At 40.5% G+C, this 106,779-nt stretch carries 73 protein-coding genes and 1 other RNA gene (1 of these 74 cut by a window edge); 62 read left to right on the plus strand and 12 right to left on the minus strand.

Annotation, left to right across the window (positions count from 1 at the left end):
• From BLO53_RS06855 to abc-f, 4 genes are all read left to right on the plus strand, one after another.
• Positions 1-1,906 carry the 3' portion of an EAL domain-containing protein gene (locus BLO53_RS06855; protein WP_092059956.1) on the plus strand. It extends 77 nt beyond the left edge of the window, so only the last 1,906 of its 1,983 coding nucleotides appear in the window; the start codon falls outside the window, past its left edge; the stop codon is at positions 1,904-1,906.
• Positions 1,893-2,561, plus strand: a complete 669-nt coding sequence (locus BLO53_RS06860) for a 4'-phosphopantetheinyl transferase family protein (protein WP_092059958.1) — start codon at positions 1,893-1,895, stop codon at positions 2,559-2,561. Before BLO53_RS06855 ends, BLO53_RS06860 begins: the two co-directional genes overlap by 14 nt.
• Positions 2,562-2,565: 4 nt before the next feature.
• Entirely contained in the window at positions 2,566-4,242 is a 1,677-nt protein-coding gene (locus tag BLO53_RS06865; RefSeq protein ID WP_092059960.1) for a PrsW family intramembrane metalloprotease, read from the plus strand.
• Between the two features lie 755 nt (positions 4,243-4,997).
• On the plus strand, positions 4,998-6,578 hold the full coding sequence (gene abc-f / locus BLO53_RS06870) for a ribosomal protection-like ABC-F family protein (protein WP_092059962.1): 1,581 nt from the start codon (positions 4,998-5,000) through the stop codon (positions 6,576-6,578).
• A gap of 234 nt (positions 6,579-6,812) precedes the next feature.
• Here the strand turns inward: abc-f and BLO53_RS06875 are convergent, their stop codons facing one another.
• Positions 6,813-8,180, minus strand: a complete 1,368-nt coding sequence (locus BLO53_RS06875) for an MATE family efflux transporter (protein WP_092059964.1) — start codon at positions 8,178-8,180, stop codon at positions 6,813-6,815.
• 137 nt (positions 8,181-8,317) lie between these two features.
• On the opposite strand from BLO53_RS06875, the gene BLO53_RS06880 reads away from it, so the two are divergent.
• Positions 8,318-9,046 (plus strand): DUF3592 domain-containing protein, encoded by a 729-nt coding sequence (locus tag BLO53_RS06880; RefSeq protein WP_176757197.1) that lies wholly within the window; start codon positions 8,318-8,320, stop codon positions 9,044-9,046.
• Here BLO53_RS06880 and BLO53_RS06885 read toward each other — a convergent pair.
• Positions 9,037-9,843: a hypothetical protein gene (locus BLO53_RS06885; RefSeq protein WP_242875327.1), complete on the minus strand. Its 807-nt coding sequence runs from the start codon at positions 9,841-9,843 to the stop codon at positions 9,037-9,039. The two genes, BLO53_RS06880 and BLO53_RS06885, sit on opposite strands and share 10 nt — an antisense overlap.
• 271 nt (positions 9,844-10,114) lie before the next feature.
• On the opposite strand from BLO53_RS06885, the gene thrC reads away from it, so the two are divergent.
• Together thrC and BLO53_RS06895 are read left to right on the plus strand one after the other, a co-directional pair.
• Complete coding sequence (thrC, locus tag BLO53_RS06890; RefSeq protein WP_092059970.1) at positions 10,115-11,608, plus strand: threonine synthase; 1,494 nt, start codon at positions 10,115-10,117, stop codon at positions 11,606-11,608.
• Between the two features lie 53 nt (positions 11,609-11,661).
• Complete coding sequence (locus BLO53_RS06895; RefSeq protein WP_092059972.1) at positions 11,662-13,035, plus strand: citrate/2-methylcitrate synthase; 1,374 nt, start codon at positions 11,662-11,664, stop codon at positions 13,033-13,035.
• Between the two features lie 67 nt (positions 13,036-13,102).
• Here the strand turns inward: BLO53_RS06895 and deoC are convergent, their stop codons facing one another.
• Positions 13,103-13,762 (minus strand): deoxyribose-phosphate aldolase, encoded by a 660-nt coding sequence (gene deoC, locus BLO53_RS06900; RefSeq protein WP_092059974.1) that lies wholly within the window; start codon positions 13,760-13,762, stop codon positions 13,103-13,105.
• Positions 13,763-13,937: 175 nt separating this feature from the next.
• On the opposite strand from deoC, the gene BLO53_RS06905 reads away from it, so the two are divergent.
• From BLO53_RS06905 to BLO53_RS06955, 11 genes are all read left to right on the plus strand, one after another.
• Positions 13,938-15,101: a hypothetical protein gene (locus BLO53_RS06905; RefSeq protein ID WP_092059976.1), complete on the plus strand. Its 1,164-nt coding sequence runs from the start codon at positions 13,938-13,940 to the stop codon at positions 15,099-15,101.
• 142 nt (positions 15,102-15,243) lie between these two features.
• Positions 15,244-17,067 carry an aminopeptidase P family protein gene (locus BLO53_RS06910; RefSeq protein ID WP_092059978.1) on the plus strand — a complete coding sequence of 608 codons (1,824 nt, stop codon included), beginning with the start codon at positions 15,244-15,246 and terminating at the stop codon, positions 17,065-17,067.
• A 123-nt stretch (positions 17,068-17,190) separates the two neighbouring features.
• Positions 17,191-17,398, plus strand: a non-coding RNA gene (ssrS, locus tag BLO53_RS06915) — 6S RNA.
• A 71-nt stretch (positions 17,399-17,469) separates the two neighbouring features.
• A complete protein-coding gene (locus BLO53_RS06920; RefSeq protein ID WP_092059980.1) occupies positions 17,470-18,390 on the plus strand; it encodes a YihY/virulence factor BrkB family protein in 921 nt (306 codons plus the stop codon).
• Positions 18,391-18,439: 49 nt separating this feature from the next.
• Positions 18,440-19,615 (plus strand): AI-2E family transporter, encoded by a 1,176-nt coding sequence (locus tag BLO53_RS06925; protein ID WP_092059982.1) that lies wholly within the window; start codon positions 18,440-18,442, stop codon positions 19,613-19,615.
• Positions 19,616-19,629: 14 nt separating this feature from the next.
• Positions 19,630-19,845: a hypothetical protein gene (locus tag BLO53_RS06930; protein WP_092059984.1), complete on the plus strand. Its 216-nt coding sequence runs from the start codon at positions 19,630-19,632 to the stop codon at positions 19,843-19,845.
• Positions 19,846-19,926: 81 nt separating this feature from the next.
• On the plus strand, positions 19,927-21,012 hold the full coding sequence (locus BLO53_RS06935; protein ID WP_092059986.1) for an endonuclease/exonuclease/phosphatase family protein: 1,086 nt from the start codon (positions 19,927-19,929) through the stop codon (positions 21,010-21,012).
• A gap of 88 nt (positions 21,013-21,100) precedes the next feature.
• Positions 21,101-22,360 (plus strand): 6-phosphofructokinase, encoded by a 1,260-nt coding sequence (locus BLO53_RS06940; RefSeq protein WP_092059988.1) that lies wholly within the window; start codon positions 21,101-21,103, stop codon positions 22,358-22,360.
• Between the two features lie 193 nt (positions 22,361-22,553).
• Entirely contained in the window at positions 22,554-22,832 is a 279-nt protein-coding gene (locus tag BLO53_RS06945) for an HU family DNA-binding protein (protein WP_013280467.1), read from the plus strand.
• Between the two features lie 163 nt (positions 22,833-22,995).
• Complete coding sequence (locus tag BLO53_RS06950) at positions 22,996-24,657, plus strand: GGDEF domain-containing phosphodiesterase (RefSeq protein ID WP_092059990.1); 1,662 nt, start codon at positions 22,996-22,998, stop codon at positions 24,655-24,657.
• Positions 24,658-24,821: 164 nt separating this feature from the next.
• Positions 24,822-25,067 carry an HPr family phosphocarrier protein gene (locus BLO53_RS06955; protein ID WP_051196825.1) on the plus strand — a complete coding sequence of 82 codons (246 nt, stop codon included), beginning with the start codon at positions 24,822-24,824 and terminating at the stop codon, positions 25,065-25,067.
• A gap of 78 nt (positions 25,068-25,145) precedes the next feature.
• Here BLO53_RS06955 and BLO53_RS06960 read toward each other — a convergent pair whose 3' ends face one another.
• Entirely contained in the window at positions 25,146-26,033 is an 888-nt protein-coding gene (locus tag BLO53_RS06960; protein ID WP_092059993.1) for a DegV family protein, read from the minus strand.
• Between the two features lie 551 nt (positions 26,034-26,584).
• Here BLO53_RS06960 and BLO53_RS06965 point away from each other — a divergent pair.
• The 3 genes from BLO53_RS06965 to BLO53_RS06975 all read left to right on the plus strand — a co-directional run bounded on the left by BLO53_RS06965 (position 26,585) and on the right by BLO53_RS06975 (position 31,184).
• Positions 26,585-27,220, plus strand: a complete 636-nt coding sequence (locus tag BLO53_RS06965; RefSeq protein WP_242875328.1) for a manganese efflux pump MntP — start codon at positions 26,585-26,587, stop codon at positions 27,218-27,220.
• Between the two features lie 60 nt (positions 27,221-27,280).
• The gene (locus BLO53_RS06970) at positions 27,281-30,163 is read left to right on the plus strand and encodes a glycoside hydrolase family 2 TIM barrel-domain containing protein (protein ID WP_092059997.1); all 2,883 of its coding nucleotides are present in this window, start codon (positions 27,281-27,283) and stop codon (positions 30,161-30,163) included.
• 124 nt (positions 30,164-30,287) lie between these two features.
• Positions 30,288-31,184, plus strand: a complete 897-nt coding sequence (locus tag BLO53_RS06975) for a LysR family transcriptional regulator (protein ID WP_092059999.1) — start codon at positions 30,288-30,290, stop codon at positions 31,182-31,184.
• Positions 31,185-31,211: 27 nt separating this feature from the next.
• Here BLO53_RS06975 and BLO53_RS06980 read toward each other — a convergent pair whose 3' ends face one another.
• On the minus strand, positions 31,212-32,048 hold the full coding sequence (locus BLO53_RS06980) for an AraC family transcriptional regulator (protein WP_092060001.1): 837 nt from the start codon (positions 32,046-32,048) through the stop codon (positions 31,212-31,214).
• A gap of 185 nt (positions 32,049-32,233) precedes the next feature.
• Between BLO53_RS06980 and BLO53_RS06985 the strand changes: the two genes are divergently transcribed.
• From BLO53_RS06985 to BLO53_RS07005, 5 genes are all read left to right on the plus strand, one after another.
• Positions 32,234-35,506 carry a DUF5107 domain-containing protein gene (locus BLO53_RS06985; protein WP_092060003.1) on the plus strand — a complete coding sequence of 1,091 codons (3,273 nt, stop codon included), beginning with the start codon at positions 32,234-32,236 and terminating at the stop codon, positions 35,504-35,506.
• A gap of 390 nt (positions 35,507-35,896) precedes the next feature.
• Positions 35,897-36,943, plus strand: coding sequence for a phenylalanine--tRNA ligase subunit alpha (pheS, locus tag BLO53_RS06990; RefSeq protein ID WP_176757198.1), 1,047 nt, complete (start codon positions 35,897-35,899; stop codon positions 36,941-36,943).
• Positions 36,944-36,960: 17 nt separating this feature from the next.
• Complete coding sequence (pheT, locus tag BLO53_RS06995; protein ID WP_092060005.1) at positions 36,961-39,381, plus strand: phenylalanine--tRNA ligase subunit beta; 2,421 nt, start codon at positions 36,961-36,963, stop codon at positions 39,379-39,381.
• Between the two features lie 112 nt (positions 39,382-39,493).
• Complete coding sequence (locus BLO53_RS07000; RefSeq protein ID WP_092060007.1) at positions 39,494-40,993, plus strand: aminopeptidase; 1,500 nt, start codon at positions 39,494-39,496, stop codon at positions 40,991-40,993.
• Between the two features lie 590 nt (positions 40,994-41,583).
• Positions 41,584-42,582 carry an alpha/beta hydrolase gene (locus BLO53_RS07005; protein WP_176757199.1) on the plus strand — a complete coding sequence of 333 codons (999 nt, stop codon included), beginning with the start codon at positions 41,584-41,586 and terminating at the stop codon, positions 42,580-42,582.
• A 542-nt stretch (positions 42,583-43,124) separates the two neighbouring features.
• On the opposite strand, the gene BLO53_RS07015 is transcribed toward BLO53_RS07005, so the two are convergent.
• Positions 43,125-43,475 (minus strand): DUF6054 family protein, encoded by a 351-nt coding sequence (locus BLO53_RS07015; RefSeq protein ID WP_092060013.1) that lies wholly within the window; start codon positions 43,473-43,475, stop codon positions 43,125-43,127.
• Positions 43,476-43,688: 213 nt separating this feature from the next.
• On the opposite strand from BLO53_RS07015, the gene BLO53_RS07020 reads away from it, so the two are divergent.
• The 6 genes from BLO53_RS07020 to BLO53_RS07045 all read left to right on the plus strand — a co-directional run bounded on the left by BLO53_RS07020 (position 43,689) and on the right by BLO53_RS07045 (position 53,474).
• Entirely contained in the window at positions 43,689-46,694 is a 3,006-nt protein-coding gene (locus tag BLO53_RS07020; RefSeq protein ID WP_176757200.1) for a glycosyl hydrolase 115 family protein, read from the plus strand.
• Positions 46,695-46,838: 144 nt separating this feature from the next.
• Positions 46,839-47,030, plus strand: coding sequence for a hypothetical protein (locus BLO53_RS07025; protein WP_092060017.1), 192 nt, complete (start codon positions 46,839-46,841; stop codon positions 47,028-47,030).
• Between the two features lie 103 nt (positions 47,031-47,133).
• Entirely contained in the window at positions 47,134-48,183 is a 1,050-nt protein-coding gene (gene queA, locus BLO53_RS07030; protein ID WP_092060019.1) for a tRNA preQ1(34) S-adenosylmethionine ribosyltransferase-isomerase QueA, read from the plus strand.
• A gap of 153 nt (positions 48,184-48,336) precedes the next feature.
• Positions 48,337-51,933, plus strand: coding sequence for a starch-binding protein (locus BLO53_RS07035; RefSeq protein WP_092060021.1), 3,597 nt, complete (start codon positions 48,337-48,339; stop codon positions 51,931-51,933).
• Positions 51,934-52,062: 129 nt separating this feature from the next.
• Positions 52,063-52,998, plus strand: a complete 936-nt coding sequence (gene cysK, locus BLO53_RS07040) for a cysteine synthase A (RefSeq protein ID WP_092060023.1) — start codon at positions 52,063-52,065, stop codon at positions 52,996-52,998.
• A 125-nt stretch (positions 52,999-53,123) separates the two neighbouring features.
• Entirely contained in the window at positions 53,124-53,474 is a 351-nt protein-coding gene (locus BLO53_RS07045) for a PilZ domain-containing protein (RefSeq protein ID WP_092060025.1), read from the plus strand.
• A gap of 100 nt (positions 53,475-53,574) precedes the next feature.
• Here BLO53_RS07045 and BLO53_RS07050 read toward each other — a convergent pair whose 3' ends face one another.
• Positions 53,575-54,633 carry a LacI family DNA-binding transcriptional regulator gene (locus BLO53_RS07050; RefSeq protein WP_092060027.1) on the minus strand — a complete coding sequence of 353 codons (1,059 nt, stop codon included), beginning with the start codon at positions 54,631-54,633 and terminating at the stop codon, positions 53,575-53,577.
• Between the two features lie 245 nt (positions 54,634-54,878).
• Between BLO53_RS07050 and BLO53_RS07055 the strand changes: the two genes are divergently transcribed.
• The 7 genes from BLO53_RS07055 to BLO53_RS07085 all read left to right on the plus strand — a co-directional run bounded on the left by BLO53_RS07055 (position 54,879) and on the right by BLO53_RS07085 (position 64,601).
• Positions 54,879-55,799 (plus strand): ABC transporter permease, encoded by a 921-nt coding sequence (locus BLO53_RS07055; protein WP_092060030.1) that lies wholly within the window; start codon positions 54,879-54,881, stop codon positions 55,797-55,799.
• 13 nt (positions 55,800-55,812) lie between these two features.
• A complete protein-coding gene (locus tag BLO53_RS07060; RefSeq protein WP_092060106.1) occupies positions 55,813-56,727 on the plus strand; it encodes a carbohydrate ABC transporter permease in 915 nt (304 codons plus the stop codon).
• Positions 56,728-56,792: 65 nt separating this feature from the next.
• Positions 56,793-58,445 carry an ABC transporter substrate-binding protein gene (locus BLO53_RS07065; protein WP_092060032.1) on the plus strand — a complete coding sequence of 551 codons (1,653 nt, stop codon included), beginning with the start codon at positions 56,793-56,795 and terminating at the stop codon, positions 58,443-58,445.
• 52 nt (positions 58,446-58,497) lie between these two features.
• Positions 58,498-59,868 (plus strand): glycoside hydrolase family 32 protein, encoded by a 1,371-nt coding sequence (locus tag BLO53_RS07070; RefSeq protein ID WP_176757201.1) that lies wholly within the window; start codon positions 58,498-58,500, stop codon positions 59,866-59,868.
• Between the two features lie 8 nt (positions 59,869-59,876).
• Positions 59,877-61,358, plus strand: a complete 1,482-nt coding sequence (locus BLO53_RS07075) for a glycoside hydrolase family 32 protein (protein WP_092060036.1) — start codon at positions 59,877-59,879, stop codon at positions 61,356-61,358.
• A gap of 3 nt (positions 61,359-61,361) precedes the next feature.
• Positions 61,362-62,333, plus strand: coding sequence for a carbohydrate kinase family protein (locus BLO53_RS07080; RefSeq protein WP_092060038.1), 972 nt, complete (start codon positions 61,362-61,364; stop codon positions 62,331-62,333).
• A gap of 219 nt (positions 62,334-62,552) precedes the next feature.
• Positions 62,553-64,601, plus strand: coding sequence for a methyl-accepting chemotaxis protein (locus tag BLO53_RS07085; RefSeq protein WP_092060040.1), 2,049 nt, complete (start codon positions 62,553-62,555; stop codon positions 64,599-64,601).
• 83 nt (positions 64,602-64,684) lie between these two features.
• On the opposite strand, the gene aroA is transcribed toward BLO53_RS07085, so the two are convergent.
• Together aroA and BLO53_RS07095 are read right to left on the minus strand one after the other, a co-directional pair.
• Complete coding sequence (aroA, locus tag BLO53_RS07090) at positions 64,685-66,013, minus strand: 3-phosphoshikimate 1-carboxyvinyltransferase (RefSeq protein WP_092060042.1); 1,329 nt, start codon at positions 66,011-66,013, stop codon at positions 64,685-64,687.
• A gap of 23 nt (positions 66,014-66,036) precedes the next feature.
• Positions 66,037-67,140, minus strand: a complete 1,104-nt coding sequence (locus BLO53_RS07095; RefSeq protein WP_092060044.1) for a prephenate dehydrogenase — start codon at positions 67,138-67,140, stop codon at positions 66,037-66,039.
• A gap of 192 nt (positions 67,141-67,332) precedes the next feature.
• On the opposite strand from BLO53_RS07095, the gene BLO53_RS07100 reads away from it, so the two are divergent.
• The 16 genes from BLO53_RS07100 (at position 67,333) to BLO53_RS07175 (ending at position 93,737) form a co-directional block, all read left to right on the plus strand.
• A complete protein-coding gene (locus tag BLO53_RS07100) occupies positions 67,333-69,480 on the plus strand; it encodes a GGDEF domain-containing protein (protein WP_092060046.1) in 2,148 nt (715 codons plus the stop codon).
• Between the two features lie 2 nt (positions 69,481-69,482).
• Positions 69,483-71,549 (plus strand): hybrid sensor histidine kinase/response regulator, encoded by a 2,067-nt coding sequence (locus BLO53_RS07105; protein ID WP_176757202.1) that lies wholly within the window; start codon positions 69,483-69,485, stop codon positions 71,547-71,549.
• The gene (locus BLO53_RS07110) at positions 71,546-74,944 is read left to right on the plus strand and encodes a DegV family protein (protein ID WP_092060050.1); all 3,399 of its coding nucleotides are present in this window, start codon (positions 71,546-71,548) and stop codon (positions 74,942-74,944) included. The genes BLO53_RS07105 and BLO53_RS07110 overlap by 4 nt, the downstream gene beginning before the upstream one ends.
• 208 nt (positions 74,945-75,152) lie before the next feature.
• Positions 75,153-77,243: an elongation factor G gene (gene fusA / locus BLO53_RS07115; RefSeq protein WP_092060052.1), complete on the plus strand. Its 2,091-nt coding sequence runs from the start codon at positions 75,153-75,155 to the stop codon at positions 77,241-77,243.
• Positions 77,244-77,372: 129 nt separating this feature from the next.
• A complete protein-coding gene (locus BLO53_RS07120) occupies positions 77,373-79,319 on the plus strand; it encodes an EAL domain-containing protein (RefSeq protein WP_092060055.1) in 1,947 nt (648 codons plus the stop codon).
• A gap of 147 nt (positions 79,320-79,466) precedes the next feature.
• Complete coding sequence (locus BLO53_RS07125) at positions 79,467-80,897, plus strand: 2-isopropylmalate synthase (RefSeq protein ID WP_092060057.1); 1,431 nt, start codon at positions 79,467-79,469, stop codon at positions 80,895-80,897.
• A gap of 14 nt (positions 80,898-80,911) precedes the next feature.
• Complete coding sequence (locus tag BLO53_RS07130) at positions 80,912-81,616, plus strand: GntR family transcriptional regulator (RefSeq protein WP_051196835.1); 705 nt, start codon at positions 80,912-80,914, stop codon at positions 81,614-81,616.
• A gap of 23 nt (positions 81,617-81,639) precedes the next feature.
• A complete protein-coding gene (locus tag BLO53_RS07135; protein WP_092060059.1) occupies positions 81,640-82,845 on the plus strand; it encodes an NADP-dependent isocitrate dehydrogenase in 1,206 nt (401 codons plus the stop codon).
• A 101-nt stretch (positions 82,846-82,946) separates the two neighbouring features.
• Positions 82,947-84,947, plus strand: coding sequence for an ABC-F family ATP-binding cassette domain-containing protein (locus BLO53_RS07140; protein WP_092060061.1), 2,001 nt, complete (start codon positions 82,947-82,949; stop codon positions 84,945-84,947).
• Positions 84,948-85,031: 84 nt separating this feature from the next.
• The gene (locus BLO53_RS07145) at positions 85,032-85,664 is read left to right on the plus strand and encodes a CPBP family intramembrane glutamic endopeptidase (RefSeq protein ID WP_092060063.1); all 633 of its coding nucleotides are present in this window, start codon (positions 85,032-85,034) and stop codon (positions 85,662-85,664) included.
• Between the two features lie 42 nt (positions 85,665-85,706).
• Complete coding sequence (gene hflK, locus BLO53_RS07150; RefSeq protein ID WP_092060065.1) at positions 85,707-86,666, plus strand: FtsH protease activity modulator HflK; 960 nt, start codon at positions 85,707-85,709, stop codon at positions 86,664-86,666.
• Positions 86,667-86,678: 12 nt separating this feature from the next.
• Entirely contained in the window at positions 86,679-87,566 is an 888-nt protein-coding gene (hflC, locus tag BLO53_RS07155; RefSeq protein ID WP_026488454.1) for a protease modulator HflC, read from the plus strand.
• Positions 87,567-87,696: 130 nt separating this feature from the next.
• Positions 87,697-89,076 (plus strand): TrpB-like pyridoxal phosphate-dependent enzyme, encoded by a 1,380-nt coding sequence (locus tag BLO53_RS07160; RefSeq protein WP_092060067.1) that lies wholly within the window; start codon positions 87,697-87,699, stop codon positions 89,074-89,076.
• A 16-nt stretch (positions 89,077-89,092) separates the two neighbouring features.
• Positions 89,093-89,692: a bifunctional phosphoserine phosphatase/homoserine phosphotransferase ThrH gene (gene thrH / locus BLO53_RS07165; RefSeq protein ID WP_092060069.1), complete on the plus strand. Its 600-nt coding sequence runs from the start codon at positions 89,093-89,095 to the stop codon at positions 89,690-89,692.
• 125 nt (positions 89,693-89,817) lie between these two features.
• The gene (locus BLO53_RS07170) at positions 89,818-91,458 is read left to right on the plus strand and encodes an Mbeg1-like protein (protein WP_092060071.1); all 1,641 of its coding nucleotides are present in this window, start codon (positions 89,818-89,820) and stop codon (positions 91,456-91,458) included.
• Positions 91,459-91,706: 248 nt separating this feature from the next.
• Positions 91,707-93,737, plus strand: a complete 2,031-nt coding sequence (locus tag BLO53_RS07175) for a methyl-accepting chemotaxis protein (protein ID WP_092060072.1) — start codon at positions 91,707-91,709, stop codon at positions 93,735-93,737.
• A 104-nt stretch (positions 93,738-93,841) separates the two neighbouring features.
• On the opposite strand, the gene BLO53_RS07180 is transcribed toward BLO53_RS07175, so the two are convergent.
• Complete coding sequence (locus BLO53_RS07180; RefSeq protein ID WP_092060073.1) at positions 93,842-94,717, minus strand: phosphoribosylaminoimidazolesuccinocarboxamide synthase; 876 nt, start codon at positions 94,715-94,717, stop codon at positions 93,842-93,844.
• Between the two features lie 58 nt (positions 94,718-94,775).
• Complete coding sequence (locus BLO53_RS07185; protein ID WP_026488460.1) at positions 94,776-96,416, minus strand: ABC-F family ATP-binding cassette domain-containing protein; 1,641 nt, start codon at positions 96,414-96,416, stop codon at positions 94,776-94,778.
• Positions 96,417-96,627: 211 nt separating this feature from the next.
• Between BLO53_RS07185 and BLO53_RS07190 the strand changes: the two genes are divergently transcribed.
• The 3 genes from BLO53_RS07190 (at position 96,628) to BLO53_RS07200 (ending at position 99,956) form a co-directional block, all read left to right on the plus strand.
• A complete protein-coding gene (locus BLO53_RS07190) occupies positions 96,628-98,400 on the plus strand; it encodes a GDSL-type esterase/lipase family protein (RefSeq protein ID WP_176757203.1) in 1,773 nt (590 codons plus the stop codon).
• Between the two features lie 124 nt (positions 98,401-98,524).
• The gene (locus tag BLO53_RS07195) at positions 98,525-99,289 is read left to right on the plus strand and encodes a response regulator (protein WP_176757204.1); all 765 of its coding nucleotides are present in this window, start codon (positions 98,525-98,527) and stop codon (positions 99,287-99,289) included.
• Positions 99,290-99,311: 22 nt separating this feature from the next.
• Entirely contained in the window at positions 99,312-99,956 is a 645-nt protein-coding gene (locus BLO53_RS07200; protein ID WP_092060079.1) for an Hpt domain-containing protein, read from the plus strand.
• Positions 99,957-99,988: 32 nt separating this feature from the next.
• On the opposite strand, the gene BLO53_RS07205 is transcribed toward BLO53_RS07200, so the two are convergent.
• Positions 99,989-100,852, minus strand: coding sequence for a DegV family protein (locus BLO53_RS07205; protein WP_092060081.1), 864 nt, complete (start codon positions 100,850-100,852; stop codon positions 99,989-99,991).
• Positions 100,853-100,959: 107 nt separating this feature from the next.
• Between BLO53_RS07205 and BLO53_RS07210 the strand changes: the two genes are divergently transcribed.
• The 4 genes from BLO53_RS07210 (at position 100,960) to BLO53_RS07225 (ending at position 106,713) form a co-directional block, all read left to right on the plus strand.
• Positions 100,960-102,300 carry an MFS transporter gene (locus tag BLO53_RS07210; protein ID WP_092060083.1) on the plus strand — a complete coding sequence of 447 codons (1,341 nt, stop codon included), beginning with the start codon at positions 100,960-100,962 and terminating at the stop codon, positions 102,298-102,300.
• A gap of 136 nt (positions 102,301-102,436) precedes the next feature.
• Positions 102,437-103,336, plus strand: coding sequence for a glycerophosphodiester phosphodiesterase family protein (locus BLO53_RS07215; RefSeq protein ID WP_092060085.1), 900 nt, complete (start codon positions 102,437-102,439; stop codon positions 103,334-103,336).
• 96 nt (positions 103,337-103,432) lie between these two features.
• The gene (ppdK, locus tag BLO53_RS07220; protein WP_092060087.1) at positions 103,433-106,072 is read left to right on the plus strand and encodes a pyruvate, phosphate dikinase; all 2,640 of its coding nucleotides are present in this window, start codon (positions 103,433-103,435) and stop codon (positions 106,070-106,072) included.
• Between the two features lie 359 nt (positions 106,073-106,431).
• Positions 106,432-106,713 carry a hypothetical protein gene (locus BLO53_RS07225; protein WP_092060089.1) on the plus strand — a complete coding sequence of 94 codons (282 nt, stop codon included), beginning with the start codon at positions 106,432-106,434 and terminating at the stop codon, positions 106,711-106,713.
• Positions 106,714-106,779 lie beyond the last annotated feature (66 nt).

Genomic DNA, 106,779 nt, shown 5'->3' on the forward strand with positions numbered 1-106,779 from the left:
CTATTCGGCAATGATGCGCAAAAGAAATGCCATAAGGAGCAGGCTTTTTATGATGCTTCTTGTCTTTACACTGATAGACTGCTTTACAGAGCCTATTTCATATTTGTTTATTTATGGGCCTTTTACCGATACAGTTAAGTGGATTGTCAGTTATATCTGCCAGATGGTCTATTATTTGACGCATTTTGGCATCATCCCAATTTATGTTTTTTATATTATAGTTACTTGTGGCATTGAGTTTAAATTTACTGCTTTCAAAAGAAATATCATAAAGTTTCCTTTTTATATCCTTGAAGTTATGCTTTTGCTCAATCCATTTACAGAATTTGTTTTTAAGATCATAGGCAAATTTCAATATGGTAGATCCTATGGTATTTACTTAGCTTACACGCTTGCAGCGGCTTACTTTTTGTTCGGAGTATTTCTTTTTATCAAAAACTGGTATGCCATAAGCAAAATAAAAAGAGTTGCCATGATTTATTTTATGGCGCTTGCATTTATAGGCACTGCTGTTCAAATGCTGATACCGTCAGTTAAATGCGAGCTTTTATGCGAAGCGATAGGCCTTAGCGGCATTATGATCATGATAGAAAAGGACGATGACAAAATAGATGTTTCAACCGGAACTTACAATAGAAATGCCTTTGTACAGGATGTTACAGCGTATTTTAAACTGAAAAGGGAGTTTAGGGCCATATGTATCAGGATAGAGAATCTTGGAATATATAGGAAATTGTACGGCTATGAGAGTATTGGAAATCTCACCAGGCAGATAGCTACTCATCTTTTGGAATATGGCAGGGAAAATAATGTATATCATACCAGAAATGATGTCTTTTACATGCTGGTAACGGAGGCTATGGCAGGAGAGATTGCTTCAGTCACAGAGAATATAGCAAAAAGGTTTGAGCAGACCTGGGATAACGGCTCTGACAGCATAAAACTTGACGCTATTGTGCTTGTGGCAGATTGTCCTCAGCAGCTTAGTAATATAAATGATATTTTCCTCATGGATTCGACTTCTTTGAAAGGTAATGAAAAGAAGCTGCTATGCGGCGAGGATCTGAATTTCCTATTAAGGAGGATAGAAGTAGAAAAGGCAATAGGCAGAGGAATAAGTGAAAAGACTTTTAAGCTTATGTTTTATCCCGTATATAGGGGGCGGGACTGGCGCATTAAGCTGTCCCATGTGACACTTAATCTTAATGACTCTGAGCTTGGAGAAATACCTCCTTCAGAATTTATGGAGGTTGCAGAGGGATCTGGCTTTATAGAGGAGATTCAGTACAGAACTTTGGAATCGGTATGCAGGTTTTTATCCAACGGTGTTGATAAATCGGACATGCAAATGGATTTTGTTCTGGTGCCTATAATGTCTGCAACTATCCTTAGAAGTGAGTTTGTTAAGAAGGTAAAAGAGATAGTTGATCACTTTGGCGTCGACCCTTCACTTATAGCATTTGTAATGAAGGAATCCTATGCATTTTATGCAAAAGAGACTCTTTTGGAACTAATGAATGGGCTTGTTGAATATGGTATCAGGATGTATATAAGTGATTACGAAGCTGGATTTCTTGGTTTTAATACCATAGCCAGCTATGATCTTGAGGGAGTGATCGTTGAAATCAGAAGTCTGTTTGAAGCGGACAATGAAGAAAATGCCAAGATTGTTTTCTCCAACAGGATCAACATGATAAAGCAGCTTGGAAAGGTCTGCATCATAACCGGAATAGACACCAGGGAATATTATGATAAAATAAGTGAAGTTCCTATTGACTTTGCTGAAGGTGATTACTTGTCCCCTGCAATTACCAAAAATGAACTTCAGAACAAGTTCTGGCATGGAGAACACCTTTTATTTACAAAAGATGGAGTTGAGCGACTAGAGGAAGATGAAAATATTTAATGAAGTTCTTTTGATTAATACCTTGTTTTTACAGGATACATCTTCTTTTGATTTCTGGTACCAGCAAATGCCGCAGTATCGGAAGGACAAGATAGACAAGATAAAGCCTGTGGCCAGCAAGAGACAATCTCTTGGTGCCGGAATTCTTATAAAACAAGGGCTTGATGAATATGGGGTAGACGGGGAACATATTCTGACTGGTTCTAACGAAAAACCATATATTGAAAGCGCACATGGCCTGGAGTTTAATGTGTCCCATTCAGGGGATATGGCCGTATGCGCTTTTTCTGATAAATGCGTAGGAATAGACCTTGAACAGACCAAAGTTTTTAATAGAAATTTAATAAATTTTGTTTACAAGCCGGAGGAGATAAAGTATATTAAATATCGTTCGAAGAATCAGAACGATGAGAATTGCCAGTATACTAAATTGTGGACTATCAAGGAGAGCATAATGAAGTATTATGGCAAGGGCTTATCTATGGATCCACGTAAGATTTTTGTTGATCTTGAGAATGGCTACAGAGTTTTTTATGACGGTGAAATTCTTGAGGACATTTTCTTCACTCAATATGAATATATGGGGTATCACATTGCGGTCTGCTCGGAGTATGAGAGGTTTTCGGATGAAATAAGAATTGTTAAGGGAGAATGAGGAAATGTCAATTTTTATGTTTTTTATGGCCGTATTACCGGCTGCCCTGCTAATGTACTTTGTGTACAAGGCAGACAAGATTGAAAAAGAACCAGCTGGACTTCTTGTTAAGCTCTTCCTTTTTGGTCTTCTTTCAACACTGAGCGCCTTAGTGCTTGAGATTCTTGGTGAACTCATCTTGCGCTTAATCTTCCCATATGGAGGACTGGCATATACAGCACTTATGATGTTCTGCGTAGTTGCCCTCTCTGAGGAAGCAGGTAAGTACTTTGTTGTCAAGAAAGTTGCCTGGAAGGATCCAGCTTTTAACTATACATTTGATGCAGTAGTTTATGCAGTATTTTCTTCACTTGGATTTGCTGCTTTAGAGAACGTTATGTACCTTACTGATGCACCTATCATCACAGCTATCATGCGTGGTATTCTTGCAGTTCCAGGTCACGCTATTGATGCGGTCTTTATGGGTAGCTATTTTGGCGCAGCCAAGAGATGTGAAGCTATTGGAGATGAGAAGGGCAAAAAGGCTAACCTTATCAAGGCCCTTGTAGTTCCTGTAATAATCCATGGATTCTACGACTTCTGCTTGTCATGTGATATTCCATATGCAATAGTAATATTCTTTATATTTGAGATATTTATCACTATTTACGCTATCATGAAGGTTAAGAAGCTTTCATCTTCTGACTCAGCTATATTCCCTATGGGATATTATCCTGGAGCACAGGTTGCTTATCAGATGTATAATCAGGGAGCACTTAGATTTGATCCAATGACAGGTCAGCCTATATACGTTGCACAGCCACAGCCTATGGTGCAGCCTATGGGCTTTGATCCAATGACAGGTCAGCCGATCATGCAGCAGGCCCAGCCACAGTTCCAGGCTCAGCCTATGGGCTTTGATCCAATGACAGGCCAGCCAATTATGCAGCAGGCACAGCCACAGTTCCAGGCGCAGCCACAGATGCAGGCACCAGTACAGCAGGCTCAGCCTATGGGCTTTGACCCAATGACAGGCCAGCCAATTATGCAGCAGGCGCAGCCACAGTTCCAGGCACAGCCACAGATGCAGGCACCAGTACAGCAGAGCCAGCCTATGGGCTTTGACCCAATGACAGGCCAGCCAATCATGCAGCAGGCACAGCCACAGTCAGGAATGCACTTTGATCCAATGACAGGTCAGCCAATCATGCAGCAGGCGCAGCCACAGTTCCAGGCTCAGGCACAGCCACAGTTCCAGCAGGCAGTAGCGCAGGAAACATCAGCGCAGCAGCCAGAGAAACAGGCAGTAGCGCAGGAAACATCAGTGCAGCAGGCACCAGTGCAGGAAGCACCAGTACAGCAGGCAGAGAAACAGGCACCAGCGCAGGAAACAGCTGTAGCACAGTCACAGCCAGTGATGCACTTTGATCCAATGACAGGTCAGCCAATCATGCAGCAGACCCAGGCGCAGTCACAGGCTCCAGTACAGGAAACAGTGCAGCAGGCACCAGTGCAGGAAGCACCAGTACAGCAGGTAGAAATACAGGCTCAGACCGTATTAAAAGATTCAGTGCCAGTTCAGGATCAGGTTTTTGAATCAGAGAATCCTACACAGGAGCTTGCACCTAACGTTGTATCATCAGCTAATTATGATCCTATGACCGGAAGACCAATCGAGCCATCATTTGCACCAGAAGCTTGATTTATGTGGGCTTAAGATATATTGAAATAATCAAGATATGTCGATGAAGAATTAGAAACAATAAGAATTTAGTAATAAGAGGCGTCCTCAATGCAAAAAGGGGATTCCTCTTTATTTTTATGATATAGGAAATTTCTCCGAAATTCCTATATCATAAAAAAGCGCTCCGCTTGAGCAGAGCACTTGCTGAGGTATTATCGAAGCTAGTGCGAGCCACACAGAGTAATGGATGCGCACTCGCGCGATAGGAATATGTTGCCTTCAGCAACCGCGCTCGGCGCAAGAATGTCGCAAGCGACATTCTTTCCTGTATGTGGACATTATTAAGCGATGCATTTGATGCTAAAAAACCAATAAAGCTTGTTTTGCATGATAAAGGCGAAGGCAAGTGATGCAAGAAATCGAAAAAACTAAATTTTGCATGATAAAGGCGAAGGCAAGTGATGCAAGAAATCGAAAAAACTAAATTATGCATGACAAGGTCGAAGGCAAGTGATGCATAAAAGCATAGAAAACGCAGAAAGCCATAAACTAAATCATTACGCTCATCAAAGATGCAAAGATATATAACATATATGACGCATACCCTAATAATTTCATTATAATAGATCTGCCATGCTACAAAGCTCGCCAATTTTTTCATTGATTTATCGTTAAGCAGACTATATTATGTTGTAGGTGTCAAAAGCATCTTTTGAGAACAAATAGTAAGAAATCCAGCATTAATCATTAGGATTATTCTATGAAGGAGTTTTATGAGTATTTTAAATGTAGAGCACTTAACACATGGCTTTGGTGACAGAGCAATTTTTGATGACGTTTCTTTCAGACTTCTGAAGGGCGAACATATTGGACTTGTAGGAGCAAATGGAGAGGGTAAATCTACCTTCATGAATATAATAATTGGAAAGCTCATGCCAGATGCAGGCAAGATAGAATGGGCCAAGAATGTGAAGGTTGGCTATCTTGATCAGCATGCTGTGTTAAAAGAGGGCATGACAATAAGAGATGTACTGGCATCTGCCTATGAGCCTTTGTATGCTATGGAGAGCAGAATGAACGAAATCTGCGATGCTATGGGAGAGGCTAATGAAAAAGAACTAGAAGAGTATATGGAAGAACTGGGTACGATTCAGGATCTTCTGACAAATAGAGATTTTTATCTAATAGATTCCAAGATAGAAGAAGTATCAAGAGCTTTGGGATTTTTGGACCTGGGGCTCGACAGAGATGTTACTGAGCTTTCTGGTGGGCAGAGAACCAAGATTCTTTTGGCTAAGCTCCTTTTGGAAAAGCCAGATATTTTGCTGCTTGATGAGCCTACTAACTATCTTGATGCAGAGCATATTGTATGGCTTACAAGATATCTTCAGGATTATGAGAATGCCTTTATATTGATATCTCATGATATTCCTTTCCTTAATAGCGTGGTCAATATCATTTATCACATGGATGGACAGACTCACAGCCTTGATCGCTATGTGGGTGACTATGATAAATTCCAGGAAGTTTATGAGATGAAGAAGGCCCAGAGAGAAGCGGCTTACAACAGACAGCAGCAGGAAATAGCTGACCTCAAGGACTTTGTTGCCAGAAATAAGGCAAGAGTTGCTACAAGAAACATGGCTATGGCCCGTCAGAAAAAGCTTGATAGCATGGATATTATTGAGAAAATCCAGGAAAAGCCTAAGCCAGAGTTTAACTTTAAGACTGCCCGCACTCCTGGTAAGGTCCTATTTGAGACCAAGGATCTTGTTATAGGATATGATGATCCTTTATCATCACCTCTTAATATTTCGATGGAGAGAGGATCCAAGATAGTTCTTACAGGTGCAAACGGAATAGGTAAGACAACTCTTTTAAAGAGTATTCTTGGCCTTATTCCAGCTCTTAGTGGAAGCGTGGAGCTTGGAGAAAACGTAGAAATAGGCTATTTTGAGCAGGAGATGTCACCAGATATTGAGACAACCTGTATGCAGGAAATATGGAATGAGTTCCCGGGCTTTTCACAGTATGAGGTACGTTCAGCCCTGGCAAAATGCGGTCTTACAACCAAGCACATTGAGAGTAAGTGCAAGGTACTTTCAGGTGGTGAGCAGGCCAAAGTGCGCCTGTGCAAGCTTATAAACAGGGAGTCAAATCTTCTTGTTCTGGATGAGCCTACTAACCACCTTGATGTAGATGCCAAGGAGGAACTCCTTCGCGCCCTCAAGGAATACAAAGGCAGTATTCTCATGGTCTGCCACGAGCCTGACTTCTATCAGTCTTTGGCAACACAGGTCATGGACTGCACCAAGTGGACCACAAGAATCTGTTTCAAACTATTATTGGAATAGATGCCAGAAAGGTATTACGCAATCTTGGAGAAGTAATATCTTTCTGGCATATTTTGTTAGTAAAGGTATTATGTAGCGCCAACCATGTAATACCAAAGACAAGAAAAATTGCTTGTATGTATTACGCAGAGGAGGAAGAGTAATACTTATTTAGTCGTATCATGCAAGAAAGGTATTACCCGGCGCCAGTTAGGAAATAGGCTATGGTAATACCTTTCACATACACATCAGAAATCAGAAATCCAGTCCCTTACGCCAGTCCTTCATGTTGAAGCGAACAAAGGCTGTGAGGCCGACGATTGTCCAGGTAATGCCGGTTGAGATCCAAAGTCCCCAGGCTCCGATAAAAGGTAGGGAGCACAAGAGAGTTGGGAATACAATTCTTCCGATCATCTCTGAAGCTCCTGAAATAGCGGGGAATTTGGCATCGCCTGCACCATTTAAGATACCTCTGCATACGTAGATCATTCCAAGTGGAAGATAGAAGTAGGAGAGGATACGCATTGCACTAGAGCCGTAGTATATGATCTGAGCTTCTTCAGACTTGATGAAGATCTTTACAAAGACATCCCCAAATAATCCCATCAGAACAATCATGACAACTGCATATATCACCATCATAGTCATGCCAAGCTTAAAGCCTTTTTTGACACGGGAACCCTTACCAGCGCCCATGTTCTGGCCTGTAAAGGTTGAAAGAGAATCCTGAAGGGCCTTAAACTGCATATTTACGAGATTCTCTACCTTGCTGGTAGCGGTAAATGCAGCAACTATTGTTGAATCAAAGGAATTGATCACTCTTTGAAGGATAACAAAGGAAAGTGCTACAAGGCCGCTCTGGAGTGCCATTGAGCCGCCAATAGTGTAACACTTTGTGATGATTTCCATATCCATCTGCCAATCTGTTTTGCTTAATTTAAACATGGGATTTCTGAAAAAGGCATAGGTGATAGAACCTATGGCAGAAAGAGCCTGAGCAGTTACTGTAGCAATGGCAAGACCTGCAACTCCAAGATCAAAAGCAATTACAAATAAAAGATCCATGGCTACATTTAAAAAGCTTGAAACTATCAGAAAGTACAAAGGGGTCTGCGAGTCCCCAATACCTCTCATGATATAGGAAATTGTGTTATAAAGAGCTGTGCCTATGAAACCTACGCAAATTATGGACATGTAGGCAATGGCATTTTCAAGAATATCCGCTGGTGTATTCATAACCTTTGTAAGGATAAGTCTTGAAAAAGAAAAACCAAGAAGCCCCACAAAGATAGAAGTTGCGCTGACAATGACAAGGGCGTTTGTTATTACTTTTTTAACTCCCTTCATGTCCCCTGCACCAAAAAACTGGGATATTATTATTCCGATACCGGTTGCAAGGCCATTTCCAAGGGCAAAGAAAAGGTTTGTCACATGTCCTGTTGAGCCAACTGCTGCAAGAGCCTTGGCATCTATAAATCTTCCAGCGATAATTGTGTCTACTATATTGTAGAACTGCTGGAAAATATTTCCCATCATCATTGGAAGCATGAAAGACAGAATAAGAGCCTTTGGATCTCCTACAGTCATATCTTTTGCATATTTCTTGGATAGAACGTTAGCCATTTTTATACTCCGGTTAATTTAGATTGCTTACAATTTGCATGGATTTTATCGTAACTCAACAGTGCTCTTTTCGCAACAATAATTGAAGATTAATTGTTATAGATATATAATAGCAAAGGTTTCAGGGAGGTATGAAAATGGTCAAAAAAAGAAAAAAGACAGTAGACATTGTTTATCTTATTTTAGCGTTGGTGTTTTGCTTCTTGGGATTAAATTTTATGATCATAGGCGCTACTGTGTTTGGGACTATGCATGGCAAGATGAAAGATGCGATTGAAATTGAGGCTACCATAACAGATATAAGTTACATGGGGGGAGGCGCAAACAATTCTCATAACGTATATGTATCCTATGAGTTTGAAGGTCAGCAGTATGACTATGTGCGTCTGAATACATATACAAGCAGCATGCATGAAGGAGACACTATCACCGTTTACATTGATGATAACAACCCAGGTGAAGTGATTGGTACAGGATGGTCAGAGTTTATTTTCCTTGGAATTTTTGGCGGAACTGGACTCGTCTTTTTTGCTATAGGACTCATCTTTGTTGCCCTTATAGTAAAAAAGAATAGAAAGATAAAATGGCTTCTGGAAAACGGACAAGTCATCCATGGAACAGTTACAGAAATTGATTTTAACCCTTGCGTGCATGTTAATGGCAGACATCCTCGCGTCGTATACTGCTCATATCAGGATCCGGGCACAGGTATGATCTACCAGTTTAAGAGCAGAAACATATACGATTCCATAACTAATTGCATCGCTATAGGAGATAGCATAGATATATATGTTGATCCTGCCAATTATGCCAGTAACTATGTTGATGTAGATAAGCCTATGGAGAGGATTGTAAGCTACGCGTGATCTGCTCTGACACGAAATAGTTTTGGAGAAACCTTTAATTTCATATAAATGTCTGCATATTGGGATGGAGAAAGATCTTCCACGTAGTTCATTTGGAAGTTTTTCTTTATCCCATTTTTAATTAATATATCTGCAGCTTTGTTATAGGCTATAGCCGCTTCAGCTTCGGAGTTATATTTCCCAACAACATAGTTACTGCGCACATGGATAACAGTCTTATATTTTATAAAACCTTTTTCTGCGAACTGCCTAACTCCATGATATCTGTTTAGTATCACTATATTTTCGTATCTGAAATCTGTGGGATCATCATTTACAAAATGATAGTCCCTGCCTTCAACAGCGTAGCTTTTTATGCCATATCTCTGCAAAATTGAGAGCTGGCTTCCGTAGTCTGCAACAAAAAGGTGAGAACCTCTTTTCATTATCTTGTGGGAAGAATAGTAGAAAAGATCTTCAATATCAAATTTCAGGAAAAGGCCAGGCTCTAAGTGATAGGTGAAGTATTTTTTTTCAAGATAAATTGGATTGGATATATACATTCCTTTGTCCCTGAAGTTTATTAGACAGACAAACTTTTCATAAGGAATATGCATATTCTCTTTGTAAGATGATAAAGAAAAAGAGTTAGAGTGTAGGATCTTATAGGCCTCTTTATATACAAAAGCAGCTTCTTTTTCCTCACTAAAAGAACCAAGAGAGATGTGCTTGCCCTCAAAGGTTATGGAAGCCCTGTAAGATGGTGTACCATCTTTTAGCACTGTATGATATACCCCGACAGATTTTTTTCTTTTCAATATCATCCCTCCATAGAAAACACAAAGATAAAGGAAACGGATTGATTTTACATATTGTACAACTTTAATAGTTCAAAGTGCTAAAATATTGTGTAGATATATTGACCTATCTTATGGTATACTGAGTATTCAAAGAGGTAATCTATACTCTTTTTTGTTCTTAAATATATTCACAGATATGATATACGAATTGCTCCATAATTAACATCATTTTCGCAATCCTATATCATAGTTATATTTTTATTTTACCAACAAAAGAGGAGTGAAAGCAATGGCAAAGGAAGTTTTGTACAGTAGCACCAGAGGGGCTTTGGGCCAGATAAAGGCATCTGAAGCTATTTTAAGGGGACTTGCTCCAGACGGAGGTCTTTACGTTCCTGATCATATTCCACATTTGGAAAAAGAGCTTAGGGAGATCGCGCAGCTTGATTATAAAGAGACTGCCTATGAAGTAATGAAGCTTCTTTTGACTGATTATACAGAGGAAGAGCTTAGATACTGCATAACAAATGCTTATGATTCCAAATTTGACACAGAGGAGATTGCTCCTATTTCAGAGGCTGATGGAGCTTTTTACCTTGAGCTTTATCACGGGGCTACAATTGCCTTCAAGGATATGGCTCTTTCAATCCTACCATACCTTATGACAACAGCAGCCAAAAAGAACAATGTTAAAAATGAGATCGTTATTCTTACTGCTACAAGTGGTGATACTGGAAAGGCTGCACTTGCAGGTTTTGCAGATGTTCCTGGAACAAGGATCATTGTCTTTTATCCTAAACACGGAGTAAGCCCTATACAGGAGCAGCAGATGGTTACTCAGAAGGGCGATAACACCTGCGTTATTGGTATAGAGGGTAACTTTGATGATGCTCAGACAGGGGTCAAGAAGATCTTTACAGATAAAGAGCTGGCAGCTGAACTTGATGCCAAGGGATTCCAGTTTTCTTCTGCTAATTCCATCAATATTGGACGACTTGTTCCTCAGATTGTTTATTATGTTTACTCTTATGCAAAGCTTCTTAAAGAGGGCAGGATTGCAGATGGCGATGCTATAAATGTAGTAGTTCCTACAGGTAACTTTGGTAATATTCTGGCTGCTTATTATGCCAAGAATATGGGTGTGCCAATTGCCAAGCTTATCTGTGCATCCAACTCCAACAAGGTCTTATTTGACTTCTTTAAGACTGGTGAGTACGACAGAAACAGAGAGTTTGTTTTAACAGCTTCTCCATCTATGGATATTCTCATTTCATCTAATCTTGAGAGACTTATTTACCACATCGCTGGAGATAATGCCCAGAAGGATGCAGAGTTTATGGCACAGCTGGCGTCTAATGGTAAGTATGAGATCACTGATGATATGAGAGAAAAGCTCACAGACTTCTATGGCGGCTTTGCTACAGAGGAAGAGACATTTAATACTATCAGGAATGTTTTTGATAAGACAGGATACCTTATGGACACACATACTGCTGTAGCAAGTTCAGTTTACAGTAAGTATGTAGCTGAGACAGGAGATAAGACAGTTTCTGTAATTGCTTCTACAGCAAGTCCATTTAAGTTTACAAGAAGCGTTATGACGGCCCTTGGAAAGGCAGATGATTCCAAGGACGATTTTGCTCTTGCTGACGAGCTTTCAAGAGTTTCAGGTGTCGAGATACCTGATGCTGTGACATCTATCAGAACTGCTGAGATCAGACACAAGACAGTAGTAGATAAGGACAAGATGCAGAGCGCTGTTCTTGATTTTCTTTCAAAGTGATAATCTTTTTAACACTGATACAAATAAAATAAACGTTTATATAGGAGGTGCGTATGGATTTAGGCAAGGGCTATTACTCACAGAACACACCGGAAATTGTTGAACTTTCCAAGCTTTCTCAGGAAGCTGATCTTATTGAAAACGATCTTTTTTATAAATACGATGTAAAGAGGGGACTTCGTGACCTTAATGGTAAGGGTGTCTTAACCGGCCTTACCAGGATTTCCGAGATAATCGCCAAAAAGGAAGTCGACGGAAAAGAAATCCCTGCAGATGGCGAGATATATTTTAGAGGCTATGACGTTCACAAACTTATAGATGCCGCTGTCAAAGAGAACAGGTTTGCCTTTGAAGAGTGTGCTTATTTGCTTCTTTTTGATAAGCTGCCTACGGGAAAAGAACTATTTGAGTTTGAAAAGCTTCTTGGAATCTATAAAAGTCTTCCGCCCAGCTTTGTAAGGGACGTTATCATGAAGTCCCCTAGCAGGGATATGATGAATACTCTTGCGAGAAGCGTTTTGACTCTATATTCCTATGATGATCATGCAGATGATGTGTCACTTCCTAATGTCTTGAGGCAGTCTCTGCAGTTGATCAGTATGTTTCCGCTTTTGGCTATTTATGGGTATCATGCCTATAACCATTACCATGAGGGTAATTCCCTTATCATTCATCCGCCAAAAGAGGAATTGTCAACGGCAGAGATGATCTTGTATCTTCTAAGGCCAGATAGTCAGTATACAGAGCTTGAGGCAAAACTTCTTGATATCTGTCTTGTGCTACATATGGAGCATGGTGGTGGTAACAACTCGTCTTTTACAACTCATGTGGTCAGTTCCAGCATGACAGATACCTACTCTGTAATAGCAGCGGCAATAGGTTCTTTGAAGGGCCCAAGACATGGAGGCGCAAATATTAAGGTTGTGCACATGTTTGATGATATTGAGGCCAATGTAAAGAATTGGAAGGATGAGGAAGAAGTTAGAGCTTACCTGGATAAGATCCTCAACAAAGAAGCCTTTGATGGGGCAGGACTTATCTACGGAATAGGACATGCTATTTATTCCAAGTCTGATCCTCGTGCAGTTATTTTAAAGAGCTTTGTAGAAAAGCTTGCAGCAGAAAAGGACAAAGAGGATGAACTTGCTCTATATGAGCTTGTTGAGAAGCTTGCTCCTGAGCTTATTGCAGGTGAGAGGACTATGTACAAGGGTGTAAGTGCCAATGTGGACTTTTATTCTGGGTTTGTATACAGAATGCTAGAGCTTCCTGAAGAGCTTTACCCTACTATTTTTGCAATAGCAAGAATTGTGGGCTGGAGTGCACACAGAATGGAAGAACTCGTCAATAATGGTAAGATCATTCGCCCTGCCTATATGGCTATTGAGCCCCGTAAGGAATATGTAGACATGGCAGACCGCACATAAAAAACAAAAGATAAATACTTAGAACATAGAAAAGCCGCCCAAGTGGGCGGCTCTTTGTTTATGAAAATCAAAGATTATATTTAGCTGCGATAAGTGGAGCTACCTTAGAGGAACCGATACGGCTGCATCCAGCCTCTGCATATGCAAGAGCATCTTCGATAGTACGGATTCCACCAGCTGCCTTGATCTTAACATTAGGACCGATGTGCTTTTTGAAAAGCTCGATGTCAGCAAGAGTAGCACCAGCTGTTCCAAATCCTGTAGAAGTCTTGATGTATTCTGCACCAGACTCTGTTACGATCTCGCAGAGCTTGATCTTCTCATCTTCTGTAAGATAGCAAGTCTCAATGATAACCTTAAGAAGTTTGTCTCCACATGCCTCACGGATCATCTTGAGCTCTTTTAATACTTCATCATATCTGTGGTTCTTGACATCACTTATATTAACTACTGTATCAATCTCAGAAGCGCCATCAGCGATAGAATCCTTGGCTTCTACAACCTTGGATGATGCACTGTTGTAACCAAGAGGGAAACCTATAACTGTGCAGAGCTTGAGGTTGTCGCCGTATTTATCATGTACTCTCTTAAGATATGTCTGTGGGATGCAGACTGTTGCTGTGCCATACTTAACAGCCTCGTCGCAAAGTGATACGATGTCCTCCCATGTAGCATTAGCCTGAAGCTGAGTGTGATCAATAAGTTTAAGTATTTCTTTTTCTTCCATTTGTGAATCTCCCTTAAAAAGTGTGATCAAAATTTTTTGATACCTTAACTATTATACAGTCTGAAAATAGGCTGCGCAAATATTTATGTTTTTTTAATAATTGAGGTACAAAAAATGGTTTAACATTAGAAGTGAATTTCGAATTTGAAAAAAGGAATATGTGAGGAGGAGTATTATGAAGAGCAGATATGTGGCTTGTCTTGTTGCTGGAGTTATGACTGTTTCAGTATTAAATGTTGCATGTGGTGCGGACACTGGCTCTGATCTTGTAACTGAGGAGAGCAGTGTTTCTGCGGAAGAGAGTACTTCTACTATAGCAGCTACTGCTGAGGAAGTTGGACTTGCTAATCCTTGGAGAGATATAACTGAAGAAGAGGCACACGGAGTTGTTGCAAAGCTTTTTAAGGCGCCTGAGGGAGCAACAAATGTTCAGTGGAGTATTTTGGATTCAGTTGCTGATCCGTCTGGCTTTCCAGGACCTTTGGTTCAGCTTACTTTCACTCTTGATGAAGTCGCATTTACTGCAAGAGAGCAGGCAACAGGTGACTCTGAGGCGGATTTATCAGGACTATATTATGAGTGGACTGCTACAGATGAAGTTGTACTTGCTAACTGGGCAGGAGGAGAGATGCCTGCTAAGTTCTACAGATATATAGGCGAAAACGAATATATAGATCTTTGTACCTTTTATGATGTTGAATATGGTGCAGCTTACAGCATAAGCGCTGATGCCAATGATCTTGACGGCTTTGACCTTCAGGCAGTGGTTGAACAGATGTATGATCCTGCAACTAACAGCATTGGAGATGAAGAAGTAGAGGAAAATGCTCATGTTCCTATGGATATCACGGGCTGCGATACCTTTACCAATATAGTAGATAAGCTAAATAAAGACCAGGGCTATGCCAATGTTACAATTGGAGATGTGGATGTTCTTTTGGTCACAGAATATACCTTTGAGGATACTGAAGCCGGTAAGAGCGAGGCTATTGACGCTGACGTCTATTACTACACCAAGGATGGAAAGCTTGAATATGCCGGATATGTTACTTCTGGCGGGACAGCATATCCTTTATCTGTTAAAGATGGCAAGCTTTACGTAGGCGGCAATCACTTTTTCAAGAAATATTCTTTTGTAGGCGAGAGCATTTTTGTAATCGATGAAGAAGCCTGGGTAGAATACGATGAAGACGGAAATGGTACTTATTTTGCTCATTCAGATATTGCAAGTATTGATGGCGCTGATGAAAATGGCCAGGTTGCAGATGACAGCATCATGAACGAGATTTACGACGAGATGACTAAGGGCGAGGTAGTTGACTTTCAGGTAGTGAAGTGATAATTTGCCAAGTAAGCATATGATAACAACAAATAAGGGCTCTGCGCAAAGGTTGCGACAGGGTCCTTCTTTTTTTACTTGCAAGTTAGAACTACTGTGTTAAAATTTCTTATGATCGTATTGATAAAAAAGGAGTTATGAGATGGCTATCGAAAATACAGTAATAAAGGAGAGACTTGCTGCTCTTCGTGCCAAAATGGCAGAAAATGGTATCGATTATTATATGATGCCGACTTCAGATTTCCACAACTCTGAGTACTCAGCTGACTTTTTTAAGGTAAGAGAGTATTTCTGTGGATTTGATGGTTCAAACGGAACACTTGTTGTATCTGCAGATCACGCTGGAATGTGGACAGACGGAAGATACTTCATTCAGGCTGAGAACCAGATGAAGGGTACTTCTGTAGAATTATTTAAAATGGGAAATCCCGGGGTTCCAACTATTGAGGAATATCTTTCTCAGAATATGAAGGAAGGACAGGTTCTTGGCTTCGATGGAAGAGTTGTATCTACAAGCATCGGAGAGAAGCTTGAGAAGAAGCTTTCTGAGAAAAAGGTATCTCTTAAGATTGACAAGGATCTTGCACAGGAAGTATGGACAGACAGACCGGCACTTCCATGCCACGATATGTATGTGCTTTCTGATGAACTCTGCGGAAGATCATTCGCCCAGAAGCTTGCAGATGTCAGAGAGAAGATGAAAAAGGCCGGGGTATCATCACATCTTTTATCTAAGCTTGATGATATCATGTGGCTTACAAATCTTCGTGGTAACGATGTTGAATGTAATCCTGTAGCTCTTTCTTATGCTTATATCACTCTTGAGAGATTTGTATTATTTGTTCAGCCAGACGAGGTAACAGAAGAAGTTAAGGCTTACTGCGACAGAGTAGGTATTGAACTTAAGGATTATGCTGAGGTTATGAGCTTTGTTTCAGAAGCAGCTTTTGATGGCAATATTCTCTATGATAAGAGAAATACTAACTTCCTTACATACAAGACTCTTTCTAAAAAGGCTGAGGATGCAGGTGTTTCTTTGAAAAATGAGAAGGATCCTACTGAGCTTATGAAGGCTGTCAAGAACGAGACAGAGCTTAAGAATATCAGAGAGGTATACCTCAGAGATAGTGCGGCTCTTACAGAGTTCATCTATTGGGTCAAGAAGAATGTCGGCAAGATTGAAATGACTGAGTATTCAGCTGCTATGAAGCTTGATAGTATGAGAGCACAGCTCCCTGGTTTTATTGAGCTTTCTTTCCCTACTATCAGCGCATACAATGCCAACGCAGCAATGGCTCATTATGAGGCTACCAAAGATAATTGCGCTGAGGTCAAGGCACAGGGAATGCTCCTTGTAGATTCAGGCGGAACATACATGGGCGGTACAACTGATGTTACCAGAACTATCGTAGTTGGTGAGATTTCAGACGAAATCAAGAAGCACTATACTGCAACAGTAGCAGGTATGCTCCAGATGGCAGATGCTCTTTTCCTTGAAGGCTGCACTGGAAGAAACCTCGATGTATATGCAAGAAGACCATTATGGGATATCGGAATTGACTATAACCATGGCACAGGCCACGGTATAGGATATATGCTTAATGTTCATGAGGGACCTCATAGTCTTAGATGGAGATATGTAGAAGGTGCAAGTGAAGCTGTTCTTGAGCCTGGCATGATCGTATCTGATGAGCCTGGTGTTTACATTGAGGGCAGCCACGGTATCCGTATAGAGAATATTGTTGAGGTTGTCAAGAGATCAGAGAATGAGTATGGCAAGTTCTATGGTTTTGACCACCTTACCTATGCACCTATCGACCTTGAAGCTATTGATACTCGCTATATGAAACCTGAGCATGTGGAACTCCTTAACAAGTACCACAAGGCAGTGTATGAGAAGGTTAGCCCTTATATCAAGGATGAAGAGATCAAGAACTGGCTCAAAGAGGCTACAAGAGCAATCTGATCCTGAGCGCTATATTTAGAGATACTTTATAATGGTTAAAATAGTGTGAAATCGGCCAAAACCCCTTGAAAAATGGGAGGCTATGGATATAATAAAGGTATAAGGAACTACCTAGTATTAGTAGTTCTCCTGGAATGTCCGACAACTCCTGTGTAATTTGAACCTACATTTCTTTAAACGGGATTCTTAGATCATCATATTTGATGTCACGCCTTCGGCCCTGCGCATGCGCAGACCAGCTACGGGAGAGGAAGGCAGAGATTATGGTTGCGGAAACCCACCTGGCGTTAGCTAGGAGTCAAATAACAGGAACCGGCATTTTGGGATTTTCTTAGAAAATAAAGCAGTCATTTACATGGCTGCTTTTTCATTTCGTATTATTTTATTTTTGAGGAACGATGTATGAATATTAAGGCGGCGCTGATTGCACTTGCCAAGGATTTTGCAAACAGAATGCAAAAAAAGAATATGGCGGCTTACGCAGGTAGCACGGCCTTTTTCTTCATACTTTCTTTTATCCCTCTGTTGATTCTTTTATCTTCTGCAATCCCTTATACTTCCCTTACTCAGGAAGATCTTATCAGAGTTATGGTAGAGGTTACGCCCGATTTTGCTGATAGTGTGATGATAAGGCTGATTAGCGAGGCGTATCAGTCCTCTGTTGCTGTTTTTTCTATATCGGCTCTTGTAACTATCTGGTCGGGGGCTTTGGGAATGCTGGCGCTTATCAGAGGGCTTAATATTATCTATGATGTTGATGAGAGACGTAACTATTTTTACCTGAGATTTATAGCAGCCCTTTATACCATTGCTATGATAATCATACTTCTTATTATGCTGATGATAATGGTATTTGGCGATTTTGTTAAGCACTTTATCATGAGCGCATATCCACATATCTGGAGGGCAGTTTCCTTTTTGGTAAATTTTAAATTTGTCGTGGTCATTGGAATAGCTGTATTGGCCTTCGCACTTATCTATACCTTTGTGCCAAGTGCCAGGATGAAATTCATATATCAGCTTCCGGGAGCTATTTTATCAGCAGTTGTATGGTATGTTTTTTCATGGATATTTTCACTTTACGTGGAAAACACAGGGGCCTACACTTCGATTTATGGAAGCCTTGCAACTCCTGTTATTATGATGTTCTGGCTATATTTTTGTATATACATTTTTCTTTTTGGAGCGTTCATAAATCGGTTTTTTCATCCGGCAGTAAGAGTTTTGTACGATGATCATCATAGGAAAACGGTCAGGAAAAACGTCAAGAAAAAGAGCAGAAAGGTACTTAGAAAGTCTAGAAAAAGAAACGATTTTGTATAAATATAAAAACGAGATATAATAAGTATAGAGTTTGCTTTGGAGGTGAATAATGAAACTAGGAGGAAAATGGACTAAGAAAAGATGGGTTTCATATACTATTGCAACCTGTTCTGCGGTAGTTTTATATATGATACTGTCCCATATAGGAGGCTTATTTTCAGGAATAGGCTCACTTTATGCCTTTATAAAGCCTGTTGTAAGTGGAATAATAGTTGCCTATATTTTTAATCCGCTTGCCAATGTTTTTAATGATAAAGTATTTAGAAAAATGAAAAAAGAAAAGGCAAAATGGGGATTATCTGTGGCATGTGCTCTGATAGTTATAATTCTGGCTATAGTTCTTTTATTCGTTGCTCTTATACCGCAGCTGATAGACAGTGTGACGACATTTACCGATAACGTAGATGGCTATGTGGCTACGCTTCAGGGAGTACTGAGAGAAGTTGAGAAGGAAGATCCATCAGGACTTCTTGGCGTGGAGATTACCCAGATTGCAAGCTTTGGAGATAATATTCTGGATAAAATAGGTGACTATTTTGAAAACAATATGGCTAACGTAACGTCTACTATTGGAAGCTTGGCAACTACAACAGCCAATATAGGTAAGGGCGTCTTTGATGCAGTCATTGCCTTTATTCTTGCTATATATCTTTTGTTGGATAAGAACAGACTTATAAATGGCATTTCAAGATTTACCGGACTTATCATGAAGCCTGAAAATCACAAAAATACAGGCATATTTGTAAAAAGATGCAATGATATCATTATCAGATATATAAGCTTTGATATTGTAGATGGCATTATTGTAGGAGTTGTGAATTTGATATTCATGCTGGCTGCAGGAATACCTTATTCAGTCCTTATTTCAGTTATTGTAGGTATCACCAATCTGGCGCCCACATTTGGACCAATCGTAGGCTGCCTCATAGGGGCATTTATACTGGTGCTGGTAAATCCATGGTTTGCTCTTACATTTATTATTTTCACAATAATACTTCAAACTGTAGATGGATATATTTTAAAACCAAGACTGTTTGGAGAGAGCCTTGGGGTATCGCCTCTTATGATCCTTATATCAATTGTTCTTGGAGGAAGACTATTTGGAGTAGCGGGAATCCTTCTTGCAATTCCGTTTGCAGCTATAATTGATTTTATCTGGAGAGATTACATTCTTAAAAGACTTGAGGAAAGACAATTAAAGCGGTATCATGATACTAACGAGTAAGGGGGTATAGGGTTATGGATTTTGTTAAGGTAGTAGATACAGCTATCGACTTTTGCAAGGACAAGATTAACAAGGCTATGGATATCTGGGATAGCTTTGATGAAGATCAGAAGAGGCTCTACATTGGGTGCGCAGCGGTTGTATGCGTGGTTATTGTTGTGGCAGCTGTTGCCTATGGACTTGGCAGTGCTCACGGCAAGAGAGTGGCTCTTGAGGAAGAAGATTTCTGATACTGGTATATGGTAACTAAAGGCATTCCACTTTTTTAGTGGGTGCCTTTTGACGTTTTTTGGGAAAGATTGAGGAAATTCATGAAAAAAATACTTAAGATTTTAGGTGCGATTCTTTTAATTGTAGTATTGGTGGTTGTGGCGCTTGTTGGCTATCTGACTATTGATGAATACAAGCCTGAAGCCACAGAGAAAAAGCCTATTTCGGGCCAATGCGACGCATCGATCCAGATTGACACTGAATATACCTTTATGACCTGGAATGTGGGCTATGGAGCACTTGGAGACAATGCTGACTTTTTCATGGATGGCGGGAAAATGGTATATTCTGCAGACAAGGAAAGAGTAAAGACAAACCTTAGCGATATTTCCAAGATTGTAAATTCTGCCAATCCTGATTTTATCCTTTTTCAGGAGCTTGACAGAAACTCTTCCAGATCTTATTACACAGATGAGCTTGAAACTATTTTAGGTAACCTTAATGGAGATAGCTTAAACAGACAAAGTACTTTTGCATCTAACTTTAATGTGGCATTTGTTCCTCTTCCTGTGCCTCCAATTGGAAGGGTGTATGCAGGCCTTGCTACTGTTTCAGGATATGAGATTTCTGATGCTGAAAGAGTTGCGCTCCCATGTCCTTTTTCATGGCCTCTTAGAACCTTTAACTTAAAGAGATGTCTTCTTGTTACCAGACATCCTGTAGAAGGCTCTGATAAAGAGCTTGTTCTTATAAACCTTCATTTGGAAGCCTACGATTCCGGAGAAGGCAAGATTGCCCAGACCAATATGTTAAAAGATATCATGAACAGCGAAGCTGATAAGGGCAATTACGTCATAGTTGCCGGAGACTTTAATCAGACTTTTTCCAACATCGATATTTCAAAGTATCCTGTCCTTGAGGGGAGATGGGAGGCAGGAACTATTAATGTAGAAGATTTCGGGGATCGCTTTACCTTCTGCTATGATGACACTAATCCTACCTGCAGATCTTTGGACAAGGCTTATGTGGACGCAGATAAAGATCCTAAGAATTTCCAGTACTATATGCTTGATGGCTACATAGTTTCTAATAATGTGTCTGTAAATGAGGTGCAGACAGTTGATACAGGATTCAAGTGTTCAGATCATAATCCTGTAACGATGAAATTTGTACTAAAAAGTGAATGAAAACGTTTAAGTTTCGATTGAGCTTGAATGTTTTTTCGCCTATAATGTTTGTTATAGGTATTTACTACTTGAAAGGGGACAGGAGTTAATGGTACAGAAAAAGAAACGTAATGTAATTGTTGGGCAATCGGGAGGCCCTACAGCAGCAATCAACTCTTCTCTTGCCGGGGTTTACAGAACTGCTATCGATCGTGGATACCAGAAGGTATATGGCATGATCCATGGAGTTCAGGGCCTTATGGAAGGCAGATATGTGGATCTTGCAGACCACATCCAGAGCGGACTTGATATCGAGCTTCTTAAGAGAACACCATCTGCATATTTGGGGTCATGCAGATACAAGCTTCCTGAGATTTTTGAGAGCAAAGAAATCTACGAGAAGATCTTTGAGATTCTCGTTAAACTCGAGATTGACTGCTTTATCTACATTGGTGGCAACGATTCAATGGACACCATCAAGAAACTTTCAGACTACGCTATAATAACCGGCTCTGACATAAGATTTGTCGGATGCCCCAAGACTATTGATAATGATCTTGCGCTTACTGACCATACTCCAGGCTATGGCTCAGCAGCCAAGTACATTGGAACCTCTGTAAAAGAGATAATCAGAGACAGCTGGTCACTTGAGACCAGTCATGGACAGGTTATCATCGTAGAGGTAATGGGAAGAAATGCCGGATGGCTTACAGGCGCTACAGCACTTGCCAAGGGCGAGGATTGTGACGGTCCTGATGCAATCTATCTTCCAGAGCTTCCATTTGATATGGATTCATTTATCAAGAAGATCAAAGGCCTTCTTAAGAACAAGGCATCAATCGTCGTTGCAGTTTCTGAGGGTATCAGGACTAAGGATGGCAAGTATGTCAGCGAACTTGGCAACAATATTGACTATGTAGATGCATTTGGACACAAGCAGCTTACAGGTACAGCAAGATATCTCTGCGATGTGGTTTCCAAAGAGTGCGGATGCAAGACACGTGCCATCGAGCTTTCAACTCTTCAGAGAGCTGCAAGCCACTGTGCAAGCCGTGTAGATATTCTTGAAGCATATGAGGTTGGTGGTGCTGCAATGAAGGCAGCTGACGAAGGCGATAGCGGCAAGATGGTTGTTATCGAGAGATTGTCAGATGATCCTTATCAGGCAGGAACAGAGGTTAAGGACGTTCACAAGATTGCAAACGATGAGCGTACAGTACCTAGAGAGTGGATTACCAAGGACGGAACATATGTAACAAACGAATTTATTACTTATGTAAGACCTCTGATCCAGGGCGATGTAGGACCTATCATGGTTGATGGTATTCCAAGGCACCTTTACAGACCGGGATTCCAGGATATTCTGTGATCAGATTAATGTTTTGCCTTGAGTTACCTGCACAAATTGGCAATAAAACTGCTCAAATCCAGTAAAAAAGCGAAAAAAGTGAATAAAATCTTTAATTTTTGCGCATTTTTCGGCATTTATGGCTTGTTTGCAGTACAAAATAGTGGTAAAATGGGCAATGTAGTAAAATATTTCTTTTTGGAGGGAAAATTAAATGAACAAGACAGAACTTATTGATGCAATCGCAAAGGAAGCAGGACTTTCAAAGAAGGACGCTGCTGCAGCACTCAATGCTTTCACAGACACAGTAACAAAGGAGCTTAAGAAGAAGGGTAAGGTTCAGCTTGTTGGCTTCGGTACATTCGAGACAACAAAGAGAGCTGCTAGAACAGGTAAGAATCCTCAGACTGGCGCTGCTATCAAGATTCCTGCATCTGTAGCACCTAAGTTCAAGGCTGGTAAGGCTCTTAAGGATCTTGTAAACAAGAAATAATTTTCACGAATACAAAAGGCTACATCCTACGGGATGTAGCTTTTTTCGTATGTAAAAAAGAAAATAGATTGCGGTTATTTAGGTTGTAAAAAACTTCGATTTTTCGTACAATAGTGGTATGTAGGCGAAACTAGCAACTTCTTTTTTAGAGAGGGAAGTCAATATGACATTTGAAAGAAGCTTTATGAACTTTGTTCAGATTTTATCTGAAGAAGAGACCACTCCGGAAATATCCCCAAGTGCACTTGCAGATGTAGGCAAGGAGTATGCTCTCAGATCTATAGTTTGTATAGTTTCAAGTCTCAAGGAGTCCGACTCTTCAAGTGAGCCAGATGTTATTATTCCCTTGTTTGGACCGGTCCCTGAGAATGAACCGCCTGCATATCTTTTCAAGAATACTTTAAATGGCAGGAAGACTGTGACTTTCCATGTGTATCTTCGTGACAATAAGACCTGGAACGAAGAAGAATATCAGTCCTTTGCCATAGTGATAGACATTCTAATGATCCATACTGAGAGATTTCTTTTGGGCAAGGTTGTAAAAGACAGCGCTCTTACTCAGTATCTGACGGGACTTCCTAATTCTGGCGGCTTTATTGCTTATGCAACAAGGCTCTGCGAGAGTGGGGAGATCATGAATTATGATTCCTTTTTCTTTAATTTAAAAAGTTATGGCCTGATCAGCAGAAGATATGGTCTAAGTGAAGGCGATGAGATAATGAAGCGCTATGCTAAAAAGCTTCGTGAGTTCTGTCAGCAGGATGAGATTGTTGCTCATTTCGGCGGAGATAATTACACTGCCCTCATAAAAAAGGAAAGGACCAAGGCCTTTCTTAAGTACATTTCAGCAGTTCCTGTATATGGAATAAAAAATGATAAAAAAGAGGATTTAAAGGTTGCTGCAGTAACTGGTGTTTATGCGGTTGATGAGTCTTTAAAAGAGCCAGGACAGCTTATATCAAGGGCTGCCATGGCACTTAGCTATGCTAAAAATGTGGCTAATAAGCCTTATGTATTTGTCAATAAGGCCATGAGCACTAGAATATACAGGCAAAAGCAGATAGAAGACAGGTATGAAGAGGCTCTTTCAAGTGATGAGTTTAGAATATATCTGCAGCCCAAGGTGGATATTTTTACAGGAGAGATAGTAGGCGCAGAATCACTGACCAGGTGGTTTTGTAATGGCGTAGTCCTGTATCCGACCGAGTTTGTTCCTATCCTGGAGCAGGAGGGGATGGTAGCATCCCTTGATCTTTATGTTCTGCGCAAAACCTGCGAGTTCATAAAGAACTGGGAAAACAAGGGACTTGAGCCAGTTCAGGTGTCAGTCAATTTCTCCAGGAGGGATTTAAACTACAAGAATCTTGCCAAGGAAATTGTGACTATCATAGATGAGAGCGGAGTAGACAGATCTCTTTTACAGATTGAGGTTACAGAAACGGCAAGTGAGGACGAGCGCCTTCTGATGACAAGCTTTTTGAAGGCTCTTAAGGATAAAGGTATTGATACTGCCATAGACGACTTTGGAACTGGCTATTCATCATTATCAAACTTAAGAGATTTCCCTGTGACCATGATAAAGATAGACAGATCATTTATCAGTAATGAGTCTATTGAGAACAGCAATAATGATGAGATTGTCCTCAGGAATATAATTAATCTTGCAAAAGAGCTTAATATAAAGGTTCTGACTGAGGGAGTTGAGAGAGTAGAACAAGTAGAACTTTTGAAAAAAGTTGATTGTCATTTTGTGCAGGGATTCCTCTATGACAACCCTATGCCAGAGCAGGAATTTCAGAAACGATTAATTGAGAAAAAAGCCTGAAAAGTAGATAGATTAAATGTTTTCGGGAAACTAAACCGCAAAAATCCTTCTCCATATTTTATACTTTTTTAATATTTTATGTGTTCACATATTGTTCACATGGTGTTAAACTAAATTCTAGTCGCGGTATAGACCTGCGGTTTTTATGAGAGAGGGAATTGAATATGAAAAAAGAAGTGAAGGTTTCATTGGGATGTAAGTCCCAGATCATCCAGTTCATCAACATGAACTCTAAGTCTTCATGTGAGATCGATGTTCAGGATGGTCACAGCTACATCGATGGTAAGTCCATTGTTGGGCTTCTGTCGCTTAATTTATTTAAACCACTTGATGTGACAGTTATTGGGGATGACAAGAAGATCACAGATCTGATCCAAAACTATGGAACGCATCAATTGCTTATAGGCTGATATGGTGAGTTTATATGCGTAATAAAAAGAGTTTTGCTCGATGAGCAAAACTCTTTTTCAATAATAATATTTATTATATTAGTCAATTCTCTGTTTGCCCCAGAAGAAGAGCGCTACAGTGCCTGGGCCTGTGTGACTTCCAATGGTTGTACCAATACTAAAGATCTTGACCTTTCCCTTCATATTAGGGAATTTCTTCTCAATAAGATCAACTACTGCCTGAGCGTCATCTAGACAATCAGAATTGGATATGAAGCAGTCACCGTTATAGTCTGTGCCGTTTGCTGCAAGCTCTGCCATCTTTTCAACAATTGCCTTGATGACACCATTCTTGCCGCGGACCTTGCTGCGGACAACAAGCTTACCCTGGTAATCTACGTTCATTAGTGGGCAGATATTAAGAGCATTTCCGATAGCTCCGGAAACCTTTGAAATACGACCTCCTCTTACAAAATATTTAAGAGTAGTTGAGAAAAACCAGTGCTGGCACTCAAGTCTATGGTCAATTGTCCATTGATACAGATCATCAATGCTCATTCCGCCGTCGCGAAGATCTGCGAGTTTGTACATCAAAAGTCCGTATCCAGAAGAAGCGGCAAGAGAGTCTATAACATAAAGCTTTCTCTCTGGATATTTCTCTTTGAGCTGATCTCTTGCTATAGTAGCGGAATTAAGAGTACCTGACAGGCCAGAGCTTAAAGTTACATGGAAAACATCCTTACCCTCTTTTAGAAAGCCTTCAAAGTATTCAAGATATTCACCTATAGTTACCTGAGATGTCTGTGTCATGAGACCTTCAGACATTTTGTTATAGAAATCCTTAAATGGAATAGACTTTCCAAGGTCATCAGGATAATCCTTGCCATCTAGCTGAAAATGAAAACAGATAAAATTTATGTCGCGACTTTTAAATACTTCCTGATCAAGATCAGCAGTCGAGCAGCAACTAAGAATGAAATTACTCATTTTTTTCCTCTTTTCTTAAAAAAAATCATCAATTAAATAATACAATAATCTAACTTATGTATCAAATATAAAAATCCATTAAATTGATTACCGATAAATACTGGAATTGTTTGAATTGTCTGAAAATAGCATCATATTCTTTAAAATGGTTGACAAAAGTATTTGCAGATGCTATATTATATATACAATCACATTGTAGATAAAACCTAAGCAGTCCAAGTGGCATAAGCTTCACGGAAGACGAGCATTGGTTTTCGGAGCGGCTGACATTTACAGCGAGGGTGGCGATGCTTCATCGGAGCCAGGGAATGTCAAGGAGTCGCTAAGGGATGTGATTTATATAAATTAAGGGTAGCTTACAAAGTTACAGAAAGACGAGGAATAGTCCCTTGGAAAACAATTTATAAAGACGGGTGTTCATTGATTCAATGGATGCCCGTTTTTATTGTTCTTTTTACAAAAACATAACTTGCCTAATGCGGTTTGTATAGTTAAAATGATACATAGGCTTTTAGCCTATCTGTTTCAGATCATGGATGGAGATTTTGACTATGTTTTTACTTGTTTTTAATAGTGTCATGTTAGGCGTAGGGCTTGCTATGGATGCTTTTTCTGTATCCCTTGCAAATGGTTTTGCTGACCATAAGATGAGCCGCGCACGTAGAGTGCAGATAGCTTTTTGTTACGCTGCCTTTCAGTTTATGATGCCGGTAATTGGATGGTTTTTAGTTCACAATGCGGCAACTTTTTTTAAGGGCTTTCAGGCCTTTATTCCCTGGATTGCACTTATTCTTTTAGCTTTTATAGGCGGTAAGATGCTCATAGAAGGCATTCTTGACAGAAGAGCTGAGAAGAACTGCCCAAATGAACGTAACTGCAGCAAGTGTACTATAGAAAAGTGCAGGAAATATGGTATTGATCCAGAGGCTGGCAGTATTTCCAACAGGCTGCTTTTTATGCAGGGCATAGCAACATCTATAGATGCCTTATCTGTTGGATTTACTATTTCTGGATACAACAGTCTTCAGACGCTACTTAGTTCTTTTATAATTGGGGCTGTAACCTATGTAATCTGTTACATAGGTCTTAAACTTGGGATAGTTTTTGGAACCAAATTAGCCAGTGGAGCCAAGATAATTGGTGGTCTTATTCTGATAGGAATTGGCCTTGAGATATTTTTTAGTTAAAATGCAGGAGATCAGATCATATCTGGTCTCTTTTTAAAAATATTGGGGGAATGGATTTGTATGAAAATAGATTTGAGCGGGGCTTGGAGAATTGAACTTTCTGATGGAATGATCAAAGAGGACGGTTTTCTTCCCGGGACTTTAGATGAGAATAGGATGGGGAACCCTGACAAGATAGCAGGAGCCTGGCATCCTGACATGGAGAACAGGGAAACTGAAATTGATAAGCTTCTTTCTGCTGATTCCAGAATTGCCACAAGACTTACAAGAAATTATACCTATGAAGGGGCAGCAAAGTTTACACGCGTCTTCCATGGAGAGATAAAAAAGAATAAGAGATATTTTCTTTTTGCTGAGAGGGCAAGGACCATGTCTCTTAAAATAGATGGGAAAAGTGCCCCAGTAGTTGAGTCCTGGGAGGGAGGCCATTCTTATTATGAGGGCCTTTCAACTCCATGCATATTTGAGATTACGGGTCTTATCAGGGACGGAAGTCTCATAGAAATAACAACAGATAATACATATCCGGGACTTCCTTATAAAGATATTACCTGTTCCTCTGCGGCAACAGACGAGACCCAGACCAATTGGAATGGAGTTGTAGGACAGCTCTATATAGAGGAAAAGAGTGAAGCTTTCATAGAAGATTTTCGTGTTTATCCGGATTTGCAGGATTTTGACAGTGTTTTTGGAGAGGTTGCTTTGTCCTACAAGAGTCTTTATAAGGGGCAAAGCCGCAAAACACCTGGAAACCAGGCTGATAAAATGGTAAGGCTTGTTATTTCTGGAGAGTGCCTTGAAGGTTCAGGCGCAGAGCTTTTTTCGCGTGAAGTGACAATATATGCAGATGCAAACAACTCCTTCCATTTTAGCAAAGTGGCGATTAAAAAAGAGTTCAGTCAAAAAAAATGGGATGAGGGAGAGGGAAATCTTTTATATGCTACTGCAAGGCTATATGATGGTGATGACCTTTTAGATGAGAAAAAGGTATCCTTTGGCATAAGGGAATTTACCTATGATGGTAGTGGAAGACTCACACTAAACGGCAGAAGGATATTTTTACGAAGCGAAGCAAACTGCGGATTATTTCCTGAGACGGGACATCCTCCAATGGACAGGGATAGCTGGCTTGATATCATGAAGACTTATGCATCTTACGGTGTAAATTGTGTTCGTTTCCATTCCTGGTGCCCTCCGGAAGCGGCATTTAGCGCTGCAGATGAGCTTGGAATGTTGGTTCAGCCAGAACTTCCAAACTGGAATCCTAGAGATGCCTTTTCTACAAAAGAGAGTAGAGATTTTTATGAAAATGAGCTGAGACAGATAATAAAGACCTATGCAAATCACCCTTCTTTTGTGATGCTGACACTTGGAAATGAACTTCACACTGATGATGACGGCATTTCTGAGATGCACAGACTCATAGAGATTGCCAAAGAAATGGACAGTACAAGGCTCTTTGCCTGGGGCTCCAATAATTTTTATGGAGAAAAAGGAACTGACAAAGAGAGCGATTTTTATACTTCATCCAATGTTGGAGCTTCCGTTTTAAGACTTGCTGTTTCCGGCAATGAAGGCCGCATAAATACTGAGGTTCCAAATTCTACGAGAAACTTTGATGATAGCATGGAAGTCATTAGAAAGAACTTCAAAAAGCCAGTGTTTAGCTTTGAAGTAGGCCAGTATGAGGTCCTTCCTGATATGCATGAGCTGGATGAGTTTAAGGGGGTAACAAGACCTGATAACTTCTATATAGTCAGGGATAGAATAGAAAAGTCAGGCATGGAGTATGAAGAGTACGAAAAGAGAGTAGAGGCAACGGGAGAACTGGCTCTTTTAGCATATAGGGAAGAAGTTGAGGCGGTGCTTAGAACCAGGGAAATGTCTGGAATATCGCTTTTGGGGCTTCAGGATTTTACCGGGCAGGGAACAGCTCTTATTGGTATGATGAACTCCCATTTAAAGCCCAAATCCTGTAGCTTTGCAAGTCCTGAAAGATTTAATGAATTCTTTGCTCCCCAGGTAGTTTTGGTGCTTCTTGATAAGTATGTTTACAAGGTTGGAGAAACAATAAGAGCTGAAGTCAGGGTGGCTAATTTTGGAAAAGAGCCTCTTCCCGGGGGCTTTAGTTATGAACTTTGCGTCAATGAAAACTCAAATCATGGAACCAGTCTTGATGGTGGCCTTTATACCCTTGGCAGCAAGAAAGGGGTTAGCGAATGCCCTGTAGGAGAAGTGACAAGCCTTGGAAATGTAGAAATACCGCTGGACAACATAGAAGATCCAACTAGATTTGACCTTATTATCAGGCTTGCCAGATTTAGTGAGAGGCTAGGAGTATGCGCTAAAACGGATATTAAGGCAACTTATCCTATCTGGGTTTATCCAGACTTTGTACCTGAATGTCCTACAGGCGTCTATGAGACAAGAGTTTTAGATAAAAAGGCGATAGATGTTCTTAAAAATGGTGGCAAGGTGTTTTTGGACCCGCATTCCACCAAAGAGGCAATTCCCAATAGCGTAAAGGCCCAGTTTAGTACGGACTTTTGGTCTGTTGGAACCTTCCCGAACCAGGAAGGGGCTATGGGACAGTTTATAGACAAGGAACATCCCATTTTTGACAACTTCCCAACGGAGGAACACAGTAACTTCCAGTGGTTTAGGATGGCTTCTCAGAGAGCCTTCATCCTTCCAAGGTATATGAAGAGTATTGTGGCTGAAATGGACTGCTACGTTCGACTACGCCCTATGGCTCAGCTAATGGAAGTAAAGGCCTATAATGGTAAAATGATCATGTCCTCAATGGGGCTTCATGATCTCTTGGAACATCCGGAGGCAAGAGCTCTTTTGTCATCAATTTACAGATATATGGATAGTGACGTCTTTGAACCAGAGGAAGTCATATCTGAAGAGGAACTCAGAAAAATTATTGCCATGAAATAATTGCCATTCGTATAAAGTTGTAGGCAGTGCTGACATTATATAAAATTTAATATTATGCTATGAATTTCTAGCTGTAGTATGTTATCATGATTTTTGAATTTAACCCTTTAGTGAGGTGAAGAATATGACAATACTACAGCTAAAATACATTATAGCTATTGATGAAGAATGCTCCATGAGAAAGGCAGCTGACAGGCTCTATGTTTCACAGCCAGGCCTTTCTAGTGCGGTTAGAGACCTTGAGAATGAACTTGGGATACAGATTTTTGAAAGAGTTCATAACGGTGTCGTGACAACTGCTGCTGGAGCATCTTTTATTGCATATGCAAGAAGTGCGGTAGAGCAGTTTGAAAAGGTGGAAGACAAATACCTTAATTCCAAGAATGATAAGCCAACCTTCTCAGTTTCTATGCAACATTATACTATAGCAGTAAATGCTTTTATTGATACGATAAAAGAGATAGAGCATCCGGAATATCAGTTTTCCATCAGGGAAACTCAGACAAGCGAAGTAATCGAGGATGTTAAAACCTTAAAGAGTGAAGTTGGAGTTATTGCCCTTTCTGACTTTAACAAGAACACCTTCAAGAAAATCTTTGCTGATGCTTCTCTTGAATTTACAGAGCTCTTCACCAGAAATACCTATCTGTACCTCAGTAAGCATCATCCTCTAGCTGACAGAGAGACTATTTCGTTAAAAGAGCTTGAGGACTACCCTTGCATGGTGTTTGATCAGGGAGACAACACCTCTTTTTACTACAGAGAAGAGGCTCTTGCCACCTACGATTACAAGAAGGTTATAAGTACCAACGAAAGAGCTACATCAATTGAACTTATGCTGGGACTAAACGGCTATGCTGTTGGTGCAGCTATGTTGGGGGACAGCCTTAATACTTCTGAGATTAAGGCTATAAAGCTTGAAGAGGAAGAAAATCTTACCTTCGGATATATCACAAGAAAGGGTGCGGAGCTAAGCGAGATGGCTCAGGCCTTTGTGGAGAAGCTTAAGGTACATTCATAAAAAGTATTTGCAAAAAGACCTTCTTCGCTACTTACTTTTGAATTTGCCGGGAGCGCAGCCTACTCTTTTTCTAAAGCAGTAGCAGAAGGCGCTTTCATCTTCAAAACCGCAGGAATTTGCTATTTCCTTTATTGTCATATTTGTATTAGATAGATTATATTTTGCAGCGTCAATACGCGTTGACAAGAGAAACTGGTGTGGAGTAAGACCGGTTTCTCTTTTAAATTTCCGGGAAAAATAGTAAGGTGAAAAGCCTGCAATACTGGCTAGTTCGCTTAAAGATATTTCTCTGTCGAAATTCTCCTGTATATAAGTTGTAGCCTTTTTAATAGCGTCCTTGGAGGAGGGCTCTGGATTTGGATCTGAAAGGCACAGCTCAAGGAGGAGATTATTGATCAAAATGCTGGTAGAAGCCTCCTTTTTTCCAAGGGAGGGATTATCAAAGGATGCAAGGATCTTATTTAGGTTTGAGGGAAAAGAACTGCCTTCTCCCATAGCTATGATATGCCCTTTTTCTTTTACTACCACCTTGTAGTAGTTTCTGGCCATCTTCCCGTCAAAGTGTATCCAAAGGGCAGTGCAGCCCTCTAGAGTTCTGTAGGCATGAGGCTTGTAGCAGTTTATCAGAACTACAGAGCCTTCCCCTGCTACTTTGTATTTTCCATCGAGCAATATTTCCATAGTTCCACTTTCGATAAAAATAATCAGGAAACTATCATAGCGGTTTCTTTTAAGAGAGTATCCAGGCAGATATTTAAAACGGCCAATTGCAGTTGGATAAAGAAATAGATCTCTTGCAGTCCTTGTTGGAGTGTTTAGATGATAGATGGATTTTTTGCCTACTAATTCTTCTTTTGAGTACATAGAAATCTCCCTAAATAATAGAGCAATTTTTTTATATTATAGAGCAATATTCTTTATTGTGGTACGGATTTTTTAGGATTATGCTCAGAACATAGAGCATTTTTTGAATACTCATAAGCTATTAGTGTATTCGGAGCACATAGATATATAATGAGTCATTTTTACATATAAGGGAGAGTATAGCGATGGATCAAGTACAAATCTGGGAAGAAGAGGTAAGCATTCCTACATATGAAGTTGGAGAACCGGATGTTAATCCCATGTTTCTTGAAAAGAGAGTTTATCAGGGCAGCAGCGGCAAGATATATCCATACCCTGCAACCAGCACCATCAGCAGGGAAAAGAAGGATAAAAAGTGGAACTGCGTATTTCTTGAGAACAGATATATCAAAGTCATGGTAATGCCTGAACTTGGAGGCAGGATCCAAAGAGCTTATGACAAGACTAATGGTTATGACTTTGTATATTATAACCGCGTGATAAAACCAGCCCTTGTAGGACTTACAGGCCCATGGATTTCCGGAGGAATCGAATTTAACTGGCCTCAGCACCACAGACCAACAACCTACATGAAGGTTGAATATCAGCTCAGGGAAAATGAAGATGGCTCTAAGTCACTTCTTTTGGGAGACGTTGACAGAATGTACGGAACAAGGGTTATTACTGCAATAACTCTTTATCCTGACAAGGCATATATTGAGATTGAGGGCCAGCTCTATAACAGAACTCCGCTGCCACAGACCTTCCTCTGGTGGGCAAACCCTGCGGTTTCTGTAAATGACAACACCCAGTCAGTATTTCCCCCTGACGTTCACAGCGTCTATGATCATGGTAAGAGAGCTGTATCAAGATTCCCAATTGCAACTGGAGAGTATTACAAGCATGACTACAGCGCAGGTGTAGATATTTCTAGGTATAAGAATATCCCTGTGCCAACATCCTACATGGCTGAGAAGTCTGATTTTGACTTCGTTGGAGGTTATGACTATGGCAAGGAGGCGGGACTCCTTCATGTGGCTGATCATCACATATCACCTGGCAAGAAGCAGTGGACCTGGGGATGCGGAGACTTTGGAAAAGCCTGGGATAGAAATCTTACTGACGAAGATGGCCCGTACATTGAGCTAATGACAGGCGTTTACTGCGACAATCAGCCTGATTTTACCTGGCTTTATCCTTATGAGGAAAAGAAATTCAAGCAGTACTTTATGCCCTATAAAAAGGCAGGATACATTAGAAATGCAAGCCTGGAAGCAATGGTGAATCTTGAAGTAGATGAAAAGGATGTAAAGGTCTATGTTTATGCCACAGAGAGGTTTGAAGATGCTGATATTAAGGTGACTTATGATGGACAGGAAATCCTTAGCGAAAAGGCCATCATTTCTCCAGAGGACGTATTTGAAAAAGAAATCCCTATTGAGGGGCTCGACAGATATAAGGTAAAAGTTTCTGTCTGCCATGAGGGAAAAGAGCTTGTTTCATATCAGGAAAAGGACTATGGAATCCCAAAGCTTGCTGAGCCCGCAAGGGCAGCTAAGGCGCCAAAAGATATCCAGACTAATGAGGAACTTTTTTTGACAGGGCAGCATATTGAGCAGTACAGGCATGCAACTTACCTTCCTGATGGTTATTACCTTGAGGGACTTAAAAGAGATGAAGGAGATATCCGCATCAATAACGCATATGGACTTTTGCTTCTTAGAAGAGGACAATTTGAAGCTTCTGAGAAATACTTTAAAAAGGCCATAGAGAGGATGACAAGGCTTAATCCAAATCCCTATGACAGCGAGGCTTACTATAACCTTGGACTTTCACTTTTTTATCAGGAAAGACTTGATGAGGCCTATGATGCTTTTTATAAGGCAACCTGGACAAATGCTCAGCAGGAGATGTCTTTTTATTATCTTGCTGTGATTGCCTTTAGAAAGAGGCAGCTGCAGGATGCTCTTGACCTTGTTGAGAGGGGCCTTATAAAGAATGCTCATAACATAAAGGCAAGGGGCCTTAAGGCAGCTCTTTTGGTGAGCCTTGGTCAAAGAGATGCGGCTATTGAGTATCTTAAGGAAAATCTGAAGGTGGATGTTTTTGACTTTGTAAGCAGATTCCTTTTGTCAGAGCTTGATGAAGACTATAGTGGCGAGGCTGTAACGGGGGATATTGAGAATTTCCTTCAGACTGCAAGAGACTTTGCTGAATTTGGACTTTATGACAAGGCAATTTGCGCCCTTGATAAGTGCAGCCAGGAGAGCCCGCTTAAATACTATTATAAGGCATATTATTATGATAAACAGGGGGATGGTAAGGCAGCACGGAAATCTCTTTTGGAGGCTGAAAAAGCATCCTTTAAGTACTGTTTTCCAAATAAGCTTGAAGACATAAAGGTTCTGGAGAGGTGTATTTTACTTAATCCAGATGGCGCCAAGGCCTACTACTATCTTGGATGCCTTTACTATGATAAGCTTGGCTATGACAAGGCAATTGAGCTTTGGGAGAAGTCAAGAGAGATTGATGACTCTTTTGCAACACTCACAAGAAACCTTTCTATTGCTTACTACAATAAGCGCGGTGACAAGGACAGGGCAAAAGAGTGCATCGAAAAAGCCTTTGAACTTGACAAGAGCGATGCGAGAGTATTTTTGGAGCTTGACCAGCTCTATCAAAAGCTTGGAATTTGCGCAGAGGAGCGTCTTGCAAATTTTGACAGAAATATTGGACTGATAGAAAAAAGAGATGATCTTTACACAGAATATGTTACACTACTAAACCTTTTGGGCCAGTATAGTGCTGCCAATGAAAAGATATGTTCCCATTCCTTCCAGACCTGGGAGGGAGCAGAGGGTAAGATAACTACCCAGTTTAAGCTATCTCTTTTTATGATGGCTACAAAGAAGCTTAGTGATGGTAAGGCTAAAGAGGCCATAGAGCTGATAAATAAGGCCCTTTCATATCCTGAAAATCTTGGGGAGGGAAGACTTGAGGGAACCAAGGACAATAACCTCTATTATCTGATGGGGCTATGTTATCAGAAGCTTGGAGATGACAAGAAGGCAAGAGAGAACTTTGAACGTGCGACTCTTGGAGCCTCTGAGCCAGCAGGTGTCATGTACTACTATGATCAGCCTGCAGATATGATCCTGTTCCAGGGGCTTGCCTTTAAGGCTCTAGGCGATACTAGCAGCGCCAATACAAGGTTCTATAAGCTTCTTGATTATGGTGAGCATCATATAAATGATAAATTTGTCATGGACTATTTTGCTGTTTCAATGCCTGATATGTCTGTATTTGATGCTGATATGGATATGAGAAACAGGGTCCACTGCTATTATCTTATGGGCCTTGGTAATATGGGACTTGGAAGGACTAAAGAGGCAAAAATATGGTTTGAAAAAGTTCTTTTACTTGATAAGAATCATCAGCTTGCAAATATATATGACAAATTAGTTGTTGACTTTTTTTAATATGACAAATAGAATTATTTAGTAAATATAGAAAATGCATTGAAGGCGTGGGGCTTGTCCCCGAGATGATAGGAAGATGCTGCTGAGAGAAATGGAGTCACTGGCTGAGAGCTCCATGAGTAATCCCTTATCGGAAATTTCGCGCTGGAGCAGTCCTTTCGAAGGCGATATCTTTAACTGGTAGATTGGAACGGTGGTCCCCGTTACGGGCTAAGGAGAGCATGTTTCTTTTTATATTATGATATTAAGAGACATGAACATGGGTGGTACCGCGGAATAATTCGTCCCATAGCATTTATAACGATGCTATGGGACTTTTTGTGTAATGAGATATCTTATTACACAAAAAAGTCCGATATGAGGTAATAGTAGTAATAGGAGGAAGGAAAATTGGAAAACAACGCATTACGTCAGAAAATTGAAGCAATCCGTGAAGAGATCAAGGCAAATGCAGAGAAGCTTGATAGCTCTAAACTTGTCTATGAGCTTAGAAAGAGCTTCATGGACAACAAGACTGGCAAGATCAGCGCCCTTATGAAGGAGATGAAGAATATTCCTGCAGAGGACCGCGCTGAATATGGAAAGAGTGTAAATGAGCTTAAACAGTGGGCTCTTGAGCACTTTGAGGAGCTGGACAAGAAGATGAAAGAAAAAGAACTCCAGCTTAGATATGAGAGCGAGAAACAGGATGTTACAATGCCTGCCAAGATGCGTTACGAGGGAAATCTTCATCCAGTAACACAGATGAGAGAGACTCTTATCGATATATTCGCCGGAATGGGATTTGAGATTTATGAAGGCACAGAGATTGAGAATGACTACTACAATTTCACTGCTCTTAATACTCCCAAGGATCACCCTGCAAGAGACATGCAGGATACTTTCTACTTAAGCCCTGAGTTCCTTCTTAGAACCCAGACTTCATCAGGTCAGATCCACGTTATGGAGAACAAGAAACCTCCGATCAAAATCTTATCACCTGGTAAGGTTTTCCGTTCTGATGATGATGCAACACATTCACCAATGTTCTCACAGATGGAAGGTCTTGTAGTTGACAAGAACATCACACTTTGCGACCTTAAGGGATCTCTTGAGCTCTTTGCCCAGAAGATATTTGGTGAGGGAACAACAACAAGACTTCGTCCTTCATACTTCCCATTTACAGAGCCTTCTGTAGAGGTTGACTGCAGCTGTTTTGCCTGCGGCGGTAAGGGATGCAATCTCTGTAAGGGTACAGGCTGGATCGAGGTACTCGGAGCCGGTGTTGTTAACAAGAAGGTTTTAGAGAACTGCGGAATCGACTCAGAAGAATGCAGCGGCTTTGCTTTTGGTATTGGAATTGAGCGTGCAACTATGCTTAAGTATGGTATCAACAATATCAAGCTTTTGTATGAGTCAGATATTGATGTTCTTAAGCAAATCGATCACTACGAATAAATCGGGAGGAAGATAAAATGTTAGTACCTTTAAGTTGGCTAAAAGATTTTGTTGATATAGATATTGAACCCAAGGAGCTTGAGAAAAAGCTTTTCGATTGCGGTTTTGAAGTTGAAGAGTGCTGGGAAGTTGGTAAAGACATTTCCAAGGTTGTAGTAGGAGAAGTATTAACCTGTGAGCCTATTCCTGATACTCATCTTCATGTTTGCACTGTAAACGCAGGCGAACACGGAACTTTCCAGGTTTGCTGCGGTGCAGATAATGTTCAGGCTGGCGGCAAGTACCCTCTGGCACTTGACGGAGCTACAGTCATTGAGACTGCCAAGGATCATGTGACAGTTGTTGGCGTTGCTACTATCAAAAAGGGCAAGCTTCGCGGCTATGATTCAGAAGGTATGCTCTGTTCTGGTGTTGAACTTGGAGTATCCGAGGATATGTATCCAGGCGCTGGTTACAACGGACTTCTTGTTTTCCCTGCAGATACAGAGGTTGGTATCGATGTAAAGCCTATCCTTGGCCTTGATGACTGGATCTTTGATGTTTCTATAACAGCAAACAGACCAGATTGTCAGAGCATTTACGGTCTTGCAAGAGAAGTTGCAGCAGCTCTTGATAAGCCATTAAAAGAGATTGATCTTAGCTACACTGAGACTGATGTTGAGAATGAAGGCTTTAGCGTTTCTGTTGAAGACCCAGATCTTTGCCCAAGATACATTGGCCACTATGTATATGATGTAAAGCTTTCAGAGAGCCCTCTCTGGATGAAGAGAAGACTTGCTATGGTAGGCAACAACTCTATCAACAACATTGTAGATATCACTAACTACATCATGAGAGAGCTTGGACAGCCTATGCACGCTTTTGATGGCAATTTCCTTGAGGATAACAGGATTGTTGTAAGACGTGCCAAGGCAGGAGAGAAGATTGTAACTCTTGATGAGAATGAGTTTGAGCTTACTACAGATAACCTTGTTATCTGCGATGGCAAGAAGCCTGTAGCTCTTGCTGGTATCATGGGCGGTCTTAATTCCGAAATCCGTGATACAACAACTACAGTTACTTTTGAAGCAGCTAAATTCATGCGTGACAACATCCGTAAGAGCTCTAGAGCACTTGGACAGTCATCTGATTCATCAGCAGCTTTTGCCAAGGGTGTTTATGAATACACAACAGTTATCGCTATGAAGAGAGCTCTTCACCTTATTGAACAGCTTGGCGCTGGTAAGGTTTCAAAGACTCACGTTGATATCAATACAGGAAACAGCCTTGAAAAGAAGGAAATGAAGGCTTCTATTAAGAAGGTAAATGGTGTACTTGGTATAGAGGTTCCTGAGGATGAGATAAAGAGAATCCTTACAAACCTTAATTTTGAACCAGTTATAAATGGTGATGAGCTTACTATCAAGATTCCTGCATATCGTGAGGATATGGAAGATTATCCTGATATCGCAGAGGAACTTATCCGTATGTATGGTTATGACCATGTTAAGCCTACATTCCTAAAGAATGCTGGCGTAACAATGGGCGGCAGAAATCTTCGCCAGAAGACAGAGCTTAAACTTAAGAGAGCTCTTTGCGCTCAGGGCGCATATGAGTGTATGCACTACTCATTCTTCTCACCTAGTGACCTTGATCTTTTGAGATTTTCTGAGGATGCCAGTGAGAGAACTGCAATAAGGATCCTTAACCCTATCAACGAGGACCTTTCTCTTATGAGAACTACACTTGCAGCTCAGATGATCCATGCAATTGCAAGAAACCAGAAGAAGGGAACTCTAGAGGGAAGATTATTTGAACTTGGAAACAGATTTATTCCAAAGTCTCTTCCACTCACAGATTATCCTGATGAGAAGGCTACTCTTTGCATTGGTATCTTTGGAGAAGGTGAGGATATCTTTACACTTAAGGGCCTTGCCCAGAACGTAGCAGATGCTCTTCACGTAAGCTTTAAGTATGAACCTGCAACCAAGACATTCCTTCATCCTTATAGAGCAGCCAAGATCACATGTGAGGGCGAAGAAGTCGGATATCTTGGACAGATCACTTACGAGATCCAGGATGATACAGATATGAGAATTCCTGCATATATCTGCGAGATCGATCTTTCTGTACTTGAGAAGTGGTATGGCAAGACACCTACATTCAAGCCACTTTCAAAGTTTGCTACAGTTAAGCGTGACCTTGCTCTTATCATGGAAAAGACTGTTACCTGCGGGGAAGTTGAGGATGCTATCTATGGCTCCTGTAAGTATGTAACAGATGTTAAGCTCTTTGATGTATATGAGGGACTTCCAATTCCTCCAACCAAGAAGAGTATGGCATTTACAATCACCTTCACTCCTAAGGATGAAGAGCTTTCTGACGATGCAATAAATGGATATGTAGATAAGATGCTCAGAAAGCTGTCATTTACTATGGGCATTGAGATCAGATCATAATTATCAAAACTTTATAAAATAAATTGCACGCAATTGATTATTATTAATATAGGTGCTATAATAGCCATTACTTTAGTTAGTAATGGCTATCTTATGGAAAGGAGCTTTATATATGAACAGAAAAAATATTTGGACTACTTACAATGCTACTCAGCTTAAGGCTGTTGATAAGTTTGCTGATGAGTACAAGAACTTCCTTGACAACTCCAAGACAGAGCGTGAGGCTATCGACACGATCGTCAATGAAATCGAGGCAGCAGGCTACAAAGAGCTCAATACTCTTATTGGTGGTAAGACCAAGCTTAAAAAGGGCGACAAGGTTTACAGCGTTTGGATGAACAAGTCAATCGTTATGTTCCAGCTTGGTTCAGAGCCACTTGAGCAGGGACTTAATATCCTGGGCGCTCACATCGATTCTCCTAGAATCGATGTTAAGCAGAACCCACTTTACGAGGATGGCGGTTTTGCTTACCTTGATACACACTACTATGGTGGTATCAAGAAGTACCAGTTCGTTGCAATGCCACTTGCAATCCACGGTGTATTCTGCAAGAAGGATGGCACTACAGTTCAGCTTAATGTTGGTGAAGATGAGGATGATCCAGTATTCTTCATTTCTGATCTTCTAATTCACCTTGCAGCTGACCAGATGTCCAAGACTGCAGCCAAGGCTGTAGAGGGTGAAGCCCTTGATCTTATCATTGGCCACAGACCATTTGTTGTTGAGAGCAAGGAGAAAGAGAAGGCTGAGAAGGCAGATCCTAAGCTTACAGCTGGTCAGAAGTATGCTCTCAAGGCTGAGAAGGAAGAGAAGGCTGAGAGTGGTAAGGTTTCAGGCGCAGTTCGCCGCGGAATCCTTGCACTTTTAAATGACCTTTATGGAATAGAGGAAGAAGATTTCATCTCTGCTGAGCTTGAGATTGTTCCAGCTGGCAAGTCAAGAGATGCTGGATTTGACAGATCAATGATCATGGGCTATGGCCATGACGACAGGGTTTGTGCATATCCTTCAATGCGTGCCCTTCTTGAGGCCAAGAACCTTAAGAGAACAGGCTGCTGCATCCTTGTTGACAAGGAAGAAATCGGTAGCGTAGGTGCTACAGGTATGCAGAGTAAGTTCTTTGAGAAGGCTGTTGCAGAGCTTATGAACCTCACTAAGGAAGGTTACAATGATCTTCTCCTTAAGAGATGTCTTGCTAACTCATGCATGCTTTCATCAGATGTAAGTGCCGGCTTTGATCCTACATATGCATCAGCATTTGAGAAGAAGAACGCAGCATTCCTCGGTGAAGGTCTTGTATTTAACAAGTTCACAGGTTCAAGAGGAAAGTCAGGTTCTAACGATGCTAATGCTGAGTACATCGCTGAGATCAGACGTGCCTTTGAGAAGGATGGAATCGTATTCCAGACAGCAGAACTTGGTAAGGTAGATGTTGGTGGCGGCGGAACAATCGCTTATATCCTTGCTCTTTACGGAATGAACGTTATCGACTCTGGCGTTGCAGTTCTTAACATGCATGCACCATGGGAAGTAATTGACAAGGCTGACCTTTTTGAAGCTAAGAGAGGATATGTATCATTCCTCCAGAACGTTGACTTCCGCAATGAATAATAAGTAATAAGTAATAAGTAATTGCAGTTTTCTGCTATTTTTAGCCTGCCTTTGTGAGCTAATCCCCACAAAGGCAGGCTTTTTTCTTGAACAAGATTGGCAAGCTTGTTCAGCTGAATTTACAGCTATTTTTTTATTTTTTAAAAACTGGACACGTTAAAAAATTGTCAATACATCTGGTATCTGGTTTCTGTTGAAAAGGATGTAACAAAAAGCTTGAGTCTTCAATATTACACTTGTTTATCCAAGTACTCTTACATCTTTTTTCTCAAGATTGCAAAGAAAGTTGTTGCTTAAGGAACAAAATGCCTTGATAGTTTTACATTAACGGACTATTGCTACAACTTTTTTGCTAAAAGGAAAATAAAAGATGTACTGAAAAAATTTGCGCTCATCCCATTTATCAAAAATAAATATATAGATGTAAAATCCGAAATAAATCCGAGATAAATTCAAAATGGGTCAGATTATTCAGGCTGCCCAGGGAACCCTGTAAAATTGGCATAAGACAAAAATATTTTTTTAAATTTGGGGATACACATGGTATCATAGTAAAGTATGTAAAAGCACTAAAAATGGGGATTTTTGATATGAAGAAAAAAAGTATATGTGTGCTTATGGCCTTTCTGATCACGGCGTTAAGCGCTTGCGGCGCAAGTACACAAGGGGAGAGTGAAATGGTAACAAGTAGTAGTGAAGATTTAAGTTCTTTTGCCACAGGAATTAAGACAGAAGAAGAGGAAGGCGCTGAGGCTACAGCCTTTGTTCTTGATGATGAAATAAAGGAGCGATGTCCCGTAATATTTGAAGCTACGAGGGGCAACGTTTCATATGGCGAGTTTACGCATGGAACCTATTATTCTGATACCTGCAAAATGGAAAGAGGCTACAGCATCCTCTTGCCTGCAGACTATAGTAAGGACAAGAAATATCCAGTCCTTTATCTTTTACATGGAATATTTGGTGATGAATATTCTTTTTCTCAGGACAAATCCAATAAGATAAGAGAAATAGTAGGAAATATGGCTTATGACGGATATATCGATGAGACTATCGTTGTGTGCCCTAATATGTATGCCACATCAGATCCAGACCAGAAGCCTGGCTTTGACAGCAAAAGCGTACTTCCTTACGACAATTTTATAAATGATCTTGTAAATGACCTTATGCCTCATATTGAAAGCGAATATTCAGTTCTTACAGGAAGAGAGAATACCTATCTTGCTGGATTTTCCATGGGCGGAAGAGAGACAATTTATATAACCCTTCAAAGGCCGGAGCTTTTTGGATATGTCTGCGCCATTTCTCCAGCTCCCGGAATCGTACCTACTCAGGATAAATTCATGACCCATGAAGGCCAGATTCAGGAAGATGAAATGAAGTTTGCAGAGGGTGCTATAGAACCGAATGTATTTATTGTCTGCTGCGGCACCAGGGATTCAGTCGTAGGCACCTATCCCAAGCAGTATCATGAGCTTCTTGATGCAAACGGCGCTGATCACATTTGGTATGAGATTACTGGAGCTGATCATGATAACAATGCGATCAAGAGCGGACTCTTTAACCTGCTTAATCAGATAAGTTTTTGATTTCTAAGCTCTATTCCAATTAACCGTAGTTTTCGCTAAAAGTGTTAAACGCTCATGCTATTGGAAAATGCAGCAAATGAGAATATGATCCAGAGTATACTGAAGATCAATTCAATGATCTGAAATACATAGAATTTTTTAGGTGCAAAAATGTTTTGTGATGATTGCTTATGAAGATGTACTAATCCGCATAAATTCACAGTTAATGAAATGATTCCGCCCAGCATAAAAATAAAAATAGCAATTAAAAATCCAAAAAAATACAGACTACTATCTACATTTTGTATTCCATACCCAATAAATGCGCAAAGAAGAGATATTAGTTGTATTCCAATTAAGAAAAATGGAAATAAAAGGTAAAAAATAGATTTTTTCATTTGGGATGCCTCTATCAAAAAGTGATTAATTCTAGAGAACATTATATTAGCGGCTTAGAAGGAAATAAAGTCAAAAAAAAAGAAAAATAATTTGTTTTTTTTCTTTTATTTTTTTGGATGTAGCTTTTGGCATAAGGAATTACGAGTGTCTAAAAGCTCATGGATTTAGTGAAATCCATGAGCTTTTAATACTTCTGCAGCTATATTGGCGAAGTCTTCATTGGCACCCCAGCTCATCAATAATCTTCCGGCACCGCCACCAAGGCCAGATACCGTAGCCACTTGCTTGTCACCAACATGAATACATTGGATAACAACTGAGGCGCAGCTCTTAATTCTATAATAGTATTTTTCAAAACCAAGAAGCAGAACTTCTGCTTCTCCCACGTGTTCTATGTTGTAGACAACAACTTCCGCATCAGGGCTTTCTTTGCGCATGTCATCCATTATCTTTTGCGATAAATCCAGCATTGTATCTGAAGACTGTCTTTTTAAGTATATTGTTTTACTATCCATTTTTGTTAATTCATTCCTTCCTGCTTGAGGTAAGCAAGAATAATTATAGCAAAATGCCAAGCAGGATAAATCGTAACATAAGAGAAAAAAAAGAAATACAATAACCTAAATGGGAAGATTTAAGCAAGCATTAAGTAGATAAATGCGCAGACTTTGAAGTATCCTTATAATGATCCATGTTTTTCAATAATGAAGTATAGGGGAGTTGTGGACATGATAAGGATATTTGACGGACGCGCAATGGCAGAACTTGTCATTGAAGAGAGCGCATTTGAGGGAGTTAAGGAAATTGGTAATACTATAGCTGAGGATCTGTGTATGGTTACAGGCCTTGCGCCCAGAATTATAGGGACAGTAAGCGAGGTTTCTGGAAATACGGCTGTTTTCATAGGTACTGTTGGAAAGAGCCAGTATCTTGATGAACTGGAGCAGAGAGGCCTGATTGACTTATCTTTACTTAGAGGTAAAAGAGAAGTCTTCATGATTAAGATAATTGATCTGCCTGCTACGGCAATGGCAAATAGCGCAGCAATGCAGCTTCTTGTAATTGCCGGAAGTGACAAGAGAGGCACAATCTATGGAATGTTCCAGCTATCAGAGCTGTGCGGAGTTTCTCCTCTTGTTTATTTTGGCGACGCAATTCCAGAAAAGAAGCAATTTCTTGATGTAGAGATAGTTGGCCAGCCAGCTTATAATGGCACAGGTGCTGTAGCAAGCACATCAAGCAGCGCATACAGTAATATGTATGTCTCCAAGGAGCCTTCTGTTTACTATAGAGGCTTCTTTATAAATGATGAGTGGCCAGCCTTTGGAAACTGGGCAACAGAGAAGTTTGGCGGCGTTAATGCCAAGTGCTACAGGAAAATATTTGAACTACTCCTGCGACTTAAGGGCAACTACATGTGGCCTGCCATGTGGAATTCAAACTTTTCTGAGGATGGTCCTGGCATAGAAAATGCAAGGCTTGCCGATACTCTTGGCGTTATTATGGGAACCTCCCACCACGAGCCGCTTTTCAGAGCCGGCAACGAGTGGCAGCAGCAGTACAAGGAGTACGGGAATGACAATTCCTGGAGCTTTTTATCAAATGCTGATGCTATAACAAGATTTTGGGAAAATGGTGTTAAGAGAAATAAGGATTTTGAGAGCGTTATAACTATTGGTATGCGTGGAGAAGCAGATTCCAAGCTTCTTCCAGAAGATGCAACCATGAAGGATAACATAGAGGTCGTAAAAAAGGCAATTCTTGCTCAGGATAAGATTCTTTTTGACCAGTTCAAGGACGGAAACAATATTTATACTAAGGCAGCAGAGACTGAAGCTGACTACGCGGAAGTATTAAAAAATGTTCCCAGGATGCTTGCAATCTACAAGGAAGTAGAGGATTACTACTACGGAGATGAGACCTGTCAGGGCCTCAAGGACTGGGATGAACTCAAGGATACTATTTTCCTCCTAAGTGATGACAACCATGGAAACTTAAGGAACCTTCCTACAGAAAAAGAGAGGCAGCACCCAGGTGGATACGGAATGTACTACCACTTCGACTACCACGGAGCACCTATAAGCTATGAGTGGACTAACTGCAACCGCCTTACCAAGACCTGGGAGCAGATGACAACGGCCTATGAGGCGGGCGTTCGCAAGATGTGGATCGTCAATGTCGGCGATCTTAAAGAGATGGAGTATCCACTTAGCTTTTTCATGGATCTTGCCTACGACTATGAGACCTGGGGCTCCAACGGCTTTAACAAGATAGATAACTATGTCTACCTCTGGATAAACAAGCAGTTTGGAAATAGACTAAGCGATTCCCAGAAAAAGGATATGTTCAAGGTTCTTGAAGGCTATACAAGATACAACGCCCTTAGAACTCCGGAAACAATGAACGAGACAATTTATAACCCGGTTCATTTCAGAGAAAGCGAGAGAGTTCTTTTTGAGGTAAAAGATATCCTGGCTACAGCAGGAAGACTCAAAGCTGAGCTGACGGGTGAAGCGCTTCTTACCTACGAGAGCATGGTTTACTATGCTGCCACAGCTTCTCTTAATTTGATTGTTGCCTGGATCCTTACTGGTTTTAACCATGCCCTGGCAAAGAGAGGCTCAGTATATGCAAACAGCTATTTAAATGAGATAGAGGGCAGGATATTCCTTGATAAGCAGCTGGTAAAAGAGTTCCACCAGATAGCAGATGGTAAGTGGAACCATTGCCTTAGCTCAGCCCACACAGGTTTTAGGACCTGGGATGACAGAGAGTGGTTCTATCCAGCTCCGGTTAAGGTATCACCTATTTCAGGAGCCAAGGCTATTGTAAGCTTTAGAGGCTATGACAGATACCATCTCGGTGCCCATTGGCAGGATATGGCGCCTATTGTGTGCGATGATTTCCTTAATCCTGATACTAAGGGAGTATTTCTTGATATAGATACCAAGGGCGATGTCTCTTTTGACTATGAGATCATTCCTGAAGATAAAGCCCTTAAGTTTAGTAACTTAAGGGGCAGAGTAGAGGCAGGAAGAAGCGTCGTTTCTATCATGAGAAATGCAGTTAGTCCCGCGGTCTTCGAGTCCAAGGGAAGAGTCAAGATCTCTTTTGACAACGGACAGGAAACCCACGTGGACTATGTGTGCCTCCTGCCAGCGACTTCGGAAAATGCAGAGGACAGCACAGGCAAGAGGCTGGGCAGAGTTGGAGGACATTATAATTACTGCTGCATTAGTGCCAGTGACTTTGCAGATAAAAAAGATTCAGAGGAAGGCTCCTTTGAAGTTGTGGAGCACCTTGGAAGAGAAGGCTCAGCTATAAAGGCATTTCCTCCTATGAAGACCTTTGAAGATTTCCAGAAAGCTCCAAGCGTTGCATATGCTTTTGATGTGGAGGAAGAGGGAGAGTATGACGTTGTCTTTTACCTTCTTACAAGAAACCCATATCACAAGGGCGGAAGACTGAGCTTTTATCTGGGAGTTTCAGATGACGCGCCACAGCTTGTTCATGCCGTATCAGATCACTACTACACAGAATGGCAGGATGAGGACTGGGCTCAGGGAGTATTACGAGGCGGAAGATGTATCTGCCAGAGAGTAAGCCTTAAAAAGGGCTGCAATGAGCTTAGAATTTATGCCAAAGACCCAGGTGTGATCATAGAAAAGCTTGTGGTCAAGAAAAAAGATTATCAGCTTCCTGAGAGCTACCTTGGCCCACAGGCAAATTATTAAAGCATTATTAAATATAGGGAAAAACACTCATATATGCTCATATTTGAGTTATAATTTGTTTATGTTAAGACGAATTACCGTTTATGGATTCTAACAGTATTTGAAGCTTGGCAGGCTTAATTGTATGAGAAAGGTGGTGCATATATGAGTAGAGTTTCAGAGGTTACAGCCCTTCAGCAGCAGAGAGTAAAAGAGATGCAGGAACGTATGAAGAATCATGATCTTTCTGATGACAAGGTTAATCAGCTCATGATCCAGAATATGACCCAGACCCTTAATGACATCTCTGCTACCCTGGCAATTATTTCTGATAAATATACTGAAAGGAAGTTATAATTTTCCCTCAACTTGCTTTAAAACTATTAAACTGTTATACTCTTCTTCGCGAAAAAAAATCGTGGAATAGAGTGTAACAGTTTATTTTTTAAGGACAAAGAAAATGAGTGAGAATGTAGAAATAGGACTATCAACTGCAGATTATTATTTTGATCTTCCCAAGGAGCTTATAGCTCAGGACCCAATGGAGAAGAGGGATGAGTGTAAGCTCCTTGTTATGGACAAGAACTCAGGCAAGGTGGAGCATCACGTATTTAATGAGGTGATAAACTATCTTGAGCCAGGTGACTGCCTTGTTCTTAACAACACCAAGGTAATACCTGCAAGGCTTCTTGGAGTCAAGGAAGAGACAGGAGCTGCTGTTGAGATTCTTCTTTTAAAGAGAAAAGAGGCAGATGTCTGGGAGACACTTGTAAAGCCAGGCAAGAAGCTTCGCCCGGGAGCAAGGGTATCTTTTGGCGATGGAATACTTAAGGCTGAGATCATGGACATAGTAGATGAGGGAAACCGCCTTGTGAAATTCTACTATGATGGAATCTGGGAAGAGGTTCTTGATAAGCTTGGAGAGATGCCACTTCCTCCATATATTACCCACAAGCTTCAGGACAAGAGCATGTATCAGACAGTCTATGCTAAGTTTGAGGGCTCTGCTGCAGCGCCAACTGCTGGCCTTCACTTTACTGATGACCTTCTTGAGAAAATCAGGGAAAAGGGCGTGGACATGGCCTTTGTAACTTTGCATGTTGGACTTGGAACCTTCAGACCAGTTAAGGTTACTAATGTCAAGGAACACCACATGCATACAGAGTGGTATCAGGTAACACAGGAAGCAGCTGATAAGATCATGAAGGCAAAAGAGTCAGGGCACCGCGTTATCTGTGTTGGTACCACCAGCTGCAGAACTATAGAGAGTGCAGCAAGTGAGGACGGAACTATTAAGGCTTCAAGCGGAGATACTTCAATCTTTATCTATCCTGGTTACAAGTTTAAGCTTATGGATGGGCTTATTACTAACTTCCATCTTCCTGAGTCAACACTTGTTATGCTGGTATCTGCCTTTGCTGGAAGAGAGCATGTACTTGGGGCTTACGAAGAGGCTATTAAAGAGAAATACAGGTTCTTCTCATTCGGAGATGCATGTCTCTTCATTTAAATCGTAAAAAGTTTACTATACAAAGTTTACTATACAAAGTTTACAAAAACGTTTCCGGAATTTATAAGACTTTCAACAATTGACCATAGTAGCATCGACTAACTATAATTGATATATAGTTAATCGGTGCTATTATTTTTTGGAGGTAAAAGTATGAAAAGGGGAAAATTGTGGATTAAAGCACTATCTACGGCAGGTTTAAGCTTGTCTATTTTTTTGAGCTCTTTTGGAAACGTTTCCAATGCGTTGGCCACGGAGCCTCAGGAAAATCAAGGACTTGAAGCGGCAAGTTTGGTAAGTTCTGCCCAGGAAGGCGAAGAGGCGGCACTAGATGCCTCTGCAAGCGCAAGTTCAGGCGCATCAGAATTTTATGACGAAACTAAGACTGGGACAGAAGAAGACCAGAAAATATCTGCAGATGAAGTAAGCATAGAGGCTTCAGATACTTCTTCAGATGTTCTTAGCGATGAGTATTCAGTAACAGAAAGCACTCCTTCCAAGGAGTACTCAGTTACAGCACTTGCTCCAAGACAGCAAAGGGAAGCGGATAACAGCCTTATTACCCGCGACCACATCCAGCACGGCGCAATTCTTCATGCCTTCTGCTGGAGCTTTAATACTATAGCAGACAACATGGCAGACATAGCAGATGCTGGCTATACAGCAGTCCAGACATCTCCTATAAACGAATGCCTTGATACCAATCCTGGTATGAACCTTCACGGCCCTGATGGCATGTGGTGGTATCACTACCAGCCAACTGACTGGGTGATTGGAAACTATCAGCTTGGTACAAGAGATGAATTCAAGCACATGTGTGATGTGGCAGATGAGTATGGAATTGCTGTCATTGTTGACATTCTTCCAAACCACACAACACCTACTTATAGCAGCATATCTCAGGATCTCTTTGATGCAGCAGGTGGGGAGGATGCTCTTTATCACAAGACAGGTAGGACTGCAGGCGGATATACAGACAGACTTGAGCTTACCTACTATGAAATGGGTGGACTTCCAGATGTTGATACTGAGAATATCAGTTTCCAGCAGTATTTCTATGAATTCTTAAAGGACTGCGTATATCTCGGCGCTGACGGCTTTAGAATTGATACAGCCAAGCACATTTCACTTCCAGATGATCCTGTTCCAGCTGCATACGAAGGGCAGGAGGACAGAAATACTTTCTATCCTAACATGAGGAAAGCTCTTAACGAGTATTCAGAGGAAGTTGGAAGTAAAGACTACGACGATCTTTTTGTATATGGAGAGGTTCTTCAGGGAACAAATGACAGACTTGCAGCTTATCAGGAGTATATCGGAGGAACAACAGCCAGCAATTATGGTTCCAGCATCCGTTCAGCTCTTTCTGCAGGGGACCTTTCTGTAAACAGAATACTTGATTATCAGATCTATGATGAGACAGTTGCAGGCAGAACCTACACAGCTGATACAGAGAAGCTTGTTACCTGGGTTGAGTCTCATGATAACTATATGAACGATGGCGAGGGCAGCTGGAAAGCAATTGATGATGACAAGCTGATCCTGGGCTGGGCTATTATAGCAAGTAGAGATGCAGGAACACCACTGTTTTTCTCAAGACCAAATAACAGTTCTTCTGAGAATCCTTATGGTGACAATATTATAGGCGCAGCAGGAAGCCCAATCTACAAGGCTCCTATTGTAAAAGCAGTAAATCTTTTTAGAGAAGAGATGGGGGATGCCGGAGAATATCTTTCAAATCCTGGTGGAAACAATCAGGTTCTTATGATTGAGAGATCTGGCGATAATAAGGAAGGTGCTGTACTTGTAAATGCCAGCACAAATAGAAATAACATAAGCGCAGAAACACATCTTGCAGATGGTATTTATCGCGACCAGGTTGAGGGGAGCGAAAATGTATTCCTTGTAAAGGATGGTGTGCTCAGCGGTTCTATCGAGGGAGAAGGCGTAGTTGTTCTTTCTGAGAGAGAAGAAGGAACTGGCAAGGTTGTATATTTCTACAATTCAGAGAATTGGGACAGCGTAGTAGCAAGAGTTGATGGAAAAGGCGATACAATTACAGCTGTGAGCGAAGAAGACGGTTGGTTCTTTGTAACTGTTCTTGATGATGAGTTTGACATCACTTTTGAAAAGGCAGATGGCAGCGCAGTTTCACCTGTTTACACAGTAACTAAAGAGAGCGGAACCTACGCTACAGCAAAGAGTAGCGACCTTTACGTCTCAAAAGAGGAAGCAGAAAGCTCAATTGGTCTTAAGACCTATTCTGTATACTTCTTTAACACAGAGAACTGGGCATCTGTAAATGCCTACGGATGGCTTGATGGCGGCAAGGAGCTTTTTGGAGGCTGGCCAGGAAGCGCAGCTATAAATGAAAATGGCGGCTGGTACAGGGCTGATATCAAGACCTATGACGATATCACTTCTTACAATGTCATCTTTAACAATGGAAATGGCACTCAGACAGTTAATATCGAGGGAATAACTCCTGAGTCAAAAGATATCTATTTTGCCCCTGATGCTGAGGCTTCAGAGGGACAGGTTGTAGTAAAGAGATTTGAAGATAAGGAAGCTGCTGAAAAAGCTCTTGGAGTATCAGGCTCTTTTGTAACAGCCTTCTTCTATAATACAGAGGGATGGGACAAGGTCTGCGTATACACTTGGGGAGCAGTATCTTGTGGAGATTGGCCAGGAAAAGAGCTTACACAGGATGAGGATGGCTGGTATAGCGTTGTTCTTCCAGCAGGTCCAAGTGAAGATCTGAACATTATCTTTAACAATGGCAATAATGGCAAACAGACAAATGATATGAAGGTTTCTGATATGAAGAACAGGTTCTTCCTTCATAATGGCATTTCATATCAGAAATATGGCTCCAAGAAAGAGGCACTTAAGGCAATTGGCGAAAGCGCCCAGGTAGAAAAGACTACAGTTTATTTCTACAACGAGATGGCAGAAGATGCAAACTGGCAGAATGTATACCTTTATGTCTATGGCGGACCAAATGGCGAGTACAACAATCTTGTCGGAGGCTGGCCAGGAACAGGCATGACAAGAGAAGAGGGCACAAACTGGTATAGCGCCAAGGTTCCAACAGATGAGCTCAAGACCGGAACTCTTACATATATCTTTAACAATGGAAATGGCACGCAGCTATCAGATAACAGAGACATCACAATTGAAAAGAACTATTTCACTTACAGCAGCACGGACAGCTTTGCAAGTAAAGAGGCAGTACTTGAGTATCTTGGAATTGGAACTGATGAGCCTGAGCCAGAACCTGAGCCACAGCCAGAGCCTGAAAAGGATCTTGAGGGAAGCTTTACAACAAAGTGGGGATCAACTTATTTTGTTACAGAGGATGGTCAGAAGGTAACAGGTATTGCCAGAATTGACGGACATAAGTATTACTTCAAGGACAATGGCAAGATGGTTACATCAAGCTTTGTCACTGTAGATGATAAGACCTATTACTTTAACAAAGAAGGACACATGGTAACAGGCTTCTTTGAGAAGTGGCTCACAAGATACTACGCTGATGCAGAGGGAGTAGTTGCCTATGACACTTTGTTTACTGTAGATGGCGATACATATTATGCAGACGGCAGAGGCGCTGTGGTTAACAGCAAGTTTGTTGACTTTGAAGAGGGAACAAGATACTTTGACTCCGAAGGCAAGATGGTAAAGGGCAGAACAATTACAAAGTGGTTCAAAAAGTATACTTTTGATGAAGAGGGAATTCTTGTTGATTAAAGCCTATAAGCCAAGCTTATTTCTTCCGATAAGGTTTGTTTAATTTCGTTTCCGAATTGGCTGTGATATATTTTAAACATCAAAACAAACAGCACATAATTAAACATAAAATATATGGAGGACACAAAGATGGCAGACATTAAAGAAAGCGCACTTGAACTTATCGGAGGAACACCACTTCTTAAACTTAACGGATATGGAAAGGCAGCAGGGGTTACAGGAGCAACACTTCTTGCAAAGCTTGAATACCTTAACCCAGCTGGATCAGTCAAGGATAGAGTAGCACTTAGCATGATCGAGAATGCTGAAAAGAGCGGCAAGCTAAAGCCAGGAGCTACAATTATTGAGCCTACATCAGGAAATACAGGTATCGGACTTGCAGCAGTTGCAGCAGCAAAGGGCTACAGAGCAATCCTTACACTTCCAGAAACAATGAGTGTTGAGAGAAGAAATCTTCTTAAGGCTTATGGCGCAGAGATAGTTCTTACAGAAGGCGCTAAGGGAATGAAGGGCGCAATTGCCAAGGCAGAAGAGCTTGAAAAAGAGATTGATGGTGCAATAATCCTTGGCCAGTTCGTAAACCCAGCTAACCCTGAAATTCACAGAAAGACTACAGGCCCTGAAATCTGGAAACAGACAGACGGACAGGTTGATATCTTTGTAGCAGGTGTTGGTACAGGCGGAACAATCACAGGTGTTGGTGAGTTCTTAAAAGAGGTCAATCCAGACGTTAAGATTGTTGCAGTTGAGCCAGCAACAAGCCCTGTTCTTTCAAAGGGAGAGGCAGGCGCTCACAAGATCCAGGGAATTGGTGCTGGATTTGTGCCTGATACACTTAATACTAAGATTTATGATGAAGTAATTGCAATTGAGAATGAGGATGCTTTCGCAGAGGGCAAGAAGTTCGCAGTTTCTGAGGGTATCCTGGTTGGTATCTCTTCAGGTGCAGCTTTAAAGGCAGCAACAATCCTGGCTCAGAGACCTGAGAATAAGGGCAAGAACATCGTTGTTCTTCTTCCTGATTCAGGAGACAGATATCTCTCAACACCTCTTTTTGCAAACTAATTAGGTACTCGGCAAGTAAATCTCTCAGGATTCGTATGTTATTTGAACTTGCTGATATGTATATATTGCGATATTATGTATATAGATAACGAAATATAGTTTATTTGCATATTAGTGGGGTGAATATGGAAGATAAAAGAAAAAATAAAAGACTAGAGATGCAGGGCGAGATTCTTATCAAAGAGGTTGGCGGCGTTGAAGACGGCGAGCTTGCTCAGATTGAGATTACGGACTGTTCAAGAGATGGTCTTGGTTTTACCACAGACAGGGCGCTTACCATTGGCAGCAACTATGAGACAAATCTTACATTGTGGAACAAAGACAAAATCCATGTTTTCCTTCAGATAACAAGAGCAAACAAGGATGGAGATATTTTCCACTATGGAGGAATTTTCATTGGAATGCCTGATTCAGACAGGATGAGGATCCGCGTATACGAAACAGTGGAAGATGAGCTTCGCAACAAGAATAACTGATATTATATGAGAGGATGTGGCCCAGGTTGGCTACATCCTCTTTTTTATGCCTTAAACTAGCGAAAACTGTTAGGTGAGGCATATTTTGAAACTTGCAAGTTTATTCAATCTTAGTGGACTCTCTATAAATCAGGTCTGTCTCGGTATAGGTGATGCGGTAGTTAAGGTCTGGCTGCTCAATTCTTGATATAACAAGATTTGCAGCTGAGTACCCGATTATCTGACTGTGAATATGGCTTGTAGAAAGAGATGGAGTCATGATCTTGGATTCAGGTGAATCGTCAAAGCCAAATATCTTAATATCCCTTGGGCATTCTATGCCTAGTCTCTTAAGCCCATATATAAGGTCAAGTGCTACAAAGTCATTAGCACAGATAAACAACTCAGGAAGCTCTTTGAGACCTTTTAAAGCTTCGAACAAGTACTCTCTATACTCAGTGCCATGGGGATGTATCTCTGTAAGGCAATACTTCTCCTCAAAGGGAATATTGTTGATGTACATGGCCTCTCTAAAGGCTATAAATCTCTCATAGAAGGAACGGCAGTGGGTAACCTGGCCTACAAAGCCTATCTTGGTAATTCCCCTTTTGCTCATATCATTAACAACTGTATAGATATTTGAAAAATTATCCATAAGAAGCACATCTGCACTTAATGGCTTCCAGTAGCTGGCAACCGGAGCATCGATCATCAGGACAGGGAGGCCTAAATTACAGAGCATCTCGCAGTAGGAGTGATCAAACATCTCAATGCACACGATGGCCTTGGTATTATCTGGCCTGTAGGAAAGTGGAAGTGTGTGTGTTTCTATATTATTGGAATCTACTCTGTGCATTGTCAGGCTATAACCCAGTAGAGATATTTCGTGCTGGAATTTATCAAGCATTGTAGATGCAAAGTGTGAATTGTTAAGGAAACTTCCTGAGAAAAGAGCTATCTCACCAGAAGCAGTGGGTCTGCCACTTATATTAGGATTCTTGATATCTCCTAGAGAATTGGCATAGGAGAACTGCTTGTAACCCATCTCTATTGCCTTTTCAAGGACCTTCTGCCTAGTGGCTTCTGCCAAAACGCCTGTGTTGTTGATTGCCTTGGATACAGTATTTCTGGAAACTCCAAGAGCATCTGCTATATCTTGTAAGGTGACCTTTGCTGCCATGATTATGTCTCCGTCTTTCGAATGTGTCAAAAATGGCTTTTGATACATATATGATATACGAATTGCTCCATAACTTTGTTATTCTCGCAATTCTATATCATTATAAAATGTAAAAATTAAAGTGTCAAATGTAAATATTTATTGTGCAAATGTAAAATAATTATGTTGACAGTGAAAAAACTCGGTGTTATATTTTACATATGCAAATGATTATGATGCAAATGTAAAACTTTGGGAGGAGTTACATGAACACTAAGGCAAAAGATAATTCGCTGCACAATTCTTTAATTTATGTCAAGCAGCACTGGCAGCTATATGTGTTCTTCCTGGGACCTGCACTTCTTCTTACGATAGTGTTCAGGTACTTACCAATGGGGGGAATTCTTATCGCATTTCAGAAATACAACCCATTTAAAGGAATCCTGGGAAGTGAATGGGTAGGACTTAAGTATTTCAAACAGTTCTTATCATCACCCGACTTTATGCAATATCTTTTTAATACGCTCAAACTTAGCGTTTTCGGACTCTTGTGGGGATTCCCAATGCCAATCATTCTGGCCCTTCTTCTTAATAGAATAGCCAGCAGCAAGATCAAACAGAAGATACAGCTTGTTTTGTATATGCCGAATTTCATTTCAGTCATAGTTCTCTGCGGTATGGTCAGAATCCTTTTATCTGTAACGGGACCTCTTAACATGCTTATGGGAACCAACATCAACTTCCTTACAATACCTGCAGCATTCAGACCAATCTATATTATAAGCGGTATCTGGCAGGGCGCAGGCTGGGCATCCATCATGTATACAGCAGCTCTTTCAAATGCCAGCAAGGAACTCAAGGAGGCTGCACAGATTGACGGAGCTAACATCTGGCAACAGATCAAGGCAGTAGAGTGGCCGGCTATTAAGGATATGGTTGTTATCCAGTTTATCCTTCAGGCAGGTAACATCATGAGCATCGGCTTTGAGAAGGCCTATGCACTTCAGTCAGATATGAACCTTGCTTCATCTGAGATCATAGCAACCTATGTTTACAAAAAGGGTCTTTTGAATGGTGATTACAGCTATTCAACAGCGGTAGGTCTTTTTAACACTATCGTCAATGTAATTCTTTTGATAGCGGTCAACAAGGTTGTTGAGAAGCTTAATGACGGACAGGGACTATAAGGAGAAGAGCAAAATGGAGAAAACAGTTAGGGCTAAAAAGAGCGAGTTTGCAAGAGCTTCCTTTGGAGATAAGATTTTTCTTCTTGTTGGATATATTCTGCTTGCTGCCTTTGTTATGGCAATTATAGGTCCCGTAGTCTACATTATCGTAGCTTCTTTTATGGATCCTATAACTCTGCAGAACAAGGGAATTGTATTTGATTTTAGTAAGTGGACACTTACAGCTTATGAGAGAGTTATGACCAACTCCCAGATATGGATTGGTTTTAGAAACGCAATTATATACTCTGTACTATTTGCAGTAATTTCAGTGTTTATCACACTTTTATGTGCTTACCCAATGTCAAGGGATGATTTTAAGGGCAGAAAGTTCTTTAATGCGATCTTTATCATCACAATGTTCTTTGGCGGCGGACTTATTCCTACATACCTTCTTATCAGTAACATGGGGCTACTTGATACCATGTGGGCAGTAATTCTTCCTGGATCCTTTAGCGTATGGAACATGATAATTGCAAGGACATACTTTAAGGGAATACCAAGTGAGCTTAGAGAGGCTGCTGATGTAGATGGAGCCAATGAATTGGTGTTCTTTTTCAGGATTCTTCTTCCTGTATGTACACCACTTATAGCAGTTTTGATACTGTGGCAGTTTGTAGGAATGTGGAACAGCTATTTTGATGCGATGATCTATCTTAATTCTGCAGACAAGCAGCCACTTCAGCTGGTACTAAGAGCTATTCTTATCCAGAATGAACCGGATCCCGGAATGATTGCAGATATGCAGAGTACAGCACAGAGAGCTCAGCTTGCAGAGCTTCTTAAATATGCAACCATCATTATTTCAAGCTTACCACTTGTTGTAATGTATCCATTCTTTCAGAAGTATTTTGATTCAGGAATCATGGTTGGCTCAGTTAAGGGCTGAGAAGAGTTAGCGAACTTCCCCTGGCAACAGGAGATAATAAAGATTTTTTAATAAGGAGAGGGACAATGAAAAAGAAGACAACAAAGTTACTTTCAGCAGCACTTGTTCTTACTATGACAGCCGGTATGATCACTGGATGCGGTAAGGGTGCTACAGGTAGTGGGGCAGCAACTGTTTCAGCAGATGACCTTAGTTTCCCATTGGAGAATAAGGTTACTATTACAGGTACTATCAGCTATCCATCAGGAACTGAGTCAGAACCTAACAACAGAACAATCTTCAAGAGACTTGAAGAGGAGACAAACGTACATGTTGACTGGACAGCAATTTCAAATGATCAGTGGGGTGACAAGATTCAGCTCAACATGGCCAACAAGAATACTCTTACAGATTTTGTATTCAATGCAGGCTTTAGCAATTCAGATCTGATCAGATATTCAGATCAGGGAGTTATTCTTCCACTTGAAGAGTACATTGACAACAACATGCCTAACCTTAAGGCTGTATTTGATAAGTATCCTGAGTATCGTGCAATGTGCGAGGATTCAGAGGGACATATCTGGGCACTTCCATGGATCGAGCAGCTTGGTTCTAACAAGACAGCTATCCAGACAGTAGGTAATAACTTTACATACATCAACAAGAAGTGGCTTGATTTCCTGAAACTTGAAACACCTACAACAGTAGATGAGTTCGAGGAAGTTCTAAAGGCCTTCAAGGATCATGCATCTGAACTTCAGGCTGAGTTTGGTATTGAGGGTGACATCATTCCTATGTCATGCATCATGAACGATCAGGATCCCAGCCTTCTTATCAACGGTTTTGGCGAGGGCTATGGTGACAATGATATCGGACAGCATATAGCAGTTACAGATGACAAGAAGGTTATCTGCACAGCTACACAGGAAGGCTTCAAGTCTGGTATGCAGTGGCTTCACAAGCTCTATGAAGAGGGACTTATTGATCCTGAGTGCTTTACACAGGACTGGTCAACATACGTAGCTAAGGGTAAGTCACACAGATATGGTGTTTGCTTTACATGGGACGTTGCTAACATTGATAACCTCGAGGATTTCGTTCCACTTGCAGCTCTTAAGGCTGACGTTGTTAATGTAACTCCTATGAACAGCTCATTTACATCAGGTTTCGACCGTGGCAGATGCGTAGTAACTTCTAAGTGCGAGAATCCGGCATTTGTATGCTCATGGCTTGATCTTATGTATGATCCTTTCCAGTCACCACAGAACAACTGGGGAACATATGGTGAGGATGACGAGTTTGATATTTTTGAGCTTTCAACAAATTCAAACGGCGACAAGATGTTAAAGCATGCTCCTCTTGGCGATGCTTCTCCTGTAGAGGTTCGTGAGGCTGAGTGTGTAGGCGGTCCTCTTGCAATCCTTGACGAGTACTACGGCGTATATGTTACATGTCCTGATGATGCACAGTATCGTCTTGACTGGATCAAGGAGTACTACACAGATGATATGAACTGCAAGTATGTTTATCCTAACGTATTTATGACAGCTGAAGATACAGAGGCTCTTACAACTATCCAGACAGACCTTATCAGCTTCATCAACTCCAGCAGGAGTAACTTCGTTATGAACGGTCTTACAGATGCTGAGTGGGATGAGTATCTCAAGCAGGTCAACGCTTATGGCCTTGATGAGTACCTTTCAATCTACCAGAAATATCTTGATGAGTTCTATAAGTAATTCACATAACAGAAAGGCAGGGGGGAGATTTTCTCCTCCCTTTTTTAAAAAAATGAAAAGAAAAATCGCCATAATTGTTTCGCTTCTTGTATGTATGCTTACAGGATGCGCAGATGCTACAAAAATGGATACTCTTTTTCCAAGAGCTGATGAGAGCTATGTGGGAGATGTAATGGCTCTGTCAGATGAAAATGGAATATATCTGAATTATTTATATGAAACAGATCATAACGGAGTGGGATATCATCCTATTCATCGTTTCTACACGCGAGACTTTTTGATATTTGAGGATAAAGGAGAAGTTCTCCCTTTTGCACAGGATTCTGAAGTACAGGATCTGGCTGTTGGAACTGGTTCTTTTATCATAGATGACCAGGGTAATTATCACTGCTTTTACACTGGTCATAATGATTACTACGACACATATGGACTTGATAAAGAGTGTGTGTTACACGCTGTTAGTAAGGACAACAAGACATATACCAAGAATTATGAAAATGCAATTCATGCTCCGGAAGGTTATAGCACAACGGATTTTCGAGACCCTCAGGTTTACAGGACAGATAATGGCTATTTGATGCTTGTGGGAGCCAGAAAAGAAAAAGAAAACGAGAGCGCAATTGTGTACTATGAGTCACAGGATTTAGAAAACTGGACTTTTAAGGGGGATTTTTATACCAGCAAGGATCTGTATTTTATGGAGTGCCCGGATGTTTTTAGCCTGGGAGATAAGTACTACCTGGTATTTAGTTGGAACAACGTGGTCTATTACAGAATCTCAGATAATTTCTTTGGACCATGGGATAAAGAGGAGATTGATACTTTCGATGGAGACGGCTTTTATGCTGCCAAGACTTGCGAATTTAAGGGCAAGAGGTATCTTGTGGGATTTCTCGACCGCAAGAAAAGAGAAAAAGACAGCCTGAAGTATACTTGGGCAGGAAGCGTTCTCGTATATGAACTTAGACAATTATCAGACGGCACACTTGGGGTATGCATGCCTGAACAATATAATGATTATTTCAAAAATATGCTTTTAGATGAAAAGGACCCTATAAATGGCGGCGAGCTTGAGCTTGGGAAGGTACCAGAGTCCTGCCATTTGTCTCTGGACCTTAATATGTCAGATAAGGGCAGAATGGACCTTGTTTTTAGCAACCCGGAAAGCGGAGAAGAATACAAGCTTAGTATCGACAACGAGGATGACAATTTATCTTTTAATGCTTTTCCCAACAATCAACCAATAAAGCTTAAAAGCGGCCAGCAATATCACATAGATGTTGTTGTAGAAAAGGATATTGTAGTTCTCTATGCAGATGGAAAAAAGGCACTGTCAAACAGGATTTATGCAGCAGTTGGGGCTGATTGGAAAATAGAAACTACTGATTCTGTGGCAGAAAATGTAATGATTTATGGTAAGTGAGGAATAAAATGAGTGATAAGTTAAACAAAGCACGTGAATATGAAGAAAAAAAGGAGAAGATGATAGCTCCCGAGTTTAGACCTCTTTTTCATCTGACACCAAGATGCGGATGGATGAATGATCCTAATGGTTTTAGCATGTATAAGGGCGAGTATCATCTCTTTTACCAGTATTATCCCTATGATACTGTATGGGGCCCAATGCACTGGGGACATGCAGTTAGTAAGGACCTTATGACCTGGGAATATCTGCCTTGCGCAATTGCTCCGGATGAGGAATATGACAAGGATGGATGCTTTTCAGGAAGTGCTATAGAGATGGAGGATGGAAGGCAGCTTCTTGTTTACACTGGTGTTCAGAAAAAGGAGGATGAGGATGGAAACATCCATGAATATCAGACTCAGTGTATTGCCTTTGGAGATGGCAGAAACTATCACAAGTACGAGAAGAATCCTGTGATTGACAGCACTATGCTTCCGGAAGGCGCTGGCAAATATGACTTCAGAGATCCTAAAGTGTGGCGTGAAAACGGTAAATACTATATTGTAGTTGGCAACAAAACTCAGGACAAGGATGGGCAGCTTCTTCAGTTTGTAAGTGATGATGGCATCAATTGGGCCTATGACAAGACTCTTATAAGGAACAATCACAGATTTGGAGTTATGTGGGAGTGTCCTGATTATTTTGGCCATGATGGCAAGCAAGTTGTGCTCACAAGCCCTCAGGATATGCTTCCTGAAGAGCTTGAATTCCATAACGGAAATGGAACATTGTGTGTGATAGGCAGTATTGATGAAAATGGTGATTTCTGCGAGGAAAACTGTCAGGCAGTGGACTACGGAATTGATTTCTATGCGCCTCAGACAATACTCACAGAGGACGGCCGCAGAGTTATGATCGGCTGGATGCAGAACTGGGATACCTGCGGAATAAGACGCGATGACTTCCCATGGTTTGGACAGATGAGCCTTCCTAGAGAGATTTCAATTGTAGACAATAGGCTTATTCAGTGGCCTGCAAGAGAAATAGAAAAATATTATGGAAAGAGGATCAGCAGACAGAATGTCCTTATTTCAGATAGCTGCTCACTTTCAAGCATTGAGGGAAGATGTGTTGATATGACTGTGAGAGTCAGATCAACAGAAAGTGACCTTTCCTACAAGAAGTTTGAGATCAGGTTTGCTGACAATGGGAAGGCTTATTCAACTATTGAATATGATCCTGAACTTAACATTGTAAAGATAGACAGAAAGCACTCTGGCAGCAGAAGAGCGATCGTTCACCAGAGACGCTGCAGAGTAGCCGGCAATAAGGGCGAGATATCACTTAGACTTGTCCTTGACAGATACAGTATGGAACTCTTTATTAACAACGGTGAGCAGGTAATGTCCATGGTCATCCTTACAGATGTTAAGGCAGAGGGCATCAGCTTTAAGGCTGTTGGCGAACTTTTGATGGATGTTACCATGTACGAGCTTGAGAGGAAATAAAGTATGAAAAAGATAGATGTAGTAGCACTAGGGGAGCTTTTAATAGATTTTACTGCAAGTGGTGACAGCAGCCAGGGAAATCCTCAGTTTGAGGCAAATCCTGGAGGTGCACCCTGCAATGTGCTCTCTATGCTTCAGAATCTTGGCAATAATACAGCTTTTATCGGCAAGGTTGGAAGAGACTTTTTTGGAAATATGTTAAAGACGAGAGTGGAAGTACAAGGTGTAGATACCAGTGGCCTTGTAATGGATGACCTTGTTCATACAACTCTGGCTTTTGTTAATAAGCTTCCAAATGGAGACAGGGACTTTTCTTTTTACAGAAAGCCTGGAGCAGATATGATGCTGACTGCAGAAGACGTGGATGGAAATGCGGATCTTGTAAGAAATGCTGACATCTTTCATCTTGGAACTCTTTCTATGACAGATGAACCTGCAAGGGGAGCAACAAAGAAAGCTTTAGAGATTGCAAAGGAAAGTGGCGCACTTATCTCTTTTGACCCTAATTACAGGCAGCCTTTGTGGGATAGCGTAGACTCTGCGCTAAAGGCTATGAAGTATGGCTTTGAAAACTGCGATATATTGAAAATTTCAGATAATGAGATAGAGCTTTTTACTGGCTGCACGGATATCCTTGAAGGAGCTAGAAAGATAAAGGAAGAGTACAGTATTTCTATTGTGTTTGCAACTCTTGGCCCTGATGGAAGTATAGCTCTGTACAAAGATATGGTTGTAAAGAGAGATGGATTTAAGAATCCAGATACAATAGAAACTACAGGAGCTGGTGATACATTCTGTGCCTGTGCAATAGATTACATACACAGAAACGGCCTTGATGATCTATCTAAAGAGGGGCTTTATGAGTGTCTGACCTTTGCAAATGCGGCAGCCTCTATTATTACAACAAGAAAGGGAGCCCTTTCAGTGATGCCCTCAAAAGAAGAAGTAATTGAATTTTTAAATGCCCTTAAGTAAGTTGCTTGAGGTTAGTAAAATATTTACCTATAAAAGAAGGAACTATCAATCATTTTAGTGGTTGGTAGTTCCTTCTTTTACTAATTGTACTCAATATAATTTTATTTAATACCGATTACAGATAAACTTAATATTATATTAATAATTGATGTGTATAATAAAAAAATAGCGCAGATGTAATAATCTTTTTGCTCTAAATTATTGATATGGAGGTATATCATGGGCAATAAAACGGAAAAGAAAGCTGGCTCATCACCAAAGGCTGTCAGCACAAGGATTTCTCTTTTGTTTGTTTCAATGTTACTGATCACTGTTCTGGTAGCTGAGGGCATAACTTATGTTCTTGGCTATGCTATGATCAAAAGTCTTATTTACAGCTCTTTGCAAAATGAGGTTACGGCAGATGCCAGCAAAGTTAACAGAGAGCTAAACTCAACCTTCTACTATTTGAATGGTGTAGCTGATGCTGTAGAACAGAATGATTATGATTCAAATCAGGCTCTGATGGGATATCTTACTGGAACAGTTGGAAGATATGCACTTCTCCCAACAGGAGCATATCTGATGCTGAGCGATAAGACCTTTCTTTATGCTGCAGATCCCACATACTCCATAGAGGACTGTACAGACAATGTCATGTACAAGGAGGCTATGACTTATACAAATAGCTGGTTTTATTACTACGATGTTCCATATTTTGATACAGTAACAGGAGACCTTTGTGCGTCTGTAATCAGGCGTGTACACCTCAAGGATGGGCGAGAGGGCGCCTTTGCTGCAGATATGTTCTTGTCAGGAATTCAGGAAGAACTTGATGGCGTCCAGCTCTATGAAACTGGCGGAGCGCTTATGATCACTAGTCAGGGGCTTCTTCTCACATATAAAGATAATAAGGAAGCTTGCGGACAAAATGTGGCCGATATAGCTGATAATCCATTTCTTAAGTCTATAGGTGAATATGCGGCAGCTGAAGCTGGCAAGGAAACTCACGAAGTTACAGAGGCTAATGTAGGAGGAGAGAATTATTTCCTTGTTGCTTCTCCTGTAAGTGGAACTGACTGGCTTGTAGTAGCTTATGCAAGGCGGAGCGAAGTTCTGGCAGCGCTCTACAGGTTACTTGCCATTCTGGCTGTTGTTATATTGGCAGCAATAGTGATAGTGATCCTTGTGATCAACATAGTTTTGAGAAAACTCATAAAGAATCCTGTCACAAGCCTTACAGATAATATTGAAAAGATTTCAGGCGGTGACTTTACTGTAGATATATCCTCAAAAGGTGATGATGAAATCGCTTATATGAACAATGCTATGGGACATTTTGTAACCGGCATGAGGACTTCCCTTAGCGAGATAAAAGATGTTTCAGGAAAATTATTTGGAGATGCGCAGACTTCAAAGAGTACAGCGGAGGATCTTGAGGGAGCTGCTAATGAGCAGTCAGCCAGCATGAATCAGATTCGTGAAAATATCGATAATATGGCCAAGGCTGTCAATGAAGTAGCTGAAAATGCTACAGTTCTGGCTCAGACAGTTGCAAATGTAACTGAGCAGGAACAGCAGATAGAAGAAACTATGAACGAGCTTGTTTCCAAGGCTGATTCCGGACAGCATGAGATGGCAGGTGTTGCCAATGGAATGAATGATATTGTCGATTCCATGAAAGATATGGCAGATGCTGTAACAAGTGTTGATGAAGCTGCAGATAAGATCAATCAGATTGTAGATCTTATCAATTCCATTTCTTCTCAGACAAATCTTTTGTCACTTAATGCCAGCATTGAGGCAGCAAGAGCAGGAGAAGCCGGAAAAGGATTTGCTGTTGTTGCTCAGGAAATTGGACAGCTTGCCCAGAATTCTGCAGATGCTACCAAACAGATTGCAGATATCATCAAGGATATGTCCGTAAGAGTTCAGCAGCTGTCAGAGAAATCTGAGACTAATACTCAGCTTATAAATAACAGCGCTGATTCTATCAATACAGCTGCTACAACGTTCAAGGAAATTACGCAGCAGCTATCTGAAGCCAATGATACACTTTCTACCATGGCTGAGCAGATGGAGAAGGTTAATGATGTTGCTACGAACATGGCATCTGTATCTGAAGAGCAGTCGGCATCGACTCAGGAAATTGCTGACAATGTTGAAAGAGTTACAGAGGCAGCCAAGGGAGTTGCATCTTCGTCAGAACTTGTTGCAAGCGCGGCTTCATCAGTTTCTGAGGCAGTTGATACGATCAACGGAAACCTGGATAGATTTACTATTCAATAAATTAGAGGCTTTAGAATATAATAAAAAAGATCCGCGGCGTTATCAAAGCGCCGCGGATTATTTATTGAATAGGAAATTGCTGATTACAGAAGCCTTTGAAGGTCAGTGAAAAAGCTAGGATATGAGATATTTACACAGGCATCATCAAGTATTCTTGTGGTGCCTTCAGCTGCCAGAGAAGCTATTGCAAAGCTCATGGCAAGACGGTGGTCGTTATGAGTATTTATATCTGTGCCATGAAGCGGCTTTCCTCCATGGATTATCATGCCATCTTCGGTAGCTTCGATATCGCAGCCCATAGCTGCCAGATTATCTACCACAGTGGCAATTCTGTCTGATTCTTTTACCTTAAGCTCAGCAGCGTCCTTGATTATAGTATCGAAGTTTGCTGTAGCTGCAAGAACAGCCACCATAGGAAGCTCATCTATCATAGTAGGGATATCCTTGCCGCCTATCTCAAATCTGTTATTCTGATTGCCATGCAGCTCGCTGTATTTGACAAGGATATCGGCTCTTGGCTCGCCTGCTTCATTGACGTTCTGAAGAGTAATATCAGCTCCCATCTGTTTGAGAACGGTAAGGATGCCGCATCTTGTCTTATTGATACCGACATTTCTGATAAGGAGCTCAGAACCAGGTACCATAAGAGCAGCAGCGATAAAGTATGCTGCTGAAGATATATCTCCGGGCACATTTATCTTCATGCCATGAAGTGGCATGCCAGGGCTTAGTATAGCAGCTGCGCTGCCATCTCTTGCAATTTCATTGTGTATGTCAGCTCCAAAGGACTGGAGCATTATCTCTGAATGGTTTCTGGATAGGGCAGGCTCATAGACTACGGTGTCGCCATCTGCATAGAGGCCTGCAAGGAGAATACAGGATTTAACCTGTGCTGAAGCTACAGGATTTCTGTAGTTTATGCCATGGAGCTTTCTGCCGCCCTTTATTATAAGAGGAGCACAGCCATTTCCCATCATAGAGGAAACATCAGCACCCATCTGGGTCAGGGGCTTGATGATGCGGTTCATGGGTCTTTTCTCTATGGAAATATCTCCTGTTATAGCAGAGTCAAAGGGCTGAGCCGCCAGGATTCCGGTCATAAGTCTTGTAGTCGTGCCGCTGTTTCCGGTATAGAGAGTAGATGAAGTATCTGTAAGGCCATGGAGCCCCTTTCCGTGAACTGTGATAGTTGGGACGCCATTAGTCGGTCTCATACTATGGTCAATGATGATTCCAAGCTTTCTGAAACAATCAATAGTTGAAAGGCAATCTGCACTCTCCAGGAAACCTGTAATTTCAGTAGTTCCCTCTGCAAGAGCGCCGAACATGATGCTCCTGTGGGATATTGATTTGTCACCAGGGACAAATACGTCCCCTTTAAGTGGGTGAGATGCTTTTTCAAGTGATATCATTGCTGCCTCCAAAGGTTTTTAATTCATCCCTGATATGTTACGACTGTGTAACCATTGTGGGACAAAAGGTCAAGGGCCTGATCCAGGTCCTTCTGGGTATGGAACTCTATTTTTAAAGTTCCTCTTTCATACTCTCTGTTATGTACAATTCCAATATTCTTAATGTTTACAGAATGGTCAGATAAAAGAACTGCCACCTTGGCAAGGCGACCTGGCTGGTCATCGATTTCCACATGGAGAACATAGGTCTTTTGAATAGGACCACTTGTAAAGTCTGAAAAGGATTCCCTGTATGACCTGGCTGAAGTAAAGAAATCAAGAAGCTTGTCGCTGTCATGCTCATCTACAGCAAGTTTGATATCTACAAGAGAATCAATAAGGCTTGATAAAAGCTCTGAAATATTATCTGAGTTGGTATTACAGATCTGTTGCCACATAACAGGAGATGAGGATGAAATTCTTGTTATATCCTTGAACCCGCCTGCTGCTATTGTCTTCATAAGGTCATCTTCGTTGTCGCTGTCCTTGACCAGATTTACAAGGGCTGCAGAAAGAACATGTGGAACATGGCTTATGGCAGCTGTGGCAAAGTCATGCTGAAGATAAGGAACCACAAGAGGTATAGCCCCCATGTCCTTGACTAGATGGTAGTAATCGCTTAACCTGTCCTCCTTGGTCTTGTCAGTTTTGGTCAGGATGTAGTAGGCATTTTCCAAAAGGGCAGCCTTGGAGTTCTGGTATCCTATGCGCTCTGTACCTGTCATAGGGTGACCGCCGATAAACTGATCCTCGATTCCAAGTTCTCTGACCTTTTCGTGTATGCTGTTCTTGACACTTCCTATATCAGTAACTGTGGTTTTGGGACTTAGATAGGGCATTAGAAGTTCAAGATTATCATTATTGATCTCAACCGGGGCACATAAAAAGATATAGTCACAGTCTGAAAATTCTGCTCCAATTCTCTCAAGAGCTATATCAATTGTTCCGTCAGCCCTGGCAGCGTCAACTGTAGTTCTGTGTGGAGCGTAGGCCATAATAGTGCAATCAGGCTGAGCACTCTTTATTGCTCTGGCCATTGATCCGCCTATAAGTCCAAGGCCTATAAATCCGTAAGTTTTATCATTCATATAGGTGCAAATCCCCTCAACAAGCATATTTATAGAAGTCATGCTCTTTAGACTATAACACTGTGGCGTGTGAAAGTCAATCTATGTATTGTACAAGATAATTGTGCATAAATATTTTATATATAAATTATAATTTAACGCAATACCACATGTTAAAATTATGTATAGTGGTAAGTATGCCTAGGAGTAAATATGCAGGAAAACAAAAAAAGCCTTAGCACCATCCGGAAATTGAATATTGTATTTGTAGCAATTGCAGTAGTTCTTTTTGCTGGAACACTGTTCTTTTCTGATGCATTTAGCTTAGAGTATCTTCCTGAAATGACTGATTTTGACAGTGGTTGGTGTGATGAAGAGGGCAATCTCTATAAGCTATCTGAGGTCAAAAACTCTGATTATAAGAATGGCGTTATTACTTTGTCCAAAAAGCTTCCAATATATTTGTTTGATGGCGAGTGTATTTGCTTTGAGTCAAAGAATGTAAATATCAAAGTATCCCTTAACAAAAGAAGAGTCTATGAATTTCTGGCTGAGGAAAATATTACGGGCATTGGCTATGGCGTTGCCTTTCATAAGGTTGGAATATCCAGAGAGGATGCAGGAAAGACCTTTATAATAGAGTGTCAGCAGCTCACTGAGAAAAACTCATCAGCCCATATTTACAGAGTATATTTAGGCCAGCCTGCCGAATATATCAGGTGGTTTATCCATGATAGGGCACTACTTCTTGTTGCCTCAGTTCTTATAGTCTTTTTTGGACTTTTACTATTTGTTTTGTGGCTTGGCATTCCTGATAAGTCGCGCCAACCCTTTGATGTGTTTTCCCTTGCTGTAGCTACTTTTATAATAGGCCTGTGGTGCCTTATTAATACCAATGCTATCCAACTTGTGTCTGGACATTATTATTTCTGGAGAACTCTTGGTACTCTTATCGTTCCAATGATTGGATATCCCTTTGTGGTTTTCTATACATCCCTTACTAAATTTATAAAGAATATCTATTCAGTCCTTGCTTTTGCGGTATCAGTCGGCGCTGAGGCAACGATGATTGTGCTTAGATTCGTGGCTGACATGGATATGATGAATACAGTTGGATTTTTTGCTTTGTTTGTTTTAGGAAGCGACATTGTAATAATGATGATCGCATATATAGAAAACCGGATCCATTGCAGAGCACTTGGCATCAAGACGGATTTCTTTGCCCTTAACATAGGGCTTTCAATATTTGCTGTATTGACGTTTATAGATATTTTACTATGGGAATTTGCAAAAAATTATAGGGACACCTATGGAATATTTATGAGATTTGGTATGGTGGTACTTACTATCATAATGATCCTTAAGTTTGTCAGCTGGTGGACCATGGACCAGGCTGCCATGGACAGGGATAGATTCATAAACAGATCCCTTCAGTTTGCTGCTACTTCCAAAAATCCTGTTGAGAGCATAAAACTTCTTCTTGAATATCTTGGAAAAGAGCTAGATGCCAAAAGAACATACATATTTGAATTAGATGAAAAAAATCGCATTCGTGAAACCTATGAGTGGTTTAAGGATGGGGTTACACCGTTAGCTCAGGAAATAAAGGCTGCGGCTAGCGAAAAGGAATTTGCTAAAATGCGGGAATTTGGAATTTCGGATGACAGAGTCTGCTTTGTTGTAAATGATCCTGAAGAGATAAAAGAGACTTCGCAGTTTACCTATCAGGTCATGAAAAGAAACAATATTGGAAATGCAGTGTTCAGCCCATTAAGAACAGGAGATGAGATTGCTGGATTTGTCGGACTAACAGATATTTCTGCTGAAAGGATTCCAAGTGTCAATGAGATCATGAAGGTCCTGCCTCATTTCTTTACTCAGTTCATAAACCAGAGAAAAGAGCAGGACAGAATAATATATTACAGCTACCATGACTATCTCTCAAAAGCCAAAAATCGCACTGCATTAAAGGAATTTACAAAGGAAAAATTTGATAAGTCACAGGCTTTTGGCTATGTCCTGTGCGAAATTGAAGGGCTGAAAGATATTAATGCAAAGCTTGGACACGATATAGGTGATGAAATTGTAAAGATCACCGCCAAGAACCTGATGGATGTATTTGGGGATGAAAATGTATACAGACTATCTGGCGAGATTTTTGCAGCCTTTGGCTTTGAAAATGATGAAACCTATTTTGAAAATGATGTTCAGATGGCAAGAAGACTTTTAGAGGATGAAGGTAGTCCGGGAAATGTGGTAGGGGTGTATTGTTCAAACGGAACCATGAATTTTGACGTTGTTATAAGTCACGCATATGAGTTACTTGAAAAAGAAAAGCAGGACAAAGCTAAGGGAGAATGATTGTGGAAGATAATCATCAGGAGAGAAACAGAGTCCATATCATGGCTATTTTAGTGCTTACTGCTCTTTGCATGGGTGCTATATTGGAAAATGCTATCCTTGATTGGGAATTTTGGGTGCCACCACTTATCGTGGTTGGCGTAATTGCCATGTGGTGGATGCATATTACTCAGTATGCTGACATAAGATACAGAGAAAACTACTATCTGATCATGGCACTTATCGTAGCTTTTTATCTTGGCGTTCATGCTAATAATTTCTTTGGTATTTATGTTATTTCAACCATTGCAATGGGAGTTGCAGCCCTGCTGGGACGAAGGGGCTTTTTGCGTATTATCCTTGCAGAATACTTTCTTATAATGGCTGTCCAAATAGTTCTTTTAGTAAATTCCGGTATTTTTTCCTATGCAATCATTGACATATTGCGAATTGGTCTTCATTTATTTTCTGCTGTATTCATCTGCATTATGCTTAGAAGGATGATGGAAAGAAGCTTGGAAAAGGATGATGAGATTGAAAGATTAAAAGGCAGAAGAGAGGACTATCTTCATGATATGGAGGATTTTCTTGTAAATATCTCCCATGAGCTTAGAACACCTTTAAATGTCATAAACGGCATGACGGACCTGATTCTTAGAAAAGAAGATAGAAAAGATATAGTATCTATAAGAAATGCAGGGATCAGAATAGCGGGACAGATAGAAGATATTCAGGATTATAGCGAAATCCAGAGAAATGACATAAGGCTTGAAAATGAAAGATATATGATCACATCTGTGGTCAATGATATTTTAATTAACTATAAATCCATGGATATCAAAAAGAACCTGGAATTTATTGTTGATCTTGATCCTGGCGTTCCCTCTGCAATGAAGGGGGATATCAGAAAGATAAGGAAGATAATATTACATCTTCTTGATAATGCCTTTAAGTTCACGGTGGAAGGTGGCGTTTATCTCAGGATAGCTGCTCTAAAGAAAGAGTATGGTGTAAACCTCATAATAGAAGTAACTGATACCGGCATTGGAATGACTAAAAAAGACGTGGAAAGTGTACAAAAGGGCGTCTATCAAGCAAACAAAAAAAGAACAAGAAGTACTGGCGGAATAGGCCTTGGACTTTCAATTGTATATGGACTTGTAAGGTGCATGGACGGATTTGTTCGTATTGAAAGTGAGAAAAACAAGGGAACAACAATAAGAGTAAGTATTTATCAGGAGGTAGTAGACCCGGCTCCTTGTCTTGGAATTAAAACTGTAAGATTCATAAATGTTATCTTTTTTGATACCTCTGAAAGCCTGACTACGCCGGCTGTTGTCGAGATGTATAGGAATATGGCAAGAAATCTGGCAGCAGGCCTTAGGGTAAATTTATATCTGGCATCTAGTATTGATGAAGTCAAGAAGATGCTGGCAACCAATAAAGTTACGCATGTATTTATGGGCTACAGGGAGTACAGGGACAATAAATCTTATATACGTCTACTGTCAAGGGAGAAGGTAACAATTGCAGTATTAAAGGACAAGGATTCTCCTGACATACATGAAGAAAACATTTTTACCGTAGATAAGCCTGTTTATGGTCTTCAGGTTGCTCAGATCATAAATGGAGATATAAATGAGATAAAGAAAACATACACAGGTGACTACAAAAAGCCTGTTCTTGATGGAATAAAGGCTCTTGTTGTTGATGATGAGCAGATGAATCTTGTCGTAGCCAGAGGACTTTTTGGTGAGTATAACATGATCGTTGATACTGCAGAAAGCGGCATGGAAGCAATAGAGAAATTCAGCAGAAACGAATATGATGTTATCTTTATGGATCACATGATGCCGATAATGGATGGCGTAGAAGCCATGAAGAGAATCCGGGAAATTGCAGAACGTGAGGACAAGAAGGTAAAGATAGTTGCGCTAACTGCCAATGCTGTAAGCGGAGCAAAAGAAATGTTTCTGGGTGAGGGCTTTGATGGATTTATCGCAAAGCCTGTTAACCTTGTGGATTTTGAGAGAGTGATGGGACAGGTACTTACGAGCAGTAAGACAAATCGCAAGGGAGGTATAAGGTGATCTTTAAATTCTTTGAGAGCATTATAGAAAGATTAAGAGACCCTTCCCAGAGTTTTAGAGAAAGGGTTTTTATAGCGCTTACTTTTCTTACTGATTTTGTTATTACATTTGCTCTAATATTTAACATAATGGTGGGAGAAAATATCGTTGAGATAATAGTACTTGTTATCACTGTTATCGTTGCTCCTGCTGTAACTTTGGTCTCTATAAGAAAAAATAAGACTCAGATTGCGATAAGAGTTATAGTAATAGGCCTTATTGCAGTTATTCTGCCTATTTTGTATTTCTTTGGAGGAGGTCTTACAGGCGGAGGCTTTTTGTGGATCGTATTTACATATCTTTATACAGGCCTTGTTCTTTATGGGAAGTGGAGGCCTATAACCCTGGCAATTCTTACCATCGAAACAGTTCTTTTCTTTGTAGATGCATATTTCCACCCGCAGCATGTACATGTCCATAATCAGGAAGTAATGTATATAGATATCCTGGTTTCAGTTATAATGCTTGGAATTATCTGCTGTTTGATGGTCTGGTTTGTTGAATGGATGTTTATTGAGGAAAATAAAAGAGCAAGGGAGGAGACTGTTAAGTTCGAGGAACTTAATAAATCCCAGAACCGCTTCTTTTCCAGCATGAGCCATGAGATCAGGACACCTATCAATACTATTTTAGGACTTAATGAGATCATTTTAAGACAGCAGGATGCATCAGATGAAATAAAAAAAGATGCAGCCAACATTCAGGGAGCAGGAAAAATGCTGCTTTCTCTTGTTAATGATATTCTTGATATTTCAAAAATAGAAGCCGGGAAAATGGATATTGTTCCTGTCAATTACAGTGTATCCGCTCTTGTTTCGGAAATGGTCAACATGGTCTGGCTAAGAGCTGAACAAAAGGGGCTTAAGCTTAAGGTCGAGGTTGACCCTACACTTCCAAGGGAGCTTTTTGGCGATGAAGTCCGAATAAAGCAGATTCTGATCAATCTACTTAATAACGCAGTAAAATACACAAATGAAGGTACAGTTACTCTTCACATAGAAAAAGAGGAAATAAAAGAAGAGAAGGTTAGAATTGTCTTTTCTGTAGCAGACACTGGGATGGGCATTAAGGAAGAGTCTCTTCCATATCTTTTTGATGCTTTCCAGAGAATGGACGAGGAGAGAAACAGCAAGATAGAAGGAACCGGCCTTGGATTATCTATTGTTAAACAGCTTGTTGAACTTATGGAAGGTGAAATAGCTGTTAACAGCGTTTATACACAAGGATCCACTTTTACAGTTACCCTCTGGCAAAAAGTAAGTAATCCTGCAGTGGTTGGAAATATTAATATAACAAATTACGGAAGTCTGAGGGATAAGGCAAGATACAACGCAAGCTTTACTGCCCCGGATGCAAGGATTCTTATTGTAGATGACAATGAGATGAATCTCGAAGTTGAGAAAAAGCTTCTAGCGCAGACTCAGATAATTGTGGATGTGGCTGACAGCGGAGAAAAAGCTCTTTCTCTTACATCTGCTGTTCGCTATGACGTTATTTTCATGGATCATTTGATGCCGCTTATGAATGGTATTGAATGTCTTCAGGCTATCAGAAAACAGCGTGGAGGCCTTAATAACCATGCCCCTGTAATAGTTTTGACAGCCAATGCTGGAAGCGATAACAGAGAGCTTTATAATGCAAGCGGCTTTGACGGATATCTTTTGAAACCTATATCAGGAGCTCTTTTTGAGGAAATGCTCCTTGCGCATCTTCCGGAATCCAAGGTGGTTTTGACCAAAGAGGCTGCCCTTAACAAGACCAAAATGAATGCATCAAAGGGATACAGCAGAAAAATACCTCTTCTTATAACAACAAACAGCATGTGCGACCTGCCGTCAAAAACATTGCAGGAAGTACAGATAGATACTATTCCGTTTAAAATTCTTTCTGAAGGAAAAGAGTACTATGACGGAATAGAAGCGGATGCTGATGAAATAATCAGATATATGAAATCCGGCAAGAAGTTTGTCACTGAGCCTCCAACTGTTGAGGAGTACGAGCAGTTCTTTTCAAAAGAGCTTAAAAAGGCTCATCAGCTAATTTATATCACCATGACACCTGGAATAAGCCTTGAATATGAAAGGGCAAAACAGGCATCTAAAACCTATGGAAATGTGTTTGTCTTTAATTCAGGTTATACTTCCAGCGCTATGGGTATCCTTGCCATAATTGCCCATAATATGGCCTTTCAGGGAATGAGTCCTGTTAACATACTGTCTGAACTATCTAAGGCTAAAAAGAATATGCGATGCAGCTTTGTCTCTGATGATCCGGCTGTTTTGTTCAGGAGAGGGATTATTTCTAAAAAGTACAGTGAGTTCATGGAATCTGTTGGGATAAGACCTTTTGTTGAAATAAAAAATGATGTCTTTAAAGTAAGTAAAATGCAGCTTGGAAGCAAGATAAGCAGCTATGACAGGTATGTGGACTTTGCTATTCCAAGGAGGATAAAGCCTGATACAGATGTAGTAATTGTCGTATATTCAGATGTAACTGATGAAAATCTTGAAAAGATTGAGGCCAAGATCAGAAGCTGCGCACCATTTAAAAATGTCATATTCCAGAAGGCTTCAGCATCGTTATCTGTAACTTGCGGATCTGGCGCTTTCGGAATCATTTACATGAAAAAGACTGACTATTCCTATAACCTGGAAAAATATCTTGTTTTCCATGATGTAAGCGAGCCGGAAAGTAGCCATGCAGAGTTCTATGGAGAGGAAAATATTATTGAGACTTCTTCTGAAGATATCAAGTGGTATGACAATATACCGGGATTAGATTCCAAAATAGCCATAGAGCATAGTGGCAGTGAGGAATCTTTTAAGAGCGTTTTGAAAATATTCTATGATTCTCTCGAGGACAGAGACAAAGAGTTGTCACAATACTACGATAGTGGTGATTATGAGAACTATACAATAAAGGTTCATGCCCTCAAAAGCTCGGCGGCTCTGATTGGAGCCATGGAGCTTTCTGAGAAGGCCAAAAATCTTGAGATGGCCGGAAAAGAAAATAATATTTCCTATATCAGGAAACACCATCAGGAAGTGCTTGATCTTTTAAGAAACTACAAGAAACCTCTTGGTGAGGTTTTTGCTGCAAATAACGATGAAAATATGGAAGCAGATACAGAACCAAAGACCAAGAAGGCTGATTACAATGAATTTTTAATAAAGAGCATGTATGAAGCCATAAAAGAAGGCATTCGTCAGAACAATGATAATTATTTAAAGGGGCTTTTTAAGGAAATGGAAGATTACGAACTTGGCGAGCACCAGGAAAGATTTTTGAGATTAAAAGAGCTCTTTGAAGCCTCTGATCATGAAGGAATGGAGAACGTGTTAAAAGAAATCCAGTAAACAGGGGATAATTTGTGCAAAAAGCTGAAAAAGCTTGTATATGTGTACTATCTTTAGTAAAATATGTTTATGAGATTTGTTTGGGGCGAGGATCTATATTGTTCAAATAGCATATAATGGCGGTCTAATTCTGTGGACGGCTGTATATGCATCTGTTGTCTCGATATTCTCATTAAATACCCAATTTATTGCGACTGGAGGACAGGATATGAACGTTTACACGACTGACAAGATTAGAAACGTAGTGCTGCTGGGCCATGGCGGAGCAGGTAAGACAAGTCTCTCTGAGGCAATGGCTTATTTAGCAGGTATTACATCCAGAATGGGAAAGGTTGAGGATGGAAATACTCTTAGTGATTTCGATAAGGAAGAGCAGAAGAGACATATCTCAATCAGTACCTCAACTATTCCTCTTGAGTGGGATGGACACAAGATCAATCTTCTGGACACTCCCGGATTCTTCGATTTTGTCGGTGAAGTTGAAGAAGCTATGAGTGTTGCTGATGCGGCGATCATTGTCGTATCTGGTAAGGCAGGTATCGAGGTAGGTACCGAGAGGGCATGGGAATTATGTGAGAAATACAAACTGCCGCGTATGGTTTTTGTAGCAGACATGGATATAGATGATGTTTCCTATAGACAGGTTGTGCAGGACATGACTGATAAATACGGCAAGAAGATGGCTCCATTCAATCTTCCAATCCGTGAGAATGAGAAGTTTGTCGGATATGTTAACGTAATACAGGAAAAGGGCTTTAGATGGGAAGGCAAAGAGGTTGTAGAGTGTGAAGTTCCTGATTATAATCAGGCAAATCTTAAGCTTTGCAGAGATACACTTCTTGAGTCTGTTGCTGAAACTTCAGAAGAGTTCATGGACAGATACTTTAACGGAGATACCTTCTCAGAAGCTGAGATAAGAGCTGCTGTACGTTCAAATGTCTGTGATGGAACAATCGTTCCTATTGAAATGGGATCCAGCACATTATGTCAGGGTATTTATACACTTCTTGATGATATCGTTAAGTATATGCCTAGCCCGGAGAACCGCAAGATGGCTGGTATCAATACTAACACTAATGAGATCTTTGAGGCTGACTTTGATTTCTCAAAACCCAAGACAGCCTTTGTATTTAAGACAATGATCGATCCATTTATTGGTAAGTATTCACTTATCAAGGTTCGTTCAGGTGTCATTAAACCAGATGATGTAATGTTTGTTGCATCCAAGGATGCAGAAGTTAAGATTGGTAAGCTCTATGTTCTTCAGGGCAATAAGGCTACTGAAGTTCCAGAACTTCACGCAGGCGATCTTGGCGCATTACAAAAGCTTGACATAGCTACAGGAGATACTCTTTCAACAAAGGCTAATCCTATAACTTATGCCAAGATGGATATTTCAACTCCATATACTTATATGAGATATCACGCTCAGAATAAGAGCGATATTGATAAGATTGCACAGTCTCTTGCCAAGCTCGCAGCTGAGGACCAGACGCTTAAGGTTGTCAACGATGCTGAGAACCGCCAGACACTTCTGTATGGTATGGGCGATATGCACCTTGAGGTTATTCAGAGTAAGCTCCTTAACGTATATAAGGTAGCTATTGATCTTACAAAGCCTAAGGTTGCCTTCAGAGAGACAATCAGAAAGACCTCGGATGTTGAGTACAAGTACAAGAAGCAGACAGGTGGACATGGCCAGTATGGACATGTAAAGATGCGTTTTGCACCACTTGGAGATGTGACCAAGCCTTACGAGTTTGATCAGGAAGTCGTTGGCGGAGCAGTTCCTAAGAACTTCTTCCCGGCAGTAGAAAAGGGTATCGCAGAGTCAGTTCTGCGTGGACCTCTGGCAGCATATCCTGTAGTTGGTGTTAAGGCAACTTTGTATGATGGATCCTATCATCCTGTAGATTCATCAGAAATGGCCTTCAAGGTAGCTTCATCCAATGCCTTCAAGAAGGGCTTCATGGAAGCAACTCCAGTTCTTCTTGAGCCTATTGTATCTTTGAAAGTTACAGTTCCTGATTCTTATACAGGTGAAGTAATGGGAGATCTTAACAAGAGAAGAGGACGTGTTCTTGGAATGAACCCTTCACTTACCGGTAAACAGGTAATAGAAGCTGAGGTTCCTATGATGGAACTCTTTGGATACTGTACACAGCTTCGTTCCATGACTGGCGGTAGTGGTGACTTTGAATACCAGTTCAACAGATATGAGCAGGCTCCTTCAGATGTTCAGGCCAAAGAGGTTGAGGCAAGAGCTGATAAGGTTGCAGCAGCTAATTCAGAAGAATAATTTTTGAACCCACTTGGGAGGGCTTCGCGTTTTACGCGGGCCCTCTTTTTAATGATTAAGTACACACTCCAAAAATACATTTTATAATATTTTAATATACGTAATAAGGTTTTGTGATAATATTATCCTATGGAAGAGATTTTTTTTATTCCCTATAACTACATAGGTGAGATAGCCGGACTTGTCATGGGCTGTCTGATTCTTTTGATAATGCTATATACAAGCCCCAAGAAAACATTTGTTTATAAATATGTTTTCAGAGGTACAATCTTGTCTATAGTATCTATTCTTGTGCACATATCAATTCTGTTTGTTGCCAATAATCCAGACGAGTATTACAACAGCTTCTTGTTTATTTTTCAGCTATTGTTATTCCTTGTTTTATACAATGGGATTCTATATTTTATTTTTTCCTACGTGAATATGATGTCAATTGTACGCAGAAGGCAGCGTAAAGAATTTCTTTTGATGTATAGCCTGTTGTCTGCTATCTATTTTATTGGCGTTATTGTAGAGATTGCTGCCACAAGGCTCTATAGCCTTGAGCTTGGCGGTATAGACATTACTCACTTTGTAAGATTTTATAGCGCTGCAGGAATTGTTTGTGCTATAGTCTGCATGAATGCTACTATCAGCAACAGGCCCAATGTAGCCAGAATTATCTGGTACTGTGTTGTTACGCTAGTTCCTGTAGAGATAGTTCTTTTGGCCAGTCAGATATTGAGTGTAGGCCTGTTCCATACCGTTTATTCTGCCCTTTCTTATGTTCCGGTGTTTACCTTAGGGTATATTCTGTTTCATTCAAATCCTTATGATGAAGCTACAGGAAGTCAAAATGAGTATGGACTTGTGGCATATCTTGACAAACACATTGGCAAAAGAAAAATGTACATTTGCTATGTTGATCTTAAATATCCCAATGTAGGGATTTTTGGAGACTGGGTTGATGATCTTTTTCTGAAAGGGCTTGCTATTTGCAGGGCTATGGAAGCTATAAAGCCTGCTTTTAAGATATTCAGAGTATCAGAGAGCAAGTATGTAAATCTTATTGAAGCCAGAGATGAGAAACAGTTTCTTAGTGTAATAAACAGTATAAGAGGGGTGCTTGATGGAGCAAAAGCTGACGCTTATGTTCCATTTAACTATGTTATCGTATCCGGCGAAGTTCCGGAGGATATTGGCAACCCTACAAAGTGCAGGCAGTTTTTTGAATTTGTTTCAAGGAGATTTAAGGATCAGAACAGTAGCCATTTCTATGTGATAAAACCAATAGATTATGATGACTTCCTGGAAAATTATGAGATATCAGTAGCTTTGGAGGATATCAGAAACAGACTTGATCTTGAAGATGAGAGAGTTCTTGTATATGCACAGCCTATCTACAGTGTAGAAACTGGCAGTTTCAGGGTAGCTGAAGCTCTTACCAGGCTTAAAATTGGAAATCAGATAATAAGTCCTGATAAGTTTATTCCTATAGCAGAAGCTTCAGGTACTATACATGCTATTACCTGTATCGTACTTGATAAGGTATGTAAAGCTGTTGAGAGTTTTTCAGATTATTATGACTTTGATGCTATATCAATAAACATCTCTTCAAGAGAGATATCCCAGGATAATGTAAACGATGACCTTATGGAAATCATAGAAAAATATGACTTTGATATTTCTAAGATAAGGTTTGAAATCACAGAATCTGCTATGTTTGAGAATTTTGACAGGGCTAATGATAACATGCACTTGTTGACAAACTCTGGAATTCAGTTCTATCTTGATGACTTTGGTACTGGTTATTCGTCTTTTGAGAGAGTAATGAATTGCCCGGTCAAGACTATCAAGTTTGATAAAGCTCTTTTGTATAAGTCTCTTGATGACAATAGAATGGATGACATCATGAGCTATATGATAGAAGTCTTTAAGAAAAATGGATTTGTCACTCTTATTGAGGGTGTTGAGGATGAGTCCCAGAGTCAATATAGCATGGAGAGAGGCTTTGACTATATTCAGGGATATCATTATGCCAAGCCTGAACCGATAGAAAATATGAAGAAGTATTTTTCAAGAAAAAATAAATATTGAAATATATTACAGAGAAAGGTGGGAATTTAAGCATCCCACCTTTTTTCTATGCGGCCAAATGCTTAATTTTGTCACGTTGACATTGATGATATGATTGTATACAATTATACAAATAGAACAATTAGTCGAAATTGCGGGGATTTTGCTATGCAGGAGAATAATACTTTCCAGAATCGTCCTGTCACCATGAATGACAAGAACAATCTTTTACAGATTGAAGAGCATATGTACATTCTTGATGACGTAGAGAGACCAAATGTATTTAGAAATATGTTTCCTTACGAAGAGGTACCTAAGATTCCTTTTAATGACAGAATCGTGCCCCACAATATGCCCAAGGAAATATGGATAACCGATACAACCTTCAGAGATGGTCAGCAGTCCAGAGCGCCATATACAACAGATCAGATTGTTCATATCTATGATATGCTTCATGAGCTTGGTGGCCCTAATGGAATGATAAGACAGAGTGAGTTCTTTTTATATAGTAAGAGTGACAGAGATGCTGCTCTTAAATGTATGGAAAGAGGCTATGAGTTCCCGGAGGTTACCAGCTGGATCAGAGCATCAGAAGAGGACTTTAAGCTGGTTAAGGCAATTGGGATGAAGGAAACAGGAATCCTTGTGAGCTGCTCCGACTATCATATTTTCTTAAAGCTCAAGATGACCAGAAGACAGGCCCTCGACCACTATCTTAGTATTGTAAGAGCCTGCCTTGATAATGGTATAAGCCCCAGGTGCCATCTTGAGGACATAACAAGAGCTGATATTTTTGGTTTTGTGGTTCCTTTCTGTTTGGAACTTATGAAGCTCAAGGATGAATATAAGATTCCTATCAAGGTTAGAGCCTGCGATACCATGGGATATGGCGTTAACTTCTCAGGTGCCGTTATTCCCAGAAGCGTTCAGGGTATCATTTATGCTATAAATACTAATGCCGGTGTTCCAAGTGAACTTATCGAGTGGCATGGACATAATGATTTTTACAAGGCAGTTACCAATTCTACTACGGCCTGGATTTATGGCTGTAGTTCTGTTAATACATCACTATTTGGTATTGGCGAGAGAACAGGTAACACCCCTCTTGAAGCTATGGTATTTGAGTATGCCCAGCTTAAGGGCACTTTAAATGGCATGAATACCACAGTCATCACGGATCTTGCAGAATACTATGAAAAAGAAATAGGCTTTACAGTTCCTGCAAATACGCCTTTTGTAGGCAAGAACTTCAATGTTACAAGGGCTGGTATTCATGCAGATGGTCTTCTTAAAAATGAGGAGATCTATAATATTTTTGATACTGAGAAATTCTTAAAGAGACCTCCAGTAAGTGCTGTTTCAAATACATCAGGACTTGCAGGTATAGCTCACTGGATTAATGTTCACTACAAACTCCGTGAGGAACATGCACTATCTAAGACATCTCCACTTGTTTCTAAGATAAAAGAGTGGGTTGATGCAGAATATGATGGCGGAAGAGTTACTGTTATGACTGATGAAGAGCTTGTCAGAGAGATAGACAAGGTTTCAAAGGAACTTGGCATTATTGTAAAAGAAGGAGAAATTGTAAGCCGATAAGGCTGTGAGGGAGTATGGAGAACAAAGAAATCAAAGGTGATATTAAAGACGACGTAAAAGGCGAATCCATGGATAAATACTCTTTGCGAGGAAGAGTATTTCACACCATAAGAAATGATATCTTAAATGGCAAATACAAGGACCATGAGGAACTTAGAGAGGTTGCCATTGGAGAGGAACTTGGCGTCAGCAGAACTCCTGTTAGAGAGGCTTTCAGACAGCTTGAACTTGAGGGACTTATTCAGATCATTCCCAATAGAGGAGCTTATGTTACAGGCATAAAGGTCAAGGATATCAAGGATATCTACATGATCAGATCAAGACTTGAAGGTCTGTGCGCAAGATGGGCCTGTGAGAATATAACAAAGGCGCAGCTTGATGAGATGGAGGAAACTCTTTATCTTGCTGAGTTTCATGCTGCAAGGGGCCATATGAATCAGATGGCTGAACTTGATAACAGATTCCACACCATATTATACGAATCATGTAATTCCAAGATGCTTGAGCATCTTTTGAAGGATTACCACCAGTATGTATGGAGAGTCAGAAAAAAAACTTTATCAAGCAGCCGTGGTGCTGTTTCAAACGTAGAGCACAAGTATATCATGGAGGCTATTAAGGAAAATAACCCTGACAAGGCTGAAGAGCTTGCACATCAGCATATGATAAATGCTTTTGAAAATATGCTGGATCAGGGACTTCTTGATATGTACGAGTAAAAATATAAAAACTGGAGGATGGAATGAGTAAGATTCAGATGACTACGCCCATTGTTGAGATGGATGGGGATGAAATGACAAGAGTTTTATGGCAGATGATCAAGGATAAGCTTATCCTGCCATATGTTGACCTTAAGAGCGAGTATTATGACCTTGGTCTTAAGCATAGAGATGAGACTGATGATCAGGTAACTGTAGATAGTGCCAATGCAACTCTTAAATATGGCGTAGCAGTTAAATGTGCTACCATTACTCCTAATAACGAGCGTGTAGAAGAGTATGGACTTAAGAAGATGTGGAAGAGTCCAAATGGAACCATAAGAGCTATTCTTGACGGAACTGTATTCAGGACTCCAATCATGGTAAAGGGTATTGAGCCAAATGTCAGAACCTGGGTCAGCCCTATTACACTTGCAAGACATGCCTATGGCGATGTTTACAAAAATGTTGAAATCAGAGTTCCAGGGCCTGGTAAGGCAGAACTCTTATTTACAGGTGCTGATGGCAAAGAGATAAGAGAGACAATCTTTGATTTCAAGGAGCCAGGTATCATACAGGGTATCCATAACAAGGACGCTTCAATTGAGAGCTTTGCCAGAGCCTGCTTTAAGTATGCTCTTTCTGAGAAAAAAGAGCTGTGGCTTGGAACCAAGGACACTATCAGTAAGACCTATGACAGAAGATTCAGAGAAATCTTTGATGAAGTATTTGAAAAAGAGTTCAGGAAAGACTTTGAGGAAGCCGGAATCACATACTTCTATACACTTATTGATGATGCAGTAGCAAGAGTCATGAAGTCCAAGGGCGGATTTATCTGGGCCTGCAAGAACTACGACGGCGACGTTATGAGCGATATGGTATCCTCAGCCTTTGGTTCACTTGCTATGATGACTTCCGTTTTAGTATCTCCAACTGGGGTTTACGAGTATGAGGCAGCTCATGGAACAGTTCAGAGGCACTATTACAAGTATCTAAAGGGAGAGCCTACATCAACTAACCCTGTAGCTACTATTTTTGCCTGGACAGGAGCTCTTAGAAAGAGAGGCGAACTTGATGGCATAGCTGAACTTGTTGAGTATGCAAACAAGCTTGAGAAGGCAACTCTTTCTGTAATAGAGTCAGGCCGAATGACAGGAGACCTTGCACTTATCACATCTCTTCCTGATCCGGTTAAGCTTGGATCTGAGGAGTTTTTGGATGCAATCGCTGCAGAGTTTGAGACCCTGTGATATTGCAAATTTTATTTTTTACATAAAGTTATGAACATGCTAAAATGTCTTAGTTGCTTATTTGATTAAGCAACTAAGACATTTTTTTGGAGTTAGATATTATGATTCTTTCAGTTCACAATATAACCAAATCATTTGATGGAAAAGATATATTAAAGGGCGCATCCTTCCATATGGAAAAGGATGAGAAGGCGGCTATTGTCGGAATTAATGGCGCTGGTAAGACAACTCTTTTAAAGATCATTATCGGTGAAATGTCTGCAGATGACGGAGAGGTTACTTTTTCCAAGGACCTTACCTGGGGGTATCTTGCCCAGAATCAGAACATAGATACAGAGAAGACTATATATGAAGAGCTTGTCGAGGTAAAAAGAGATATCATCGACCTTGAGAACAGCATCAGGCAGGCAGAAGAGCAGATGAAGCATGTAACTGGTGATGAACTTAATGCCCTCATGGATAGATATACCAGAATGCATGATGAGTTTGCAAGACAGTCTGGATATGCCTGGCAGAGTGAAGTTACAGGCGTTGCCAAGGGCCTTGGCTTTTTGGATGAGGAACTTGACAAGAAGATAAATACCTTATCTGGAGGTCAGAAGACAAGAGTAGCACTTGGCAAACTTCTTCTTCAAAAGCCTGATCTTATAATCCTAGATGAGCCTACTAACCACCTTGATATGAATTCAATCAGGTGGCTTGAAAACTATCTTTTAAACTACAAGGGAGCAGTTCTTATTGTATCTCATGACAGATATTTCCTTGATAAGATAGCTTCCAAGATTGTCGAGGTAGAAAATACCAAGGTAACTTCTTTTGTCGGAAATTACAGTACCTACGCTGTAAAAAAAGAGCAGCTGCGTAAGACCCAGTGGGCAGCATATATGAAGCAGCAGGCTGAGATAAAGCATCAGGAAGAAGTCATCACAAAGCTTAAGTCCTTTAACAGAGAAAAATCAATAAAGAGGGCTGAGAGCCGCGAGAAGATGCTTGAAAAGATAGAGGTATTAGATAAGCCTGTAACTATTGATGACCGCATGAAGATTTCACTTAAGCCTTCTTGCGAGAGTGGCAATGACGTATTAACAGCTACTGGTCTTTCCAAAGCTTTTGGAAGTGAGAAGCTCTTTTCCGGCCTTGATTTTGAGGTTAAAAAGGGCGAGCACGTAGCCATAATAGGAGATAACGGAAGTGGTAAGACAACCCTTCTTAAGATCATTAACGGGGTGGAATCTCTTGATGCAGGTGAGATTGAACTTGGAGTTAAGGTTAAGATCGGATACTACGATCAGGAGCACCATGTACTTCATGATGAGAAGACCTTATTTGAAGAAATATCAGATGCTTACCCAACTTTAAATAATACTGAGATTCGCAATACGCTGGCAGCTTTTTTGTTTACTGGAGATGACGTGTTTAAGAGGATTGGTGACCTTTCTGGTGGTGAGAAGGGAAGAGTATCTCTTGCCAAGCTCATGCTATCAGATGCTAACTTCCTTATCCTTGATGAGCCTACTAACCACCTTGATATTACTTCCAAGGAAATCCTGGAGACTGCAATCTCAGGCTATGAAGGAACTGTACTTTATGTCAGCCATGACCGTTACTTTATAAATCGTACTGCTACCAGAATTCTAGATCTTACTCATGGCCAGTTTGTTAACTACATCGGAAACTATGACTACTATATTGAGCATGTGGATGAACAGATGCAGCGCCTTTTTGGCCAGAGCAGCAATGTAGGAAACGCTTCTCTTGCTGATGGAAGCTATAAGTATGCAGAAAGTGCTGCCAGTGCTATTAGTGATGAAACAGAAAGGGCATCAGATTCTTCCAATGCCGGGGCTCTTGATTGGAAAGCCCAGAAGGAAATCCAGGCAAAGCGCCGCAAACTCGAGAATTCCCTTAAAAAGTGCGAGGAAGACATCGCAAAATGTGAAGGAAGAGATGCTGAGATAAACGAGCTCCTTGCAGATCCTTCTATCGGTACCGACCTTGCCAAACTGCGTAAGCTTAGTGATGAACAGACAGAGATTCAGGATAAGCTCGCTGGCCTTTATGATGAATGGGAGCAGATTTCATCTGAGCTTGAAGAGCTATGAGAAAATGCTGTTTACCTTGACCTTGCCAAGGCCTACTTATATAATAAATGGGGTGTGTGGAATCACAGATAAAAGGAGTTTGCTTTGAAACGTTTATATATACCACTTGCATGGGAACTGCTTTTTGTAATAGCTACGACCATTTTACCGAAACAGTCATTTCACCTGTTTTTTGTGTTTTATCTTGGCCTTCTTGTATATTTTTATTATTTTCACAAGCAGTTTTCATTTCGCAAATTTGCGCGTAATCTTACCAGGATAAAGAGATTCTGGTTGCCTGTACTTATAACTTTTATAGGGCTTATGCTGTGCAATGATATTAACCATAATATTATCCAGCTCTATTTCTCTACTACCAGGGATGGCACAGTAAATATTATCACCAGAAACGACCTGCTTCCAACATTCTTTTATGCACTTATGATGATAGTGATGAAGCCTGTGGCAGAGGAACTTTTCTTTAGAAAGGCCATTATTTCTTTTGGCAGCAAGAAAAGAGTGTTTGTGCTGACTATTGTTAGCCTTATTTTGTGTGCAGTATCAAGAGCTCATGGATTTTTGGGGATTGCTGAGTGGATGATCATGGCTATTCCGGTAACTATTGCTTATGTGGCTACCAGGAATATCTATATATCCGTAATGGCACATGTGGCTTTTGAATTTTATGATAACATTTATTCCATTGTTTATGCTGTCGGCAGAATTCTTAACAGATAATGTGACGTATAAAATAAACTAATATTCCACAAGGAGAAAGATATGTTTGGAAAAAAAGGGAAAATGCAGAATGCTCACGGCTACAAAGAGTATAAGTCCAAGACTAGCCCCAAGCTTATAATTGCTATAGTCATTGCAATTGTAGCTTTGATCTGTGTTGGCGAGAGCTTTTATTCTGTTAAGGAGCAGGAACAGGCTGTTCTTACCATGTTTGGTAAGGTAATCAGAGTAGACACAGCAGGTCTTTATTTCAAGGTGCCATTTATTCAGGAGGTTCATACCATTGATATGACAACTCATGGCATCGGAATTGGCTATGTGATCCAGGATGGTCAGAATATCACAATAGATGATGAGGGTGTTATGATCACCTCTGATTTTAACTTTGTAGATATTGATTTTTATCTTGAGTACAAGGTTAGCGATCCTGTGGCATATTATTATAATTCAAGTGATCCAGAGCTTATTATGAAGAATATGACTCTTGCCTGCATCAGAAATACAGTAGTTAACTACACTGTAGATGATGTTATCACTACTGCTAAGGGTCAGATTCAGTCAGAGGTTAAAGAGACACTTCAGAAAGAACTTGCTGACAAGAATATAGGTATGATGGTGGTCAACCTTTCTGTTCAGGATGCAGAGCCACCAACACAGGAAATTGTTCAGGCCTTTAAGTCTGTTGAAACAGCCAAGCAGGGCAAGGACACAGCTGTAAACAATGCCAAGAAGTATCAGAGCGAGACTCTTCCTAAGGCAGAGGCTGATGCAGATAAGATCGTTCAGGATGCAGAAGCTTACAAGCAGTCCAGAATTGCAGAGGCAGAAGGTCAGGTCGCAAGATTTAATGAGATGTATGAGCAGTACAAGCTTCAGCCATATATCACCAAGAAGAGACTATTCTATGAAACTATGGAAGATATCCTTCCAGATCTAAAGGTTATCATCACAGATGGAGAAACCCAGGAAATATTACCTTTAGACAGCTTTAACGGAAATTGATGGAGGCGTGATATGGAAGGAAAAAAGAAAAACGGTTTAGTATTTGGCTTTATAGCAGCAATTGTCGTGATTGCTGTGGTTTTAATTGGTTCAGCAACCTTTGTTGTTCACCAGAATGAATATGTTACAGTAAGACGCTTTGGTAAGATTGTATCTATCGTTTCTGAGCCGGGACTACATTTTAAGACCCCATTTATCGAGGATACACAGTCTATTAGCGGTAAGGTTATTATTTATGATATTCCTGCATCTGACGTTATTACCAAGGACAAGAAGTCTATGATCACAGATACTTATGTACTTTGGAGAGTAACTGATCCTCTTAAGTATGTTCAGACTCTTAATGCTCTTAGCAACAGAGCAGAGGAGAGAATTGAGGCTTCTGTTTATAACGCTACCAAGAATGCTATTTCATCAATGTCTCAGGATGAAGTTATTGAGGCAAGAGGTGAGACCTTAACTGGAATCATTACAACAGAAGCTAATTCCGATATGGAAGGTTATGGTATTTCAATTATCCAGGCACAGATCAAGGCCCTTGACCTTCCTGATGACAACAAGAACGCTGTTTATGAGAGAATGATTTCTGAGCGTAATAATATCGCAGCTTCATATACAGCTCAGGGTGAGGCTGAAGCTCAGAAGATCCACAATGAAACTGACAAGCAGGTTGCAATCGTAAAGGCTAAGGCTCAGAAGGACGCAGCAGTGCTTGAGGCTGAGGGAGAGGCAGAATACATGAAGACTCTTTCAGAAGCTTATAATACAGAGGAAAAGGCTGAGTTCTACAACTACATGAGGGGACTTGATGCACTTAAGGCATCTTTATCAGGAGATAAGACTATCATTCTTGATAAGAATTCAGAACTTGCCAAGATACTTTATGGTAATTTCAATTGACACAATAGGTTAAAATGTGCTTTAATAGTTTAAACTGTTGAAGACAATCGGACCTGTCCGGATTCAAATGTCTGGGCAGGTTTTTCTTTGTTCTTTATCTAAAATAATCGTTTTTCAGGGGGCAAGAGAAATGAGTGAAGAAAAAAGAATTCCTTACAAAATTTATCTTAGTGAGGATGAGATTCCAAAAAGATGGTACAACGTAAGAGCTGATATGAAGAATAAGCCGGCTCCACTTCTTAATCCGGCAACGCTTAAGCCAATGACTTTTGAGGATCTTCGTCCTGTCTTTTGCGATGAGCTTATAAGGCAAGAGCTTGATGATACTACGCCTTACATCGACATTCCAGAAGAGGTAATGGATTTTTATAAGATGTATAGACCAGCTCCTCTTGTAAGAGCGTACTTTCTTGAGAAGGCTCTTGGAACTCCAGCCAAGATTTATTACAAATTTGAGGGAAATAACACTAGTGGCAGCCACAAGCTTAATTCTGCCATTGTACAGGCTTATTATGCCAAGAAGCAGGGGCTTAAGGGCGTTACCACAGAAACAGGAGCAGGACAGTGGGGAACAGCTCTTTCTATGGCATCTGCATATTTTGGGCTTGATTGCAAGGTATACATGGTTAAGGTTTCCTATGAGCAGAAGCCGTTCAGACGTGAAGTTATGCGTACTTATGGAGCAAGTGTAACACCATCACCTTCCATGGATACTGAGATTGGACGCAAGATCAATGCTGAACATCCTGGAACAACAGGCTCTTTGGGCTGTGCTATTTCAGAGGCTGTAGAGGTAGCAACCAAGACTGAAGGCTACAGATATGTTCTTGGAAGCGTGCTCAATCAGGTACTGCTGCATCAGACTGTTATTGGCCTTGAGGCCAAGGCAGCTCTTGATAAATATGGAGTTAAGCCAGATATTATAATTGGATGCGCTGGAGGCGGATCAAACCTTGGAGGACTTATTTCTCCATTTATGGGCGAAAAGCTCAGGGGAGAAGCTGATTACCAGATCATTGCAGTAGAGCCTGCAAGCTGCCCTTCACTTACACGAGGCAAATTTGCATATGACTATTGCGACACAGGAATGGTTTGTCCTCTTGCCAAGATGTACACGCTTGGCAGCAACTATATCCCATCACCAAACCATGCTGGCGGACTTCGCTATCATGGCATGAGCCCAATTTTATCTCAGCTTTATGATGATGGACTTATGGAAGCTAGGAGTGTTGAACAGACATCAGTATTTGAAGCTGCCCAGCAGTTTGCAAGAGTTGAGGGTATTCTTCCTGCTCCAGAGAGTAGCCATGCGATAAGAGTTGCGATAGATGAAGCCTTAAAGTGCAAGGAAACAGGAGAAGAGAAGACAATTCTCTTTGGTCTTACAGGTACTGGATATTTTGATATGGTTGCATATCAGAAATATAATGATGGCGTTATGATGGATTACATCCCATCTGATGAAGAACTTGAGAAGAGCTTTGCTACACTTCCTAAGATAAATATTTGACAGGAGAAATAAAGACATGAACATAGTTTGTTTGGATCTTGAAGGAGTTCTGGTGCCAGAAATCTGGATTGCGTTTTCTGAGGCTTCAGGTATTCCGGAACTTAAGAGAACTACGAGAGATGAACCTGATTATGACAAGCTTATGAGATGGAGAATAGGCATCCTCAAAGAGCATGGCCTAGGACTTAAGGAAATACAGGATACTATTGCTAAGATTGACCCGCTTCCCGGGGCAAAAGAGTTTTTGGATGAGCTTAGAAAGACAACCCAGGTCATTATTATCAGTGATACCTTTACTCAGTTTGCAACTCCTCTTATGGAGAAGCTTGGCTGGCCTACAATATTCTGCAATTCTCTTGAGGTGGCAGATAATGGCGAAATTACAGGCTTTAAGATGCGAATTGAGAATTCTAAGCTTACTACTGTGAAGGCTCTTCAGGCTATAGGCTATGACACAATTGCAAGCGGAGATAGCTATAATGACCTTGCCATGATACAGGCTTCCAAGGCAGGCTTTTTATTTAGGACTACAGAGCAGATCAAAAAAGATTACCCTGATCTTCCTGCTTTTGAAGAGTATGATGAACTTCTAGCGGCTATAAAGAAAAGCTTATAAGTGGTTATAATGATTTATTGAAGAGACAGATTCTATTGGGAGTCTGTCTCTTTTTGACTTGTTGCTATTGCGTTATAATATTGTTAGTTAATAGCTGAGGTCTTTCATGATTGAGGGAAACAAACATGGCAAACATAGTCAATTATATTAAGTGGCGTGGAGATATAGAGTTCGAGAAAATCCCTTTTAACAAAGTGGACAATCTTGGCCTTTCTTTACTTGTATATAATGATTTTGAAGGAATCGTACCATCTAGCCTTGCGGGTGGAAGAATTTCTATTGCTGAAGCGTCAGATAAGTATTTTAAGACACATAGTATTGATGGACTGGGAATATATGATTTTGATTGGGTTTTGTACTACATGGGTATGTCAAAACGCTTTGGAAATCTTTATCTGTCTGACTATGTTGATGTAGATGAATCTGACAGAAATATGGTTTTTACTGCTTTTACAGTGCATCTTCCAGATGGAAGTCTTTTTGTAGCGTATCGTGGCACTACAATGGAGATTGATGACTGGAGATTAGATTTCCAGATAAGCTTTGAGGAAATTGAAGCTCAGAAAGCTGCGGCCAGGTATTTGCAGCATATTACAGAGAAATATGCAGGAGATATTTACGTCGGAGGGCATTCTAAGGGTGGCAATCTGGCTGTTTATGCAGCAATGCATGCTCCGGACGTTGTCATAAACAGGATAAAAAGAATCTATAGCTTTGACGGGCCAGGCTTTTGTCCAGAGCTTCTCGATGAAAACAAACTCAATATAATAAAGGACAGGATAGTACATGTGGTACCCAGCTTTAGCGTTGTCGGAATGTTATTTGAACTTCCTGTTCAGCATGAGATAGTATCTTCAAGTGCTGAAAAGATTGCTCAGCACTCAGGTATGACCTGGAAAATAGAGGGTGACCATTTTGTTCACAAGAGGTTTTTGACTGAGGAGAGTACTGTATATAACAGAGCTATTGATGACTGGATCGGTAATGCTACTATGGAACAACGAAGAGCCTTTACCAGAGATATCTTTGATGCTATGAAGGCTGGCGGGGCGGTGGCAGTTACAGATATTCCTCAAGGAGGCTTTCATGATTTTGGAACGATACTCCTATCGGCTGCTAATTCAGAGAGTAAGACCAAGATTGTTACAGGTAAGTTCCTTGGATCTTTATGGAGATCTTTTGAGAAGATAAAGATATTGGAAGCTATTAAGTCTTTATCTGGTATGATAGATCTTTTCCTGATCTTTCTTGGAATAGTATTTTTGACTATTCCAGAAGCCGTGTATAGTGTTCTTGGAGGCGTTATAGCACTGGTCGTTGCAATCTGGAGTGCTGTGATGCTTTTAAAGGCTGGAGTCAGGGACGAAAACCCTTTTTTAAAACGAGGGCGTATGATATTTCACATTGTCATCATGTGGTTTATGGTCTTTATTATGTCTAACCTTGAGAGAATCCCTAAGTGGACTAACCTTTTGATGGCTATAGTATTCTTTTCTCTAACTGTAGCCAGCATCAGGTATATTGTGAAGTATAAGAATACTATCTCTGGAAAGGCCAAGTTCTGGATGATGCTTCTTGCTGTGGTCAATCTCTACATTGGAATTATTTCGGTAGTTATGCCTGCGAGACTTGATTACACAAAATCGGTTACTTTAGGTAGCTATCTTATAATCATCGGTTTTGTAAGGCTTATAATTCAGCTCCTGGAACAGCTTCAGGGTGATAAAAAAAATAAGAGTGGAAAGAATTATTACGAAGAAGAATAGCAGACATATATTGTATGATATTTAATTGTCCATACACTATGTTGTGGATGATTGTATAAAAGGATGAAAATCGCGTAAATATGCGGCTTTCATCCTTTTTTTATCATACTTTTTTAATATAGATTTTAGTATTTATGAGTTTATTAATTATCGCAATATTATATAATTATGCTAGTGGGCAGATAATTTGTTAATACTTAAAAAGAGGTTCATATAACAATAGTTTCACCATGTGATAGGAGGTTATCATGGCTAAGGATACAGCAAAAGAAAAAGGAAATGGCAAAGGCCTTAATAGCGTAAAAACAAGGCTGATACTTGTAATGATGGCAGTGGTTGTGATCCCACTTTTGATCTCGATTGTGGTAAGCTATGCAAGTTCAATCAATAAAGGCCTTGAAGATGCTATGACCATAAATGATTCTCAGGCTAAGATCATTGAGGAAAGCTTTATGGCTTCAATCGATCAGCAGTTAAGATCTCTGCAAGCTATAGCCGATAGCCCTTACACCATCGAATACATTAAAAATGCTCAGACACGTGATGATGCGAAGATGATTGCATATATTGCCAAGGTAAATGAGAACTATAACGACGGAAATGCTATAGTTGTTTCTGATGTAAATGGTCAGCAGCTTGTAAGAGATGATGGAGGAAAACTGTCTGATATTCATGAAAGAGATTATTTTCAGGGAGCGGTAAAAGGCCAGGTATTTCTTTCAAGTGTACTTATTTCAAAGGCAACAGGATCCAGAATCATTATTCCTGCTGTACCAGTTTATGATTATGGGTACACAAGTGTAATCGGTATTGCTCAGAGAAGTTATGATCTTTCAAACCTTCATACACTGCTTGCAAGCAATGTAAAGGCTAATCAGAGAACCTTTATCACAGATAAAAATGGTATAGTAATTGCAAGGTCAGATCAGGAAATCAAAGCTGATGATCCTGACGACAATAGAAGTGATAGAGATTTCTTTAAGAGCGTAAGTGCTGGAACTACATCTGGAACATATGTCTCTAATGGAGATGAAAAGCTGATTGTTTCTTATAGGCAGGAGCCAAATACAGGATGGATTGTTGTTGTATCATCTGATTACAACGCAACCATGGCATCCGCCCAGAGAAGTGCTTATATCATAGTTATAGTTGGTGTTATCATGGCCGTAATTGCTGCGGTAATTTCATTTCTTATGGCTAAATCCTTTACAGAACCTCTTAACGAAGTTAACACAGCACTTTCACATCTGGCAGAGGGTAGGTTTGTCAATATAGAGAAATTCCAAAACAGAAAAGATGAGTTTGGAGATATGGTCAACAATACAAACTCAGTACTGAGTGTTCTTGATGATATAGTTAAGAATATCAAGGAGTCAGCGGTTGCTGTTCACAAGTCATCTGAAGATCTTGCAGAGACAGCAGATCAGATCTCACAGACAGCAGATGATGTGTCAACAGCTGTTCAGGAAATTGCTTCTGGTGCTACTCAGCAGGCTGATGAAATCCAAAGCGTAACAGAAAGCGTTGGTGAAATTGATGTAGCTACAGGAAATGTACAGGCAAGCACAGATGATCTTTCAGGACTTGCTGGAAGAATGCAGTCTGTCAGCACAGATTCGGCTCAGTCCTTGTCTGACCTTCAGGAGTCAAGCCAGAGCATGAGTGAAAAAATTGCTCAGATTACTGAAAAGATTGGTGCAACAAGCAAGGCCGTAGAGAGCATCAATGAAAAGGTTGAGGGAATTACCTCAATAGCAACACAGACAAATCTTCTTTCTCTTAATGCAAGTATTGAGGCTGCTAGAGCAGGAGAGGCCGGCAAGGGCTTTGCGGTTGTTGCAGGAGAGATTGGAACTCTTGCTGAGAATTCAAGGCTTATGGCTGATGAGATCAGAAAAGAGATGGATGAACTTTTGACATCGTCTCAGGCTGCAGTTGAAATGGCAGCTGAGGTTCAAAAGGGCAACGAAGAGCAGGCACAGGTCCTTGGAGCTACAGTTGATAGCGTAAACGCAATGATAGGTGATATAGCATCTACAGTAACTGGAGTAAAGAGTATCGAGACAGACGCAGGAACCTGCGTAAATGCCAAGAACGTGGTTGCAGATGCCATGAGTTCTCTTTCAGCTATTTCAGAAGAAAATGCTGCATCCTCAGAGGAAACAGGAGCTTCTATGCAGGAATTGTCTGCTACAGTTACAACCCTTGCTTCTTCAGCTAATACCCTCAAGGAAATTGCTGATAAGCTAAGCTCTGATATGGAATTCTTTAAGGATTAAATTATCAGAGGTGCTATAAAGACAACAGTATAGAACAGAAGCAGTATAAGTAAAAATATGGATAGAAAAGGGCGGCTCTCTAAAAAAGAGAACCGCCCTTTAATTTAGGCTTCTAATTCCTTACCTGTAAGAAGCTTGTAAGCTTCAAGATATTTATCAATGGTCTTGTCAATTACATCCTGAGGAAGATTGTAATCACATTCTGGATGAGCTTTCAAGTAGTTACGAACGAACTGCTTGTCAAAGGATGGCTGGTCATGACCTGGTTCGTAGCCTTCTACTGGCCAGAATCTTGATGAATCAGGAGTGAGCATTTCATCTGCAAGAACAACTTCACCCTTTTCATCTACACCAAACTCGAACTTGGTATCAGCAATTATAATACCGCGAGTCAGAGCGTAGTCAGCACATTTCTTGTAAAGAGCAATTGTGTAGTCTCTGATCTTGGTAGCGTAGTACTCGCCGTGACCTGGGAATTCTTTTTCAAGGACCTCAATGCTGCGCTCAAAATCGATATTCTCATCGTGATCGCCAATCTCAGCCTTAGTACTAGGTGTGTAGATGGGTTCAGGAAGCTTGTCGCATTCTCTAAGTCCCTCTGGAAGCTTAATGCCACATACAGTGCCATTTTCCTGGTAGCTCTTCCAGCCGCTTCCTGTAATATAGCCTCGAACAATACACTCAACAGGAATCATTCTAAGCTTTTTGCAAAGCATGCTATTACCTGTAAAATCAGGTGTTCTGAAAAACTCTGGCATATCAGCATTATCTACGCTGACCATGTGGTTGTTTACAACGTCTTTGGTGTAGTCGAACCAAAATCTTGACATCTGTGTAAGTACTGCGCCTTTCTTGGAAACCTTATTCTTAAGGATCACATCGAAAGCGGAGATTCTATTGGTGGCTACCATTATAAGGTTCTCACCTATATCGTAGATCTCACGTACTTTTCCTTCTTTTACTGGCTTAAATTCCTGCATGCTAAAACTCCTCCGTAATGTAACTTAAATTTTATAGTATCCACATAAGTGGGTATTATCAGTCGTCCTCATCTTCATCGGCGGCAGTGTTGTATACTGTACGCTTTCTAGCCATTTCATCATTTTCAAGGTACTCATCATATGTTGAACGCTTATCAATAAGTGATCCATCTGGAAGGATTTCCATGATTCTGTTAGCAGTTGTCTGTACAACCTGATGGTCACGGCAGGCAAACAATTCAACACCTGGGAATTTTATCATTCCGTCGTTAAGAGCGGAGATTGATTCCATATCAAGGTGGTTAGTTGGTTCATCGAAGATAAGGCAGTTAGCGCCGCTTATCATCATTTTGGAAAGAAGGCATCGAACCTTCTCACCACCGGAGAGAACCTTAACCTTTTTAACTCCGTCTTCACCAGCAAAGAGCATACGTCCAAGGAAGCCTCTTACATAAGTTGCATCCTTGATCTCAGAATATCCTGTAAGCCACTCTGTGATAGTGTAGTCATTGTCGAACTCTTTAGTATTATCCTTGGGGAAGTAAGCCTGTGATGTTGTTACACCCCACTTGTAAGTTCCTTCATCTGGCTCAAGCTCGCCAGTAAGAATCTGGAAGAGAGTAGTCTTGGCAAGCTCGTTACCACCAACGAAAGCAATCTTGTCCTCGCGCTGTACAACGAAAGATATGTTATCGAGAACCTTCTCGCCATTGATAGTCTTGGAAAGGCCTTCAACAGTAAGAACTTCGTTACCAATCTCTCTATCAGGTCTGAAATCGATATATGGATATTTACGGCTTGAAGGCTTGATGGTATCAAGCTCGATCTTTTCAAGGGCTTTCTTTCTGGAAGTAGCCTGCTTACTCTTACTTGCGTTAGCAGAGAAACGAGCGATGAACTCTTTAAGTTCCTTGATCTGTTCCTCTTTCTTCTTGTTGGCTTCCTTCATCTGGCGGATCATGAGCTGACTTGATTCATACCAGAAATCATAGTTACCAGCATAGAGCTGGATCTTGCCATAATCTATATCTGCAATATAAGTGCAAACCTTATTGAGGAAATAACGGTCATGAGATACTACGATGACAGTGTTCTCAAAGTTGATAAGGAACTCCTCAAGCCATGCAATAGCATCAAGATCAAGGTGGTTTGTAGGCTCATCCAGAAGAAGGATATCTGGGTTACCAAAAAGAGCTCTTGCAAGAAGAACCTTGACCTTCTGAGCACCATCAAGCTCTTTCATAAGCTTATAATGGAATTCAGTATCAATTCCAAGGCCATTAAGAAGAGACTCAGCATCTGATTCAGCTTCCCAACCATTCATTTCAGCAAACTCTGCCTCGAGCTCACTGGCTCTGATTCCGTCCTCATCAGTGAAATCTTCCTTGGCATAGATTGCATCCTTCTCATTCTTGATCTCGAACAGACGCGCGTTACCTGCAATTACTGTATCAAGTACAACATTGTCATCATATTTGAAGTGATCCTGCTCAAGGAATGAGAGACGCTCGCCGTCAGAAATAACAACATCTCCGTTTGTAGTCTCTATCTGACCTGACAGGATCTTAAGGAATGTTGATTTACCAGCACCATTGGCACCGATGATACCATAGCAGTTACCAGGTGTGAATTTGATGTTAACTTCTTCAAAAAGAGCCTTTTTACCAACTCTTAAGGTTACGTTATTTGCACTAATCATTAAAAATAACCTCACATAAAAAATCTATTCTTTGCAACAGTTCGTATTATATTGGAATATTTTTTAAAATGCAATATATCTTCATTAATAAGAGAAAAAGAAATATAAATGGGCAAAATCGACCAGTAATCGCATCAAAAGAAGTATCTGAATAAAGCCAATTGTAGTAAGATTTTTAGTAAATCATAAAAGATCAAATATGGGAGATATCATGGAACAAGGGTTTACTATCGTAAGACAGGAAGATATTGAAGATAAATATATGACTGACGCAGAGGCTGCGCTTAAAAATGGTGGTTGGAACTATAGAAAGTTTGAAAAAATAACTGACCAGAAAAAAGACGGAGAAGACAGAGAAAGAAACGTCACAGTTTTTAGATTAGAGGTTCCCGAATTTGGAACCTATGAAGTGACGGTTACTATAAAGGCAGGAGAAGGAGAGAGGAAGCTTACTCTTTTTGCTGGAAGAAGAAACCTGATTGACACAGATATCATATTAAAGAGTGGAGAAACATATAGAAAGACTTTTTACCAGGCCGTAACGCCCTATATTCCTGCGCTTTCTCCAAGGAGATGTAACGATAAATTCGTTTTCGTTAGTATTGCAGGGGTGGATTCCAATGAACTAGGAAAACAGGGCTCGCCAGAGATTTCTCTAAATGTTGCCAGAAAGGATGTTCCTGTCATATGGATTGCAGGGGATTCTACTTTAACTGATCAAAATGCAGGTATTCCGTATTACCCTTATGGAAGCTGTGCTGGCTGGGCTCAGATTCTATCAAGATATGTAGATAAGGCAGCCGTCTGTAATATGGCCCATTCCGGGATGACCACAAATTGCTTCCGGGACGACGGTCATTATGCTATTTCGCTGGAATTCATGAAGAAAGGTGATTTTTTTATAATCCAGTTTGGACACAATGACCAGAAGCGAAGAAATCTGGGCGCCAGAGGCGGATATGCTCAGAATCTTAGGCGCTTTGCCAGTGAAGTAAGATTAAGAGGTGTGACTCCGATCATATGCTCACCTATAAGCCGTGTGCCGCTGAAGTTGTCCAAGGCTGAAGCTCAGGAACTATCCATGCCTTTATATTATTCTCTTTTACAGGAATATGCTGATGCAGCAAAAGAAGTGGCTGTAGAACAGAAAATCCTGTTTGCTGATCTTCATGAAGAAACAATGAGGAAGTGGATAGAACTTTCGGATAATGCAAAAGACTATTTTATAAAAGGTGATATAACTCATACCAATGAGTATGGCGCACTTATGATAGCGGATATGTTTGTAAGGCAGGTGGGAGGAGAACTTCCTCTGATCAAAAATACTATTTTACCTGTTCCTACTCCTTGCCAGGACACAAAGGATATTCCAAAAGAGCTTCCGCTAAAGAGTCCCTTTGAGATTGAACCACCTTATCTTGACATTGATGGGATTCCAGAATATGACGGCCTTAGAAGAGCCTTTAAATATGGGCTTTTAGATCCATGTGTAATGTACCTTCATCCCTATGATGCGATGCCCAAGGGACAGCTTTTAATGGTGATGTTTAATGCATTCAGAATGTCCGGAGTACGTCCTTATAAAAAGAAATATAAGGATATTAAGGTTGATGAGTGGATTTCCGGATATGTGCAGGCCCTTATAGATGCTGGATATATTGATGACAAAGATGAAGATAACTCACTGTTTAGGCCGGATGACCCTCTTACATATGGGGAGCTTGCAAAGTATATCATAAAAAGATATGAGGAGATTCAAAGGGGCACTTTCAAAGATACAGAAACTGCACGTTTTGAAGAGGATTATGTGAATGAGGCAAAGAAACTTGGAATTATCAAGAAAGAAAATGTTAAGGCTTTAGACATCGCAAACAGAGCAGACGTATATACTATTCTTGCTGATTATATGGATATTGCCAGAGAAAAGAGCGGCGCAAAAAACGAAAATCTTCCCAAGGATGCCGAGGTTCATCCCGTGCATTAAAGTCATCTTATGAAATATTATAAAATAATTTAACCATAATATAACGATTGGATGGTATAATTATTATAGGGTATTGGTGAATTTCCGCTATTGTAATCTTATGACTTATATGTGGGAGAACGACATGCTTTATGGTAAAGATAATAAGATATTGATCATAGGAGGCAAGGAGACCTTTATAATCAAGGTCCTTATGGGCAAGCTAAGGGATGCCGGGATTGAGACTTTCTTTGCGGTTTCTCAAGTTAATGAAATAAATAAGCTCTGGCATGATTGCTCGCTTGTGATCTATTACATGGAAGTTGGAGAGAGAATTGATGGTGAGGTGGCAACCTTCCTTCGAGATAAGCTCTCTGATAACAACAAGCAGATGGCTATTATTGGCGACGTGACAGATACTAAGGATGTTGTAGACAATTTCCCGCCACATATCATCTATAAGATTTTTACAAGACCACTTGATTATGGTGCATTCATCTCTGATGTGAGCCTTTACTTTAACATGGTTGCAGAAGGTGAGTTGAAAAAGAGCATTCTCATTGTAGACGATGATCCAAACTATATGGGACTTGTGAGAGAATGGCTCAAGGATACTTACAAGGTTTCAATGGCTAATTCTGGACTTAGGGCTATAAAATGGCTTGGCAGTAATAAAGTTGATCTGATCCTTCTTGATTATGAGATGCCTGTTACTGATGGCCCTCAGGTGCTTGAAATGCTTAGGAGTGATGAGGAGACCAAGGAAATACCTGTGATATTCCTAACTGGAAAAGATGATAAGGAAAGCGTTATGAGTGTTCTTGCTCTTAAACCAGAGGGCTATGTACTCAAGACAAGCGGTAAAAATGAGATTGTAAATACCGTGAGCAAGTTCTTTGTTAATAGGTAAGAAGGAAAGTTGGAGCTTAAAAGTGGAAGAAGGACTAACTGGAAGAAATATTTCTGAGAAGATTCCAGAAGAACTGATAAAACCTGATAAAGAAGGTTTAATTTCAATACAGGAAGGAATGGATTTTTGTGGTAGTACTTATTCTTTTGTCAAATTTCTGAAAACCTTTTTAAGAAGTATTGATGATAAGGCAAAAGAGATAGAGGATGCGCTGACAAGTGAAGACTACCAGCTTTATACGATGAAAGTCCATTCACTAAAGAGTACATCAAGGATCATTGGTGCCCATAGGCTGTCAGAACTATCTAAAAAGCTTGAACTGGCGGGCGAATCAGGAGAGATAGATGTTATAAAGGAAAAGACGGGAGAGCTTTTAGAGCTTTATAGGAGCTATAGCAATAAGCTTTCTGATATCAGTAGTATTTCTCTTGATGGAATAAAGCTAAGGCCGCTTGCAAGCAGGGAAATTATTGATGATGCATATAGAGCCCTTAGAGAAGTTGCACCTATGATGGACTATGATTCCGTGGAAATGATCATCGAGGGATTAAAAAAGTATAAACTTCCGGAAGATGAGAAGGAAAGGACAGAAAAGATTGAATACTATCTGAAAAAGCTTGACTGGGAAAGTATTCAGGATTTGTTAAATGATAAAAAAGAAGTCTGAGATTTGCATTATCAAATCTCAGACTTTTTCTTTTAGCGTTCTATTCCCCAGAAGAATAGACCAAGCATACCAGGGCCTACATGGGATCCTGAAAATGGCTCGTGCATACAGATAGTAACTTCTGCCTTGGGATTTATCTCTTTAACCATTTCACAGAGCTTATTGGCATCGTCAATGCAATCTCCGTGAGATATGAAAACCCTCTGATCATCACATTTCATGCGCTTTTCAGAGTATTTTCTGGCAAGAGCTGCTATTGCAGCCTTACGTCCTCTTACCTTGTCACAGGATATGATGTGACCTGTGCTGTCTCCAAAGAGAATGGGTTTGATATTGAGGATAGTTCCAATGCTGGCTGTTACACCGCTAACTCGCCCTGTTCTCTTTAAGAAATTAAGATCATCTACAGTAAAATATTGATCAGCATGAGGAACAGCTTCGTCAAGGAGTTTGGCAGCTTCTTTTGAATCTACACCTGCTCTGTTTAGATCTACAGCCTTGAGAGCCAGGATACCGTTACCAAAACCGCAACCGTGAGAATCTACGATATGGATGAAACAATCAGGGTATTCTTCCATAAGCTCGTTAGCAGCGCTGATTGCAGCGTTGTAGGTTCCGCTTATTCCTGAACTCATGGCTATGTAGATTATATCCTTACCATCTTTGGCATAGGGGGTGAAATAGTCGAGAAAGAGTTGTGTGTTTAAAAGACTTGTCTTGATCTCGTTTCCATTTTTTAGACCTTCATAATATGTGTGTCCGTCAAAGTTATCGATATCACCGCTATAGGTGGTATTTACACCATTAACCATGTAGTCACATGGTAAGATCACAATTTCATTGGCAATTTTCTGTGGAAGATTAGCACAACCATCCGCAAATACTGTAAAAGACATTTAAAGACCTCTCATAGAATTATTTTCAAAATATAGCACGAAAAACATTATAACATACTTCATTTTGTAGTAGTATTACTATATCAATATTTTTGGGGGATTACAGTATGAAACTTAACACAAAAAGAACTATTCTGATTGGCTTTGCATTCATGTCTATCTGTGCATTCTGGCAGTTTTATGACAACGAGATTCCCAAGATACTTAAATATTCATTTGGCCTGGGGGAGACACTTACTGGAGTTGTAATGGCTCTTGATAACGTGCTTGCACTGTTTCTTTTGCCATTATTTGGAACTCTTTCTGATGGTACAGATACTAAATATGGTAAGAGAATGCCTTACATAGTAGTTGGAACTATTGTTTCAACGATACTTTTGACAATACTTATTACAGTGGCAAGGCCAAGTGGCTATATAGCCTTGTTTGTCGGAGTACTTCTTTTACTCCTGATTTCTATGGGTATATACAGATCACCTGCAGTTTCACTGATGCCTGACCTGACACCTGCACCTCAGAGAAGTACAGCTAATGCTATTATAAATCTTATGGGAACAATAGGTGGAATCTACATTCTCGTAATGATCAAGGTCCTTTTGAAAGAGGCTGAAAATCCTGCGCAGACTAACTACATTCCACTAATGCTGAGTCTTGTGCTTTTTATGCTTGTTTCAGTTCTGGTAGTTTTCCTTACGATAAAAGAGAACAAAATAAAGGAAGAAATACATAAGGAGGGGGGACTTCACTCTCTTGGCGATACTTTTGATAATGATGCCAAGGAGGATAAGACTGACAATACTGAGCGCTTTGAGGAAGGCACAGTGACCAAAATGATGCCTAAAGAGGTAAAGAGAAGTCTGTGGTTTTTGCTAGTATCAGTCTTTTTGTGGTTCACAGCCTACAATGCCGTAACAACAGCCTTTTCAAGATTTGTTGGAGAAGTGTGGGACCTTCACGATAATGCTTACGCTACCTGTCTTTTAGTAGCAACGGTTGCTGCTACGCTTAGCTATATTCCTATTGCTTATGTATCAAGGAAAATTGGCAGAAAGAAGACAATACTCATCGGTATTTCTCTCATGGCAGCAAGTTATGTGATAACCGGGCTTTACCCTCATTTTTCAGCTTCTATCAATATCTTTTTTGCACTTGTAGGAATAGGCTGGGCAGCTATAAATGTAAATTCCTATCCTATGGTTGTAGAGATGAGTAAAGCTGGAGAAATAGGCAAGTTCACTGGAACTTACTATACATTTTCCATGGCAGCACAGGTGTTTACACCTATATTCTCTGGATTTTTACTGGAGCATATTTCCTATAGGACTCTTTTCCCTTATGCGTTCATATTTTCAGCACTTGCCTTCTGCACAATGCTGATGGTAAAACACGGAGACGTGAAACCTCCTAAAAAGGGGAAAATCATTGATAATTTTGATGTAGATGACTGATTATTAATATACAGAATTACTTTTATAGAAAATTTAGTTGCGTTATATGTTTTAAGGCTGTAAAATATTTAGCGGACAATCTGTGTTAGATTTTTAACGTAGATTGTCCGCAGATTGGTTTTAGGAAGTGATTTAGATGCTGATTATTAAGATTTTTGGCTTTGTTATTGTTATATCTTTTGTTTTGTATTTACTGATGATAATGCCAAGAGTGGTGAATAAGCCTTCCAGAAAACCGTTTACAGGTGTTTTATATGCTCATAGGGGACTACATGATAATAGGAGCAATGCACCTGAGAATTCAATGGCCGCTTTTAAGAAGGCTGTTGATGGCGGCTATGGCATCGAGTGCGATGTACAGCTCACCAAGGATGGGGTTCCAGTTATTTTCCATGATTTTACGTTGGCAAGAGTTGCCAGATATCCTGAGGGCCAGATACCATCAGATGCCGTTCGTAATGAGGACGGAAGCTATGGAGTCAAGGGTAAGGTTATCGATTACACATACGATGAACTTATGAATTTTCATTTACTTGATTCTGATGAGAAAATCCCAAAATTTGAGGAGTTTCTTAATATGGTTAATGGTAAAATTCCTCTTATTGTGGAACTCAAGATTGAGCTAAAGGACTTGTCGGTATGCCCAAAAGCGGATGAACTCCTTAGAAATTATAATGGAGTGTACTGCATAGAAAGCTTTAATCCTTTAGGCGTTATGTGGTATAGGAAGAATCATCCTGAAGTGTTCAGAGGACAGTTATCCGATGCGTTCCACAGAGATAAGCCGCAGGAATTTAAGGGACCGCTATATTTTGTCCTTACTAATCTGTTATTTAACTTTTTGACAAGACCTGATTTTGTGGCATTTAATCACAAATATGCGGGCTGCGTTTCTAGAAGAATCTGCAGACGCTTTTATGGCAACGTTGCCGCAGCATGGACCATAAAAAGTGAAGAGGAACTTTTAAGAGCCAGGAAGAATTTTGATATCTTCATTTTCGACAGCTTTGTTCCAGCAGGTGGTCCAAAAGCTTAACTTGGATAATTACATGTATTAAATACAGTGATTATAATAAATTTCAATTTGAAAGGTGCTACGTAATTTAGAGGCGTAGCAGGAAAGGTAGAAAACATGGCGAACAAGTGGGTTTATATGTTCAGTGAAGGTAACATGACAATGCGTAACCTTCTTGGTGGTAAGGGTGCTAACCTTGCAGAGATGACAAGCATTGGCCTTCCAGTACCACAGGGCTTCACAATCACAACAGAGGCCTGCACACAGTATTATGAAGATGGTCGTAAGATCAATGACGAGATCATGGCTCAGGCTATGGAAGGCGTTAAAAAGATGGAGGAGCTTAACGGAAAGAAGTTTGGTGATCTTCAGAATCCACTTCTTGTATCAGTTCGTTCAGGTGCTCGTGCATCAATGCCTGGTATGATGGATACAATCCTTAACCTTGGTCTTAATGATGACGTTGTTGCAGCTATGATCAAGGGCAATCCTGATCCTGCATTCGAGCGTTTCGTATATGATTCATATCGTCGTTTCATCCAGATGTTCTCAGACGTTGTTATGGAAGTTGGTAAGAAGTACTTCGAGCAGCTTATCGATGCAATGAAAGAGAAGAAGGGTGTTAAGTTCGACGTTGACCTTACAGCAGCAGATCTTAAGGAACTTGCTGAACAGTTCAAGGCTGAGTACAAGAAGCAGCTTGGCAAGGACTTCCCTTCAGATCCTGTAGAGCAGCTCAAGCTTGCTATCGAGGCTGTATTCCGTTCATGGGATAACCCTCGTGCTAACGTATATCGTCGTGATAACGATATCCCTTATTCATGGGGAACAGCTGTTAACGTAATGCCTATGGTATTCGGTAACCTTAACAATGAGTCTGGTACAGGTGTTGCTTTCACACGTGACCCTGCAACAGGTGAGAATAAGCTTATGGGTGAGTTCCTTATCAACGCTCAGGGTGAGGACGTAGTTGCTGGTGTTCGTACACCTATGCCAATCGCTCAGATGGAGAAGGAATTCCCAGAAGCATATGCAGAGTTCATCAAGGTTTGTGAGACTCTTGAGAATCACTACCATGATATGCAGGATATGGAGTTCACAGTTGAGAACAAGAAGCTTTACATGCTTCAGTGCCGTAATGGTAAGAGAACAGCTCCTGCTGCTCTTAAGATTGCTTGTGACCTCGTTGATGAGGGACACAAGACTCCAGAAGAAGCTGTAGCAATGATCGATCCTAGAAACCTTGATACACTTCTTCACCCTCAGTTTGATGCTGCTGCTCTTAAGGCTGCAACACCTATCGGAAAGGGTCTTGGTGCTTCACCTGGAGCTGCTTGCGGTAAGGTTGTATTCACAGCTGATGACGCTGTTGAATGGACTGCAAGAGGAGAGAAGGTAGTTCTTGTTCGTCTTGAGACATCTCCAGAAGATATCACAGGTATGAAGGCTGCTCAGGGTATCCTTACAGTTCGTGGTGGTATGACATCACACGCTGCTGTTGTTGCTCGTGGTATGGGTGAGTGCTGCGTATCAGGTTGTGGCGACATCAACATGGACGAAGAGAACAAGAAGTTCACACTTGCTGGAAAAGAGTTCCACGAGGGAGACTTCATTTCAATCGATGGTACAACAGGTAACATCTATGATGGTCAGATCGCAACAGTTGATGCTCAGATCGCTGGTGAGTTCGGACGTATCATGGCATGGGCTGATGAGTTCAGAAAGCTCAAGGTTCGTACAAATGCTGATACACCTGCTGATGCTAAGAAGGCTAGAGAGCTTGGTGCTGAGGGTATTGGTCTTTGCCGTACAGAGCACATGTTCTTCGAGGAAGACAGAATTGCTGCATTCCGTGAGATGATCTGCTCAGATACAGTAGAAGAGAGAGAAGCTGCTCTTGAGAAGATTCTTCCTTACCAGCAGAACGACTTCAAGCAGCTCTATGAAGCTCTTGAGGGATGCCCAGTTACAATCAGATTCCTTGATCCACCTCTTCACGAGTTCGTTCCTACAACAGAAGACGAGATCAAGAAGCTTGCTGATGCTAAGCATAAGAGCGTAGACGAGATCAAGGCTATCATCAACTCACTTCACGAGTTCAACCCTATGATGGGTCACAGAGGATGCCGTCTTGCAGTTACATATCCTGAAATTGCTAAGATGCAGACTAAGGCTGTTATCCGTGCAGCTCTTGAAGTTCAGAAGGCACACGCTGACTGGAATGTTAAGCCTGAAATCATGATCCCACTTGTATGTGAGGTTAAGGAGCTTAAGTATGTTAAGAAGGTAGTTGTTGAGACTGCTGATGCCGAGATCGCTGCTGCAGGCGCTAAGCTTGAGTATGAAGTTGGTACAATGATCGAGATCCCTAGAGCTGCTCTTACAGCTGATGAGATCGCTAAGGAAGCTGACTTCTTCTGCTTCGGTACAAACGATCTTACACAGATGACATTCGGATTCTCTCGTGATGATGCTGGTAAGTTCCTCAATGCTTACTATGACACAAAGATCTTCGAGAACGATCCATTTGCTAAGCTTGACCAGACAGGTGTTGGTAAGCTTATGGAGATGTCACTTAAGCTTGGTAAGCCAGTTAATCCTAAGCTTCATGTTGGTATCTGTGGTGAGCACGGTGGAGATCCTTCATCTGTTGAGTTCTGCCACAAGATTGGTCTTGATTATGTATCATGTTCACCATTCCGTGTACCTGTTGCTAGACTTGCTGCTGCTCAGGCTGCTATAGCCAGCGGAAAATAATTGATAATGCCTATTTCGTCGGAACCTTTGATATCCCTAAGGATTTCATAAAGCAGACATCAGAGTTTTACTATCCAGGCAATGCTTTTAAGATTCCGGAAACGCTTGAAATAAAGGTATATATCGTGTAGGGAGTCTGTTTAGGCTCCCTACTTTTATGTAAAAAAGTAAACGAAGCCATCTAGATAAAATAGTATTTAGGTGGTTTGTTTCCTGAAAAATCGACTCACATGATCGCGGATCGGTGGGTCTTTTTGTTATTATTTCAGAATTATTGAATCAATTGTTTTATAATTAAAATTGCGTAGTTCAGCTAGGAATTAGCTGATGAAGGTGAATGTGCAACTAAAGGAGAAGATATGTCATTTGAAGAGCTAGATGCGATAAGAGAAAGAATAGAAAAATTTACAAGTAGTGTTAATGAATCAATAGAAGCATTGTTAAAATCAGAATCATTTCAACGAGCTATAGGCGGATTTACTAGAATTGAAAATATGCAAAAGTTTGGGAAAATGAACTGGGTTATAGTTTTTCCAGAAATGTATATAGCCCCTGAGCAGTTATCTGAAGATGAAGATGTTTACTTTTGTAGAAAAATTGATGAATACTGTTTTCTAGTGTCTTGTCTAATTGATATTTAATTAAATTAAGGCTATTAATTGCTGGGCTTTTCCATTATAATTAAAAGAAAACGGCGAGGTTACTTA

Origin of the sequence: Butyrivibrio sp. INlla14 (assembly GCF_900102515.1) — a bacterium.
GTDB lineage: Bacteria > Bacillota > Clostridia > Lachnospirales > Lachnospiraceae > Butyrivibrio.

Excerpts from the sequence above, each read along its gene's own strand:
- BLO53_RS06865 (WP_092059960.1), top strand. The coding sequence starts at position 2,566 with ATGTCAATTTTTATGTTTTTTATGGCCGTATTACCGGCTGCCCTGCTA.
- BLO53_RS06955 (WP_051196825.1), top strand. The coding sequence starts at position 24,822 with ATGAAAAAAGAAGTGAAGGTTTCATTGGGATGTAAGTCCCAGATCATC.
- BLO53_RS07170 (WP_092060071.1), top strand. The coding sequence starts at position 89,818 with ATGGCAAACATAGTCAATTATATTAAGTGGCGTGGAGATATAGAGTTC.
- BLO53_RS06910 (WP_092059978.1), top strand. The coding sequence starts at position 15,244 with ATGGCTATCGAAAATACAGTAATAAAGGAGAGACTTGCTGCTCTTCGT.
- BLO53_RS07195 (WP_176757204.1), top strand. The coding sequence starts at position 98,525 with ATGCTTTATGGTAAAGATAATAAGATATTGATCATAGGAGGCAAGGAG.
- BLO53_RS06905 (WP_092059976.1), top strand. The coding sequence starts at position 13,938 with ATGAAGAGCAGATATGTGGCTTGTCTTGTTGCTGGAGTTATGACTGTT.
- BLO53_RS07035 (WP_092060021.1), top strand. The coding sequence starts at position 48,337 with ATGAAAAGGGGAAAATTGTGGATTAAAGCACTATCTACGGCAGGTTTA.
- BLO53_RS06970 (WP_092059997.1), top strand. The coding sequence starts at position 27,281 with ATGAAAATAGATTTGAGCGGGGCTTGGAGAATTGAACTTTCTGATGGA.
- BLO53_RS06895 (WP_092059972.1), top strand. The coding sequence starts at position 11,662 with ATGGATTTAGGCAAGGGCTATTACTCACAGAACACACCGGAAATTGTT.
- BLO53_RS06920 (WP_092059980.1), top strand. The coding sequence starts at position 17,470 with ATGAATATTAAGGCGGCGCTGATTGCACTTGCCAAGGATTTTGCAAAC.
- BLO53_RS06950 (WP_092059990.1), top strand. The coding sequence starts at position 22,996 with ATGACATTTGAAAGAAGCTTTATGAACTTTGTTCAGATTTTATCTGAA.
- BLO53_RS07190 (WP_176757203.1), top strand. The coding sequence starts at position 96,628 with ATGGAACAAGGGTTTACTATCGTAAGACAGGAAGATATTGAAGATAAA.
- BLO53_RS06965 (WP_242875328.1), top strand. The coding sequence starts at position 26,585 with ATGTTTTTACTTGTTTTTAATAGTGTCATGTTAGGCGTAGGGCTTGCT.
- hflC (WP_026488454.1), top strand. The coding sequence starts at position 86,679 with ATGGAAGGAAAAAAGAAAAACGGTTTAGTATTTGGCTTTATAGCAGCA.
- deoC (WP_092059974.1), bottom strand. The coding sequence starts at position 13,762 with ATGGAAGAAAAAGAAATACTTAAACTTATTGATCACACTCAGCTTCAG.
- BLO53_RS06980 (WP_092060001.1), bottom strand. The coding sequence starts at position 32,048 with ATGTACTCAAAAGAAGAATTAGTAGGCAAAAAATCCATCTATCATCTA.
- BLO53_RS07020 (WP_176757200.1), top strand. The coding sequence starts at position 43,689 with ATGATAAGGATATTTGACGGACGCGCAATGGCAGAACTTGTCATTGAA.
- BLO53_RS07180 (WP_092060073.1), bottom strand. The coding sequence starts at position 94,717 with ATGCAGGAATTTAAGCCAGTAAAAGAAGGAAAAGTACGTGAGATCTAC.
- BLO53_RS07175 (WP_092060072.1), top strand. The coding sequence starts at position 91,707 with ATGGCTAAGGATACAGCAAAAGAAAAAGGAAATGGCAAAGGCCTTAAT.
- BLO53_RS07225 (WP_092060089.1), top strand. The coding sequence starts at position 106,432 with ATGTCATTTGAAGAGCTAGATGCGATAAGAGAAAGAATAGAAAAATTT.
- BLO53_RS07015 (WP_092060013.1), bottom strand. The coding sequence starts at position 43,475 with ATGGATAGTAAAACAATATACTTAAAAAGACAGTCTTCAGATACAATG.
- cysK (WP_092060023.1), top strand. The coding sequence starts at position 52,063 with ATGGCAGACATTAAAGAAAGCGCACTTGAACTTATCGGAGGAACACCA.
- BLO53_RS07135 (WP_092060059.1), top strand. The coding sequence starts at position 81,640 with ATGAGTAAGATTCAGATGACTACGCCCATTGTTGAGATGGATGGGGAT.
- BLO53_RS07130 (WP_051196835.1), top strand. The coding sequence starts at position 80,912 with ATGGAGAACAAAGAAATCAAAGGTGATATTAAAGACGACGTAAAAGGC.
- BLO53_RS07055 (WP_092060030.1), top strand. The coding sequence starts at position 54,879 with ATGAACACTAAGGCAAAAGATAATTCGCTGCACAATTCTTTAATTTAT.
- BLO53_RS06860 (WP_092059958.1), top strand. The coding sequence starts at position 1,893 with ATGAAAATATTTAATGAAGTTCTTTTGATTAATACCTTGTTTTTACAG.
- queA (WP_092060019.1), top strand. The coding sequence starts at position 47,134 with ATGAGTGAGAATGTAGAAATAGGACTATCAACTGCAGATTATTATTTT.
- aroA (WP_092060042.1), bottom strand. The coding sequence starts at position 66,013 with ATGATATCACTTGAAAAAGCATCTCACCCACTTAAAGGGGACGTATTT.
- BLO53_RS07205 (WP_092060081.1), bottom strand. The coding sequence starts at position 100,852 with ATGTCTTTTACAGTATTTGCGGATGGTTGTGCTAATCTTCCACAGAAA.
- thrH (WP_092060069.1), top strand. The coding sequence starts at position 89,093 with ATGAACATAGTTTGTTTGGATCTTGAAGGAGTTCTGGTGCCAGAAATC.
- BLO53_RS07080 (WP_092060038.1), top strand. The coding sequence starts at position 61,362 with ATGAAAAAGATAGATGTAGTAGCACTAGGGGAGCTTTTAATAGATTTT.
- BLO53_RS07060 (WP_092060106.1), top strand. The coding sequence starts at position 55,813 with ATGGAGAAAACAGTTAGGGCTAAAAAGAGCGAGTTTGCAAGAGCTTCC.
- BLO53_RS06935 (WP_092059986.1), top strand. The coding sequence starts at position 19,927 with ATGAAAAAAATACTTAAGATTTTAGGTGCGATTCTTTTAATTGTAGTA.
- BLO53_RS07125 (WP_092060057.1), top strand. The coding sequence starts at position 79,467 with ATGCAGGAGAATAATACTTTCCAGAATCGTCCTGTCACCATGAATGAC.
- BLO53_RS06960 (WP_092059993.1), bottom strand. The coding sequence starts at position 26,033 with ATGAGTAATTTCATTCTTAGTTGCTGCTCGACTGCTGATCTTGATCAG.
- BLO53_RS06945 (WP_013280467.1), top strand. The coding sequence starts at position 22,554 with ATGAACAAGACAGAACTTATTGATGCAATCGCAAAGGAAGCAGGACTT.
- BLO53_RS07095 (WP_092060044.1), bottom strand. The coding sequence starts at position 67,140 with ATGAATGATAAAACTTACGGATTTATAGGCCTTGGACTTATAGGCGGA.
- BLO53_RS07215 (WP_092060085.1), top strand. The coding sequence starts at position 102,437 with ATGCTGATTATTAAGATTTTTGGCTTTGTTATTGTTATATCTTTTGTT.
- BLO53_RS06880 (WP_176757197.1), top strand. The coding sequence starts at position 8,318 with ATGGTCAAAAAAAGAAAAAAGACAGTAGACATTGTTTATCTTATTTTA.
- BLO53_RS07000 (WP_092060007.1), top strand. The coding sequence starts at position 39,494 with ATGAACAGAAAAAATATTTGGACTACTTACAATGCTACTCAGCTTAAG.
- fusA (WP_092060052.1), top strand. The coding sequence starts at position 75,153 with ATGAACGTTTACACGACTGACAAGATTAGAAACGTAGTGCTGCTGGGC.
- ppdK (WP_092060087.1), top strand. The coding sequence starts at position 103,433 with ATGGCGAACAAGTGGGTTTATATGTTCAGTGAAGGTAACATGACAATG.
- BLO53_RS07025 (WP_092060017.1), top strand. The coding sequence starts at position 46,839 with ATGAGTAGAGTTTCAGAGGTTACAGCCCTTCAGCAGCAGAGAGTAAAA.
- BLO53_RS07070 (WP_176757201.1), top strand. The coding sequence starts at position 58,498 with ATGAAAAGAAAAATCGCCATAATTGTTTCGCTTCTTGTATGTATGCTT.
- pheT (WP_092060005.1), top strand. The coding sequence starts at position 36,961 with ATGTTAGTACCTTTAAGTTGGCTAAAAGATTTTGTTGATATAGATATT.
- BLO53_RS06940 (WP_092059988.1), top strand. The coding sequence starts at position 21,101 with ATGGTACAGAAAAAGAAACGTAATGTAATTGTTGGGCAATCGGGAGGC.
- BLO53_RS07210 (WP_092060083.1), top strand. The coding sequence starts at position 100,960 with ATGAAACTTAACACAAAAAGAACTATTCTGATTGGCTTTGCATTCATG.
- BLO53_RS07050 (WP_092060027.1), bottom strand. The coding sequence starts at position 54,633 with ATGGCAGCAAAGGTCACCTTACAAGATATAGCAGATGCTCTTGGAGTT.
- BLO53_RS07100 (WP_092060046.1), top strand. The coding sequence starts at position 67,333 with ATGCAGGAAAACAAAAAAAGCCTTAGCACCATCCGGAAATTGAATATT.
- BLO53_RS06930 (WP_092059984.1), top strand. The coding sequence starts at position 19,630 with ATGGATTTTGTTAAGGTAGTAGATACAGCTATCGACTTTTGCAAGGAC.
- BLO53_RS07045 (WP_092060025.1), top strand. The coding sequence starts at position 53,124 with ATGGAAGATAAAAGAAAAAATAAAAGACTAGAGATGCAGGGCGAGATT.
- BLO53_RS07085 (WP_092060040.1), top strand. The coding sequence starts at position 62,553 with ATGGGCAATAAAACGGAAAAGAAAGCTGGCTCATCACCAAAGGCTGTC.
- BLO53_RS07075 (WP_092060036.1), top strand. The coding sequence starts at position 59,877 with ATGAGTGATAAGTTAAACAAAGCACGTGAATATGAAGAAAAAAAGGAG.
- BLO53_RS07140 (WP_092060061.1), top strand. The coding sequence starts at position 82,947 with ATGATTCTTTCAGTTCACAATATAACCAAATCATTTGATGGAAAAGAT.
- BLO53_RS06925 (WP_092059982.1), top strand. The coding sequence starts at position 18,440 with ATGAAACTAGGAGGAAAATGGACTAAGAAAAGATGGGTTTCATATACT.
- BLO53_RS06875 (WP_092059964.1), bottom strand. The coding sequence starts at position 8,180 with ATGGCTAACGTTCTATCCAAGAAATATGCAAAAGATATGACTGTAGGA.
- BLO53_RS07120 (WP_092060055.1), top strand. The coding sequence starts at position 77,373 with ATGGAAGAGATTTTTTTTATTCCCTATAACTACATAGGTGAGATAGCC.
- BLO53_RS07065 (WP_092060032.1), top strand. The coding sequence starts at position 56,793 with ATGAAAAAGAAGACAACAAAGTTACTTTCAGCAGCACTTGTTCTTACT.
- BLO53_RS07005 (WP_176757199.1), top strand. The coding sequence starts at position 41,584 with ATGAAGAAAAAAAGTATATGTGTGCTTATGGCCTTTCTGATCACGGCG.
- BLO53_RS07160 (WP_092060067.1), top strand. The coding sequence starts at position 87,697 with ATGAGTGAAGAAAAAAGAATTCCTTACAAAATTTATCTTAGTGAGGAT.
- BLO53_RS06975 (WP_092059999.1), top strand. The coding sequence starts at position 30,288 with ATGACAATACTACAGCTAAAATACATTATAGCTATTGATGAAGAATGC.
- BLO53_RS07185 (WP_026488460.1), bottom strand. The coding sequence starts at position 96,416 with ATGATTAGTGCAAATAACGTAACCTTAAGAGTTGGTAAAAAGGCTCTT.
- hflK (WP_092060065.1), top strand. The coding sequence starts at position 85,707 with ATGTTTGGAAAAAAAGGGAAAATGCAGAATGCTCACGGCTACAAAGAG.
- thrC (WP_092059970.1), top strand. The coding sequence starts at position 10,115 with ATGGCAAAGGAAGTTTTGTACAGTAGCACCAGAGGGGCTTTGGGCCAG.
- abc-f (WP_092059962.1), top strand. The coding sequence starts at position 4,998 with ATGAGTATTTTAAATGTAGAGCACTTAACACATGGCTTTGGTGACAGA.
- BLO53_RS06985 (WP_092060003.1), top strand. The coding sequence starts at position 32,234 with ATGGATCAAGTACAAATCTGGGAAGAAGAGGTAAGCATTCCTACATAT.